We start from the raw sequence: 115,343 nt of genomic DNA, 5'->3' as shown, positions 1-115,343 counted from the left end.
TTTCTTTATCCGAATCATTCGCATGCGCAATCCTTATCTATATATAGGATTTCAGGCTGCAAAGTTAGCACAAAAAATCGGTATTGCGAAATAAAACGGGCAGAAAAACCATTTTTTTACGTAATTTATAGTCCGCTGATGTTGTGCAGGCGGCTGAGGTTGTCAGTCCAGACCTCGCGCATATAGTCAACGTCTTCTTCATCCACGTGGTCGGTGATGATGAGTGTAAGATGTCCGCTGAAGTCGCTTTTCTCGACTCTCAATTCCCAGAAATCCTCGTCAGACTCGTTCACGTCCCATTTCAGCCTTATATAGCTGTTTTCTTCCTTTGAGATAATTGTCGATGTTCGTACGTCCTGCTGCGTCCATACCTCACCCCATTTGAACGTCAGTTCTCCGTCTTCGTCTTCTTCCACATAGTCAGCCATCCACTTTCCCAGACCGTGAGCATTGCCTATAAGCCCCCATACTATGCTGGCAGATTTAGAGTTCAACGGATACTCCATCACTAATTTCTTTTTGCTCATAACAGACATGTTAGTTGTGTAAAATAGGTAATTTGTCATTTTGACGCTACAAAAATACAAAAAAATACCGATACAGAATAATTTTTTAGCAAAAAAGTTTGCAGATTCAAAAAAAAGTAGTACCTTTGCACCCGCAAACAAGCAAATGGCGGGATAGCTCAGCTGGTTAGAGCGTCGGATTCATAATCCGGAGGTCGTGGGTTCGGGTCCCACCCCCGCTACTGTGAGAGGCAAGCACTTACGAGAAATCGTGAGTGCTTTTTTTGTTAGGTCCATTGATAAAGATGCTCGAAGCAGGAAACACACAGGTCAACCAACGGATTATGCCAGAAGACTTTGAAGGCACCTTTGATGGCAATGGCCATACCATTAGTGGCATCTATATGCCATCTACTGATGGAAATTATATTGGAATGTTAAAACCAAACCATGGTACTATAAAAAACTTAGGTGTGTTGGACTCTTATTTTGGAGGAAGTGGAAGCATTAATGTAGGCACCTTTGCAGGACAGAATAACTGTTGGTACGGTCGTACCACACCTAACGTCACGACCGTACCATAGCTGTGGAACACTCGTGACATCACGCTATGGAACGACCGTGACACAAGAGTATTCAGTTGTCACAAAAAAACGGCTTGCGATTGACTCTAAGAATAACTGTCGAAGATAGCTCTCTTTCTCCATGAGTAAAAAAATAAGTCGCTGATGAGATACATAACGGCACAATAGTTAAATAAATCATAAAACGTTTGTAACATTCATTTCTTTTTAGTAACTTTGCCGCTGTAAAAATAAAAAAAGAAAGGGAAGACATGAAAAAGAAATCAATCCTTGGTTTGCTTCTGATGGCATCTGCCACTGTTGGAGCACAGGAAAACCCGTTGTGGATGCGCTATCCAGCCATCTCACCTGACGGAAGTCGTATCGCCTTCACATACAAAGGCGATATCTTCACCGTGGGAACCAATGGAGGAAAAGCTCAACAGCTGACCTCTAATCCCGCCTACGACACACATCCCGTATGGAGTCCCGACGGAAAACACATCGCCTTTGCCTCTACCCGCGAAGGAAGTGCCGACGTATTTATCGTTGACGCCAACGGAGGCGAGCCACGCCGACTCACCACGGGCAGCGGCGGAGAAGTGCCAATGGTGTTTCGCGACAACGACCACATCCTCTTCTCCGCAAGCGTGATGCCGTCGGCTGAATCCATCATCTTCGCCGGCTCATTCTTGCAGGTATATGAGACCGACACCAACGGCTCGCGCCCAAAGCTCTACTCTACCCTACCCATGGAGAACATCAGCTTTAACGCCAATGGCGACGTGCTTTACCACGACAACAAAGGCTATGAAGACTCTTGGCGAAAGCACCACACCTCGCCTATAGCCCGCGATATATGGATGAAGCAGGGAGACAACTACAAGAAAATCACCGACTTTGCCGGCGAAGACCGCAACCCCGTCTGGGCGGCTGACGGCAAGTCGTTCTATTATCTCAGCGAGATGGACGGGACGTTCAACGTCTATCGAGCCAATGCCGACGGCACACAGAAGCAACAATGCACCCACTTCAAAGGCAATCCCGTGCGCTTCCTCTCCAGTGCTGCCAACGAGACCCTCTGCTTCGGTTACGATGGCGAAATATACACCCTCGCCAAAGGACAGACAGAGCCCCGAAAGGTGAACATCAGCATCACGGCTGACCGCACCGACCGCGACCTCGTGAGACAGATAAGCAGCTCAGGCGCGAAAGAGATAAGCCTGTCGCCTAACGGCAAGGAGATAGCCTTCGTGATGCACGGCGATGTCTTTGTCACATCAGTGGAATACAAGACCACAAAGCGCATCACCGACACACCTGAGCAGGAACGCGACATTGAGTTCGCGCCTGACGGACGCAGCATCGTCTATGCGTCGGAGCGAGGAGGTGTGTGGCAGATTTACCGCTCGCTGCTGAAAAACAAAGACGAAGGACTGTTCTGCTACGCCACCGACATCGAAGAGGAACGCATGACCGACAACGACCTCACCTCACAACAGCCCAGTTTCTCGCCCGACGGCAAGAAGATAGCCTACTACGAAAACCGCGGTACACTGAAGGTGATGGACGTGAAGAGCAAGAAAACACATACGGCTCTCGCTGCCGACTATGTCTATTCGTATAGCGACGGCGACATAGGATTCTCGTGGAGTCCCGACAGCCGATGGCTTCTCGCATCGTATATCGGCACCGGAGGATGGAACAGCCAGGACATCGCCCTCGTCAGTGCAGAAGAGGACGGAAAGGTGTATAACCTCACCAACAGCGGATACTCCGAGAGCAATCCCAAATGGGTGCTCGGCGGGAAAGCCATGCTCTTTGCAAGCGACAGGGCCGGATACCGCAGTCACGGCAGCTGGGGAGCCGAGGACGACGTGTATATCATGTTCTTCGACCTCGACGCCTACGAGCGTTTCAGGATGAGCAAAGAAGAGGTGGCTCGCGACGACAAGGCACGCGAGGAACTGAAGAAGAAGAAGGAGGAAGAAGAAAAGGCTAAGGAAAAGGCTGAGAAGGACAAGAAGAAAGGCAACGACAAGGACGAGGCCAAGGTGGAAGTGAAGAAGGTGGAAGCACTGGAACTAGACACCACCAACTGCCGCGACCGTGTAGTGCGCCTCACCAACAACTCTGCCCATATCGGCGACATGCTGCTCTCGGCCGACGGCAACACACTCTACTACCAGGTGCGCTATGAGGACAGTTACGACCTTTGGAAGATAGACAAGGAAGGCAACAAGCAGCGACTGATGAAAGGCATCGGTGTGGCTGCCATGCAGCCTGACAAGGACATCAAAAGCGCATTTGTATGCCGCGGCAACATCACAAAGGTGGATCTGAACTCAGGATCACAGAAAAACGTGGACTTTGAGGCATGGTTTAACTACAAGCCATACGAAGAGCGGCAATATCTCTTTGACCACGCTTGGAGACAGGTGAAAGACAAGTTCTACGACAAGAACCTGCACGGTGTTGACTGGGAAGGCTACCGCAAGACATACGAGAAGTTCTTGCCGCACATAAACAATAACTTCGACTTTGCCGAGATGATGTCGGAGATGCTCGGAGAGCTCAATGCCTCGCATACGGGATGCCGATACAATGCCTACAGCAATGTCATGCAGACGGCACAACTCGGACTTTTCTTTGACGAGGCTTACAATGGCGACGGACTGAAGGTGAAGGAAGTGTTGCGACGCGGACCGTTTGACGTGAAAAACACCGGAGTCAAGCCTGGCTCTATCATCACTGCCATCGACGGAGTGAAGATAAACGCGGGCGAGGACTACAACAGACTTCTCGACGGGAAGATTGGCAAAAACATTCGTGTCAGCTTCGCCAAGGCTCAGGGCAAGACAGAGGAAACCATCACAGTAAAGCCTGTGTCACAGGCTCAGACAAGAGAATTGCTCTACAAGCGTTGGGTGGATCGCAACAGGGCGTTTGTTGACAGTATCTCGGGCGGAACGGTGGCTTACGTTCACGTCAAGGAGATGAACAGCGAGAGCTTCCGCACCGTTTATCAAGAACTGCTCAGCGACCGCAACCGCAACCGCAAGGCTGTGGTGGTGGACGAACGCCACAACGGCGGAGGATGGTTGCACGACGATCTCTGCACACTGCTCTCAGGCAAAGAATACCAGAATTTCGTGCCTCGTGGACAGTATGTGGGTCGCGACCCATACAACAAGTGGACCAAGCCTTCGTGTGTGCTGATATGCGAGGATGACTATAGCAACGGACATGGTTTCCCGTGGGTTTACAAGACCTTAGGCATAGGCAAACTCATCGGCGCGCCTGTAGCCGGAACGATGACCGCCGTATGGTGGGAACGAATGATGGACTCGTCGCTCGTATTCGGCATTCCTCAGGTTGGCTGCCGCGGCATGGACGGCGTCTATGGCGAGAACACGACACTCTACCCTGACATCGAGGTATATAACACGCCTGAAGACATCATCAATGGCTACGACCGCCAACTGGAAAGAGCCGTAAGAGAAATGATGAAATAACTATCGGCATTATGTTTTAAGGCTTATTAGGTTAAGTGTTTATGGCTTTTTAGCTCAAGTGCTTAAAGGCTCATTAGCTTAAAAAGATTAAGGAGTTAAGACAAATATGAATTCCCATGGATGGCATTCTATATTGTCTTAACTCCTTTTCAGTTACCTGGTTTTGCCAGTCTTTACTACTTCAGCAGCTTTGCTATTGTCTCAAGACAAAGCTCAGAATTTACGGGTTTGGAAAGGAACTCGTCGCAACCGGCTTCGAAAGCCTGCTCACGGTCGCTGCTGAAAGCGTTGGCCGTAAGTGCGATGATAGGCATGTCAGGATATTTCTCCTTAATGATACGTGTGGCCTGCAGACCGTCCATCTCTGGCATCTTCAAGTCCATAAGCACCATGTCAATACCGCCTTGCTCCACCTTCTCAACAGCGTCAATACCGTTGATTGCGCGTATCACCTCGTAATGCTTCTTAAGCAAGTAACCCATCAAGATGAAGTTACTATCGTTGTCTTCTGCAACCAATATTCTTCTCATAGATAGTCTTTAATTTTTTTGTTATTATTAATATAATAAGGTGTTATTTCTTCCAAAGTTTACTCATATCCTCTAATGTCTTGCCCTTGGTCTCTGGCACCAGACGCCATACAAACACGGCAGCAACGATACATATCACGCCATAAAGGCCGTATGTGAACCAATAGCCCATGCTGTTGGCAAGAGGAACAAACGAGGTAGATACAATCCAGTTGAATATCCACTGGAAAGCCACTGCAATGGCTACTGCTGCACCACGGATAGTGTTGGGGAACACCTCGGCGATGAGCACCCAGCATATAGGTCCCCAAGAGAACATAAACGATGCTGAATAGACCATGATAGATACCATACACAGCAACTGCAGCTCGGGATTGCCAAACGTACAGGCCACGCCGATGGCGCCTACAGCCATTCCTAACGAACCGACAATGAGCAAAGGCTTGCGGCCCAGTTTCTCGACGGTGAAGATAGCCACACAGGTGAAACCAAGGTTGACGATACCATTAAACACGGTGAGCACCATAGGATTGTCAAAGCCCATTGCCTCGTAGATTCGCGGAGCATAATAGAGCACCGCATTGATGCCCACAGCCTGCTGGAACACCGACAACATCACACCGACAAAGATGCAGAGGAAGCCATAGGTCATCAGGCGTTCTGTCTTCTCGGTTACGGTGTTCTTTATCTCGTTGAGGATCTCCTTTGCCTTAGCCGCGCCATTGATGCGGGCAAGAACATACTCGGCTTTCTCGTCTTGTCCGGTCATGGCAAGATAACGCGGAGTCTCAGGCACGAAACAGATGAGAAGGGCGAACAGTCCGGCAGGAACCATCTCAGAGCCAAACATGTAACGCCATCCTGTCTCAATGGCCCAGGCTGCCTCGCCACTGTTAAGTATCTGGTTCATGCCATTGCCGATGCTCTCTATGGCAGGAGCAATGTGGTCGCCAAGGATGAAGAAATTGACAAAATACACCACCAGCTGACCGAAGATGATGGCAAACTGGTTCCACGACACGAGCATACCGCGGATATTGCTTGGCGCAATCTCACCGATATACATTGGACATACGGCTGAGGCAAGACCAACGCCGACACCACCAATGACACGGTAGATGTTAAACACGATGAGAAGGGTGAGGTCGGGCTTGCCCTCGGGCAGAACAAATGTCTCTGGCGACATCGAACCCCATGCAGAGATGAAAAACATCACACCTGCAAAGATGAGCGTGCGCTTGCGACCCCAGTTAGAAGCCAATAGTCCCGACAATGCGGAGCCAATGATACAGCCAATAAGGGCACTGGAACTGGTAAACCCATGCCAAAAGTCTGTGTACGTGAAATCGCTCGCTCCCATGAAAAAAGCCTGCAATCCCTTTTCCGCTCCCGAGATAACGGCTGTGTCGTAGCCGAAGAGTAAGCCGCCTAAGACGGCTACCATGACGATTGAAATAAGGTAGGATTTGCTACCTGTTGCACTTTGATTCATTACCTTTAATTGTTTGTCTTTTAAAAGATTGGTATTTTGGTTTTAACTCTTTATTTTCACCGATATTTGTTTAAAGAATAATTATAATTCTTAAATAGGCTACAAAATTACATCTTTTTTTCCAAAAAATTTGCATATCACGAATATTTTAACTATTTTTGCAACACGAACTAACTGATACCTATATTAAAGTATGAAATTAAAAACATTAGGTTGCGCCATTGCACTGGCTTCAGCATTGGCAGCACAGGCCCAGACAAATGTCATGGACATCAACACCAAGAAGGTGGGAGCCCCAGTTCAAAACACCATGTATGGACTATTCTTTGAGGACATCAACTATGCCGCCGACGGCGGTCTGTATGGAGAATTGGTCAAGAACCGTTCTTTTGAATTCCCCCAAAGTTTTATGGGTTGGCAAGTCTTTGGCGACGTAAAGCTGAAGAACGACGGACCATTCGAACGCTGTCCGCACTATGTCACACTCAGCGACCCTGGACATAAGGAGCGCCGCACTGGTATCCAAAACGAAGGATACTTCGGCATCGGAGTGGAGAAAGGCGAGAGCTATCGCTTCACTGTATGGGCAAGGGCGCCAAAGGGAAAGACAACCATCAGGGTGCAACTCATTGACCAAAACACCATGGAGGAGCACCAGGAATTTACAGAGAACAAGCTCGAGATTGCTTCAGCTGACTGGAAGAAGTATGAGGTGGTGGTGAAGTCGCCACGCACCTTCAATCATGCCAACCTGCGCATCTTCCTTGCCGGAGCAAACCCCGTGGATCTCGAGCACGTGAGCCTCTTCCCGGTCAACACATTCAAAAACCGACAGAATGGTATGCGTCGTGACATAGCCCAGGCGCTGGCCGACATCCACCCAGGACTGTTGCGATTCCCTGGAGGTTGCATCGTGGAAGGCGTTGACCTCGCCACACGCTACCAGTGGAAGAACACCATCGGTCCGGTAGAGAACCGTCCTCTCAACCAAAACCGTTGGGAGCACACCTTCGACTACCGTTACTTCCCCGACTATTATCAGAGCTACGGACTCGGATTCTTCGAGTTCTTCCAGCTATCTGAAGATATTGGCGCGGAGCCTCTTCCAGTGCTCAACGTGGGTATGGCTTGCCAGTTCCAGAACTGGAACCAGGAGTGCGCTCACGCAAAAATGGATGAGTTAGAGCCATTTATCCAAGACTGTCTCGACCTCATCGAGTTTGCTAATGGCGACGAAAATACCGAATGGGGAAAGAAGCGCATCGAAATGGGGCATCCAGCTCCATTCAACATGAAATATCTCGGCGTGGGCAACGAGCAGTGGGACGAGCTCTACTTCAAGCGCCTGAAGCCGTTTGTTGAGCGTATCCGCGCAAAGTATCCAGAGATAAAGATCGTTGGCACCAGCGGTCCTGACTCTGAAGGCAAGATGTTTGACCTCGGTTGGGAAGCGATGAAAAGCCAGAAAGCAGACCTCGTGGACGAGCATTTCTATCGCCCCGAGTCGTGGTTCCTCAGCCATGGCCTGCGCTACGAGAGCTACGACCGCAAGGGTCCGAAAGTGTTTGCCGGCGAATATGCCTGCCACGGAAAGGGAAAGAAATGGAACCACTACGAGACATCGCTCTACGAGGCAGCCTTCATGACCGACCTTGAACGCAATGCCGACGTGGTATATATGACCGCCTACGCTCCTCTCCTCGCACATGTTGACGGATGGCAGTGGCGTCCTGACCTTATATGGTTCGACAACACTAAGATGTTCAAGACCGTAAGCTATTACGTACAGCAGATGTATGCCCAAAACAAGGGAACCAACGTGCTTCCACTGACTATGAACAAGCAGTTTGTGGCTGGACAGGAAGGACAAAACGGACTCTTCGCCAGCTCTGTACTCGACGCTAAGGCTAACACCGTCATCGTCAAGATTATCAACACTGGCAAAACGGCACAACCCGTTTCGGTCAACCTCTTGGGTCTCAAAGGCGAGAAATCCGTGAAGACTATCACACTGTCGCACAATGGTCTCGACGACGAGAACTCAATAGACAATCCTGACAAGATCCGCCCCGTTGACGGAGCCATGAAATGCGAGGCAGGAAAGAAAAACACAATACTCAACGATGTATTGCAACCAATGACATTCAAGCTCTATATCATAGAGAAATAATACAAAAAGAGGGGAAGAACAGCACTTCCCCTCTTTTTTTTACGCTTTTTCTTCGAAAATGCCCTAAGTTTGGATTTTTTTTTGTAATTTTGTCGCCAAATGTTTTATTTGGAACGAAATGACAGTTATCGAACTAATAAATAAAGACAAAGACAAGAGACATTTCTCGTTTGAGGTGCTGCCTCCGCTAAAAGGAACAGGAACAGACAAACTCTTCGCTACAATAGACAAGCTAAAGGAGTTTGATCCTCTGTTTATCAACATCACCACACACCACAGCGAGTTTGTATATCACGAGATGGACAACGGTCTCTTGCAGCGACAGCGCATACGCCGCCGCCCAGGCACCATTGCCATCGCCGCAGCAATACAGAACAAGTATGGCATTCCTGTTCAGCCACACGTCATCTGCAGTGGCGCGACAGTAGAGGACATTGAATATGAACTGCTCGACCTGCAGTTTCTCGGCATATCCAACCTGCTGCTGCTCAGAGGCGACAAAGCCAAGGAAGACCCGCGCTTCATCCCTACACCAGGCGGCCACGAGCACACTACCGACCTCATACGTCAGGTAAACCGCTTCAACGAAGGATTCTTTGCTGATGGCACTCCGATAAAATGTCCGGGAGAGAAGTTTGACTACGGTGTGGCATGCTACCCAGAGAAACACGAGGAAGCACCAAACCTTGAGATGGACCTCCAACATCTGAAAGAGAAGCAAGACCTCGGAGCCGACTATGCCGTGACACAGCTGTTCTACGACAACCAGAAATACTTCGAGTTTGTTGAAAAGGCACGACAGGCTGGCATCACCATACCTATCATTCCCGGCATAAAGCCTTTCGCCAAGCTTAGCCAGCTCACCATTGTACCAAAGACGTTCCATTGCGACATACCTCAGTCGTTGGCTCTCGAAGCCATAAAATGCAAGACCGACGAAGAGGCCAGACAACTCGGAGTGGAATGGGCTGTGGCACAATGCAAGGAACTGTATTCACATGGCATACACAACATCCACTTCTACACCGTGTCAGCCGTTGACTCCGTAGCGGAAGTGGCAAGAAGACTGCTCTAAGAACAGACATAAAAACCACAGAAAAAAATTGAGAAAAGGTGACGTCATAGGACAAAAAGAGGTGTGGACAAGGCTCACACAGATGGCAAGGGAAGACAGACTGCCTCACGCATTGATGCTTTGCGGACCGCAAGGCAGCGGAAAGATGGCACTCGCTCTCGCCTTTGCCAACTATTTGTTGTGCCGCAACCACACCTGTGACGACGAGGCATGCGAGGCTTGTCCACAATGCCGAATGTTGGCAAAATGGGAGCACCCCGACCTGCATTTCACCTTCCCCACCATAAAGCTACCGTCGATGAGCGCCGACCACAAGCCTGTGAGCGACGACTTCGCCAAGCAATGGCACGAAATGATCCAGACAGGACCATATTTCTCCATGGATCAATGGATGACAGCCATTGGAGCTGAAAACCAGCAGGCCATCATCACCGCTGGCGAGAGCGACGAGCTGATAAGGAAATTCAGCCTTAAGTCGAGCCAAGGCGGATATAAGGTCTCGATAATTTGGCTGCCAGAGCGAATGAACATTGAATGTGCTAACAAGATTCTCAAACTAATCGAAGAACCGCCTTCTCATTCTGTGTTTATCATGGTTTGCCAAGAACCTGACAAACTACTCGAGACAATACGCAGCCGAACACAGCGCATCGACGTGAGACGCATTGACAACAACAGCATAGCTAAAGTTCTTGCCGAAAGATATCCATTGGGTGCAGAAACGGCAACACGTGTGGCTCGACTTTCTGACGGCAGCTGGCTCAACGCACTTCGCATAATTGACAACGACAGCGAGACGGCCGACTTCTTTGCCGACTATCAGCAGCTTATGCGTCTTGCATATATGCGCAACATCCACGACCTGAAGAAATGGAGCGAGCGCATAGCAGGATATGGAAGGGAAAAACAGAAGCGGTTTATGGATTATTTCATACGCTTGACACGCGAAAACTTCATGTACAACTTCGGCAATCCCGAGCTCAACTACATGACTGAAGAAGAAGAGGCTTTTGCCGTGAAGTTTGCTCGTTTCATCCACGAGGGGAACATAATCCAGATAAGCGAAATGGCCGACAAAATTGTTCGTGACATTAAGCAAAACGCAAACGCAAAAATCGTATTCTTCGACATGGCGTTGCAGATGATAATGCTGATACTACAAAAAAAGTAATAAACGAAAACTCTATATACAACTTTACGGAAGTAACAAACAGAAACTCTATATACAACATAACGAATGATAAAAGATAATGAAAACAAAATAATGTGTGATGGCGACAGAGGCCTATGCAGAAAGGCTGTGGGACGACAGGACAAACAGCTCAACACCTATGACTGGTTGGCTGACGTGCCTGGAAATGCCTTCTCTACCGACCTCGTAGAAGTGCAGTTCAAACACACACGCAAGGGATACTACCACAACTCCAACAAGCTCGAGCTGAAAAAAGGGGATATCGTGGCTGTAGAAGCTAACCCAGGACACGACATCGGCGTTGTCACGCTGACAGGACGACTCGTAAAAAAACAGATAAAGAAAGCCAACATCAAGTCGGCTGACGACATCAAACGCATCTACCGACTGGCAAGACCCGTGGATATGGACAAGTATCGAGAGGCTAAAAGCCGTGAACACGGGACGATGATACAGAGCCGACAGATAGCTAAGGATCTCGGACTGCAGATGAAGATAGGAGACGTGGAATACCAAGGCGACTGCAACAAGGCGATATTTTACTATATCGCCGACGAGCGTGTCGATTTCCGTCAGTTGATCAAGGTGCTTGCCGAGACGTTCCACGTGCGCATAGAAATGAAACAGATCGGTGCGCGACAAGAAGCGGGACGCATCGGAGGTACAGGTCCATGCGGACGAGAGCTGTGCTGCGCCACCTGGATGAAGAACTTTAATAGCGTGACCACCAACTCGGCACGCTATCAGGACATTTCGCTCAACCCACAGAAGTTAGCTGGCATGTGCGCCAAACTGAAATGCTGCCTCAACTATGAGGTTGACAACTATGTAGAGGCAGGACGAAAGATTCCGAGCAAAGAAGTGGTACTGCAGACTCTCGACGGAGATTATTATCTCTTCAAAACCGACATCCTTGCAGGACTCATCACATACTCTACCGACAAAAACATAGCGGCAAACCTCGAGACTATCACTGCCGAACGTGCAAGGCTGGTGATCGAGATGAACAAAAAGGGAGAAAAACCTGACTCGCTACATGAGGACGGCAAGCAGAAGCAATCCGGACAACAGCACGTTGACCTCCTCGCCAACGAAAACATCAGCCGCTTTGACAAAGCCAAGAAGAAAAAGAAGAAAAAAGGCAATGGGCAACAACAAGTTCAGGGACAGCAACAGAAGCAGCCTCAGCAACCGCAGGAACAGCAGCAGAAGCAGCCTCAGCAACCACAGGGACAGCAGCAGAAGCAGCCTCAGCAACCACAAGGACAGCAGCAGAAGCAGCCTCAGCAACCACAAGGACAGCAGCAGAAGCAGCGTCGTCCTGAAGGTCAAAACCGCAGGAATGCCCATGCGCAACAAAACAAGCAAAACAACAAGAAGACCGAAGAGAAACAATAACACATTATTATTATCAATAATGAACAGGCAGATTTTTGTACTCTTAATAATATTAGTTACGGTTGCATCGACATTAGTGTCCTGCAACCGTTCAACTATTTATAGCCATTACTGTCATACTTCAGTGGTGGGATGGGACAAGAGCGACACACTTACGTTTGAAGTGTCGCCATTGAAAGCCGACGCCGAACTGAAATCCATCATCGGCATAAGAGTAAACGACAAATATCCGTTCAAAGCCCTTTGCCTTATAGTTGAACAGACGATATATCCTGACAAGGTGGTAAAGAGCGACACGATAAACTGCCGCCTTTTTGACGACGATGGAAAGTCGCGAGGACGTGGTGTCAGCTGTTATCAGCACGTGCTTCACTATAACACCCACCGCCTGATGAAAGGCGACTCGTTGTCGATACGTGTCCATCACAACATGAAACGCGAGATCCTTCCTGGCATTTCAGATATTGGCATCACATTAGAACAAATACATTAAGTACGGACCAACTTTCGACTGGCGTCGAGACGAAGGAAGATAAACAGCAAGAAGGTGAATCCCCAAAGCGAAGAACCGCCATAGCTGAAGAAAGGAAGAGGGATGCCTATCACGGGGGTCAAGCCAAGCACCATGCCCACATTGATAAACACATGGAAAAGGAATATTGACAAAACCGAATAGCCGTAAATACGACTGAAACGGAACGGCTGACGCTCGGCAAGATGAATGAGACGTAATATCAAGGCGAGAAACAACAGCAGCACACCTGCAGAACCAAGGAAGCCCTCCTCCTCGCCTACCGTACAGAAAATGAAATCGGTATCTTGCTCGGGTACAAACTTCAACTTTGTTTGCGTACCATTAAGGAAGCCCTTCCCTTCCAGACCGCCAGAACCTATAGCTATCTCACTCTGATGGACATTATATCCAGCTCCCGAGAGGTCTTCATCAAGACCTAACAACACGTTGATGCGCACACGCTGGTGCGGCTCCAACACGTTGTTGAGCACATGGTCGGCAGAATAGAAGAATGCCATAGAGCCTAACGAGAACAACATGATGAAAAAATACTGTTTCAGTCGCGTGCCAAGACCTTGAATCAGGAGCCAGCCTATCATCACCGCACACAACACCAACTGCACCCATACCACATCAAACGGAATGACATAGACAGAGAACAGCATGCCTATACCTGTTATGAGTACAGCATAGCCTACTATGCTCCACGCCCCAACCTTGTTCCTGCAATAGACATATACCATGCCAGCAGTAAACAATTGAACCAATGACAACACGACGAACTTTCCGACCGACGTTGGGCTGCCAAACATCAACATGTCCTCATAGCGTATGCCTACCACGAAATATATCACTGCCGCTACACCAGTAAACAACACGCTGCCAGGCATTCCCTCGCGATAGAACATAAGCAGAAACGACAAATAGACCAATGCCGAACCAGTCTCACGCTGGAGGATGATAAACAGCATGGGCACAAGCATGATGGCAAACGTCTTTATGGCGTCTTTCATCTTATGGATGGAATAGCCGTAGGTGCTCATAAACTTCGCCAGTGCCAACGCCGTGGCGAACTTGGCAAATTCGGCGGGTTGAACACGCAGAGGACCTAACACCAACCACGATCGCGAACCTTTTATCTGGTGAGGATTGAAGATAGTAACGAAGAGCAGCAGCAACAGCGCCGCGTAGATAACATACGAGAACGTGTCGTAAAAACGATCATCAAGCATCAATATGACAAAGCCGAGGCAGATGGACGTGCCTATCCACACTATCTGCATGCCCGATCGTGTGTCAAGGCTGAAGATATCGGTGTCGCCATAGGTATAGCTGGCACCACACACGCTAATCCATCCGAACACCAAGAGTGCCAGATATATACATATTGTTACCCAGTCAAGTGAGCGAAGAACGCTCGGCTGCTTATCTGTCTGCTGAACCATAAGAAATACGTCTGTGTTGGAATTCGTCGGCTTTCTTTTCAGATGCTTCCGACAGCTTCCCGTGAATATATTGTTCCATCATTAATCCGCCAATAGGCACTCCGTAGTCGGCGCCCCAACCACCATTTTCTACATATACGGCGATGGCTATCTTTGGGTCGTTCATTGGGGCGAAGCCCATGAATACCGAGTGGTCGTGGCCTCTGTTTTGCGCAGTACCGGTCTTGCCACAAGCCTCGAAGTCGTAGTGTGCCAACCCACGGCATGTACCTCCAAGCACGGAAGAGCGCATTCCTTGAACCACATATTCATAAGCCTTGTGGTTAGCCTTTGTGTAGTGGCGGCTGGTATAAGTGGTGTCGAGTGGCTCGCCTTGTACTTTCTTCACCACGTGAGGCACATAATAATAACCGCGATTGGCGATGGTGGCTCCAAGATTGGCTATCTGCAGAGGCGTCGCGTTGACCTCTCCTTGTCCGATAGAGATACTGATTATGGTGAGTCCGTTCCACGAGCCGCGGTAAGCATTGTCGTAGAATTCAGCATTTGGTATCAGTCCTCGTTTCTCTCCTGGGAGGTCGATACCGAGTTTATATCCGAATCCCATGCTGACCATATAGTCGCGCCATGTGTTCATGGCGTTCTGCACACTTCCATATTTTGAGCGGTTGCCTATCATATAGTAAAGGCCCCAACAGAAAAATGCATTGCACGATGTGCTTAGCGCAGGCACCAATGACAGCGGGGAGGCATGTCCGTGGCATCCCACGTGCAGACCGCGGAAATAGAATCCTCGCGAACAGCCGAAAGGAGTTGCCGGCGAGATGATGCCTTCGCTCATAAATGTCAATCCTTGTGTTGTCTTGAACGTGGAGCCGGGAGGATATTGTCCCATGATGCTTCTGTTGAGAAGCGGTTTCCAAGCGTTGCGGCTCAGTTCTCGGTGATTCTTAGAGCGGCTACGTCCCACCATCAGCCGAGGATCGTATGTAGGCGACGACACCATACACAGCACCTCGCCTGTAGATGGTTCTATTGCCACGATGCTGCCAATCTTTCCTTCCATCAGTCGTTCTCCCAATGCTTGTAACTTGAGGTCGATACCGAGAGTTAGGTTCTTCCCTGGTACAGGTCGTCTGTCCAGACTATGGTTTTGGTAACTGCCTTGTATGCGTCCGTGAGCGTCGCGCAGCAGAATCTGAATACCTTTCTCTCCTCTCAGTTGTTTCTCGTATTGTCTTTCAACGCCGAGTTTTCCTATATAGTCGCCAGGCTGGTAATAGTCGTCTTCCTCAATGTCTGCAGGCGACACCTCAGCCACATCGCCAAGGATATGTGCGGCATAAGGGTATTCGTATTGTCTTATGCTACGTCGCTGAACATAAAAACCTGGAAATCGGAACATCTTCTCGTTCAGGATATTAAACGTACGTTCTGACAATTGGTTCATGAAAAGCTGCTGTGTGTATGGCGAATAGCCAGGATTTTTCGAGCGGTCTTTGATTGTAGCCATCCTTGTGTCGAACTCCTCTCGTGTGATGCCGAGCGTATTACACAGTTCCAAGGTGTCGATTTTTCCTTTTGCCTCTTTCATCACCACCATGATGTCGTATGCAGGCTGGTTATAGACCATGAGTTTTCCGTTACGGTCGGTGATGATGCCTCTTGAAGGGAACTCGATTTTCTTGAGGAATGCGTTTGAGTCAGCATTCTTCTTATAGTCATCACTCATTATCTGCAGTGTGAAAAGTCTGATGATGTAGATAATGACGATGGTTGTAGCCACGCCACCGATGACATATTTCCTATTCTCCAGTCCGTAGTCCTTCACTTTCGTTTTGTACTTTCTATGGTGAGTATGAGTATGATAGTCAATAGCGCACTGCCTCCGATACATTCAATCCACAGCAGCCAGTTAAAGAAAGAGAATGTTTCGATGGTGAAGAAGACGATACAATATATGAGCGTGAGCACCAATACGTAGAACACGTATTTGGCGATGCCGAGCGTAATGATGCCCGGACGCAGATCGTCGGGCGCATCCTGCTGGAGAAACAGTTGCAGGAAATACGGTTGTATGATTCCTATCACGAGCAGTGAGGCGGAGGTGAGTCCGGGAGTGTTAGAGAAGGTGTCTATCACTACTCCGAGCAGGAAGCACCATACGAGTATTGCCCATCGCGGATAGTTGCGTTGGAATCCTACCACCATATATATATATAATAGCGGTGTGGCAATGCCAAAGATATGAATGTTGTTGAGCACGAGCGACTGTATGAGGCAGAGCACAATAACCATTCCCGTGCGGCTTATGATGTCTGATGTCATATTCTCTTCATTATTTCTTGTTCAGTGAGTCACGTGCTGTCTGAAGCAGTTGCTGTCGTTCGGCAAAGGTTTTATCGGTTATCACACATACGTCGCGCAAGTTGGCGAAGTCGGTTGAGAGATGCACTTTAAGCCGGTATGACAATCCGTCGGGCGAGTTATACACCTCGATAATCTTTCCCACCACGATACCTGGTGGGAAGATGGAAGAGTATCCGCTGGTTTCGACCCAGTCGCCTCGTTTGAAGTGTGCATGTCGAGGTATGTCTTCCACATTGATGTAGTTAGGCATCTTGCCGTTCCATCTTGTGTAACCGAAATATCCTCTTCCCCTTATAGAGCAGCTGACGCGCGACTTGCTGTTAAGCAGCGGCATGACGATAGAATAGTGGTCGCTGACGAGGAGCACAACTCCAACGACACCTTTTCCGCTGGTCACACCCATATCGACCTCGATGCCGTCAGCCCGTCCTTTGTCGATAGTGATAAGATTGTTCATCATGTCAACGCTATTGCTTACCACCTTTGCCGGCACGAGCTTGTACTGTTCGACATTTGTCCTCGACAGATGTTCCTTTACGAGCGTGTCGCCCGTAGCCTCGCCATAAAGACGTGAGAGCTGGTTGACTTGGCGTTCGAGATAGAAATTTTTCAGCGTCAGTTCCTGGTTTACCTTTGTCAACGAGAAGAAAGCCTCTATTGCCGAGTCAATCTCGAAAATCTTTCCCGTCACATAGTTGGCCGAGGTAAGCCATACGCTGCCTTGGTAGCTGTTGAACCTAAACAGCATGACAAAGCTCACCACTTCTAATAGCACAAAAAGCAGCCAGTTGTTGTATTTCGCGAAAAAGTCGAACAGATTGCGCATAATTGTTGTTGAAGAATAAGGGGACGTTGGAGAATGAAAACAGAATTGCTGCGTATCTCTGTCGCAGCAATTCAATTTTCAATCTTCAAGTTTCACTATCTCATCAAGAACGAGAATCTATCTACGTTCTTCAAGGCTATTCCAGCGCCTTTTGCCACGCTGTGGAGCGGGTCTTCGGCGATGTGGAACTGGATATTAATCTTGTCAGTAAGACGCTTGTCAAGGCCTCTGAGCAATGCGCCTCCACCGCTAAGGTATATACCATTCTTTACGATATCGGCATAAAGCTCTGGTGGAGTATGCTCAAGGGCGGAAAGCACTGCGTTTTCGATCTTTGCCACTGTCTTGTCGAGGCAGTGAGCTATTTCCTGATAGCATACTGGCACTTCCATTGGCAGGGCGGTGATGCGGTTAGGTCCGTGAACGACATAGTCCTCTGGCGCGTCCTCTCCGAGGTCTGTAAGTGCAGATCCAACGTGTATCTTAATACGTTCGGCCATTCGTTCGCTGACCTTCACGTTGTGCTGTCGGCTCATGTACTCCTGGATGTCGGCTGTAAGATCGTCGCCGGCGATGCGTATTGAGTTGTTGCTGACGATACCTCCGAGCGATATCACGGCGATTTCTGTCGAGCCACCACCGATATCGACGATCATGTTTCCCTCAGGTGCCTCTACGTCGATGCCGATGCCGATAGCGGCTGCCATTGGCTCGAAGATTAGATAGACGTCGCGTCCGTCGGCGTGTTCAGCCGAGTCGCGCACGGCACGCAGCTCCACCTCGGTAGAGCCTGAAGGCACGCCGATGACCATTCTCAGTGAAGGCGAGAACAGGCGGCTGCCTGTATGTACCATCTTTATCAGTCCTCTCATCATCTGTTCGCAGGCAGAGAAGTCGGCTATGACTCCGTCGCGCAGAGGTCTGATAGTGCGTATGTTTGCATGCTCTTTTTCATACATCATCTTGGCCTTCTCGCCCACGGCGATCATCTTGTCTGTTCGCCTGTCGAGAGCCACGACCGAAGGCTCGTCAACCACAATCTTATCATCAGAGATGATGATGGTATTGGCTGTACCGAGGTCCATTGCTATTTCTTGTACAAATGAAAAAAATCCCATATTTCTTTTGAGTTCAAAGTGTAAAGTTGAAGAAGATTTTCTCTTTAACGTACAAACCATCCGTGGATGGCAGTGTCATAGTGGCTGCTTACTCCGAAGGCGCGAGCTGCGAAATCCTTGCGCTGTGCGAGTGTTGTCTCAGCGCCCTGCTTGTTGAGGATGTCGAGGAGCACTCCGTATTCTGCCTTGCTTGGCACGATAACCACGTCGTTGAAGTTCTTTGCTCCAGCACGTATGAGCGAGATGCCGCCGATATCGATTTTTTCGATGATGTCTGCCTCAGAGGCTCCGCTTGCCACGGTGTCCTCGAATGGGTAAAGGTCAACGATGACGAGGTCGATTTCTGGTATTTCGTACTGTGCCATCTGTTCCTTGTCGCCGTCGTTCTCACGTCGTCCGAGTATTCCTCCGAACACCTTTGGGTGAAGTGTCTTCACACGTCCGCCGAGTATGGAAGGATAGGTGGTGACGTCTTCCACCTTCTGGCACTCGTATCCGAGCGACTCGATAAACTTCTGTGTACCTCCTGTAGAAAGGAACTTAACACCCTCTTCGTTGAGCTTCTTGAGCAGCTCATCCAAACCATCTTTGTGGAAAACCGAGACCAATGCGGTTTTTATCTGTTTCTTATCAGCCATTTTGTTGATTATATAACGTTATATGAATACTATTTGCTTATTGTCGTATTTGGATGCAAAGGTACGTATTTTTCCTGTAATGGCAAAACATACGCACCAAATTTTATCTTTCTTTATTCATTTCTTATCCTGCGTCATTTTTTCTTGCCCCCGTGGATATTCTTTCTGGTGTCAGACGAAGGCTTTGCCTTGCCACTTTAGGGAATGCCATCGCCGCATGAGGATGATGCCGCGCAGGTTTTCGTCAAGACAGAAAGCAAACCAGATTCCGAGCAGTCCGAATCCACAAGGTATTCCGAGCAGCCATGCCACTCCCACGGCCACTGTCCATTGGCAGATGACGCCAACACACACAGGATAAATGGCATCGCCTGTTGCCCTGAGTGTCCCGCATGCAAAGATATTCTTCACTCGTCCATAACTCAGGAAGAAATCTATACAGAATATCCATGTGCCGGTAGCGATGATGTACTCATTGTCGGTGAGGAAGGTAAGCAAGGTATGTCCGCCAACGGCAAGTATGGCCGCAACGATGAGCGTCAATATTGTTGCCACGCGATAGACATAGTTGCCGAGGATATATGCAGCGCGGTTTCGCAGTTGACCTATATAGTGTCCCACGATGATGTCGCCACCCTGCACTATACTCACGCTAAACAGAATGACGAAGGTGATGGTGGTGGTACAATAGACCTTGGTAGTCAATGCCTCAGTACTTATCTGGTTGATAAAGAAGGTGATGACTATCTGAGACAGAGAGTAAGACATTTCCTCGCTCATTGCTGGTATGCCTATATGGAAGAGGTTTTTCATCTCTTGCCATGGGAATGGGCTGAAATACCGTCGGTAGGAAGACCATACCGAGCGTGCCGCAGAAGCCGAACGGAACACGATCTTAAACGGCAGGGTGATGACGAAGTACGAGGCACGCAAGGTGTGTAACACAATGCCTCGCGGCGTGGAAGTAGCACCACCTCTCTTCTCCGCCGTTCTCCATACTCCATTCATGAAGCATGCAAGAATGACCATCGAAGCGATGCGGCTACATGCCGTTGCCCACGCAGCGCCCTCAACTCCCATGGCAGGCAGTCCCCAGTGTCCGAATATCAAGGCATAGTTGCCAAGGATATTCAGGATATTGACCACCACAGTTGACGTCATGGGCTTTATTGTCTTTCCAGTAGAACGCAGCACGGCACTGAACGTGAGCGAGATAGCCTGAAAGAACGACAACGAGCCGGCTATTCTCAGATAGTTTACTCCGTCGGCCATGAGTGCTTCTCTCAGTCCGAAAGCGGCAAGTATCGGTTCTGCCCATAGCCAAAGTGCGCAGCTCACTGTCAAGCCAAGCAGTGTATTGACTACTACGGCAATGCCCACGATCTGCATAAACCGTGTTCTATAGCCGGCTCCAAAATACTGTGCGCATAGTATGGCAGCGCCCATTGAGACGAACTGATAGACGAGGAACACGAACGATATCAGCTGATTGTCGAGGCCAACGGCTGCTACGGCATCGTCGCTGTATCGCGACAGCATCACGGTATCTACGGCACCGAGTAGCATGACGAGAGCTATGTCGATAAAAATCGGCATCGTCAGCTTGTACAGGTTTTTCTTTACTGAAACATTATCCATTGCAATCTTTTTCTTTACTAATACTATATAATACGTTCATTTTCAGCCTTCGTTTTCTCGCCATGGCAATGACTGCGCAAGCTCATCATTGCTCATCTGGCTTAACGAAAACGTTGGATTCTTTTCATTTATCTATCTATTGATAGCTCATATTACCACTTATCTTTTGTCTGTATGTCGTCTGCCCAGCGATGGTCTTTCGGGAAAGGTTTGCCACCCCACGCTTTCACTTGTGTCCATGGTTCAGGTGCTGACGTCCAGAAGTCGTGGTCAGCAGGGAGTCCGAGTGGCATGAATGCGAGCGATGTCATGTAGAGCGAGCCGTTGTTTGTGTACCAATCAGCGGTTTCTGGTTGTGAGCCACAGAATCCTATGGTAAGGAATCCGCCCTCGTTATAGTTCTGTTGTATGTCGAACATACGGTGCATCACCTTTGTCAATGCGGCTCGTATCTGTCCGTTACTCAGGTCCTTAGGCAGTTTTTGATACCATGCCACGAGTGCGAGCGGTTGCATGGCAGCCAGTCGGTATGGCGTCGAGCGTCCTATTACAGGGAATGTTCCTTCAGGCGAAATAAACCTTTCGAGAATGATGGCAAACTTCTGTGCCCGTTTCAGTGCTCGCTCATGATATTTCTTATAGTCGAGTCGTGTGTTTGCCTTGGCGTCAACCATAGCTTGTAGTGTCTCAAGATACATCGCGTGAAACACATAGCTTGTATAGTAGTCGAAAGCAAAGACAGGCCCATCAGCATACCACCCATCACCTATATACCATTCTTCTACCTTCCTGCATGCGGTATTAACTCTAAACTCATCGTACTGAGCACCTGCCTTAGCAAGAAAGCTCTCTATTATCGAGGAGAAAAGAAACCAGTTAGTATAAGGAGGGTCGATAGAACGCAACTTTTGAAATTCATTTATATAACGTTGTTTCGTGGTATCGTCAAGTGAAAGCCACAGCTGGTCAAACCCACGAAGGAAACTCTCGGCGATGTATGCAGCATCGACGAGATTCTGTCCAGCTATACCCCAACAGAGGTAATCAGCCGACTGCGGATCGACACTATTTTTGTAGCTTGCCAATGCCCATTGGCGCAGTTGTCTGCGTTGTTGCCCTTCTGTTGTATCGTCATCAGGCAGAGTGAGCCAAGGGGCAATGCCTGCCATTAATCTGCCAAAAGTCTCCATATATACCACTCTTCTGTCACGAGAATCAAAGGAAGGGCTAAATTCTGTCTGCATATTTTTCTGCAGTTCTCCCTTTGCCATATTTTCGAGAACAGGCTGAGCCATTGTATAGGCGAGTCGGCACCAATATTGGCGGTCAGTCTCTGTTGTCTTCTTTGATTTCTTTGCTGCGAAGACAGGTGATAATAGCACTACAAGTGCGATGGTGATTGTTGTGAGTCGTTTCATTTTTGCTTGAATATTTTTTGTTGGCAACAAAAGTAACTATAATATCTGAAACTACCAAATATTTCGTCATCTTTTTCTGAATATTGTATTTTGCGTTTTGGGGAAAGAGTGTTTTCCCAGGGGAGACTGGTATTTCTGGGATTTCCGGGTGAGCCGGATATTCTGGAGATTCCAGATATTCCGGGGGACTAGAGTTTACGGAGTTTCCAGGGATTCCGGAGTTTCCGGATATATCCAGGGGTTCCGGAGTTTCCGGATATATCCGGGCTATCCGGAATGAGTCAGATATTCCGGAGTATCCGGATATTCCTGGGATTCCAGAAATAGAGCCATGTATATAATATAAGGTGAAAATGTTAACAATATGTTAAAGTTGAAAAAAAGTTGCCGAAATATTTGGAGGGTATTCAGGAATGCACTACCTTTGCAGTGTTCTATTAAAGTAGTACACTACTACAGCAATAAACTGCAATACAAATAAAGAGTATAAAGAATAAAGAAAGGAGTATAAACAATAAAAGAAAGGAGTATAAACAATAAATAAAAAAGAGTATAAACAATAAATAAAAAAGAGTATAAACAATAAAAAAATAAGAATTATGAATGCAATTATCACTGCCCCAACCATCATGTCAATGTTCATGAACTTGACAACTGACGTAGAAAACAACAAATTCTGCTACAATGCAGAAATGGAAGACAACCGCATATCAGCCATTGAGGTATATAAGAATAACGACAATGTACTCTCTGCTCACATCAAGCGTATATATACTTACGACGAGCAAGATCGTCTTCTGATGCGCGAAACGCTGAAATGGAACAAAAGGAAGCAGACCTGGGAGAAGTATAGTTGTCTTTGCTACAGCTACTCTGTCGAGGGTTATACTGTAGAGAAGCGCTTCTGGGACGAGTCAAGCAACGACTATGCCGAAGCTAAGGAATACAGTCACTACACCATCATCATGAATCATGTCGTAGCAGTTATCGATTACAAGAAAGACAACCAGACAGGCGATTATATTTTGGCACAAAACACTCTCGTCATTATGCCTGACACAAACAAGCTCATGACAATGGAGTAACTCTTCAATCGCTATAGGAAACGACTTTGAAATATCGAAAACGACTTTGAAATATCGAAAACGATTTTGAAATATCGAAAACGATTTTGAAATATCGAAAACGACTTTGAAATATCGAAAACGACTTTGAAATATTGAAAACGACTTTGAGAATCACGACGAATATATAATACAACAATTTGGGAAAGCTGTTCAATATTATAGCGACGAATATTAAAAAAGGTAAACGGTTTGGAAAGTTGTTCTATGTAAGAAACATCATACAACAATCATTAAAGAAACATCATACAACAATTATTAAAGAAACGACATACAACAATTATTAAAGAAACGACATACAACAATTATTAAATTAACGACATACAACAATTATTAAATTAACGACAATGATACAGGTAAATAACATCACATTCAAATATCCTGGCACAAAGCGCAACGTGTTTGACGGATTCAACATGACGCTCGAAGCCAACAACATTTACGGACTGCTCGGGAAGAACGGCACAGGAAAATCGACCTTGCTCTATCTCATCAGCGGCCTTCTCCGTCCCTCAAAAGGCAACGTAGTCATGGACGGTACGGTAGCAACAACACGCCAGGCTGACACACTCAAAGAGGTGTTTATCGTGCCAGAAGAGTTTGAGTTGCCAGCCGTCAGCCTCGACACTTACGTAAAGATCAACCAGCCATTCTATCCGAACTTCAGTCGTGAGGTGCTCGACAGCTGCCTAAAAGACTTCGAGTTGCCCACATCTCTTAAGCTCAACGAGCTCTCAATGGGTCAGAAAAAGAAGGTGTTTATGAGTTTCGCCCTTGCCGCAGGCACCCGCTACCTTCTCATGGACGAACCGACAAACGGACTCGACATTCCCTCGAAGAGTCAATTCCGTCGTGTGGTGGCAAACAATATGACCAACGACCGCACGCTAATCATCTCCACCCATCAGGTTCACGATGTAGAATCTCTTCTCGACCATATACTCATACTCAACGAGAGCCAACTCCTCCTCAACTCCTCGACCGCAGAGATTTGCGAGAAATACAAGTTTGAGTACCGCCTGCCACAGGAGATGGACGACACGGTGATCTACGCCGAGCCATCGCTCCAAGGCAACGCCGTCATCTCCAAGCGCGAGGCCGACGACCAAGAGACCCCCATCAACCTCGAATTATTGTTCAACTATATAAACAAATAAACTATATGAGCACAACATTCAATCTCAATAGATTCATCCTCCTCACCAAGTGGGAGACATTGACCGAAAAGAAAGACTACATACGCTGCACCGTGGGAGTAGCAATAGCACTCACCTTCCTGTTCTGCATCAACATTCTCTCGCTGAAGATGCACGGTTTCAACAGTCAGAGCCTTGCGGACAGAGAGTATATCTTCTACCACCTCATGCATAGTCTGGGAGGCATGGCTGTGATGACCCTGTTCTTCTCGCTCACCTTAGGCGCCTCGTTCATCTTCATGAATATGAGAAACAAGCAGCAGCGCATAGCATATCTGATGCAGCCGTCGTCAAACCTTGAGAAGTATCTCGCGCGTTACCTCCATGTCACCATAGGTTATTTCCTTTGCCTCTGCGTCAGCCTTATCTTTGCCGATATCATGCAGTATCTGTTCTCTCTCGCCATACTTGAAGGAGGCTTTGCCAAATCGGTCATCGCCTGGCTTTTCAGTCCGGAGGACAATAACTTTAATGTCAACGGCATTGAATTCCAGATGATCTATCTCTATGTTGGCTTCATCACGGTGTGCATCCACGTCAACTCGTTCTGGGTGTTCTGTGGCACTCTCTACCGCCGCAACGCATGGCTTTTCACGCTCTGTACACAGTTTGTATTAGGTTTCCTCCTGATATTTATCAACATTAATGTTTTCGACTATATGTCGCTCATCTTCAGCAACATAACCGAGTACAACTATCACTATTTCTTCTGGACAGGCGTCATTCTCTCGTGGGCACTCAGCGCACTCTTGTATTGGGGTAGCTATAAGTTATTCTGCCGCATGCAGGTAATAAACAACAAATGGTTGAACATTTAACACACTCAAAGACATGAATTTCAGCAACGACAAGGCAATATATATCCAGATGGCCGACCGGCTGTGTGACGAGATCATCGCCGGCACCTACAAGGACGACGACCGAATACCCAGCGTGCGCGAATACGCGGTAATGCTACAAGTGAACACCAACACCGCCGTAAAGGCATACGACCAACTGGCGCGCGACGGCATCATCTACAACAAGCGTGGCCTTGGATACTTCGTCACGGCAGGCGCAAGCCAAGAGATACGCAAGGCTCGCAAGCAGGAATTTATGAAGCAGACGCTGCCCGAACTGTTCAGACAGATGCAGCTGTTAGGCATTTCCATTGACGATATCAATAAAGCATGGCAACAGTAGCGGCGTTCGTTTTAACCATTTTTATCACTTCTTTTTGCAGCTTTTTCAAGTGATGCAGCGTCCAAGGATAAAAACAAAAGATTATGATTCATCTTAAAGACATTAACAAGACATATCAGGGAGCACAGCCGCTTCACGTGCTCAAGGGCATCAACCTCGACATCGAGAAGGGGGAGTTTGTCTCCATCATGGGTGCATCGGGTTCGGGAAAATCCACCCTGCTGAATATCTTAGGCATTCTTGACAACTACGACTCTGGCGAATACCTGCTCAATGGTGTGCCAATATGGAACCTCAGCGAAAGCCGTGCAGCCGAATACCGCAACAAGATGATAGGGTTCATCTTCCAGTCGTTCAACCTCATCCCGTTTAAGACGGCGGTTGAAAACGTCGAACTGCCACTGTTCTACCAGGGCGTAAGCAGAAAGAAACGCCACCAGATGGCCATGGAATATCTTGACCGGCTGAGCTTGGCACAGTGGGCAAACCACTATCCCAACGAGATGTCTGGAGGACAGAAGCAGCGTGTAGCCATTGCGCGTGCGCTCATTACCAAGCCGCAGATCATCCTTGCCGACGAACCTACCGGCGCCCTTGATTCGAAGACCAGCGTCGAGGTGATGGACCTTCTGAAGAAGCTCAACCACGACGAGGGAATAACCATCGTCGTGGTCACTCACGAAGGTGGCGTGGCCAACGAGACCAACAAGATTATTCATATCAAAGACGGACTCATAGGCAAAATCGAGGAAAACTTCGACCATCATGCGAATAGGGGATTTAAGTAAGTGGATTAGTTGTCAACTCGTCAACTTGTCAACTTGTCAACTCGTCAACTAAACAACAACAATATGATTGAACTCTTCAAAGAAATATGGAGCACAGCCAAGCGCAACAAGCTCCGCACGTCGCTCACGGGCTTTGCGGTGGCATGGGGAATATTCATGCTGATATTCCTCCTCGGCGCTGGCAATGGGCTCATCAACGCACAGCTCGACCAGCAGAACCGCCATCTCGCCAACTCGATGAAGATATTCAGCGGACAAACGTCGAAAGCGTTCAAGGGCTTGAAGGAAGGACGATACACTCCACTCAAGGAATCAGATGTAGCTATCACCGAGAAGACCTTCAGCGACAACACTATGAAGGTTGGGTCGGAGATCTCTGTCAACGGCATAAACATATCGTTGGGCGAGAAGTATATCTCCGCACAGAGCCTTAATGGTGTTTATCCTTCTGACGCGGAGATCAACAAGCGCGAGATGGTGGCTGGACGTTTTGTCAACGAAATCGACATGAAGGAGAAGCGCAAGGTCATAGCTCTCTGGCAGGAACAGGCAAAAGAACTCGATACTGATTATCTCTCTCTCATAGGCCGTCACGTGAAGGTTGACGGTCTGGCCTTCAAGGTGATAGGTATAGTGAAGGACGACAAGCAGAACCAGAGTGTCTCGGCTTTCATCCCCTATACCACCTTGAAGACCATATACGCCAAGGGCGACGATGCGGGCAGCATCCAGTTTGAGATCAAGAACCTTGTCACCGAAGAACAGAACAAGGAGTTTGAGAAAAACTACCGCGCACATATCAACATCCAGCATAATGCCGCTCCCGACGACGAGTCGGCGATGTATATCTGGAACCGTTATATGGACAATATCCAGATGACGACAGGCATTGCCATCATCCGCTCGGCATTATGGATAATAGGTCTGTTCACGCTCCTCAGCGGCATCGTTGGCGTGTCAAACATCATGCTTATCACCGTGAAGGAACGCACACGCGAGTTTGGAGTGAGGAAGGCTATCGGCGCCAAACCATGGCACATCCTGAAGCTCATCATCACCGAGAGCGTCATCACCACCGCCTTGTTTGGGTATATAGGCATGCTCTGCGGCATAGGCGTCAACGAGTATATGAATGCCACGATAGGTCATGAGGTGGTTGATACCGGGCTCTTCCAGGCCTCGATGTTCCTCAACCCAACAGTTGGACTCGACGTCTGCATCCAGGCAACGCTCGTCATCATCGTCGCTGGCACCATAGCGGGGCTCATTCCTGCCGTCAAGGCTGCAAGGGTAAGACCCATAGAAGCGCTTCGTGCGGAATAAAGGCAAGGCAAGGAAAGAGAAAAGAAATGTAGGAAGTATAAGTAGAAAGAAAAGAATACAAATGAAGTTTGACATTGACACATATCGCGAGATTATCGACACCATCACCCGCAACAAGACGAGGTCGTTCCTCACGGGATTCGGAGTGTTCTGGGGCGTGTTCATGCTCATCTTCCTCATCGGAGGAGGCAAGGGGCTGAAGGAGATGCTACAGAAGAATTTCGCTGGCTTCGCCACCAATTCGGCCATGGTGTGGACACAAAACACGACGAAGCCCTACAAGGGTTTCCGCAAGGGACGTTACTTCTCGATGGTGGAGAAAGACATTGATCGTCTGAGGCAGCAGGTGCCTGAACTGGATGTGATCACTCCTGTCATGTTTGGCGGCACTAAAGACGCCGTGGTTGACGACAAGTCGTTCTCGGCCAATGTCTCGGGCGTGAGTTACGACTATCCTGCCATCAATCCGCCTATGATGTACTACGGACGATTCCTCAACGAGATGGACATCAAGTTAGGGCGCAAGGTGTGTGTCATCGGCAAGGAGGTTTACAAGAAGCTCTTCCCCGGCGGTGGCGACCCTTGCGGGAAACGCATCAGGGTGGATGGCACTTACTATCAGGTGATAGGTGTGGACTATAAGGTCAACGGCATCAGTATCAACGGCCGTCCCGACCAGCTCGTCACCATACCTTACACCCTCTTCCAAAAAATATACAACTCTGGCGACCAAATACATAGCCTCGCCGTCACGGCAAAGCCAGGAGTGGTGATGAGCTCTATCACCGACCGTATGCGCACGGTGATAGCCCGCGCCCACATGGTTGACCCTACCGACGAGAAAGCCATCACCCTGTTTAATACCGAGCTGCTCTTTGCCATGCTCGACAATCTGTTCAACGGTGTCAACTTCCTCATCTGGCTCATAGGCATCGGCACGTTGCTCGCCGGCGCCATAGGTGTTTCAAACATCATGATGGTCACCGTGAAGGAGCGCACCATAGAGATAGGCATACGACGCGCCATCGGTGCAACACCAAGGATGATCCTCTCGCAGATCATCTCTGAGAGCATCCTCTTGACAGCCGTAGCGGGCATGAGCGGCATCCTCTTCGGCGTCAGCCTCCTGGAGCTGATCGAACTGGCCAACACCACCGACGGCATCCTCGGCGCCCACTTCCAGGTGGGTTTCTGGACTGCCATCGCCGCCACTCTCCTGCTCAGTTTCCTCGGCGGTCTCGCCGGTCTTGCTCCCGCCTGGCGTGCCATGAGCATCAAGCCCGTCGATGCCATGCGTGACGAATAATGTCTGATGGATTATATCGACTCCATGGAGAAGACAGCAAGATCCCGTGTTAAAAAAAACATCGACATGAGAATCATAACAGACAATAAAAAAAAATAATCACCCAATATGAAAAAGTACAGCAAACTCATTATTGCAGCCATCATCGCAGTAATCTTCATCGGGACATTCGTGTTCCTTTACAAAAAGTCACAACCACAGCCCGTGGTCTATAACGAGTTCACACCCTCGCTGACCGACATCAGCAAGACCACCGTCATCACCGGAAAGATTGAGCCGCGCGACGAGGTGAGCGTAAAGCCTCAGATCAGCGGTATCATCACCCATCTTTATAAGGAGGCGGGCGACAAGGTGCAGGAGGGCGAGGTGATCGCCAAGGTAAAGGTGATCCCCGACATGGGGCAGCTCTCCTCTGCCGAGGCTCGCGTGCGTCTTGCCAGCATCAACCTCAAGCAGGCGAAGGTCGATTTCAAGCGCGAGGAGGCGCTGTTCAATCAGAACCTTGTCTCAGCCGACGAGTTTGACAAGATAAGACAGACACTGCGACAGGCAGAAGAAGAGGTGGTGGCAGCCAACGACGCCCTCGAAGTGGTGCGCGACGGAGTGTCAAAGAGCAATGCCAACGCCAGCTCCACACTTATCCGCTCTACCATCTCGGGCATCATCCTCGACATCCCGGTGAAGGTGGGAAATACTGTGGTGCTCAGCAACACGTTCAACGACGGAACCACCATTGCCACCGTGGCTGACATGAACGACCTCATCTTCCGCGGAAACATCGACGAGACCGAGGTGGGACGTCTCTTCCAGGGCATGCCCATGAAGATCACCGTCGGCGCGCTGCAAGGCGTGAACTTCGAAGCTACACTCGAGTATATCTCTCCTAAGGCGGTGGAGAACAACGGCGCTAACCAGTTTGAGGTGAAGGCTGCCATAAAGAGCGCTGAAGGAGGAAAGATCAGGGCGGGCTACAGCGCCAATGCCGAGATCGTACTCGACAAGGTGTCGAAGGTCGTAGCCATACCTGAGAGCGCTATCGAGTTCAGCAACGACTCCACTTTTGTTTATATCATAAAAGGCTCTGGCGACAACAAGACTTACGATCGCGTCCCCGTCACCACGGGCATCAGCGACGGCGTAAACATTGAGATAAAGAAGGGCGTCACCGTGAAGGACAAGATACGCGGTCCTCAGAAGGTGGCGGATGACAAATAACAAAGACATTACATCATGAAAAGAATCTTCATCATCACTTCTATCCTTGCTTCTGCCATCACGGCATCGGCACAGTCCAAGACATGGAGCATGCGCGAATGTATCGACTATGCCATCGACCACAACATCACCATCAAGCAGCAGCAAAACCAAGCACGGCAGCAACAGATACAACTCGACGACAACCGTGGCAACCATCTGCCTACAGTAGATGCGTCCATCGGACAGAACTTCTCCTTCGGACGTGGTCTCACGGCACAAAACACATACGAGAACACCAACACCTCTAACACGTCGTTCCAGCTCGGAGCCTCGGTGCCCATCTTCACGGGCAACAAGATAGTCAATGCCGTGAAGCTATCGCAGCTCAACCTCGACGCGTCGCTCGCCGACCTCGAAAAAGCTCGCGACGACATACGCACACAGGTGGCAAAAGCCTATGTGCAGATTCTCTACGACATGGAGATCTGTGACGTGGCACAAAGGCAGATAGCCATCGACTCCATGCAGGTCTATCGCCTCGAACAGATGCTCAAGGCGGGAAAGGCAAGCAAGGCCGAGGTGTCGCAACAAAGGGCTACACTGGCACAAAGCCGCCTCACCGCCACCAATGCCGACAACAACTACAGGCTCTCGCTGCTCGCCCTGAGCCAGCTGCTCGAACTGCCTTCGCCAGAGGGATTCGCCATCGTCAGACCCAACCCCGACGAGCTGCCACTTGGCTCAGCAGAAGCCACCATCCCCTCGCCCGACCTTATATATAACGAGGCTCTCGGCATCAAACCTCAGGTGAGAGCCGAACAACTGCGCCTCACTGGCACCGACTACAACATCAAGATAGCACGCGCCGACTACCTGCCGACGCTCTCTTTCTCAGCAGGCCTGGGCACCAACTACTACAAGACGTCGGGATTCGATGCCGACGGCTTTGGCAAACAGTTGAAAAACAATTTCAGCCAATATCTTGGCTTCAACGTCTCAATACCTGTCTTCAACCACTTCTCTACACGCAACAAGATTCGCACGGCGAAGATAGACCAGGAAAACCAATCGCTGAGACTCGAAAACACAAAGAAAGACCTCTACAAGGAGATTCAACAGGTGTATTACAACGCCGTGGCCTCGGTCAGCAAGTACAGCAGCAGCCAAGAGGCGGTGAACAGCAACGCCGATGCCTTCGAACTGACACGGGGCAAATACGAAAACGGCAAAGCCACCATCACCGAGTTTAACGAACAGAAAAACAACCTCCTCAAGGCCGAGAGCGACCTGGCACAGGCAAAATACGAATATATATACCAGAGAGCACTCATCAACTTCTACCGCGGAAAGACTCTCAACTTCTGACGCGTAAAGACTCTCGACTTCTGACGCGGACAAGATGATTACATAACACTCATGTTCCCGATAATTGAAAAAAAGAAAGGCAAGATTCCCAATGGACTCTTGCCTTTTCTGTCTCTTTCCAGAAGATTCAATTAAGCTGGAAGGCTGATTGCCTCAGAAGGACAAACATCAGCGCATGTACCGCACTCTGTGCAGACATCAGGATTGATTGAATACTTCTCGCCCTCAGAGATTGCTCCTGCTGGGCACTCATCGATACATGTACCGCATGCGATACAGTCATCACCAATTACGTATGCCATAATAATAATCTTTAATAATTAATACCAAAAAATTGTGATGCAAAAGTACTCATTTATTTTGAAATATACCACATTTTAGGTAGATAATTTTATTATTTATACAAAATCAAAATTATTTTCTACACAATAAATGCTCCATATCTTACGTTTTATATAGTATGAAAAAGATTGCAACTTGCATTATACTAATAGCTTTTTTGGCTCTTTCGACCGCCAAGGCACAGAACCAACAGGTGGAAAACAAGCCCTATATCGACTTGCGACCGCTACACTTCGGCATTCACGTGGGATTTCATGCGCAGGACATCAACTTCGTAAATGTCGGACCGCAGACCGTCACTCTGCCCGACGGCACCACCGCCACACAAACCATTCTCTGCGATGCTGACAAGTGGAACCCAGGACTCAGCGTGGGCGTTCTTGCCGACTTGCGGCTCACCGACTATCTCTCACTCCGCTTTGCACCCACCATGCACTTCGGGGCAAAACACCTCGTCTTCCGCAATCTCTCTGCCACCGACCAAGACGGCAACGCCACCGAAACGACACAAGATCTGAAAAACACCTATATCGCACTGCCCATCGACCTGAAATTCAGCGCAAAGCGATATGGCAACTACCGTCCATACATGCTTGCAGGCATCAGCCCCATGATAAACCTCACCGCGAAAAGCGAGGACATCATACAGCTAAAACGATACGACACCTTTGTGGAGATAGGACTGGGATGCGACCTCTATCTTCCTTTCTTCAAGCTCATCCCCGAACTCAAGTTCTGCTACAGCCTCAGCGACTGCCTGCGTCGCGAACACGCTGGCGAACTGAAAGACGAAAACCTCAAGGCCTATGCCAACTCGGTGAGCGAGGCACGAAGCAAGATGTTTGTTCTCACGTTCTATTTCGAATGACGCTTAACAATTTCGATTTACACAAGACTTTTTCAAATAACACATTATTATAATAACCACTCTCAGCCGTCATCACTATGCCAACAGACAGAAACCCGCAACTACGCCACGCCTGGGACTTCGTCGAACATACAGGACGTAGCATCTTCCTCACCGGAAAGGCAGGAACAGGCAAGACCACATTCCTCCGCACCTTGGTGGAGAAAAGCACAAAGCAGATGGTTGTCGTCGCTCCCACGGGAGTGGCTGCCATCAACGCTGGAGGCATGACCATACACTCCTTCTTCCAACTGCCGCTCTCGCCCTATGTACCTGGGGCACAGGTGAAAAACAAGTATGACTTCAGCAAAGAGAAACGAAAGATCATCAGCTCGCTCGACCTCCTCATTATCGACGAGATAAGCATGGTGAGAAGCGACCTCCTCGACGCCATCGACAACGTGCTAAGGCGATTTCGCCGTCACTCGCTGCCCTTCGGCGGCGTACAGCTACTAATGATAGGCGACCTCGCACAGCTCACGCCCGTAGTGACTCCCGAAGACGAACAGCTGCTGCGACCATATTACGACACGCCTTACTTCTTCGGCAGCAAGGCATTGCAACAGGTGGATTACGTCACCATTCAACTCGAGAAAATCTACCGGCAGGCCGACATGCAGTTTGTTGACCTCCTCAACAACATTCGCGAGAACCGCGCCACACAACAAGACTTTATCACTCTCCAGTCGCGCTACAACCCTTCGTTCACGCCAAAGACAGAAGAGGGATATATCCGCCTCACCACCCACAACCGCATGGCCGACGAATACAACGACCACGAGATGAGCCGCCTCACCACGGCTCCCTTCGTGTATGACGCCGAGATAGAAGGCACCTTCCCGCCAACGTCTTACCCCACGGCACAAAACCTCATGCTCAAGGTGGGAGCACAGGTGATGTTTATCAAAAACGACACCGACGGACTCTACTACAACGGCAAGATAGGCATCGTCACCAGCCTCGACAACGACAAGGTGTGCGTGCGTTGCACTGGCGAGGAGCGAGAGATAGAGGTGGCACAGCAGGAATGGGAAAACGCCCACTATACCATCAATCCCGAGACACACGAGATACAAACCGAGATACAAGGCGTCTTCCGCCAATATCCTCTTCGGCTGGCATGGGCCATCACCATTCACAAGAGCCAAGGTCTCACGTTCGAGCGCGCCATCATCGATGCCGGTCATTCGTTCGCTCCAGGACAGGTGTATGTGGCACTCAGCCGTTGCCGCAGTCTCGACGGCATCGTCATCGCCTCGCCCATCACACCGCAGGCCATCATCAGCGACAGCCGCGTGGAGAACTATATGGAACGGCAGGAGTATGAGGCCCAGCAGAGCATTGCGTTACTGCCTCAGCTCAAGGAGAACTACTACCGCGAGATGCTCGTCGAAATGTTTACGTTCACGGCTCTCAAAGAGAAGACCGACTATATGCTACGACTGCTGATGGAGTATTTCGCGGGACAGAACGCCTCACTCGTACAACTCTTCAGACAGGCGGCTGCCGACTTCCAGACTTCCGTCACCGACGTGTCTGTAAAATGGTCCTCCACCCTACTATCAATGCCGTTTCAGCAAATGGGCAGCGAGGCGCTACTTGAGCGAGTGAAGCGGAGCGCAACGTATTTCGCCGACTCGCTGTCGGCTGTCCTCAAGCGTCCGCTGGATCTCGTCAAGGGTATTCAGTCTAACAACAAGGAGGCTCTTCGCCGCCTCGACGATGCCTATTCTGACCTCAACATCCATTTCCGCTCACGCATGTTGCTACTGAAAGCGATGTCTGAACTCGAATTTTCACTTCCTGTCTATCTGCATGAGCGCCAACGTGCCCTCGTCGTAGCCATGGGCGGACAGTCGAAGGCAGAAAAAGAGGCTAAACCTAAGAAAACTAAGAAGCTTAAAGAACCTAAGGAGCCTAAAGGACCTAAGGAGCCTAAAGGACCTAAGGAGAAGACTTGGGAGACGAGTTTTAAGCTTTATAAAGAGGGAAAAAGCATCGACGAGATTGCCACAGAGCGGCTCTTGACGCCACAAACCATCACATCACATCTCAGCCGATACGTCGCCACTGGCGATATTCCCATCGAACGGCTCGTTCCAGCTGACCATATCGCCATCATTCGGAGGGCAATAAGCGAAATCGGCACTGCCGACGGCAAGGGTGCAATCAAGGCCGCTTGTCCCGACGAAATTAGCTACACAGAGATTGAAATCGTAATAAGGTCTGAAACATAATTACAAATCAACCTCATCAGCATTTACATCCATAAAATTCAAATACTGCCCACAATCCGGATTTATGTAATTTTTGCCGATTTCATCGGGAATTTTTACATAAATCCAGATAGTGTTCATTAAAGCCTGTCAATAAACACGCAAAACTTATCCGGTCTGAATAATTTACATATACTATCATTATGTCTTGTACTGAAATAGGTGGTTCTTCTGCAATTTAGTTGAAGAACCTTTTATTGTTACGTTCCAAGAAAAAGGCGGGAAAAAGTGGGAATATGATGAATTTTTTTTTCAAAACCAAGAAAATGCAGGTGAAAGTGGCTCGATAGCAGCATTAAGGGAATTGAGTCAAAAAGACAAATTTGCAACAGTATTACAGTATTACAGTTTTATTTTAAAGGGTGTGCTTTTTCCCAATTTTATATTATATTATATATATATATTTATATATATATATAATATAAAGTTTTTTCAAAAAAAAGGGAGATGCCTTAAAATAAAACTGTAATACTGTAATACTGTATTCATTTTGAGAGTGTTTTAGGTTTGTTAACATACAGTATTACAGTATTACAGTTTTATTTTAAACCCACAAAATCTCTCTAACTAAGGAAAAATATTTACGTAGTTGGAGAAATATTTCGGGGTAGTTAGAGAGTGTATAATACCCGTTGTGTATTGTAACTCAACTTTCGCAGCAAGGGGAAGTTAAAGAAGTTAAAGAAGTTAAGGAAGTTAAAGACGTATGTCAAAGCCCAGAAAACTCCCGAAAGGAAACGAAAAGACTATTGTCTTTAACTTCTTTAACTTCTTTAACTTCCTTAACTTCTTAGAGTTGAGTACATACGAAACTTAAGTATTGTAATAAATGTAAATGGCGAAAAATTGATTGCGAAGACTTGCAAAGTCGAAATAAATGTGTGGCATTTGCAATGTGTAAAAGAAAGTTGATGAGTTGATTGTGCCGACGCCAGCAGACGTTGATTGTGCCGATGTCAGCATACGTTGATTGTGCCGATGCCCGCCGATGTAGGGTTTTGCTTTATGTAAGACGCCTGTCCATTGCCGTCACAAATACGCGACAAATCGGGGTGGTGGATAAAGAAAAATGGATGAAGGGTCAAGGAATTTGGAAAAAAAATAGTAATTTTGCAGCCGAAATTAGATTGAAAACAAAGAAGTGATGATAAAAATACCAGTTATCTTTCAGCGCGAGAGCAATCCGAAGAAGGGTTTGCTCACGGTGGAGTGGGTGGTGATGGGCTATCTCGTGGTCACCCTGCTACTTATTTTCTTTACCTACACCAAGCTTCACAATCCCGAGTCGATGCTGTTCGGCAGGGTGAGGGTGGTGGTTATAACAGCTGCCCTGTGGTTGGTGTACAGGATGTGGCCGTGCAGGCTGACGCGTTTCAGCCGTGTCGCTGCGCAGATGGCACTGCTGTCGTGGTGGTATCCTGACACGTATGAGTTTAACCGCCTGTTTCCTAATCTCGACCATCTTTTCGCCACCTGGGAGCAGCAGATGTTCGGCTGTCAGCCGGCGTTGCTTTTCTCGCGCTGTCTCAGCCATCCGGTGGTGAGCGAGCTGATGGACATGGGCTATGCCGCCTATTTCCCGATGATAGCCGTGGTGACGCTGTTTTACTTCTTTTGGCGATATGCCGACTTCGGCAGGGCGTCGTTTGTGATCCTCGCGTCGTTTTTCACCTACTACATTATATATATAGCCCTTCCCGTGGCAGGTCCGCAGTATTACTACTGTGCCGTGGGCATCGACGATATTGCCCGTGGCGTGTTTCCCGACATCCACGACTGGTTTGCCACCCATCAGGAGGCGCTTGAGAGTCCGGGATACAAGGACGGCTTTTTCTATCAGTGTGTGGCCGATGCCCATGCAGCAGGCGAGCGTCCCACGGCAGCTTTTCCCAGCAGTCATGTGGGGGTGAGCACGATACTGATGCTGTTGGCATGGAAGTCGGGAAGCCGTCGTCTGCTTTGGCTTCTCACGCCGTTTTACGTGCTACTGTGCTTCTCCACGGTTTACATCTTCGCCCACTATGCCATAGACGTTTTTGGAGGGTGGATTTCGGCTTTTGTTTTCTTCTTCGCATTTTACTATGTTTATCCGTTTGTAAAAGACTGATATATAGGCGATTTAAGAAATTTATAGATTTATCTTATGGCACATTTGTAATAGTTGTGTGCGAACACAGAAATTTGATATGTATCAAAATAAAACGGAAAAAATGCAAAAACGGCATGAAAAATGATACGGTATTGAGAAAATCGTCGTATCTTTGCATCGTCAAAAGACAAGTAGGTATTTAACAAAGCCTGATAAGGTATAAGATTTGTAGGATGGGGAACACATTTGGATTTGATTTTTAGTTATAGAGGTTATTTAGGTAATAAGATTGATTTGTTTCGTTTGATAGGTTAGTTATTTAGTTTTTAGTTAGGTAATAGGTTAGTATTTTAGGTAACGCAAGACCTAAGTCGTGAGACTTCAAGTGATTGCAACGCAACGAAAATTTTCCAAAATTTTCAGGATTCAGCCCGACAACGATGACGTTGTTGGGCTGAATTATTTTATTTTTTGGGGAAAAAGTTTGGTGGATTGAAAAATAATGCTTACCTTTGCAGCAGATTAAGTGTAGAGACGCAAAGAATATTGGGATTCCGGCATCAGGGATGTTGGAATTCTATTTTTTTTCGTGTCACACGGAAGAGACAATTTGTTTAACCCTAAAAATTATAAAAATCATTATGGCTTATATGTCGCAAGAAGGCTACGATAACATGGTGGCCGAACTAAAACGTTTGGAAAGTATTGAGCGTCCTAAAGCGTCAGCAGCTATAGCAGAAGCCCGCGACAAGGGCGACCTCAGCGAGAATTCCGAATATGATGCTGCCAAGGAGGCTCAGGCGCATCTTGAAGATAAGATTAACAAACTCAAGCTTGCCATCAGCGAGGCGAAGATCATCGACGTGTCTCGTCTGAGCAGCGATATTGTGCAGATCCTCTCTAAGGTGGAGATGACCAATCTTACCACTAACACCAAGATGACCTATGTCATCGTGAGTGAGAACGAGGCTAACCTGCGCGAGGGCAAGATCTCTATCAAGACTCCTATCGCTCAGGGACTGCTGGGCAAGAAGGTGGGCGACGAGGTGGAGATAAAGATTCCCCGCGGCACCATCAAGCTCCGTATCGACAGCATTAGCATCGTGGGATAAATGCGTTTAATCAACATTAAATTAATTTAAACATCATCACTCTATGGATATCTTCTCAAAGATTGCAGCTGGAGAGATACCAAGCTACAAATGTGCCGAGAGCGAGAAGTTTTACGCTTTTCTCGACATCAATCCCGTGGCAAAGGGTCACACGCTGGTGATACCTCGTCGCGAAGTGGATTACATTTTTGATATGGACGACGATGAGTTGGCTGAATATCAGGTGTTTGCCAAGCGCGTGGCGGCAGCACTGAAGAAGGCTTTCCCATGCAGGAAGGTGGCACAGGTGGTGCTCGGTCTTGAAGTGCCTCACGCCCACATCCATCTCATTCCCATGAACTCGGAGGCCGACGTTGACTTCCGCAAGGAGAAACTGAGCCTCACCGAGGAGGAGTTCAGCCAGATAGCTGAAAGCATAAGAAAGAATTTCTAACTACTTTCATCTATAACTCATCTTCTGAAAGTAAAGGGAAGTTAAAGAAGTTAAAGAAGTTAAGGAAGTTAAGGAAGTTAAAGAAGTTAAGGAAGTTAAAGAAGTTAAGGAAGTTAAAGAAGTTAAGGAAGTTAAAGAAGTTAAGGAAGTTAAAGACATTAGTCTTTCCGCTTCGGTTAGGGAAACTTCTTTCTTAACTTCTTTAACTTCCTTATCTGTTTTTAAATGAATTCTGGACCGAATTTCATTTGTACCTCGTTGACATATTTTCTCATCAATCCCGACGTGTCTCCTTTTTTGCAGATGAGCAGCACGTTGTCGTGTTCGGCCACGATGAAGCCTTCGAGTCCGTTGATCACGGCAAGTTTTTCTTTCGGTATCCTGATGACGTTCTGCTTGCAGTTTTCGAGTATCACGTTAGAGTCTATCACCACGTTGTCGTCCTCGCCCCTTCTCAGGCATTCGTATATGGAGTGCCATGTGCCGAGGTCTGCCCAGCCGAAGTAGCATTTCATCACACACACGTTGTCGAGGCGTTCGAGCACGCCGTAGTCGATAGACAGGTTGGGGAAGGAGGAGTAATACTGTGTGAGGAAGTTCAGCAGGTTGGGCGGCGTCACTTCTTCGGGACGCAGCTTCTCCTTTATTAGCGAGGTCAGTTCGACAAACAGTTTCTCGCAAGCCTTAATGAAGGTGGTGATGTTTGAGAGAAACATGCCGGTGTTCCAGTAGAACTCGCCGCTATCCACAAACACCTGTGCAAACTCGCGCTCAGGCTTCTCGGTAAACGAGCTGACGTGATATACGTCTTTGGTGGGTGTGGGTTCGCCGAGCTGTATGTAGCCGTATCCCGGTTCGGGTCGTGTGGGTTTCACTCCCATGGTTATCACCACGTTGTGTTCGCCCACGAGGTCGAGAGCAGTGTTGACATTGTCGTCGAAGGCCTGTTCGTTGAGCACGAAGAGGTCTGATGGCGACACTATCACGCGTGCGTCGATGTCGCGGTTGGCTATTTTCAGCATGCCCCATGCCACGCTTGGCGCCGTGTTTCTGTTCACCTGCTCGATGACGATATTGTCGTCGGGCAAGTCGGGCAGTTGCTCCTTTACCATTGCGGCGTATTCCTGGTTGGTAGTGATAAGGATATTGTCTTTCGGCATTATCTTTACGAATCGGTCGTAGGTGGCTTGGAGCTGTGTCCTTCCTACGCCGAAGAAGTCGATAAACTGCTTAGGTTTATTGTCGCGGCTGCTTGGCCAAAGTCTTTTGCCCTTGCCTCCAGCCAATATTATGCAATAGTTCTTGGTGTTCATAAATGTTTATTTTTAAGGTTTTTCTTTCTTTTGCGCCACTAAGTTACGCATAATATTTGAATTATCCACTATTTTTTTAATTTTTTTAGCGGAAAACTTTGTCAGTTCACAAATTTATTGTACCTTTGCACCCGAAATAAGGCCCAGATGGCGGAATCGGTAGACGCGCTGGTCTCAAACACCAGTGGAGCAATCCGTGCCGGTTCGACCCCGGCTCTGGGTACAGAAAGCCAAGTGAAGAATGTTTCGCTTGGTTTTTTTTGTGCCAGTTTTTTTGATTCGGATATTTCTGGATTTTCCAGGCTTGCGCATGTATATATATAAAGAGGTGAAGGCTTGGCGAGGATAGCTTTGAGGTGAAAAGCTAAAAAACAAGGAAATGTCGAAAAAGTATTAGTTAAGTGGTAAAATTACACTTTTTATTTTGATATAATTTGCAGTATTATTTGTGATAATTGTATGGTTTTGAGCGAAAAGTATCAATAAATAGCAAAATAATATCATCAAGATATCAATCTTTTACGTACCTTTGCACCGAAAATAGAATCAAAAACATTAATAATTTAAATAACAATGATTATGAAGAAATTTTTTACTCTTATCGCTGTAGCACTGTGTGCTTTGACAGCAAGTGCAAAGGAAACCGTTCCTAACTTCACTCCTGGAACAATGACATTCTCTGGTTGGTCGTGGAACACCATCACAACTCTTGGACAAGGTGACGTAATCGACAATGGTAACGGTACAGCTGATGACTCTGGCGTTACTTATTATGATGCTTCCGAGCATGACTATATCGTATTTGAGTATAGTGCTGCTACATGTGCCAAGATGAAGGCTATCGTACAGTACAATTGCAAGGGAACCGTCGGACAGTGGGGAGCTGAGTTCAACGAAGGCTCTCAGGAATTCGTATTGAACGCTGGTGGTGGTATTATGGCAATACAGCTTAATATCGATTTCTCGGACAAAGTCTTCTCAATAGCTCTTCAGGATCCCGGGTCAGCAGGTACGGTTGATGTAAAAGACGTATATTTCGCTACCGAAGAGGAATATCTCGCTGCAAAGGCAGAGGCTGACAAGATTGAGAAGGTGATGGTGCTTGATGCTGAAGGCGGAACACACACACTTGCCGCAGGCGACTGGGGATGGGACAGCAAGTGGCTTGGAGCTACTGATGTTTCGGCTTTCAACACTGCTGTAATTGAGGTAGAGTCTGTTACTGGTCATGGAAAGATTAACTTCTTGGCATTTGAGATGGATCTGCCAGCATCAGAAACTGCCTATACCGTTACTGCCGACATTTCAAGCGTTGCCTCTATTGAGCAGTATGCTTATCAGAATTCGTTCCAAAGTGAGGGAGCAGAAAAGCCCGACGGCGAGACTGTTATCAAAGTTAAGAAGGTATATCTGACTTCTAAGACAAAGCAGGAAGTAGATGAGGAGATAGCTAGTGGCATCAGCGACGTCATCGCAGCTCCTAAGGCTCAGAACAACGTTCGTTACAACCTCAACGGACAGCGTGTGGGCAACGGTGCCAAGATCTTTATCATGAACGGTAAGACTTATATCAACAAATAAAAGATAACTACAGTATCATAGGGAAGGCATGGAACGAGAGTGCCCATGGCTTCCCTATTGTTTAATTATGAGAGTTAATATAAGGAGTTAACTCCATAGCTATCAGAAAAAGAACTAATGAAAGGAAAAAGAATATTGGGATGACTTCCCACAAAAACCGATTGTCAAAGGAGGAGACAGCAGGGAGGAGAAACGAAACGGACAACAAATAAACAAAAAATAAATAACGTAAACAAAAAACTATGAGAAAAATTGCATTGCTATTCTTAGCACTCATATCCAGCATGACACTCATGGCACAGACCACACTCCGCGGAACGGTGCTCGACGCCACCCAAGGAGAGCCGCTAATAGGCGCAACGGTCATGGTGAAGGGAACATCGGTGGGCAGCGTTGCCGACTTCGACGGAAACTTCACGCTCAGCGTGCCAAAGGGCAAGACCCAGATCGTAGTGTCGAGCATAGGCTATGTGAGTCAGACTATCAACATCGCAGGAAAAACCACCATCACCGTGAAACTTAAGGAAGACTCGAAGGTGATGGACGAAGTGGTGGTAGTGGGTTACGGACAAATGAAAAAGAGCGACCTTTCAGGCGCACTGTCGCAACTCAAGGGAGAAGACATGATGAAGGGCGGATCGCTCGATGTGGCACACGGTATGCAAGGAAAGATTGCCGGTGTGAACATACAGCAGAGCGACGGTGCACCAGGCGGTGGCATGAGCATCGTGGTGCGCGGTACCAACTCGTTCTCCACCAGTTCGCAACCGCTGTTTATCGTTGATGGTGTTCCATTCGAATCAGGCAGCACACCGTCCAATGGCGCCACGACCAACGAACAGCAGTCAAACCCTCTGAGCTTTATCAATCCCCACGACATCGAGTCGATAGAGGTGCTCAAAGACGCCTCCGCCACGGCCATCTACGGTTCGCGCGGTGCTAATGGTGTCGTTCTTATCCAGACAAAGAAGGGTAAGGCCGGTAAGCCGAAGGTTGAGTTCAACGCCACATGGGGATGGCAGAACATCTCAAAGAAGATCGACATGCTCGACCCTGTGACATACGCCACATATGTGAACGAGCAGAACCTCAATGATCGCTACTATAACGGTTCGAAGTCAAATACGCTGCCTTATCCCGGAACATGGGGCTATCAGTATTATCCCGACGGACATCCAAACTACAACACCGGAAAATACACCGGTGCGCCAGAAGACTACCGCAACGGAGGATGGTTCTACGACGAATATGGCAATGCCACACAGCTCGGCACTGCCGACTGGCAAGACGAGATCTTCCAGAATGCCTTCCAGCAAGACTATAATATTAATGTGAGCGGCGGCGACGACCGCGGCTACTATAGCTTCTCGGGCAACTATGCCGACCAGGAAGGTATAATCAAAAACTCGGGATATAAGCGTTATGCACTGCGTGCCAACATCTCGCGCAAGGTGACCGACTGGCTTGAGGTGGGCACCAATCAGAGCTTCACATCCTCGGTGACCGACTTTGCCAACACGCTGAGCTTCAACACCGGCGTGGTGCGCTCGGCACTCCTCTTCCCTCCTACTTACGGTCCGAATATGGACACCACCACAGCCGACGAGCTCAACTGGCTCGCCGCCAACCCCGGTGCATACGTGCGCAGCGCCATCGACCAGCTCAACGGAGCCAACTACTTCAGTAGCTCGTTTGTGCAGATAAAGTTCCTCAAGAACTTCACCTTCCGCCAAAACCTCGGACTGGGATATAACTCACAAGACCGAAAGAGCTACTACGGACGTGAGACACAGGAAGGAAAAACTCCTATCAACGGAAAGGCCAGCGTGGGACACAACACGTGGAAAAGCCTCACTGCCGAGTCGATACTCACTTACGACAACACCTTCGCTAAGATACATCACATCAACGTGATGGGCGCGTTCACGCTCGAAAGCAGCAACTGGACAAGCGACCAGCAGGTGGCCACCAACTTCCCCGACGACCTCACGGGAGCCAACGACCTCAGCCGTGCACTCGACAAGGCCACACTCTCAGGCGACAAGGGACAGCAGCGTCTCGCCTCGTTCCTCGGACGCGTCAACTACACTCTCGCCGACAAGTATATCATGACAGCCAGCTTCCGTACCGACGGCAGCTCGAAGTTTGCCGACGCCAACAAGTGGGCGACATTCCTCTCCGGAGCACTCGCATGGCGCGCCTCGGAGGAGACATTCATCAAAGACCTCAACATCTTCAGCAACCTCAAGTTCCGCGTCAGCTACGGTGAGACAGGAAACCAAGGCATCGGCTCTTACCGCATCAACTCGCAGCTCGACACTGCCAACTTCCCGTTTGGCGGCTCGCTGTCGTCAGGTGCCGCCGACATCTCGTGGCGCGGACCAGTAGATCCAAACATCAAGTGGGAGACGACAAAGCAGTGGAATGCAGGTATTGACTTCGGATGGTTTAAGAACAGACTGACCCTTACCGTCGATTTCTACTACAAGAAGACGCGCGACCTGCTCCAGGAGGTGATCATCGCTCCAAGCAACGGCTTCTCAAACATGCTCACCAACACGGGCAATGTCACCAACAAAGGTCTTGAGATAACCCTCGGAGCAACACCCGTTGACGGCAAAGACTGGAAATGGAACCTCAACGGCAACATCGCCTTCAACAAGAACTCCATTGGCGGACTCGAAGGCGACCAGTTTGCACGCACACTGTGGTATGGAGCCGACAATATCTTCATTCAGCGCAACGGCTGCCCAATAGGCGCCATCTACGGATATGTAGAGGACGGATTTTACGACAATATACAAGAGGTGAGGGCCGACCCGCAATATGCCACCGCTAAGGATGCCGTGGTGCTGAGCAAGGTGGGCGAGATAAAATACCGCGACCTCAACGGCGACGGAGCCATCACAGAGGCCGACCGAACCATCATCGGCGACACCAACCCCGACTTCACCTTCGGTCTTACAAACAATATCTCGTGGAAAAACCTCTCGCTGAGCTTCCTGCTACAAGGCTCGGTGGGCAACGACATCTTCAACGGAAACCTTATGGACGTGCAGGTGGCTAACATCGGAAATATTCCTACCGACGTGTATAACAGTCGATGGACAGCCGACAACTACGAGAACGCAGCATGGCCAAAGGCTACGGGAGGATATAACCGTACGTTCTTGCTCAGCGACCGCTACGTGGAAAACGGATCGTATCTCAAACTGAAGAATATCTCGCTCAGCTACCGTCTGCCACGACCCATTCCTGGCATCGAGCAGGTGCTGTTCAGCTTCACCGCCACCAACGTCTTTACCATCACCAACTACAGCTGGTATGACCCCGAGGTGAACGCCTTCGGTAACGACTCGTCACGTCGTGGCGTGGATATCTACTCTTATCCGTCATCAAGAACATTCACCTTCGGACTTGGACTCACTTTTTAATTGAAGAATGACGAAAGAATTGACGAAGTCAATGAAGTTTAAATAATAAAAAGATAATATGAAGATAAACAAGATATTTATTTCGGCTTTGCTCATGGGCAGCGGCGCGATGATCAACACCTCGTGCAACGACTGGCTCACGGTGGAACCCGAAAGTTTTATTGGACCGGAAAACCTTGGCGACTCCAAAGAGGCAGTTGACCAATGGGTCACCGGCGTATATAGCAACTGGCTCTACGACATGATGTGCTGGGGAGAGTTCCCACGTGTGCTCGAACTCGATGCCGACTACATCTCTGGTCCCGACTGGCTCTTCGGCCACCTCGGTGCCGGCGACTTTCAGGGCGAAAGCTCGCTCGACAAGATGTGGAAAGGACCGTACAACCTCATCAACGACGCCAACAAAGCCATACGTTACATTGAGGCAATGGGCAACGTAAGCGAGGCTTACAAGAACAATGCCATCGGAGAGATGGAGTTCCAGAAAGCTTTCGCCTATTTCCTCCTCGTGAGAGCCTATGGACCTGTGCCTTTCAAAGAGACCGACGTGGCGGTGAGCGGACAGTATAACGATCCGCGAATGCCGGTGGCAGAGGTGTATGAGAAGATCATTGCCCTGCTCGAAGATGCAGCGTCGAAGATGTACAAGATCGACGATGCCGCATATCAGAAAGGACATGTGGCTGCAGGATCGGCTGCCGGACTGCTTGTCAAGGTGTATTGCACCATGGCGTCGGCTGCCATGCCTGAGGGAACGCCCATCACCATACGCACAGGCGAGCCTTACCGCACGGTATATGACCAGCTGAGCCAGAAGAATATTGAGGTGTGCAACACTCCTGCAGCCGTGGCTCTCACAAAGAAGGCCGTCAGCGGATACGAGGCGCTCAACGCTGCCGAGCTCTATGGCAAGGCTGCGGAATGGGGAAAGAAAATTGCCAATGGAGAATACGGCAATTACTACCTCAGCGAGTATAAAGACCTCTGGACGTCGGCCAACCGACAGGCTCCAGAATTCATGTGGGCTGTGGAATGTCTCGACGGTGAGACAAAATACCGCAACCAGGTTCACTCGTTCTACAGCGGATATTCGGCAAGCGCCAGCAGCGACCTCATCTACTCGGGCGGATGGGTAGGATGCACTTACAACTGGTATGCTCTCTTTGACGACCAGGACTACCGCATCACCGACGGCGTACGCCACGTGTGGCGCTACTACTATCAGGACAGCTACGACGGCGCCTTCTATTATCCACAGGCATGGCGCGCAAGAGTGACTGGATACGACCTCTACGGCAATTATGTGCCTGAACAGCAGGAACAGCAATTCAAGGACATGGGATTCAACTTCCAGTACAACACCTCGTCGGAGTGCCTGGCTTTCACCAACAAATATGCCGACTGCAAAAACAAAGCCTCTGACTATACCGACGCGCAATGGCCTTTCCTGAGATATGCCGACGTGCTGCTCTGCCTCGCCGAGGCTCTCAACGAGACCGACAAAGCTGATGAGGCAATCAAATACCTCAACCAAGTGAGACAGCGTAGCAACGCACGCCTCATGGATGCCAATCCAGGAAAGAACTCGCTGCGTAGCTCTATCTTGGAGGAGAGAGCTAAGGAATTGGCTTGCGAGGGCGACCGACGCTGGGACCTCATAAGATGGGGAATATACCTCGACGCCATGAATGCCATCGGAGGATTTGACGATGCGGGCATCAACAAGAACCGCACCGAGAGAAACTTGCTCTACCCAATCCCCGCCGACGAGATTTCGGCTAACGACGCTATTAGCGAGAACAACCCCGGATGGAACTAATCAACGATAATAGTAAAAACGATATGAAGACAATATATTTCAGAATGGCGGGAGCTGCCGTGATAACAGCAGTGATGATGGCATCGTGTAGTGATGTCGTCGATATCCCGCAGCACGACCCATACGCAAGCAACGGAGCTCCTGTCATCGAGGCTATCTACGACGCACAAGACGCTTCGGCGACGCCACAGGTCATCACTGGAGGCGTGCTCAATCAGATGATAAAGATTAAAGGTAAGAACCTGAGCCACGTCAAGAGTATATCATTCAACGGACTCGAGGTGGATGTGCGCCATGCGGCTTATGCCGAGAGCGACTTCTGCAATGTGACCATCCCGAGAAAGATTCCCGAGGAGGTGACCAACAAGTTGATTTACACCACTGAGCAGGGCTCCGTAACTATGGATTTCCCTGTAAACATCCCCAACCTTCAGCTCGACGGACTGAAAAACGAGTTTACGCTCCAAGGCGACAAGGTGCAGGTGATGGGCGACTTCTTCGACCTCTACGGATTCTCGAAAGACGAGGAGACTAACACCTCGAAGATTACCATACACAACGAGGCGGAAGGATATAGCGAGGTGCTGCCAGTGGATTCTATCACAGAGTCATATATGGGCATACTCATACCGAAAGACGCGCCAGACAACTCGCTCATCACATTCGAATGGGACGGTATGGACGGACGCAAAACCAAGACCATTCCTTATAGAATGAGCGACCAACTGATGTTCAGCAGCATGGATGGCGACCTCGGATGGTGGAACGACTGGCTGAAGAGTCAGCTCACATGGGGCGGTAACAGTGGCGACCCAAAATGCCTCGGTTATCAGTTTATCCGTCTGCAGAAAAATCAGGATCTCTCATCGTCAATTATCGGTTCATGGAGCTGGAACTCAACTGGTATGGGTTGCAACTGGCGCTGGCTTGACGCATCTGCCAACCCTGAAAAGTATGTACTCAAGTTTGAGGTGTGCACAGCATCCTCCAAACCGTTTTATAACTATGGCGACAATGGTAAGGCAGGAAGTCGCAACGGAGGATATATGATTACACTAAATGGAGGAGCTACACGTAACCAGTGGGACCCCGTGAGCGACGGTCTTAACAACACCTACGGAGAGTGGCAAACAATATCACTGCCTCTCGTTGACTGCCTCGGAGGTTCTGTGCTGCCCACAGAACCCGACCAGTGGGTAAGCCTTGAGTTTGTATGCCAGCCCAACTCTAACGATGACTGGCAGATTGACCACAGTTTCGGACAGTTCCGCATAGAACCCGCAGAATATTAATCTGATAAAAGCAACAGAAAGATATGAAGAAAATATTTTTTAGCATAATGGCTTTGGTAGCAATGGGTATGGCAGTGTCGTGCTCCGATCCCGAGAACAGCGACAACAATGCCAACTACCAGCCTGACCGCGGTCAGGGTGTTGCTCCTGTTGTGGTGAGTGTGAGCCCACAGGATGGTGCTGCCGACCTCGACACTATCAAGGTGTTCACCATCGAATATGACAAACCTATACAGGTAGTGCCTCATAAGAGCATAAAGATCAACGACGAGTATGTGGCTGACTCTGCCATTACCGCCGAAGGCAACAAACTCGTCTTCACCTACGACACCAAGGGAAACAAAACCTATAAGGTGACGGTGATGAAACCTACGGTGAGAGACGAGGGATATAACTTCGCGTCTGACTTCACGTTCTCTTTCTCCACAGCACCTGTATGCACGTTTGACGATTCACGATTCGACATAGCCGACATGCCTGTCAATGCCGACGCCACAGCGGAAACGGTGAAACTCTACCAGTATCTCAAGTCGCAGTTCGGAAAAACCGTGCTCTCGGCTTCAGCGTCTTCCAACGAAGACAGAGGTTGGGGCACATCCACAGCAGAAGATCTATTCAATCGCACCGGCAAGTATCCCGCCATAGCCTGCTTCGACTACCTCTTCCTCCACTGGAGCAAGCCGCTGGGCAACGCCAACTGGATTGACTATACCGACACCACACCTGTGGAAAACTGGGCAAACGCCAACGGTATAGTATCGATTATGTGGCACTGGAACATGCCTGAGACCGAGGCTGACATCAACAACCCCGAAAAATACCACTTCTATGTCAGTGAGGAAGGCAAGTCATATACTCCGTTCTCGTGCAAGAATGCCGTGCGCAGCGGTAAATGGGAAAATACCCTCGCACTGAAGCATCTCAATGTCGTGGCCGACTATCTGCTCGACCTGCAGGCAAAAGGTATTCCAGTGCTGTGGCGACCACTGCACGAGGCTGCCGGCAACCGCTACCAGTATGACGGTGGACAGGCTTGGTTCTGGTGGGGAAATGACGGCGCCGCACAGTATAAGAAACTGTGGAAACTGATGTTCGACACATTCAAGGCAAAGGGCGTCAACAACCTCATCTGGGTGTGGACCTCAGATGGCAAGGACAAGGACTACTATCCTGGCGACGAGTATGTTGACATCATCGGTCGCGACTACTACGAGAACGACGCATCGAAGTATCACTTCTCGCTCATCAGCGACTTCGACGCCCTCTACAACCTTACCAAAGGCAAGAAGATCATCACGCTCAGCGAGTGTGGCGCAGTGCCTGAAGTAGGAAATATGCTGCAGGGCGGCGACATGTGGAGCTGGTTTATGCCATGGAACGGCGACTACATGAACTCGCCGTACAACGACGACGCGTTCTTCAACTCACAGATGAATTCCAAGTATGTCATCACTCGCGACGAGCTGCCCGAATAACGTTAGGAGATTTTAATAGGAAGAATAAGAAAAGTGGAGAGTAGTGTAAATTCCTACTCTCCACTTTGCGTTTCTTGACATTAATAGTGTAGATTTTACAATTAATTGAGTTTCAACATTATTTATATATATAATGATAAGAAATAATGGTGAAATGCTTATTGAAAATGTAGAAAAATGAAAGAAAAGCTGCAAAAAAAGTACAAAAAATACGCTTTCGCCAATATTGTGCCATATTTTGCAAAAAAAGTATCATCGACTTTCAAAATAATGTGCTAACTTTGCACCACAAAAATAAAGTATCACAACGAATATTTGATTAGGTTTATAGTTAGTAGTTAGGTTAGGGCAATGGGAGCCAAAGGCGTTTGGCTCCCGCTCTATCTCTCTCAAGACTCACACCTAATCGCTAAACGACAATAATTAAAATACATAAAAACCTGTAATGAAGAAAACATTTATCATAATGCTCTCGTTGCTGTTTGCAGTGATAGCCGAGGCACAGATTAGGGGAAACAACATTTCTATTACCGTTACTCCCGACCATAAGGATTGGAACTATAAAGTGGGCGAAACGGCTAAGTTTGACGTTAAGGTGATGCGCTCAGGCACTACCATCGACAACGCTGTCGTGGAATATGAGGCCGGACCGGAGATGTATCCCACTATTAAGAAAACACTCACGCTGAAAGACGGTACGGCACGCTTTGAGGGAAAGATGAACAAGCCAGGATTCTATCGCGTGACAATAAACTATAACGAGAAAGGAAAGACTTATACAGGTCTCTGTACTGCCGCCTTCTCGCCAGAGAAACTCGTGCCATCGACAGAATGTCCTGATGACTTCGACGCCTTCTGGAGCAACGCCATTGCCGAAGCGAGAAAGACAGAGCTCGATCCGCACCGTGAGCTGCTGCCCGAGCGTTGCACAAAAGACGTTAACGTATATGAGGTGAGCTATAACAATAATGCTTACGGAAGCAAGATATACGGCATACTCTGCGTGCCAGTGAAACCTGGAAAATATCCCGCACTGCTACGTGTGCCTGGAGCCGGATGCCGCCCCTATGGCGGCGACGTGTGGTCGGCCTCTCAGGGCGTGATAACCCTTGAGATTGGCATTCACGGCATACCGGTGACAATGAAACAGGAAGTGTATGACCGTCTGCACAACGGCGCTCTCAACGGCTATTGGGAAGCCAACCTCGACAACCGCGACAAGATGCCTTACAAACGCATCTTCACTGGCGCGATACGCTCCATCGACTATATCGCCTCGCTGCCCGAATGGGATGGAAAGAACCTCGGAGTGACGGGAAGCAGTCAGGGCGGAATGCTCTCGTTAGTATGTGCAGCACTCGACAGCCGCGTCACTTGTTTCGGTGCCGTACATGCCGCCATGTGCGACCATACGGCTTCGCTGGAAGGAAAGGCGTGCGGATGGCCACATTATTTCTATGGCGACAGCAATCCCGACAAGACGAAGGTGAGAAACTCAGGATATTTCGACGGCATCAACTTCGCCAGACGGATAAAGGTGCCAGGATGGTTCTCGTTCGGATATAACGACGTCGTGGTGCCTCCTACAACGATGTGGGAGACATACAACACTGTCACTGCCCCAAAGGCTCTCAGCATCTATCAGCAGACTGGCCACTATTGGTATCAGGAACAATGGGACGAATGGGTGGCTTGGCTCTTGAAGGAATTGAAAGAGTAAAAATGTGCTTAAACAATATTAACTTGGAAAACGAATGAAGAAGATTTTTTCTTTTCTTGCTGCTTTCGCTATAGCGACGAACGTGGCAGCCTCAACAGGAAGCGACCTGCTGCAACGGCTTGAGAAACTGCAAGCTAAAGGTGTGATGTTCGGACATCAGGACGATCCAGTATATGGATGTTCGTGGAAATGGGATGAGGGACGAAGCGACGTGCTCGAGACAGCCGGCGACTATCCCGCCATAATGGGATTCGACCTTGGCGGACTGGAACTCGGATGGGAGAAGAATCTCGACGGAGTGCCGTTCGACCGTATGCAAAAGGAGATTGTGGCCCAACACGAGAGGGGAGGCATCATCACCATCAGCTGGCATGCCTATAATCCCACTAACGACGAGAACTCGTGGTTCCAGCCTGCCGGCAATGCCGTCACTTCGATATTGCCAGGCGGCGCCTTGCAGCCAAAGTACGACAAGTGGCTCGATAAGGTGGTGGCATTTCTTGCAGCATGCAAGGACAAAGAGGGCAATGTGGTGCCAGTGATATTCCGTCCTTGGCACGAGATGAGCGGCGGGTGGTTCTGGTGGGGAGCTACGGCTTGCACCTCGCAAGAATATCGCCAGCTGTTTCAATACACACATAAGTATATGACAGAGAAAGGATGCGACAACATTGTCTGGGCTTTTTCCCCAAACCTCGCCGACAAGGAAGACGTGGAGCACTACATGCAGTTCTATCCTGGCGATGAATATGTTGACTTGATTGGTATCGACGTGTATCAGTTCTCGGCAGACAACAAGGTGTATCAGGACAACTTGCGCCGCGAGCTCGACGTGGTGAAGGCGGTGGGCGAGAAGCAAAAGAAACTTATCGCACTTACCGAGACGGGCTATCAGAACGTGCCTGACCCACAGTGGTTTACACAGACATTGCTCCCCGTGGTGAAGGAATATCCTATCAGCTATGTGCTGCTTTGGCGTAACGCATGGGACAATCCAAAGGAGAACTATGTGGCAGCACCTGGAAAACCTACGGTGAAAGACTTCAAGAGGTTCTGCAAAGACAAGAAGGTGCTGATGTGTAAGGATATAAAGAAAACCAGATAACACAGCAGATAATAACAGTACATTATTTAATAATAGATAACATATAATTTTTATAACCAATGACCGATTTCAATGAAAAAGTGAAGAGCCTCAGGGCTCGTCACGAAGTTCTACTCAGCAGAAAAAACAATCCACTGCCCTATGGCAATGGAATATACGAGAAGTACGAGAATCCCATCCTCACGGCAGAGCATACGCCATTAGAGTGGCGATATGACTTTAACGAAAAGGACAACCCATATCTCATGCAGCGAATCATGATGAACGCCACACTCAACTCGGGAGCCATAAAATGGAATGGGAAATATGTGCTCGTGGTGCGCGTTGAAGGTGCTGACAGAAAGAGCTTCTTCGCCGTGGCTGAAAGCCCCAACGGCGTGGACAACTTCCGATTCTGGGACGAGCCTATCACTATGCCCGAAGACACTATTCCTGCAACAAATATCTATGACATGCGACTCACGGCTCATGAGGACGGATGGGTCTATGGCGTGTTCTGTGCAGAGCGTCACGACGACTCTATGCCTGGCGACCTCTCGGCTGCCACTGCAACAGCAGCCATCGCACGCACCAAGGACCTTATCAACTGGGAGCGCCTGCCTGATCTGAAGACAAAGAGCCAGCAGCGTAACGTGGTGCTTCATCCAGAGTTTGTTGACGGCAAGTACGCCTTCTACACTCGTCCGCAGGATGGATTCATCGATACCGGTTCTGGCGGCGGCATTGGATGGGCTCTCGTGGATGACATCACCAAGGCAGAGATTACCGAGGAGAAGATCATCAACGCACGCAACTATCACACCATCATGGAAGTGAAGAACGGCGAAGGTCCTCATCCTATAAAGACACCGAAGGGATGGCTCCATCTGGCTCACGGAGTGCGCGGATGCGCCAGCGGACTGCGTTACGTGCTTTATATGTATATGACTTCGCTCGAAGATCCTACGAAGGTCATCGCCCAGCCTGGCGGATATTTTATGGTGCCTGAGGGCGGCGAGTATATAGGCGATGTGATGAACGTGGTGTTTGCCAACGGATGGATTGCCGACGAGGACGGCAAGGTGTTTATCTACTACGGCTCGTCAGACACACGTATGCATGTTGCCACTTCCACCATCGACCGTCTTATCGACTACTGTATGAATACTCCTGAGGACGGATATTCTACCGGCAATAGCGTGGAGACAATAAAGAAACTCGTGGCAAAGAACAGGAAGAACTAATCAAATGATAAGCGTGGGCGGCCTATGCGCTGTCCACGATATATTAATTACTAACTATATCAAAAAGAAATGGCAAAATTAAGTGAAAAAATTGGTTACGGCTTTGGCGACATGTCGTCGTCGATGTTTTGGAAGATCTTCTCGTATTATCTCCCCATCTTCTACAGCGACGTGTTTGGCCTCAGTCTCGTGGATGCAGGTATTCTTATGCTTGTCACTCGTATCTGGGACGGTGTCAGCGACCCGATGATGGGTATCATCGCCGACCGTACCAAGACCCGATGGGGAAAATACCGCCCTTATCTGCTCTGGGTGGCGGCTCCGTTCTCTATCTGTGGTATTCTTCTCTTCACCACTCCCGATTGGGGATATGCTGCCAAGCTCGTCTGGGCGTATGTCACATATATCCTTATGATGACGGTTTATACGGGTATCAACGTACCTTATGGCTCGATGCTTGGCGTGATGACAGACGACACTAACGAGAAGACGGTGTTCTCGTCGTTCAGAATGTTCTTCGCCTATGGCGGATCGTTCATCGCCCTGTCGGCATGGGAACCGCTCTGCAACTTCTTCACTCCGATGTTTGACGGCTCTAAGGCAACTGGCACACAGTTTGCCATGATAGCTATAGCGTCAGCTTGTTTCATCCTCTTCCTGCTCTGTTTCCTTATGACACGCGAGCATATAAAGAGCAAGAGCAACGTCAGCATCGGCAGCGACTTCTCGTCATTGCTCCACAACCGCCCTTGGTGGATACTCATCGGTGCAGCCCTCGGAAGCAACTTGTTCAATACCGTGCGCGGCTCTGTGGTGGCATATTTCTTCACATACGTCATCTGTGCCAACGGCGAGGTGAGCCTGCCGTTCTTCGGACTCTCCATCCTGTTCTATGCGGGCTTGTTCCTCAGCGTGGGAGAGGTGAGCAACATGGTGGGAGTCGCGCTCACGGTGCCTATCTCAAAGAGGTTCGGAAAGAAATCCACGTTCATCTACTGTAACATCGCCTTGGCGGTGCTCAGCGTGCTCTTCTTCTTCCTTCCTGCCGACAGCGTGGCCGGACTGTGGGGAATGATGGTGATGCAGATCCTCATCTCTATCTTCACCGGCATCATCTCGCCACTCGTATGGAGTATGTATGCCGACGTGTCTGACTATGCCGAGCTGAAGTTCAACACCGCCTCTACGGGACTCATCTTCTCCAGCGCATCCATGGCGCAGAAGTTTGGCGGTGCCATCGGCGGCGCTTCGGTTATGTGGTTGCTTGCTGCTATCGGCTACATACAGCCACAGGCTGGCGAGGTGGTGACACAACCGGCTGCCGTGGTTCAATACCTCTGGTATCTGATGACGTTCGTTCCTTGCTGCGTGGCTCTGCTCAGCATCATCGTCGTAAACTTCTATCCGCTTACGACCGAGGAGATTGAGTCTATCGGCAAGAAGCTCAGAATGATTAGAAATCAACAATAAATAAAATAATGAAACAAACTAACAAACTAAGACTGGAAATGCAGGATGTGCTTATGGGCAACATCCTGCCTTTCTGGCTCGAGAAAACCATTGACCGCGAAAACGGAGGATTCTATGGACGTATCGACGGACACGGAATGCTGCACAAGGAGGCTGAGAAAGGTGCCATCCTCAATGCACGCATCCTCTGGACCTTCAGCGCCGCTTATCGCGTGTTGCGCAAGCCTGAATATCTCGAGGCTGCCACTCGGGCAAAAGACTATGTCATAGCTCACTTCTACGATAAGGAGTTTGGCGGAACATATTGGTCTCTTGACTATCTCGGACAGCCAAAGGACACGAAAAAGCAATTCTATGCCATCGGGTTTATGATATACGGACTGAGCGAGTATGCGCGTGCCACGGGCGACAAGGAAGCCCTTGACTATGCCATACGTCTCTTCGACACTATCGAGAGTCATTCGTTCGACCGCGAGAATAACGGGTATATCGAGGCTTGCACACGAGAGTGGGGCGAGATTGCCGATATGCGTCTCTCTGACTTCGATGCCAACTATCCAAAGTCGCAAAACACTCATCTGCACATCATCGAGCCTTACACCAACCTCTTCCGCGTCTGGAAGGACGAGAGACTCGAGCGTGCCTTGCGCAATCTCATCAATATCTTTACCGACCACATACTCAATCCAGAGACACATCATCTCGACCTCTTCTTCGAAAACGACTGGACACGCGGTGCAGGACATCTCGAAAGCTATGGTCATGACATCGAGTGCTCGTGGCTGATGCATGAGGCGGCTCTCGTGCTCGGCGACAAAGATGTGCTCGCCAAGGTGGAACCTGTAGTGCAGATGGTGGCAAAGGCATCGGAGAAAGGACTCAATGCCGATGGTTCGATGATTCACGAGGCTAACCTCGACACTGGCCACGTCGATGACGACCTGCACTGGTGGGTTCAGGCAGAGACAGTGGTGGGATTCTTTAATATCTACCAGTATTTCGGCGACGAGACGGCTCTCGACAAGGCAGAACGATGCTGGCAGTATATAAAAGACAATCTGATAGACCGCGAAAACGGAGAATGGTATTGGAGCCGACATGCCGACGGCACGCTCAACACCGACGACGACAAGGCGGGATTCTGGAAATGTCCTTACCACAACGGAAGGATGTGCCTGGAGATTATAGAAAGAACAGAGGGAGAGTAAGTCTCTCCCTCATTATCGTAAACTAATACAACCTTATTATGAAACAAGAACCGTCAAACGAACATGTGCTTCACGAGATCTCTCCTCTCGGTGAAAACGATATTCTCTACATAGCCGACCGCCATAAGAAGGAGTTCACCTATCCTATTCACAATCATCAGGTGTTTGAACTCAACTTCGTAGAACACGCTACCGGAGTGAGACGTATCGTCGGCGACAGCAACGAGGTGATCGGCGAGTACGACCTCGTGCTCATCACCAGTCTTGAACTCGAACATGTATGGATGCAGAACGAATGTCAGACAGACGACATACATGAGATCACCGTCCAGTTCCGTTTCAACCTCTCCAACGACGGCATCTTCGGGAAAAATCCATTCAAGCATATCTACCACATGCTCAACGAGGCACGCAAGGGACTTGTCTTCCCTATGGAGACAATCATGAAGGTGTATAACCAATTGCAGGAGCTAAGCTCCATCACCGACCGTTTCGAGGCGTTCATCAGCTTCCTTCGCATCCTCAACGTGCTGGCAAACAGCGAAGGCGCACGCACCCTTGCCACCACGAGCTATGCCAAGGTGGTGATAGAAGAGCACAGCTCGCGTATTCTAAAGGTGAAGAACTATATCAACAAGAATTACAACAAAGACCTGAAACTGAAGACACTCTCAGAGCTGGCTTGCATGAGCGAGACGGCTTTCAGCCGTTTCTTCAAGCTTCATACGGGAAGAACGGTCAGCGAGTATATCATCGACATCCGTCTTGGTTATGCCGCGCGCATGCTTGTCGATACCAACAAGAGCGTAGCTGACATTTGCTATCTCTGTGGCTACAACAATCTGAGCAACTTCAACCGTGTCTTTAAGCGGAAAAAAGGATGCGCTCCGACGGAGTTCCGCGAGTATTACCATAAGACAAAAATTATTGTCTGATATTCAGATTTCTCGTCCGTCAATGAAAATATTGCTTCAGCTCCTCGGCGTATTCCGATAGCGTCTCAGCGTCGCTGTTGCCGTATCTCGTCCAGATGGCACGGCAATGAGGCAAAAGCGGGTCCGACTCGTCGGAGGGCTTGCGACGAGTATAAGGGTCGCACGAAAGAAACATATGGAGAACGTGTACCACGGTAGAGATGGGAAGACCCATGAGCCGCGCCACTTCCCACACCTCGGGCGTCTCTGCCGACATTGTTATCGGCGTGAGGCGAAAATACAAGTCGAGAATGATAACCAACGAGATGGGCATAATGCCGTTGCTGCTGATGGGACGGAAGTCGGGTTCGAAGCTCTCCGTCACCTCAACACCGTCGTAAAACGCATTGGCACTGCCAAAGCCTTTCATGCTGCGCAGAAGCTTCACCGCACGCGACAGCTTCGACGGACTGTCTCCGTAAGCGTCCCAGATGCGTTCCACACGCGGCGAACTGAGTGTCTCGATCTGCATCTCGTGTTCCATTATTTCGCGCGGATGAACGTGTATCTCCATGCTTAGGTCAACGGCTGCCTTGCTATAAAGAGGCTTCACACCGATGGGCCTGCGCATATATAGCTGCATGACATACAGCCAGTAGTCGTCTTTCCAGTTAGTCTTCTTTCCCATGACAATAGTGTTAATATATTATTTTCTTCTACAAAGGTACGGCAAGATTGTCCTTGACACAAAATATTCACGTTAATTTATTATAAAGAATAGCACAGCATTTGTTTTTTTTTCGTAAGTTTGCAGCAACTTATAAATCATACAACTATGGGAAAGAAAAAAGGCGGAAAACGAATGACAAAAAAACAGCTCTTCGCTGCCCTGACGGCGTTCTTCCAAGGCAATGCCGGCACTACATTCAGTTTCAAACAGATATTCAAGTCCTTGGAACTAAACACTCATCCTCTGAAGATGCTTGCCATCGACATCATGGAAGAGATGGCATGGGACGACTTCCTCACAAAGGTAAGCGAAAACTCTTATTGCCTCAATACCAAGACACAGGTGCAGGAGGGAATCTTCAGACGTAAGTCGAACGGCAAAAACAGCTTCATCCCCGACGACGGCAGCCAGCCAGTCTTCGTGGCTGAACGCAACTCCATGTCGGCGCTCGACGGCGACAAGGTGAAGGTGACGTTTATGGCACGTCGCGAACGGCATATCAAGGAGGCTATGGTCATCGGCATCCTCGAACACGCACGCGACCACTTCGTAGGACGTCTGAGGGTGGAGAAAGACTTCGCCTTCCTCGTCACACAAGACGGACTGCTGCCTTACGACATCATTATCCCGAAACAAAAGGTCAAGGGCGGAAAGACTGGCGACAAGGCTGTCGTGAAGGTCAAGGCATGGCCAGACAGCGAGCACAAGAACATTCTTGGCGAGGTGGTCGATATTCTGGGTCAGCAGGGCGACAACGACGCCGAGATGAACTCCATTCTCGCCCAGTATGGATTGCCATATAAGTATCCTGCCAACGTGGAAGAGGCTGCGGAGAAAATTCCTGCCGAGATTACGGAGAAAGACATTGCCGAAAGAGAAGATTTCCGCGATGTCTTCACCTGTACCATCGACCCACGCGATGCGAAAGATTTTGACGACGCCCTCTCTATAAGACGTCTCGACAACGGACTCTGGGAGGTGGGAGTGCACATCGCCGACGTGTCTCACTACGTGACCGAGGGTTCGGTAATCGACAAGGAAGCCGTGAAACGAGCCACGAGCGTCTATCTTGTGGACCGCACCATACCGATGCTGCCCGAACGACTGTGTAACTTCATCTGCTCGCTGCGTCCCGACGAGGAGAAACTCGCCTATAGCGTCATCTTCGAGATGAACGATGAGGCCGACATCAAGCGGTGGCACTTGGCTCATACCGTGATAAAGAGTAACCGGCGGTATGCCTATGAGGAAGTACAGCAGATACTCGAGGACAATGGCGTCGTGGACGGAACGGGCGAACCGGCTCCAGCAGCTCCCGTCAACGGCTATAAGGGAGAGAATGCCGCACTGCTCATACAACTCGACAAACTGGCAAAAGCCCTTCGTAAACAACGATTTAAGAATGGTGCGGTAAAGTTCGACCGCGAGGAACTGCATTTCGATATCGACGAGAAGGGAAAACCTACGAGATGCTATTTCAAGAAATCGAAGGATGCCAACAAGCTGATAGAGGAATTTATGCTCATAGCCAACCGCACTGTGGCTGAGAGTATTGGTCGAGTGAAGAAAGGGGCAAAGGCAAAGACGCTTCCTTACCGCATCCACGACCAACCTGACCCCACAAAACTCGAGACACTGCGACAGTTTGTGGTGAAGTTTGGATACAAGATGAAGACGTCAGGCACCAAGGGCGCCATCTCCAAGAGCCTTAACAGCCTTATGGATGAGTGTGCTGGAAAGAAAGAGCAGAAACTCATCGAGACTGTGGCTCTGAGGGCGATGATGAAGGCAAAATACAGCGTTCATAATATCGGACATTATGGCCTCGCCTTCGACTATTACACTCATTTCACCTCGCCCATCCGGCGCTATCCCGACACTATGGTTCATCGTCTGCTAACGAAATACCAGGCGGGCGGACGTTCGGCAAACAAAGACCATTGCGAGGAGCTCTGCGAACACTGCAGCGACATGGAGCAGGTGGCTCAGAATGCCGAGCGCGACTCCATAAAATATAAGATGGTGGAGTTTATGGCCGACAAGTTAGGAGAGGAGTATGACGCTCATATCAGCGGCATACAGAGCTACGGCATTTACTGCGAGATAGACGACAACCACTGCGAAGGCCTTGTGTCGATGCGCGACCTCGACGACGACTACTACGACTTCGACGAGAAGAACTATTGTCTTGTAGGGCGGCGCGGCGGACATGTCTATCAGCTTGGCGATGCCGTGCGCATCAAGGTGGCAAGTGCCAACGTTGAGCGTAAACAGCTTGACTTCACCCTTGCCACACCCGATGGCGGCAGTAAGCATTCTTCTGGGCGCAAGACCGAACAAGGCGAGCAGAAGTCTGACAAGGGCGAACGCAGGAAAGGCTCGAAGGGCCGTAAGGGAGGCAAGCGATGATTAGATATACGCGTCGTGAGGAATTGTGGAACTCGTGGTCTCACGCGGCAGGCATTGCCCTCGGCGTGGTTGTGGGTTGCATATTCCTGTATATGTGCTATTCCGGAGATAATCCGTGGGCGCGTGTGGGTGTGATACTTTATCTCTTTGGTATGTTGGCGTCGTATGTCGCCTCCACCGTCTATCATGCCATGCCCCGCCGCAGCTGGTGGAAGGAGAGGCTGCGCAAGTGGGATCATGCGGCCATATACTGGCATATAGCCGGGTCGTATTCCCCAATCACGCTCGTTGCGCTCCGTCAGGAAGACTATTGGGGGTGGAGCTTGTTTTCATTTGTGTGGCTGTGTGCCATTGCCGGAACGATAGTTAGTCTTGTGCGACTCAAGGAGCATAGCCATCTTGAGACGTTCTGTTTCGTGGGCATGGGGTTGTCGGTACTTGTGGCGTTCAAGCCGCTGCTCTATAGCGTGAGTGCCGCCGCTGTGTCGTGGATCATAGCCGAGGGAGTGATGTATGTGACCGGAGCCGTGTTCTATAGTCTCAACAAGCGCCGTTACATGCATTCCGTGTTCCATTTCTTTGTTCTCGCCGGCAGTATATGCCATATCGTTGCAGTGTGGGACATATTGTTAGAGTATGTATAAAGGGGAACGAAAACTGAAACGGGAACGAAAACTGAAACGGGAACGAAAACTGAAACGGGAACGAAAATTGGAAGGGGAACGGGAACGAAAAAGCGGAGGAAAATCGAGTGATTTTCCTCCGCTTATTATACTTATTATATTATAATAACAAGTGAGATTCTGAGTAAAAAACTTTACAGGTTAGGATTGATTTCGTTCCACTTCTCTACTGGAGGAACGATGTTCAATGTAACCAGTTCGTCGCGCATCTTGCAGAGATGAGCATAGCTTGCGTCGAGAGCGGCCATTTCCTCGGCAGTTCCCTCTGGCATCTTGTATGTACAGCCGTTGGTGTCGAGTGTAGTGTCCATAGCCATCATGATGTTCTGATACTTCTCGTTCTTCACGTATGTACCTGCAGGCCATGCGAAAGCCTCTCCGCCCATGACGGCACGAATCATCTCTACAGAACAGTAAGCTGGGCTCTGCCAAGAGCTGCGTCCGCGGAGCTGGATGATCTTTGCGCCACCCTGAACGACGTCGGTGCGGAGCTTCTCCCACTCTTCCTGTGGCAGTGCGTCGGTACCGATAATCTCGCTCAGAGGCTTGCCCTGAATCTTCACCTTGCTGCCGAATACAGCCATCTGCTCGCCGTGTCCACCGAATGTGCGGCAACCTGTAACGTCGTCGCTCTTCACGCCAAACTTCTTGCAGAGCTCGCTGCGCAGACGTGTAGAGTCGAGGGCTGCTAAAGTGGTTACCTGTGAAGGTTTCAGGCCAGAGTAGAGCAGTGTTACCAGACCAGTGAGGTCTGCTGGGTTGAAGATGACAACCACGTGCTTTACGTCAGGGCAGTATTTCTTGATGTTCTGACCCAGTTCCTCGGCAATCTTGCAGTTGCCTGCGAGCAGGTCTTCGCGTGTCATACCAGCCTTACGTGGTGCGCCGCCAGAAGAGATGATGTACTTAGCATCCTTGAAAGCTTCAGCCACATCGGTTGTGGCGGTGAGGTTCACGCTGTCATAACCGCAGTGGAACATCTCTTCCATCACACCCTCCATACCTGGAGCATAAACGTCATAAAGACACACGTTTGGAGTCAGCTTCATTGTGAGAGCTGTCTGAACCATTGTAGAACCGATGGCGCCGCCGGCACCAACAATTACCAATTTGTCGTTAGTTAAAAATGCCATTTTCTTATGTTTTAAAAAGTTTATCCTACATATTTCCTGTGCCCTGGCGTGTCGCTATAGTCGCATGCCTCGCACTTTCCACTGCAAAGGTAATAAAAAAAACACGATTGCGGATAACTTTTTAATTTTTTTAATTCTTATTTTCAGTTTTATCGCCTACTTGCCTGATGATATACTTCTTGCACATCTCAGACAAAAAAACAGTTAAACAGTTAAACAGTTATATTATACGGTCATCATCTTGTTTTCTCATTTTTTCTTTATATTATATATAAATATATAATATAAGTATTTTTTTGACAAAAAGGGACAGTCTAAAAAATAACTGTTTAACTGTTTAACTGTTTAAATTTTCTGTCTTTTTTAACAGCTAAATAATAAGACAGTATGATTTTAGACCGTGAAATTTTTCTCTAACTGGAGAAATATTTTTCTCTAACTAAAGAAATTTTTCGGGGTAGTTATGAAGGTATAAAACAAGGTTGCAGATAAAGTGATGGTAAAGGCAAAATTTTGTTTTTGAAGTGGCTCGATATGCTGAAAATATTTTACTGCTTAAGGGTAAAGCATGCTGCGTTTCGGCCCGACAATGAGACATAGGTAAAATCCGTCTTTTCCACCTTATAAGGGGTCTCTTTCGGCTAAAAATGCGATGATAATGGGTAAAAAAACATAAATCGCTTGGATATTACGGAAAAAAGTCTTAACTTTGCACCCTAAGAACAACTATGTTGTTACGATAGAACAAAACATACTGAAAGACAAGAGACAAAATACGGTTTAATGAACAACGACAGAAACGAATATGAGATAATGGCTCCGGTGGGGTCGAGGGAATGTCTGCAGGCTGCCATACAGGCCGGTGCCGACTCGATATACTTCGGCATTGAGCGCCTGAACATGAGAGCCCACTCAGCTTCCACCTTCACCATCGACGACCTTCGCGAGATAGCTGCCACATGCCAAGAGCACGGCATGAAATCGTATCTCACGGTCAATACCATCATCTATGGCGAGGATATCCCGCTGATGCGTGAGATAGTCGATGCTGCACACGAGGCAGGCATCACGGCGGTCATCGCCAGCGACGTGGCAGTGATGACCTACTGCCGTCAGGTGGGACAGGAGGTGCATCTTTCCACACAGCTCAACATAAGCAACATCGAGGCGCTGAGGTTCTATGCTCAGTTTGCCGACGTGGTGGTTCTGGCCCGGGAGCTGAATATGGAACAGGTGGCGGAGATATTCCGCCTGGCCGAGGAGCAAGACATCTGCGGACCCGGCGGCAAGCGCATAAGGATAGAGATGTTTTGTCATGGAGCCTTGTGTATGGCCATAAGCGGGAAATGCTACCTGAGCCTTGCCAATGCCGGCCGCTCTGCCAACCGCGGCGAGTGTGTGCAGATATGCCGCCGGTCGTATCTCGTCACCGACCGCGAGACGGGCAACGAGCTCGAGATAGACAACAAGTATGTGATGAGTCCGAAAGACCTCAAGACCATACGGTTTATCGACCGCCTGATGAACGCCGGCGTGAGGGTGTTTAAGATTGAAGGACGTGCCCGCGGACCTGAGTATGTATATACCGTGGTGAAATGCTATAAGGAGGCCATCCAGAGTGTGATTGACGGCTCGTTTACCGAAGAGAAGAAAGACCAGTGGGACGAGCGTCTCGCCACGGTGTTCAACCGTGGGTTCTGGGACGGCTACTATCAGGGGCAGCTCATGGGCGAATGGAACAAGCACTACGGCTCGTGTGCCACGGAGAGAAAGGTGTATATAGGTCGCGGAGTGAAATATTTCAGCAAGCTCGGAGTGGCTGAGTTTACCGTGGATGCAGCCGACTTCAAGTTGGGCGACAAACTGCTCGTCACGGGTCCCACAACGGGCGTGATGTATATTGATGCCACAGAGATTCGCCTCGAACTCGAACCCGTGGAGACGGCGCCCAAGGGCACGCATGTGTCGATACCTGTGCCTGGAAAGATACGCCCGAGCGACAAACTTTTTAAACTTGTAAAAACTGACAACGACAATGACAATAAATGAAGCACAAGACGAGATCATCGAGGAGTTTGGTGGTTTCGACGACTGGATGGATAAATACCAGTTGCTTATAGACCTCGGCAACGAGCAGGCTCCGCTCGACGAGAAGTACAAGACTGAGAGCAATCTCATCGACGGCTGCCAAAGCCGTGTGTGGCTGCAGTGCGACTGTGTGGACGGCAAACTCGTGTTTTCAGCCGAGAGTGACGCACTGATAGTGAAAGGCATCGTGGCCCTGCTGATAAGGGTGTTCAGCGGACATACTCCGCAGGAGATAATCGACGCCGAGGTGTATTTCATCGACGAGATAGGACTGAAAGACCATCTCAGTCCCACACGCAGCAACGGTCTGCTCGCCATGATGAAGCAGATAAAGATGTACGCTGTGGGGTATGGATTGAAAAATTGAAATATTGAAAAAATTGAAAGATTGAAAAATTATAGGGTTGAAATATTGAAATAAGAGTGACCCTGGGGACAAGATATGAAGGGGACAGACAACGTCACAAGCAACTTGTTTACTTGTCAACTCGTCAACTTAAAAAAATATCAACTCGTCAACTTAAAAAATAATATATGGCTTTAAAATGTGGTATTGTAGGACTGCCCAACGTAGGCAAGTCAACACTTTTCAACTGCTTGTCGAGTGCAAAGGCACAAGCGGCAAACTTCCCCTTTTGTACTATTGAGCCCAACGTGGGCGTGATTACCGTGCCCGACGAACGACTCACTAAACTCGCCGAGCTGGTGCATCCAGGACGAATAGTGCCAGCGACATGCGAGATAGTGGATATAGCCGGACTTGTCAAAGGTGCCAGCAAGGGCGAGGGACTCGGCAACAAGTTCCTGGGCAACATACGCGAGACCGATGCCATCATCCACGTGCTCAGATGCTTTGAGGACGAGAACATCACCCACGTTGACGGCACCATCGACCCGGTGCGCGACAAGGAGATTATCGATACCGAACTCCAGCTCAAAGACCTCGAGACCATCGAGAGTCGTCTGCAGAAACAACAGAAGATAGCCGCCATTGGCAACAACAAGGACGCAAAGATAGAGGTAGCAGTGCTCGAGGCGTATAAGGCCGTGCTCGAACAGGGCAAGAACGCGCGCACCGTGGAGTTCGACTCAAAAGAAGAACAGGATGCTGCACGCAACCTCTTTCTGCTCACCGCCAAGCCGGTGCTCTATGTGTGCAACGTCGATGAGGCGAGCGCAAAGAGCGGCAATGAGTTCACAAGAAAAATTGAGGAACTCGCCAAGGAGGAAGGCGCTGAGACTATGGTGATTGCTGCAAAGACCGAAGAGGACATTGCTGAACTCGAGTCGTATGAAGACAAGCAGATGTTTCTCGAAGAGCTCGGACTCGAGGAGAGTGGCGTCAACCGTCTCATCAAGAAGGCTTACTCTCTGCTCAATCTCGAGACCTTCATCACCGCAGGCGAGATGGAAGTGAAGGCATGGACATACCATAAGGGCTGGAAGGCTCCGCAGTGTGCCGGAGTGATACACACCGACTTTGAGAAGGGATTCATACGTGCCGAGGTGATAAAATACGACGACTATATTCAGTTGGGTTCGGAAGCTGCAGTGCGCGAGGCTGGAAAGCTCGGCATTGAGGGCAAGGACTATGTTGTGCAGGACGGCGACATCATGCACTTTAGGTTTAATGTTTAGTATTAGTTGACAACTTGTCAACTTAATTAAAAATTTATGGAACTATACATCAATTGGAATCCAAGTCTCACCACCATCTTCGGAATGCGATGGTATGGCTTATGCTGGCTCTTGGGACTGCTCGGCGCCTATCTCATAGTGAAGCGCCTGTATAAGCAGCAGGGAATAAAAGAAGAACTCTTCGAGCCCCTGTTCTACTACTGCTTCTTCGGAGTGCTTGTAGGAGCACGACTCGGCCACTGCATCTTCTACCAACCCGACTATTATCTTACCTCATTCCCGCATTTAGTGGAAATGATTCTTCCTATACATTTCATGCCTGAAGGGGGATGGAAATACACCGGATATGAGGGACTGGCAAGCCATGGAGGAACGATAGGACTGATGATAGCGCTCTTGCTTTATGTGAAGAAGACCAATCTGAGCCTTTGGACAGTGCTTGACAACATTGCAATAGCGACTCCTATAGCAGCCTTCTTCATACGCATAGGAAACCTGATGAACTCAGAGATAATAGGCAAGGTGACCGACGTCCCGTGGGCTTTCGTCTTCGAGCGCGTCGATATGTTGCCACGACATCCCGGACAGCTCTACGAGGCCATCGTCTATCTCCTGCTGCTCTTCATTGGCTTTGCCGTGTATAAGAAACATCCTGAGCGGGTGGGGACGGGATTCTATTTCGGACTCTGTCTGACTTATATCTTCACCGCACGCTTCTTCATCGAGTTCACCAAGGAAATACAAGAGGCCTTCGAGGCGTCGCTGCCGCTCGACATGGGACAGCTGCTCAGCATCCCGTTCGTGATACTGGGAGTGGTTTGCATGCTGAGATATAAGAAACGTTAGTAAGAAACAGACATTAATACCTAAGCTATATGACCAAGACGACAATCATAGCGGCAGTGCTGTTGGGAACAGCACTTTGCACGAATGCACAAATCAAGACAAACGAGGGCATCTCATACCTCATGAACCAACCCAAGGACGTGTCGGCCGACTTCAGCGACCTTGCCAACACCTACTTCTTTGCCGACAGCCTCGCCAGCTTCGATACAGCGAAAGGCGAGGGAAAGGTGAAATGGGAACGCTATCGCATAGCACCGCGACAGGCATTCAACACCAACGGCTTCTGGCCGCAGAAACAACACATGCTCGACTTCCCTGAGACGGCCTACGACAATGCGCCCGAACTGAAATTCCAACTACGGTTTGTCAGTCCGCGCACCGTGCGCATCACCATGCTCACCACACCCATAGAGCCACGCGACAACGATGCCGACGACATCATGTTTGCCGCAGTGCCTAAGAGTGGCGACACGTCGTGGAAGATGAAGCAGACCGCGGCCACCGTGAGCTACTCCTCGCCTTACGGCACCATAGAGATACAGAAATATCCATGGCGCATCGTCCTGAAAGACATAAACGGACGCAAGCTCACCGAGACACGCACACTCGCCGACAACGACTCCACACAGGTGAAGATTCTGCCGTTTAACTTCATAAAGCGTGGCTCCGACAACTCCAGGAGCATCAACCCCGTCTTCTCGCTCGCACCACAGGAAAGGATATACGGGTGTGGAGAGTCGTTCACCTCGCTCAACAAGGTGGGACAGAAAGTGCAGCTCTTCGTCACCGACCCGCAAGGACCCGAGACTCCTGGCATGTACAAACCCGTGCCCTTCTATTTCAGCAACCGAGGCTATGGCGTCTTCATGCACACCTCGGCTCCCGTCACCGCCGACTTCGGCAAGAGCTATATAGGCACGCAGAGTCTGTATATGGCCGACGAGAAGATGGACTTCTTCGTCTTCTTTGGTGAGCCAAAAGACATCCTCTATGAATATACTGAAATCACAGGCAAGAGTCCCATGCTGCCACTATGGACCTTCGGCACATGGATGAGCCGTATCACCTATTTCTCACAAGAAGAAGGACTCGGCATTGCCGCCAACCTCCGCAAATACAAGATTCCGTCAGACGTCATACACTTCGACACAGGATGGTTTGGAGTTGACTGGCAGTGCGACTATCAGTTTGCCGCCGACCGCTTTGCCGACCCCGTGGCAATGATGAAGAAGATGCGCAGCGACGGCTTCCATGTGTGTCTCTGGCAGCTGCCGTATTTCACTCCCAAGAACAAATTCTTCGGCGAACTCCTCGACGGAGGCATGGCCGTGAAGAACGCATGCGGCTCGTCGCCCTACGAAGATGCCGTCCTCGACCTCTCTAATCCTAAGACCGTCAGCTGGTATCAGCAGAAGATAGCCGGACTGGTGAAGCAGGGCGTCGGGGCAATAAAATGCGACTTCGGCGAGGCTGCACCGCTCGACGGATTTTACCACAGCGGAAAGGGAGGACTCTACGAGCATAACCTCTATCCGCTGCGATACAACAAGGCCCTGTGGGAAGCCGTGAAGCAAAACTCTAAAGACAACGAGGGCGTCATCTGGGCGAGAAGCGCATGGGCGGGATCACAACGCTATCCACTGCATTGGGGCGGCGACGCTGCCACCACCAATACGGGCTTCATCGGCGACCTGAGGGGCGGACTGTCGTTCGGACTTAGCGGCTTCTCGTTCTGGAGTCACGACATCGGAGGATTCGTCCCCGAGACCCCCGAAGATCTTTACCGCCGATGGCTGCCGTTCGGCTTCCTCTCAAGCCACAGCCGCGCCCATGGAGCGCCACCTACCGAGCCCTGGCTCATAAGCAAAGGCCTCACCGACGCCTTCCGCGAGAGTGCCGAGATGAAATACAAGCTCATGCCTTATGTCTATGCACAGGCAAAAGAATGTTCTGAGCGTGGATTGCCCATGGTGCGAGCCCTGCTCGTGGAGTTCCCCGACGATCCCGGAGCATGGCTCGTGGAAGACGAGTATATGTTTGGCTCGCAGATTCTCGTGGCTCCACTGCTCGAAAGCGGCAAGTCGCGTATGTGCTACCTTCCTGCCGGAAAGTGGATTGACTATCAGAGCGGAAAGGTGTATGAGGGCGGATACAGGGAGATAAGCGTAGGAAAGATACCTTGCGTGATACTCGTCCGCGACGGCAGCGTCATTCCTCACGCCCCTCTTGCACAGCGCACCGACGAGATACGTTGGGACAAGATAGAACTGAAACGTTACCGCTCTGCCGACAATGTGAAGTGTAGCGGAATACTTTATCGTCCAGGAGACGAGGCAATAGAAATTGTGAAATGACCGAATCGCCTATACTTGCACTACAGCAGCAACGCATACTCCTTGAGATAGAATATAATGTCGATAAGGAGGAACATCGCCGACAGATGGAGGCCAAAGGCCTTGAACGGCTGGCCAAAAGGGGCGATGCGTGGCTCGGAGTGCGCTTTAGCCGAAGCTACTATAACTCACTCAACCAACTGTCGATAGAACTCATACGCACACAAGACAACGATGTGGAGCATAACTTCGAGTTCGGACGGCCGGTGTGGATCAGCCAAGTCGCCGAGGGCGACAAGAGAAAGGCTTTTTCACTGCATGGAGTGGTGAGCTATGTCGATGGTGACCGCATGGTGGCGACAGTGCCTGACGGTAGCGACATCGTAGGTCTGCAAACGGCAGAGGCGCTGAACGTGCAATTAGGATTTGACGAGACCACATACAGACTGATGTTTGAGGCTCTCGACCGTACTATCGGGGCGAGAGGACGATTAGGATATCTGCGCGACCTCTTCTATTCGGCACAGCAAGCTGAGAGGTTCTCGTTCGCTCCTCTCAGCTTCCCGTTCCTCAACAGGTCGCAGGAGAAGGCTGTCAACGAGGTGCTGTGGGCAAAGGACGTGGCGGTGGTTCACGGACCGCCAGGCACAGGAAAGACCACCACGCTCGTGGAGGCCATATACGAGACTCTGAGAAGGGAAAACCAAGTGCTGGTTTGTGCGCAAAGCAATATGGCCGTTGACTGGATATCGGAGAAACTCGTTGACCGAGGCGTCAACGTCTTGCGCATCGGCAACCCGACAAGGGTCAACGACAAGATGCTCTCTTTCACCTACGAACGCCGGTTTGAGGCGCATCCTGACTATCCGCAGCTCTGGGCCATACGCAAGACGATCCGCCAACTGTGTGCCAACCGCAAGCGTGGCGACCATAGCTTCCACCAGAAGATGGAACGACTCAAGGAACGGGAGATTGAACTCGAACTGAGAATACGCAACCAGCTCTTCGGCGAGGCACGCGTCATCGCTTCCACCCTCGTGGGCAGCGCCAACCGACTGCTCGACGGCATGAAGTTCGGCACGCTGTTTATCGACGAGGCGGCACAGGCTCTGGAGGCCGCCTGCTGGATTCCCATACGCCGTGCGTCGCGAGTCATTCTTGCCGGCGACCACTGCCAGCTGCCTCCCACCATAAAGAGCATCGCCGCCATGAAGGGAGGACTCGACAAGACGCTCATGCAGCGCATCGTTGACAACAAGCCCGAGGCGGTGACGCTGCTCACCATGCAGTACCGCATGAACGAAGACATCATGCGATTCTCGTCCGACTGGTTCTACCACGGCAGGGTCGAGGCCGCGCCGATAGTGAAATACCGCGGAATCCTCGATCTCGACAAAGCCATCGAGTGGATCGACATCGGACAGATTGACGATGACTCCGACAACACGGCCGAACGGAAATATCACGAGGAGTTTGTGGGCGAGAACTTCGGACGCATCAACAAAGCCGAGGCTCACGAGACACTGCTCTCCCTGGCAAGATACTTCGTGCGGATAGGACGACAGCGCATCATCGACGAGCGCATCGACGTGGGCATCATCTCGCCTTATCGCGCACAGGTGCAGTATCTGCGCAGGCTGATAAAGAAGACCGACTTCTACAAGCCTCTCAGGAAGATTATCTCCGTGAATACCGTTGACGGATTCCAGGGACAGGAGCGCGACATCATCGTCATCTCTCTCGTCAGAAGCAACGAGCAGGGACAAATCGGATTCCTCAACGACCTGCGGCGCATGAATGTAGCCATCACACGCGCCCGCATGAAACTCATCATCCTCGGCGATGCTTCTACACTCACACGACATCCCTTTTACCGAAAGTTGAAGGATTATGTCGATGGACTGAGCGAAACAAAAACTTTGTAGAAACAAGATTATTTATCATTATGGATCACACCTTATATATATATAATGCAATGCTTTGGACGATGACTGTCATGGCCGTCATGGTTTTCATTGCCCTCTACTTTGTCAAGGCGGGATACGGCATGTTTCGCACCAAGGCATGGGGATGGTCGATAAACAATAAGGTGGCGTGGGTGATGATGGAAGCACCAGTGTTTTTCGTCATGACATGGATGTGGGTGAGCCAAGGGGCAACACTCGCCATGCCGGCTTTCCTCGCCCTGCTGCTGTTCCAGCTCCACTATTTCCAGCGCTCGTTTGTCTTCCCCTTGCTGATGAAAGGAAACAGCCAGATGCCCGTTGTCATTATGCTTATGGGCATAACGTTCAATGTAGCCAACGGATTCCTCTTGGGAAAGGGACTCTTCTGCTTCCCGCCGTCTTGTTTCAACGAGGGAACGGCGTTTTTCCTACGCCCACAGTCGCTCTTTGGCATTGCCATCTTCTTCCTTGGCATGGGCATCAACCTGCATTCCGACAACGTCATACGTCATCTACGCAAGCCAGGCGACACCAACCACTATCTACCGGCAGAGGGATTGTATCGCTATGTCACGTCGGCAAACTATTTTGGTGAACTTGTCGAATGGATTGGTTTCGCACTCTTCACCACCATACCAGCCGCATGGGTGTTCGTCATCTGGACAGCCGCCAACCTCATTCCGCGTGCCGCTGCCATACACAAGCGCTATCGCGAAGAGTTCGGCAATGCCCTAGGCAAAAGAAAAAGAATTATACCGTTCATATATTAAAATAGGAAATTATGGAATCGAAACTTTTCACTCCAGTCAATATCGGTCCTGTGACCCTTCGCAACCGCACCATCCGCTCTGCTGCCTTTGAGAGCATGTGCCCAGGCAATGTCCCGAGCAAGGAATTGCTCGATTATCACCATTCTGTAGCAAAGGGTGGCGTGGGAATGACAACTGTGGCTTATGCTGCTGTATGCCAAAGTGGACTCTCGTTCGACCGACAGCTTTGGATGCGCCCGGAGATAGTGCCCGGACTGCGTGAACTTACAGATTCCGTACATAAGGAAGGCGCTGCCGCCTCCATTCAGCTCGGTCATTGCGGCAATATGTCGCACAAGAGCATCTGCGGCTGCCTGCCGGTAGGCGCGTGCTCAGGATTCAACCTCTATTCGCCCACCTTCGTCCGCGGACTGCGTGCCGACGAACTGCCCGCGATGGCACGTAACTATGGCAATGCCGTGCGTCTGGCTCGCGAGGCGGGATTCGATGCCGTTGAGGTGCATGCCGGTCATGGCTATCTCATCAGCCAGTTCCTTTCTCCTTCCACCAACCATCGGCGCGATGAGTTTGGCGGCAGTCTTGAAAACCGCATGCGCTTCATGGATATGTGTATGGACGAGGTGATGAAGGCTGCTGGCAACGATATGGCTGTGTTGGTCAAGATGAACATGCGCGACGGATTCAAGGGAGGAATGGAACTCGACGAGACGCTCCAGGTGGCCAAGCGACTGCAGCAAGACGGCGCTCACGCACTGGTGTTGAGCGGCGGTTTCGTTAGCAAGGCTCCGATGTATGTGATGCGTGGCGAGATGCCTATCCGTACCATGACTCACTATATGGACTGCTGGTGGCTGAAGTATATGGTGAGATTAGTGGGCAAGATGATGATACCATCCGTGCCGTTCAAGGAAGCCTATTTTCTCGACGATGCCCTGAAGTTCCGCGAGGCTCTTCACGATATGCCACTCGTGTATGTAGGCGGCTTGGTGGCAAGAGAGAAGATTGACGAGGTGCTCGACCATGGCTTTGTTGCCGTGCAGATGGGGCGTGCCTTGCTCAACGAGCCGGCCTTTGTCAATCGTATGAAGACCGAGGAGTGTGCCCGTTGCAACTGCCACCATAGCAACTACTGCATCGCCCGTATGTACACTCTCGACATGGCCTGCCACCAACACCTTGGCAAGGAACTGCCACGATGCCTGAAGCGTGAAATTGAGAAAATAGAGAATAAAGGATGATATGAGGGTTATTCATTATTTATCTGTACTCATGGTGCTATGGTTCCTTGCAAGTTGTATTGGCAAACGTACAGAGGCCAATAGAACTGGTATCGACAGCACCCACACGAGGGAATATATCGCCAAGATAAGCCTTCAGGAACCGGAGCGTGCCCTTGCCATCATCGACACTATGGAGATGAACAAAGAAGAACGTCCATACGCCATCAACTTCCTACGTTTTGTTGTTTATAATAACGGACTTGCGGATTATAAGATGGCAGACTATTATGGTAAACAAGTGCTTAAAGACTCCGTTGAACTGAAGAAAGACATTAAACGCTATTATACTCTTCTTAACACACTTGCAAGTATAGCTAATTCTAACAGCCAGTTTGCCCAGTCAATTTTTTACGCAAAGAAAGCTGCTGAAATTGCACGAGAAAATAATATGATGGAATATGAGGTCGGTGCCATTGGTACCATTGCACTGAGCACAATAATGCTTGGTGATAAGGAGAGCGGTCTTAAGATGTTTTCCAACAACAAGGATAAGGTGATAAAAATAATGAATGACAATCCCAATTTCACCACAGCTGATATGGCATATTCCTTTATGGGCAACTACGTAGAAAGCCTTATTACACAGAAAAGATATGACGAGGTTGAAAAGAATATTCCCGACCTTCTCTACATCACCAATAAACTGAATACCATCGATAACATTATGGATGGTTATGCTGAATACCGTCAGCTCCACACCTACAGCATTTTGATGAACTACTATGACGCAAAGGGAAACAAGAATGAATCAGAGAAATGCCTAAAAGAGATAATGAAGTCTGATTTGGTTGGTACTGGTTTTGTGCAGGCTATGATTTCCGAGCATTACTATAATGTCAAGGATATAAATAAACTTGCTGAAATAACAGCCCAAATGAGGAAAAACATAGCGGAATCAGAAGATACCATTTCTGAGTTCTTTATTAGTTACGTGCTTGAATACGAGAAATTCATCAACAAGGAATATGGCAATTATCGAGAGGCTCTGGAGAAGTCGGAGGTGATAAACGGTATTAAGGACTCGATCTTCAAGAAGTATAGCATTGAGGACGGAATAAGATTGTCGAAAATATACGAGACTCAGGAGAAAGAACACCAATTGCAAATGAAGGATGCCCAACTGTCGAAACACAAGAATATATTCATCGTAGTGACTGTCATGATGATTCTCGGCACGGCATTCATTGTGCTCCTCTTGCTTTTCAACCGCAAGGTGAACCGTCGCAACAAGACCATCGTATCCACCATCAACCAAATGATGCAGAGGGAGGGTGAACTGACAAAATTCCGCCTCAGCGAGGACGCGAATAACATCAATCCCGACGAGATGAGACTCATGCAGAGTCTGGAGATGCTGAAGGGAAACAAGACCTTGGACGAGATTGCCACCGCATGCGGATTCGGCAATGCCAAAGCCTTCAACAAAAAATTCCATGAACATTTCGGCATACAGGCCGAGGAATACCGCAAGTGGTCTAAGAACATGAGCAAGCAGGACAAGACCAATATCGAGGAAGCAAAACAGATGAAAGACTCGTTCATCAGAAACATGTCTCACGAGATTCGCACTCCGCTCAACCAAATCTTCGGATTCGTTCAACTGCTCACCGACCCGAACATCCAGCTCTCCGACGAAGAGAAACGACAGTATAACGACATCATCAGCGACCAGACAACCTATATGACACGTCTGATAAACAAGTTCCTTGAGCTTTCGGAATACGAGAGCAGCGACGAGCCATTGCCACGCGAGACTATCTCCATCGACGAGACTCTGAGCATAGTGCAATCCACCGTGCCGCAACCACAGGCAGGAGTAGAACTTACATTCAGCAACAATAGCGGTAAGGACACCATAGATACCAATGGCAAGGGACTTACCCGCATCTTGCAATGCTTGGTGGGCAATGCCGTGAAGTTCACCCCCTCGGGCTACATCAGTGTGGAGTGCATCACCAATGCCGAAGGCTCCGTGACATTCTCCGTCACCGACACTGGCAAAGGTATTCCCGAAGGCGATGAAGAACGCATCTTCGACCGCTTCTACAAGGTTGACAGCTTCGTTCCCGGCGCAGGACTCGGTTTGTCACTCGTATGCGAGATTGCCAAGCGCATGGATGCCACAGTCGAGTTCGACCGCAGCTACAAGGCTCAAGGTTCGAGATTTGTAATAACAATAAAGAATACAAAGAATGAAGAAATTGGCGATAATCACGGGAGCTGACGGATGTATGGGCTCTGAGATAGCACGGGCTGTGGCTATCGAGGGCTATCATGTCATCATGGCTTCAAGAAATATCGAACGCGCAAAGCGGAAACGAGAGTGGATAATTTCTGAGTCGGGAAACCACGACGTGGAGATTATTCCCATCGACCTCGCCTCACTGAAAAGCGTGAGGGCTTTTGTAGAGGAGATTTTTAAACGTGAAGAACCTGTAGCTCTTCTGATGAACAACTCTGGCATCATGGAACAGCAGGGACGCACCATCACCGAAGACGGTATGGAACGTACCGTACAGGTGAACTATGCCGGCCACTATCTTCTCTCCCGTCTCCTTGTGCCAAAGATGGAACGGGGAAGCAGGATCGTGTCGATGACGTCGCTCACTTACCGATGGGGTAGGATAGACTTCCCCACATTCTTCGACTCTGGCTGCCGCGGGTCGTATTGGCGCATCTTCCCGTATTTCAACTCCAAACTTGCCGTGACGCTTTTCACCATAAAACTTGCCAAGGAACTGAAAGACAAAGGTATAACGGTAAACTGTGCCGATCCAGGAGTAGTGGCCACCGACATAATATACTTCAAGATGTGGTTCGACCGCCTCACACGGGTGCTCTTCGCTCCCTATATACGCACGCCTCGCCAAGGAGCCGCCACTGCCATCCGCCTCCTCCTGTCGAAAGAAGTGGAAGGGCAGACTGGCACGTTCAATCTCTCGTGCCACGAAAAGAAGTTAGGCAAAAAATATACCCACAGCCCTATTCTCGAAAGGCTGTGGGCAGAGACCGCCAAAAGGGTGGGGCTATAATTGATGATCCTCCTTCGATAGAAGAGGATTACTTCTCTGTCTTGTCGGCTGTTTTATTTGCATTCTTGTCAACTGGATAGCTCACGCGTGCGTGGTAGATGGTCTTCAGCTTCTCGCACAAGACGGTCTTGGCGTATGTGATGTCGCGGAACGTGATAGGACATTCTCTGAAGAAACCGTCGTTTACCATGCCGTCAACAAGGCGGTTGACAAGGTCACGTATGTTTTTCTCCGTATATTCCGGCAGCGACCTCGATGCCGCCTCCACTCCGTCGGCTATCATCAGTATCGCCTGTTCGCGAGTGAAGGGGTTGGGACCAGGATAGGTGAAGAGAAGGTCGTCAACCTGGTCGTCGGGATTCTCGTTCTTGTATTTCAAGTAGAAATACTTTGCCTTGCCGTGTCCGTGATGGGTAGAGATAAAGTCCTTGATGATGGAAGGCAGGTTGTTGCGCTCGGCAAGTTTCATTCCTTCCGTCACGTGACTGATGATAATCTGTGCGCTCTCTATGAGCGAGAGGTCTTCATGGGGATTGATGCCCGACTGGTTTTCGGTGAAATAAATGGGGTTGATGGTCTTGCCTATGTCGTGATACAGTGCTCCCGTCCTGACGAGCTGTGCCTTTGCACCAATCTTGTTGGCTATCTCCGATGCGAGGTTGCCCACTTGTATGGAGTGCTGGAAGGTGCCTGGCGCCACCTCGCTCATTCGTCTGAGCAGCGGATTGTTGGTGTTGGAGAGCTCGATGAGCGTGATGTCGGAGATGAAACCGAAGGTCTTCTCCATCAAGTAGAGCAATGGATAGGCAAACAAAAGCAGTATACCGTTGATAATGAGGTAGTTGTAGTAGCTCATGTCAAACTCCTCAAACTCCTTCATGCGTATGAGGTCGAAGGCGAAGTTCATCAACATCGCCACCAAAGTGACGAGTATGGCCGTCTTGAAGAGCTGCGACCTGAACTGGAGGTCGCGAAGGGAATACACGGCAGCCAATCCTGCAACCATCTCCACCACGATAAACTCTAACGGATGTTGCAGCATTATCGCACAGACGAGAATCATCGTCAGATGGGTGATGATAGCTGTGCGTGAGTCCATAAACACACGGGTGAAGATGGGCACCATGGCATAAGGGATGATATATACGTGAGCTATCGTGTTGCGCACCATGACGCCGGTGATGATCGAGAAGATGATGATGAGCGAATAGAGCATCGCCACGTTGCGCGCCTTCTCGAAATAGTCCTTTCTGAAGAGTGTGAGGTAGAACGTGAAAAACACCATTATCAGCAGTACGTAGAGGGCTTCGCCACAGAGCGTGAGTTGCTGTTGTGTGGTGTTGGAATTGCGTCGCTCGTTTTCTTTCTGGAACGACTCGATGATACGGTATTTTGCCTCAGTGACAATCTCGCCACGGTCAATGATCTTCTGTCCTTTCTGTGCCACGCCAAGAGCAAGCGGTATGCTCTTTTGCATATCCTGGAGACTCTCGTCGCTGCGCTCCTTGTCATAAATTATATTAGGTGTAATATAGTTGTTGAGATTGCACTTCTGCAGTTGGCTGCGATGCTGCTCAAGGATGTTGTCGAGGAAGAGCTGTTCGTAAGCCTTCTTTGTCGAAAAGAAACGCACGATGGGAATCGACGTGGCGTTCTTGCCGTCAGCCACCATGATACACTGAGTGGTGTCTTTTGCCAAACGGCTGTATTCGGGCGAGCTGACGATACCTGTCTGGTAAATCTTGTGAAGCCTGTTGGCGATGATGCTGATATAGTCGTCTGAGAGTCCGGGTATTCCTCCCGAGAAGTCGGTCACAAACTTCCTTACCATATTTCCTTCCACTTCTTTGTTATAGTAGAAATAAGGCTGATACTCTTTCATCAGGCTGTCCTTCTCCTTCTGTATCATCTGTTCAGACTTGTATATGGGAAAGTCGAACGGAGCGGTCAGATCGGCATATTTCCAAGGTTTGCCTTGCTCAGCGTAAACATAGTTCCTTCCATCGCGAGGCATAAGCCAGACGATGACCAAGACGGTAACTATGACGATGGCGCTGCGGAGCAGAAGGTCGCGCCAAGTGATGTCTTCTTTATACTTAAAACTACTCATAATGATGTGCTTTAATACTTTTCGAGGGCGAAAATACTAAAAAAATGGCAATATAACAAAGATAAATTGGAAAAAATGTATAAAAGTGGATTTTTATTATTACTTTTGCACAAATTATTTCCGATATAATCGAAACAAGCATAAAAAATGGCAGAAAGAAGAGTCAGAGTGCGCTTCGCACCAAGCCCTACAGGGGCATTGCATATCGGCGGCGTCCGTACCGCATTGTACAACTACCTTTTCGCGCGTCAGCATGGCGGCGACTTGGTGTTCAGAATAGAGGATACCGACTCCAACCGCTTCGTTCCAGGAGCCGAGGAGTATATCATCGAGTCGTTTAAGTGGCTCGGGATAAAGTTTGACGAGGGCGTGTCGTTTGGAGGAGAACATGGTCCGTATCGCCAAAGCGAACGTCGCGACATTTACAAAAAGTATGTCCAGCAGCTGCTCGATGCAGGAAAGGCTTATATCGCCTTCGACACTCCCGAGGAGCTGGAGGCTAAACGCGCCGAGATTCAAAATTTCCAATATGACGCTTCTACACGAATGCAGATGCGCAACTCGCTTTCCATGACAAAGGAAGAGGTCGATACACTCATCGCTGACGGACAGCAGTACGTGGTGAGGTTCAAGATCGAACCGGGAGAGGCTGTGCATGTTGACGACCTCATACGTGGCGATGTGCGCATCATGAGCGACATCCTCGACGACAAGGTGCTCTACAAGAGTGCCGACGAACTGCCCACATATCATTTGGCAAACATTGTCGATGACCATCTTATGGAAATCACACATGTGATACGCGGCGAGGAGTGGCTGCCAAGTGCCCCACTGCATGTGTTGCTTTACAAAGCGTTTGGATGGGAAGATACCATGCCACGCTTTGCTCACCTGCCGCTGTTGCTTAAACCCGAGGGAAAGGGAAAACTCAGCAAACGCGACGGCGACCGTCTCGGATTCCCAGTCTTCCCGCTCGAATGGCACGACCCGAAGACAGGCGAGGTGTCGTCGGGATACCGTGAGAGTGGCTATTTCCCAGAGGCTGTCATCAACTTCCTCGCTTTCCTTGGTTGGAACCCCGGCACAGAGCGCGAGATGTACAGTCTCGACGAGCTCGTCCCGCTGTTTGACATCAGCAAGTGCAGTAAGGCAGGAGCGCGTTTCGACTACCAAAAGGGTATATGGTTCAATCACGAATACATCCTGCAGAAGTCTGCCGATGAGATTGCCGCTATCTTTGCTGCCGACGTGAAGGCACATGGCATCGACACCACAATAGAACGCATCACTAAGGTTGTCGAGATGATGAAAGACCGCGTCAGCTTCGTCAGCGAACTGTGGCCATTGTGCTCGTTCTTCTTCGAGGCGCCAGCATCCTACGACGAGAAGACACGTAAGAAACGCTGGAAAGACGACTCGGCTCAGGCCATGGAAGAGCTCGCCTCACTGCTCGAAGGCCTCGACGACTTCTCGCTTGAGACACAAGAGAAGGCTGTGCATGAGTGGATAGAAGCCAAAGGCTACAAGTTAGGCAACATCATGAACGCTTGGCGACTGACTCTCGTCGGCGAGGGGAAAGGACCTGGTATGTTCGACATCTCGGCATTCCTCGGCAAAGAGGAGACTGTCCGAAGAATGAGAAAAGCCATTGAGGTATTGAAATAATAACATCAGTATGCTATACAATCTGGCAATATACTTCTATCTGTTTGGCGTTGTCATAGCCAGCTTCTTCAGCAAAAAGGTGAGGAAGATGTGGCGTGGCGAACGCCAGGCATTTGACGTGCTGAAAGAAAAGGTCGATCCCGAAGCCAGATACATTTGGTTCCATGTAGCCTCATTAGGTGAATTTGAACAGGGACGGCCCATCATCGAGGAGCTGCGGGAAAAGCATCCCGAGTATCGCATCCTTCTGACTTTCTTCTCACCCTCGGGATATGAGGTGAGAAAGAATTACGGAGGTGCTGACATCATCTGCTATCTGCCCCTCGACACTCCTATCAATGCCATCCGTTTCTTACGATTGGTACGCCCCGTGATGGCATTTTTCATTAAGTATGAGTTCTGGTACAACTACCTCCATATCCTGAAATACCGTAATGTGCCAGTGTATAGCGTGTCGAGCATCTTCCGTCCAGACCAGATATTCTTCCGCTGGTATGGTCGCCACTATGCCGGAGTGCTGCGCTGTTTCACACATCTCTTCGTGCAAAACGAACAGAGTAGAAAACTCTTGGAGAAACTCGATATCAGAAATGTGAGCATCGTCGGCGACACGCGCTTCGACCGCGTGTTGCAGATAAAGGAGCAGTCTAAGCACCTGCCTCTCATCGAGGCCTTCGTAAAGGATGCCGACCATGTCTTCGTGGCTGGAAGCAGCTGGGCGCCTGACGAGGATATCTTCATCCCTTATTTCAAGCAACACACGTCGTGGAAGGTGGTCATCGCCCCGCATGTCATCGGCGAGGAACATCTCGTGCAGATAGAACAGGCTCTCGGAGGCGATGTCGTCAGATACACTCGCACCAATGCTGAAGAGGCCGCAAAGGCAAGATATATCATCATCGACTGCTTCGGACTCCTTTCCAGCATCTACCACTACGGCGACGTGGCATACGTGGGAGGTGGCTTCGGCGTGGGAATACATAACGTGCTTGAGGCGGCGGTATGGGATGTGCCCGTAATCTTCGGACCTAACAACAAGCATTTCCAAGAGGCTCAGGAGCTGCTGAAATGTGGCGGAGGATTCGAGATTTCGTGCAACGAACACTTCGGCAAACTCATGGATAACTTTGCCGACGACAAACACTATCTCCGTTTCTGCGGAAACAAAGCCGGAGAATACGTGAAAAGCCAAGCAGGAGCTACCGCCTTGGTACTCGACTCAATCGCCTTCGAGTGAGGAGCGGGAATTGTGTGGAGTGGGAATAGTTAAACTTAAATATCATGGCACAGGGACAGATACAAAGTCAGACCCAACAACAGACGCAGAAACAAACGGCTACGCAGATGCAAATACTGCAAGCTCGACTGGCAGAACTCTCCGTAGCTCAGTTGGCTGAATGCATAAGGGCGGAGATTGACGATAATCCCGCTCTTGAACCAGTACAGCCCGACGATCGCTTTGACAACGACTACGACGAACCACACGACGACTCGTCTGACGATGACTTCGACACACAACGCGAACGGGAAGAACGGCAGTCGCAACTCGACGATGCACTCAGTAATCTCGGCGACGACGACGAACTGCCCGTATATGGCAACAGCTCGGCTAACAGCAGTACTTCGAGGGATCCAGCTTACGAACCGGGTGAGAGCTTTTACGATACACTCACCCTGCAGATGATGGAAACTGAACTCACTCCCTTGCAGCGCGAGATAATGGAATATGTCGTGGGATCGCTCGACGACGACGGATGGTTGAGAAAAGACAATGTAGCCATTGCCGACGAACTCGCCGTTTATCATAATCTCGATGTCTCGACAAGCGAGATAGAAAACGTGATAAAAAAACTTCAACAGTTCGATCCAGCAGGCATCGGAGCACGCTCGCTACAGGAATGTCTCATGCTACAGGTAGAACGCCGTAGCGACTCACTTGAGAAACGCTTGATGAAGGAACTCATTAACAAACACTTCGACGAGTTTGTCAAGAAACGCTGGGACAAGATCCAGCACGACATGGAAATAGACGATTCCACAGCTCAGCGACTGAGGCAGGAGATGACAAGGCTCAACCCAAAGCCAGGCGCATCCCTCGGTGCATACTCTGACGATGCCGTACAGCAGATAACCCCTGATGTGTATATCGACACTCACGACGACGGCACCGTGAGCTTCGCCCTCAACAATGGCGACGCTCCCGACCTTGCCATCACGTCCACCTTCATCGATATGGTGCGCCAAGATAATGGAAATGCCGATGCCATGAGCCGACAGATGCGTGAGGCTCTGCTTTACGCACGCAACAAGGTTGACCTTGCACAACGCTTTATCGAAGCACTGAAGATAAGACGCGATACGCTCACTACCGTGGTAAGGGCCATCATACATCACCAACATGATTTCTTCGAGGATGGCGACGACAGCTCATTGCATGCCATGCGACTCAAGGACATAGCCGAGAAGACAGGACTTGACATCTCAACCGTGTCGAGAGTGTGCAACGGCAAATATGCGCAGACGCGATGGGGCATCTTCCCCTTCAGGCATTTCTTCAGCGACGGATATGTCACCGACGACGGCGAGGAGATGTCAACACGGCGCATAAAAGCTGTCCTTCAGGATATTATCGACGGCGAAGACAAGAATGCGCCGCTCAGCGACGAAGCCCTCACACGTGTCATGGAGGAGAAAGGATTCCCCATAGCACGACGCACAGTGGCAAAATACCGTGAACAGATGGGAATACCCGTAGCCAGAATGAGAAAATAAACATTAATCATACATAAGACAATGAGATACATAAAGAAAATAATGATAGCCGCAAGGGTGATAAGTCTCATCTTCACGCCCTTCTATCTGCCGACAGTGGGACTGTTGGCTCTCTTTACCCTTAGCTATCTCAGCCTGCTGCCTACATCATACAAGCTCATGGTGCTGGCTATAGTGTATCTCTTCACCGTCTTGCTACCCACCTTTCTCATACATCTCTACCGCCGATACCAAAACTGGAATCTCATAGAATTAGGACAACGTGAGCGTCGTATGGTGCCGTATGTCATTTCCATACTCTGCTATTTCATGTGCGTATATATCATGAAGGCAATGCATATACCTCACTTCATGGCAAGCATAGTTATAGCTGCATTAGGCATACAGATCATCTGTGCCATCATCAACGCATGGTGGAAAATCAGCACTCATCTTGCTGCCATAGGTGGCGTGGTCGGCGCTGTGATGGCTTTCTCTGTCATCTTCGCATACAATCCCATACCATGGCTCTGCACCACCATCCTGCTCGCCGGAATCCTCGGCACCAGCAGAATGGTTCTGCGCCAACACTCTCTTAGCGAGGTGCTTGGCGGATTTTCCGTAGGTGTCGTGGTGGGCACTTTCTTAATGATGATATGAATTGTGGGAGAATCTGTCTCCTTCATCGTCAATATAAAAACAATTTAAATCTGATAATATATGAACCCTGTAGTAAGCATTATCATGGGCAGTACAAGCGACCTGCCCGTTATGGAAAAAGCTTGTAAGTTTCTCGACGAGATGCAGATTCCTTTCGAGGTAAATGCTCTCTCAGCTCACCGCACACCTGATGCAGTGGAGACTTTCGCACGTGAGGCAAAAGACCGAGGCATCCGTGTCATCATTGCTGCTGCTGGCATGGCAGCGGCACTGCCGGGAGTGATAGCTGCCTCTACCACACTCCCCGTCATCGGAGTGCCCATAAAGGGTATGCTCGACGGTCTCGACGCTATGCTCAGCATCATTCAGATGCCTCCTGGCATTCCTGTGGCGACAGTAGGTGTCAACGGAGCTCAAAATGCCGCCATCCTCGCCGTGGAGATGCTCGCCCTTGCCGATGCTGATGTGGCACAGCGCCTTGCACAGTATAAGGCTACCTTGAAGGAGAAAATTGAGAAGGCTAACCGCGACCTCGCCGAGGTGAAATACACATATAAGACCAACTAAGGCTATGATCGATCTCTTTAATTACAAGCGGCGCGAGGCTACCGTCACTCATGTGGGCAACACTCCCATGGGTGGCGATAATCCCGTACGCATCCAGTCGATGACCACCACCTCTACCACAGATACCGACGCGTCTGTCGCACAGACTGAGCGCATCGTCGATGCTGGTGGCGAGTATGTACGACTTACCACACAGGGCGTTCGCGAGGCTGAGAACCTTAAGAACATCAACGCCCGCCTGCGTGCCGATGGCTATCAGACTCCTCTCGTTGCCGACGTGCATTTCAATCCTAACGTGGCTGACGTGGCTGCGCTATATGCCGAAAAGGTCAGGATCAATCCCGGTAACTATATCGATCCTGCACGCACATTCAAGCATATAGACTATACCGACGAGGAATATGCCGCCGAATTGCAACGCCTCGAGGAGCGTTTCACGCGTTTCCTCGACATCTGCCGCGAACACCATACCGCCGTTCGCATTGGCGTCAACCACGGCTCGCTCTCTGATCGTATCATGTCGCGCTATGGCGACACTCCTGAGGGCATCGTCGAGAGCTGCATGGAGTTCCTGCGCGTGTGCCAGCGTCAGCAGTTCAACGACGTGGTCATCTCCATCAAGGCAAGCAATACGGTTGTCATGGTGCGTTCTGTACGTCTGCTTTGCAGCGAGATGGAGAAAGAAGGCATCAGCTATCCTCTTCATCTCGGTGTCACCGAAGCTGGCGAGGGCGAGGACGGTCGCATAAAGTCGGCTGTAGGCATCGGAGCCCTTCTTGCCGATGGTATCGGCGACACCATACGCGTCTCACTGAGCGAGGAACCTGAGGCGGAGATACCCGTGGCTCGTCATCTTGTGGATTATGTCACCCGTCGTCAGGGTCATATGCTCATTCCTGCTACCGCGTCCCCCTCTTTCGACTGGTTGCGTCCTGAGCGACGCGTCACCAAGGCGGTGAGCGACATAGGAGGCGATCGTGTTCCTGTGGTCGTGGCAAGCGTCACCCCTTCCGACCGCGTGTTGCAGCCCGACTATATCTATGTGGGCAACGATCTCTCACGTATCGTACCGGGAAAGAAATATATCGTGGATTATAATGTGTGGGACGCTAATGCCGTCAACACCTATCCTATATTCCCGTACAACGCCATACCCTTCGTCACCTCTTGCCGTGCTTCTGTCAAGTTCCTCGTCATCCCCTATGGAGCACCGTCAGACGAGTACATCGCCTGTCTGCGTCATAATCCGGAGGTGGTCGTGGTAAGTGTGAGTCAGCATCAGAACCGGCTTGGAGAGCAGCGTGCCCTCTTAAACGAACTCATGACGGCAGGCATCATGAATCCCGTGGTGTTCTGTCAGGCATACAGTCACAGCCAGGAGGAGAAGAGCCAGTTCCAACTTGAGTCGGCGGCTGACATGGGAGCATTGATGATGGACGGACTGTGTGATGGCCTCTGGTTGATGAACGACGGCAACCTCGCCCCTGACGACATCGTCGAGACCTCTTTCGGAATCCTTCAGGCTGCACGTCTGCGTACCACCAAGACCGAATATATCAGCTGTCCCGGTTGTGGCCGCACGCTATATGACCTCCGTTCTACCATTGCCCGCATCAAGGCGGCGACGAGTCATATGAAAGGATTGAAGATAGGCATCATGGGTTGTATCGTAAATGGCCCGGGAGAGATGGCTGATGCTGACTTCGGATATGTGGGTGCCGGTCGTGGCAAGATATCGCTCTACAAGAAGAAAGAGTGTATAATGAAAAACATTCCTGAAGAAGAAGCCGTAGAACGACTGCTTGAACTGATAAACAACGAGGGCGGAGAATAATTTCTCCACCCTCTTTTTTGTATGGCATCTGCTGGCTCTACAGATTTTGTCCGTGGATAGCCCACGCAAATCTGCGAGTAACAGTGAATGACTTTGGTAGTTAAAATGTGTGAATTTTTAGTGAAAATGGGGGAATGCCAATGGAAATGACATTTTTTTTCGTAACTTTGCAGCCATAAGATAAGTTGCGTTATCCAAAGTAAGAAATCTATTTTAAGAGAGTGGATTGTTACAGGACGAAGACAGTTCCCCGACATGGGGTTGTTATCAGACAAGGATAAAGAGTTGGACAATCATAAACCGACCGCAATGGAATCATCAAAAACAAGTTGGAATTAACACGATAGGTGTCATCCATATTAAACGTATTACTCACAATAACAACATGAAAAAATGATTGCTGTAATGAAAAGGAAAATCCAATTATTCTCCATCGCATGTGCCAGCACACTGCTGACGGCATGCGGACCGGACACTGACATCGCCGGCCCGCAGACGGAATTTGACAAGTATGCAGAAAGTTTCAAACAGATGATAGGGGGCGAAGTAGACAAGCGCCAGAACTGGGTCACGGGTACGGTGATAGAAGCCGACGTGACGACATCGAAGCCTGCCCTCGTGTCGGTATACACGCTCGGCAAGGAGACCCGCTCGCTCTATGCCCAGAAGACCGTGGACGGAAGGGAGACCTTCAAGTTTGACATCCCCCAGAACGCCGACACCCGCATCGCCTTCGAGGCTGACTACGGCGAGCACAACAGTGTTTACCGCATGATGAAACTCAACCTCGACCTCAAGCAGACTGCCAGCATCGACCTCAAACTGAATGCAGGCAGTTCTCCCACGCGCTCCATGTCTATCCGCGGAGCCATGGACAACATGCAGCCCACCAACTCGGTGCAGAACCCCAACAGCGCCCTCTGCGGAGAGAGCAACCAGAGCACCGACGGCGGCTATGCCGGACACCATTTCGGCTACACCTCCTTCCCCGGATGGTCGTGGGACAACATCGCCAAGGCTGTGCCCGAGTCGTCCGACCCCAAGAAGAACGGACAGATTACCAACTACGAACTCATCTCGACCGGTCCCTTCTATCTCTCGTTGCTCTACGGTTGCACGGGAACCTACTACCAGACCATCCTCGGCTACTATTATTATAAGGAGAAGGGCAACTATACCGACCTGGTGATGGTGGACCTGATGGATGTGCTGCGCCACGACTATGTGGACGGATATGCCAAGGTGCAGTACCAGCTCAATGGCGAGAGTCAGTGGCACGATGCCAACTTCGACTATAAGGACGGCGACGGACTGGGCGGGGGACAGGTGACCTCGCAGACCGCACGACATGGCGACGACGCCTACAACACCCTGCTCGTCAACCAGAAATACGGCGGTGTAGAAGGCATTCAGGCCGTGAGGGGCATCACCTTCCAGGTGAATGTGCCTGTGGGCTACCGATTGGGATTCTATCTCAAGAAAGGGCAGATGTCGGCCGGACAGAAGAGCCGCCTGCAAGAGCTCGGCGTACCCGAAGAGTGCCTGAAGAGCAACATGGGCCTGAGTTTCTCGGGAGCCGACCTGAACGTTTCAACCAACGGACGCCCCTACAAGAGCGTTATCCAGAAGTATGACGGCTACACCTTCATGGGTCTCGACGACAACCCTACCGCTGGCGACAGCGACTGCAACGACGTGACCTTCGGACTCACCGCCGGCAATGGCGGATCGCTGCCCGGTGTGCTCCTGCCCGGTGTGATGGACCTGGACACCAACAAGTATTACAACACCGACGGTACCATCACCGACGAGCCCACCGACGACTATGTGAAGAATGTGATTGAGGGCCGCGACCCCTTCGACTATGGAGAGGCGAAGCCCGAGGAGAAGCCCGGAGAGACAGAGGTAAAAGACCTTATCCACTGGACCATGGGCTTTGAGGATTTGGGTACCATCGGCGACTTCGACTTCAATGATGTGGTCATCAAGATTGTGCCCAACACCGCACAGAAAGCCAAGGTTTACCTTATGGCTACCGGCGGTTCCATCAATTCGGAGCTCCACTACATCGGTCCCAACGGCGACCAGAAGCTCTGCAGCGTACACAATATCCTGGGCAGTATGACCAACACCAATGGAGAAATCACCAAGGAGGCCAAGCTCATGGCCGAGGTGGACTGGCCCAATGGCTTCGTGATGCCCGAGGATGCCCACCGCTTCTATATCGTGGCCAAAGGCAAGAAGGTGGCCATCAGCACCGAACCCGGACAGGCGCCTGAGGCACTCTGTGTGCAGGGCGACTGGAAGTGGCCAACCGAGAACACCAGCATCGAGGCCGCCTATCCGCTCGTGGGCGAATGGGCCAAAGACCTGAACAACAGCGAGGCCCGCGACTGGTATAACCATCCCAACAACGACAAGGTCGTCAAGTAAATGGCTGATTCGCCGTAGGTTTATTATAAACGACAAGCAACGAGAGAGGGTGCTCCGGAAATCAATCCGGAGCACCCTCTCTCGTTGTATCTCTGTCGCCCGGCCTGTATCCTTCGGGGTGTACGTGACCTGCCGTTCTTCTTGTACCGTTGCACTATGATATTTGGCTAACAGATTTTGTGATTACGGTTCCTTCACCTGCCCTTGTGATCGACTTGGTGGGTGAGCCAAGCAGTCGGTAAGAGTTTGCCTTGGTTGAATAATCCCAGTTCTGGTTGAGATTTACGTTTGGTCAGAGCCACTTGTTGTCCTTATACCACTTTATGGTCTCGGTGACGCCGCGGTCAAGGTCGTACTCAGGTGCAAATCCCAGTTCGTTACGTGCGGGAGAGATGTCGCATCTCCAGTTGCGCTGTTTCATGATGTGGTACTTGTCGTTGTTGAGTGCTGAGATCTTTCCCGTTGCCCTGCCCACATATTCGCCTATGAAGGTGACCACGCGCAGCAACCATATAGGTGCTTTTATCCTTATGAGCCAAGGGTTGCCTAACTCACGGCGTATGAGGTCGCTGAAGTCGCGCGACGAGTAGTTGTTGCCGTCGCTGAGGAAGTATTTGCCGCCCGTCTGTCCATGGTCGAGTGCGAGGAATATGGCTTGCACCACGTCAAGCACATAGATGAAGGTAAGGGTCTGCTGTTTGTATCCTGCTGCAAAATCCACATGTCCCTTGATGCTTTTTGCCATGATGAAGTAGTCGCGTTCCCTTGGGCCATACACTCCTGTCGGACGGAGTGTCACGCAGGGGAGAAGTCCGCGACGTGTGAGGTCGTCGAGGTAATGCTCGCTTTCGAGTTTGCTTCGTCCGTAGTTGGTGTTAGGGCATGGTGTATCGGTGGCGAGGATATCTTTGTGGGGATAATCTTCCCTTACGTTTCCCACTACGCTGAGACTGCTGACAAAGACAAACCTCTTCAGTGGCATCTTCAGTGCCAGTAACGTATCGACAAGGTTTCGTGTTCCTTGGGTGTTGACTCGGTAAAAGTCGGCTGCATGGATGCATTTTGTCACTCCGGCGGCATGGACCACGTAGTCGAAACGCAATCCGCTCATGGCGTCGGTCATCTGGCGGCAGTCGTCGAAGTCGAGATGGAGGAAGTTGATGCGCTGGTCTTGCAGGTATCTGCGGCTGCTGGTCTGTCTTACCGCCACCCATACGTTCATTCCCTCTGCTAGAGCCTTATCGACGATGAAGCCGCCGATGAATCCCGTGGCTCCGGTGATGAGGATGTTTGATGTCTTTTCCATCTTTTTTTGTCGTGTTATAATATTCCTTTCAATGCCTTTTTTATCTTCCGTTCAGCCTTGTTTCTTATCTGGCGTGCCCGTTCGCGTTTGATGCACATCTGCGCTGCTATCTCCCTGAGGGTGAGTTTTTCGCGGCGTATGCCGTAGTAGCAGGTTATCACCTCTCGTTCCCGTTTGTCGAGAATGTCGAGAGTGTTGCGGATGATGTTCATCGAGGTCTGGAAAATGGTGTGGTTGTCAGGGTCGGTGGCATCTTTGTTTATGATGAGCGAGAGAAGGTTGATGTTCTCCCGTCCGCCGAGCGGTGCGTCATACGACAGCGGCATGCTGCGCCTTTTTTCCGTCGGCGTGGCCTCCTTGCGGGGCACACGATAGAGTCCGGCCTGCTGTTCAATGGCAGCCTCGATGCTTTTCTTTATCTCTGGAAGAACGAAGGCAGCGAAGCCTCCGCGCTCCGGGTCGTATTTGTCGGCTGCTTTTATCATGCCGATGGTGCCTTCGCTCACGAGGTCGTCGAGCTCCAGGCCTTGTCCTTGATATTTCCGTGCCGTAGAGACTACGAGTCCCATGTTTTCGGTCACGAGTTTGTTTCTGTCTTCTTTCATTGTATATCGTTCTTATTTGTTTATTCCTCTCTTTCCTATATCGTCATATATAGTTTGCAACAGTGCTTTTGCCTTTTTTATCCTCTCTTGTGTTGCGGCCGGGTTGTTGGCCTTTGCTGCCGGATGGTCTTCCATCTGCCGGTCGCTGATGATGTCATAGACGCTGCATCCTGTGCTGTCAGCGAATCCTATTCCTTCCTTAAAGGTGAAGAAGGCATAAGGATAGGTGTATGTCGGGCTGAGAATGTCGCGGCTGAAGGTGTAGGCTGAATGGTCGATGCCAAGGCTGCCGAGGAGTGTGGCCGCCATGTCCGACTGGTTCATGATCGTATCCACTACCTTGTGTTGTTTCACCCGGCCGCCTATCCACAACATCGTGTTGTGATGATGTGTGGCGTGGGATATGTCTTCAGGATAGTGGTAGCCATGGTCGGGGATGCATACTATGAGAAGGTTGTCCCACAGTGGCGTCTTGCGTATCTTCTCTACAAAGTCGCCAAGACATTTGTCGGTGAAGGCGAAGGCGTTTGGCACGGGGTCGCTGAATCTCTTGTACGGCACTACCCACGGCTCGTGGCTGCTGAGCGTGAGATAGCAGACGTGCCACGGCTCGTGTCGCTTGCCGCTTACTATGTCGTAGAGGCGGTTGAAGGTGATGTCGTCGTTGGCTCCCCATGGGTTTTGCTTTTTCTCGTCAGCCGAGAAGTCAACGTCAGACACTATTGTCTCATATCCTCCGGTGCGCAGATAGCTCTGCATGTTGGTGAAGTTGATGTCGCCGCCATAGAGGAAGGTGTTCTCGTATCCTTTTTCTTTCAGCGTTGATGCTATGCAAGGCAGCGAGCGGCTCTTTGCCGGTATCTTCATCACCGAGAGGGTGGGGAAGGCTGGATATCCGCTCAGCGTCGATAGCATGCCGCGGTCGGTACGGAAGCTGTTTGAGTAGCAGTTGGTAAACAGTATGCCTTCGCGTGCCAGGCGGTTGTAGTTTGGTGTTATGTCCTTTCGCCCGCTGACTGCCTCCACAAACTGTCCTCCAAAGCCTTCCATGAGTATCACGATGATGTTGGGCGGTGTGGCTGTTGAGTCATTGAGGGAGAGTGGCGTCGAGGGGGAAGCGGTTGTCGTTGTCGGTGTGCCGGATAGCAGTCCGTCAACGATCTTCGCCCTCTCTTCCTCGTCGAAATAGTCAAACTCCGAAGCGTAGTCGTCGGTCTTGTCGAGCGAGTAGATGAGGCTGAATGTGGGGTTCACGGCGGCATGGTTGAGGAACGTGTCGGAAGAGAAATACACCTTGCCTATGTTTGCCGTCGATTCGCCTACGCCGCCACGTATCGAGATGACGTATGCTGGCAGCAGCAACACGAAGCCTGCCGTCATCAGCCATCGCTCCTTCTTGCTCTTGATGGCATAAAGCCTTGTAGGCGTGACATATACGAGCAGGACCGTGATGGCCACTGTCGCCAACAGGGCATACACCACATGCAGTACTACAAAGCCTGCCGACACGCTGGCAAAGGCTCCGCCCGGCGACTCGAGATAGCTCACGGCAAGTGCGTCGAGCTTAAACTGCCAGAAGGGGTAGAGTGCCAGGTCGGAGACGAATATCGTGCCTACGGCAATGGCTATTAATATGTAATAAGGTGTGACGACGCGTCGCAGTCTTATCTCCTTTCCTATCCATACCGTAGCCATTATGGCAATCAGGGGCAATGCCACGATATATCCCGTCATGGGCACATCGAGCAGCAGTCCGTTTGTGATCACCTCCATCCATTGTGCCACACCATAGTCGTTGCCTTCAGGTGCGTCGGCCATCATGAACACTGTCTTCTGTGCGATGAATATCGTCACGATGGCGAGATAGAGCTTGATGATATATAGTATCCTCGTTCTCATCATTTGAAAAACTTGTTCATGTTCTTGATAGCTTCGTCAAACTCCTTCACGGGCATCTTGAAGTCGGTGACGGGTTTCATCTTCGGGTCAAACACCTCTAATGCTCCCTCAGCCTTCTTCTCCAGTATCGTGTCGCCGCCTATGATGAAGGCATAGTTGAGGTTGCTGCCCACGAGATGCCAGCGCCGGGGTGTGGTGTCGTGCAGCGAGCGCCCCATGGAGTAGTCGTCAGCCGGGTTTCTCACTCCCAAGTAGTGCGACATCAGCGTCGGCACAATGTCGTAGTGGGTGGTGCGATGCTTGTATTTGGCGGCCTCCGCTCCCGGGAAATGACATACCAACGGCACTCCTGTCTGGTTGACGGAGAAGTTGCTGTTGTGTCCCCAGTAGTTGCGGCGGTTCTCGTTAAACTCCTGGCTGTGGTCGCCAGTCAAGATGACGATGGTATTGTCAAGGTGCCCGCCTTCGTCGAGGGCCTTCAGCACTTCGCCTATCATCTTGTCGTCTTGATGACAGCAGTTGCGGTAAAGGTTCCAGAATGGCGTCGGGTCGAGGTCGTTGTTCAGCTTTGTATAGTCGGCATAGCTCCATGCCGGCGAGAAGGGCTTGTTTTGTTCTGCCGTCAGCTCGAAGCTGTGTGGGAGGTCGTAAAAGAGGAAGGAGAAAAACGGTTTCCCTTTTTCTTGTTTCCCAAGGTCGGAAACGAACATCGAGGTGAGCTTCTTGTCGCGGTCGAAGACGTTGTCGCCCTCCACGGTGATGTTCAAGCCTTTCAGGCGTCCGAAGATGGCTTTGTCAAAGGGCGGGTCGAGCAGCGTGGCGCTGGGATAGGTTTGGCACTTATAGCCTAACTCTATCAGTCGGTCGATAAACAGCGGATAGACATGGCTCGGGACAAACGACTCCCAGTAGTAGCACGAAAGACCGAAGAAGATGCCGAAGATGCTGCTTCGCGTGCCGTTGCTCGAACTGAGGTGGTTGGTAAACCATTGGTTCTGCTCCGCAAAACGATACACGTTTGGCATACACTCGGGTGTGAGCGTGCGGCTGTTCCACGAGTCTATGGCAATGAGCACAATGTTTGGCAGCGAGTCGGGCTTCACGGTCTCTAACTCGTGGAGTGGATATACGATGTCTGTACTCTGCCGGCTCGACGCCCGGTCGTCAAAACTCTCCGGTGCCACGATGCCCATATTCAGCAGCAGGCCGTTGGCTGTGGTGGGGAAGAAGTAGGGTATCAGCGCGGCACTCTTTGTCACCGACTGGTGCTGCATAAACGAAGCGTAGATATGCCATACATGTGCGTAGAGCGTGCATCCGGCAAAGGCGAGAGCCACCGGCCATACATACGCCTTTCCCCTTTTCCGCAACACATATCGGGCCATCCATTGGAGAAGGACGATTGCAGCCACTACGACTAGAAACCTCAGTCCTTCCTTCAAGTAGAGCATCGTGTCGAAGGTGAATATCTGCGACGCGCCGTCTCCAAACACCATGCCGAGTATCATGCCGTTGATATGGAAACGATATATGGCATACACCTGACTGTCAAGCAGTAGGAGGATGAAGATCAGGGTGGCTGCAGTCGTCTGCGTTATAGTGGCCACCCTTGGCAGTTGCAGCGCAAGAAGCACCACAAACAAGGCGTACGGCACCAACATCAGCTGAGAGGCATGGCTGATGCACGATGCGATGAAAAACACCCATCCTTCCACGTCCATCAGTTCGGCAATGCTTGTTCCGTCAATAAAACCCACCATCAACAGTGCTGTCGCTATCGTCGATAAGGCATAAAACACAAATCCCTTTTTCAGACTATATATAAACCGTTTCTTGTCCATCTTCATGAAGCATAATATATATCGTCTGCAAAGTTACGAAAAATCAAACTTCCCACCAAATATTTTCTCCTTTTTATATTACTGAAGAAAAAACTTTGTTTAGACGTATGCAAAGCGAATCACTACGGCCTCTCGCGCGTGATAAACTTTGTTTTATATGTCATCTGTCACCTTTCAGCAGTAATAAACTATAATACAGCTTCTTACAAGGTGACAGATGTGGTGACAGAGAGATTTATCTGTCACCACAAGACTAACATCTGTCACCACAAGACAAACATCTGTACGCCAAGACAAAAGAAACATCCCAACATAACGAAACAAAGAGAGGGGAAGCCAGGCTCCCGCCTCGCTTGTTCCGGTCCTATAGGACATTGACATCTTTGTCATCTTTTGACCTACATTTTTCCACAAAAAGTTTGGAGATATGAAATGTTATTGTTAACTTTGCGCAAAATATGATTACTGATGGAAGCAGAAGAAATGAAATCGCCCTTTGAGGAAATCAAGATCACAGACGAGAGCGGCAGTGAGTGGTGGAACTCACGTCAGCTTGCCAAAGTCATGGGCTATACGAAATACTGGAATTTCGAACGGCTCATTGACAAGGTGGCACACGCCCTTCAAGTGGAACGCGGATTGACTCGAAACAATCATTTTCGCGAGATAGAAGAAATGGCCCGGCTGGGTAATGGCACATCCCGACGAGTAACCAGCCTGCTGCTTTCACATACGGCTTGCATGGGCATTGCCTGTAACGCCGACCAACGCAAACCCATGGTGAAGATGGCACGAGAGTATTTCCAAGGCACTCTGACAGGCAACGAACTTGCCAAAGGTATGGAAGGCAATGTCCTCATCTACCGTTCCTCCACAGGCAAGGTGAATGTTTCAGTACTATTCAATCAAGACACTTTCTGGCTCTCGCAACAACGCATGGCGGAACTTTTTGGCACGGCGGTTTCTACCATTAATTATCACTTGAAACAGATAGATGAATCAGGAGAAGTCCATTTGTCCGATGCAATTCGAAAAATTCGAATTTCCTCGGAACAATGGGAAGAACAAGGCGTGACACTCTACAATCTTGATGTCGTGATAGCTGTGGGATATAGGGTAAATAGCTACGAGGCCACACAGTTTCGCATCTGGTCGGCAAAAGTACTGAAGGAATACATTGTAAAGGGATTTGCACTTGACGATGAGCGACTGGAAAGAGCTATTGTGCAAATTTCTGTCCTTCAACGACCGTGACATCCTTCCCGATGCAGGACGCGTGTCTCATGATCAGGCAGAAGAGAAGGCCAAAGGTGAATACGAAAAATATCGCCTGATTCAAGACCGCCCCACCCCCGCCGACAACAACTGAAGTGAACCCTGCCCCGTTCATGTACAGTCTCCTCGGCGCGGGATACGTATAGGAAGTTAAAGGAGGGTGTGCCGTAATGGGCAATGCACCCTCTTTGCCATCTGGAAGGTATCATTTGAACTTCCATTCGTCGAATGTGATATTGTTTCCTTTTAGGACAAAACAGAGGTCCATTGTGCCTGTCATATTCGTTTGAAGTTGGGATTCTATGAGTTTCATTTGCGGGGTACTGACTTTGATTGAAGCTATGACTTCTCCGTCCGGCCTATCCCGGCGGACTTCTATGATTCCGTTTCCGGATGCCTTAATTTTCAGACTGGAAGGTGCTTTGTTGAATTCCACACCTCTGACAGCAATGATGCCAGTCTTGTTGGGAACGGTGACGGCATACATGTCTCCGATCCTTTTTCCATTTGTGAACTTGACGCCTTGTGTGGCTGCTGTGGTTTCGGCCTGCTGGATGATGAACGGATTCATAGACTGTATCTGTTTTACGCCTTTCAGAGTCTGATTACCCATGTGGATATTCACAGTATTCTCGTCGATTTGTATTTTATCGACACAAACATTACGAAAACCAGCTGTTGTATTGAAACTATGTTGCAAACTCATTGTGTGATAGAATATATACCATTTCCCGCGGTATTTGTGTAGATGTGTATGATTGTTGCTGAAGTCAAATCCATATTCTCCAGGGTTTTTCATATAGTTGTGCTGGTATTGCCAACTTTCGCTTACCAGCGGAGTCTTGCTAGTCATGTAACTCATGCAACAGATGGTTGGTTTCTCTGTCGGGAGAGGCCAGTCGCTAAAATCTTGCCAATCTATGTTATAAGTATAAACGTATGTGCCGTTGATGTAGTTTAATTCGTTAGCTTCGAAATGATGGGGAGCGTTGATGGGGGTTATCGGGCCATCCACACTAATCATGTCTTTTCCCAAACGCATAATGCGAGCACATCCTCCGCCTACTGTCAGCCAACCTTTTCCTTTGTCATCGATGACTACACCCGGATCGAAAGCGGCTTTGCATTCTCCTGCTATGCCGGGAGTGTTTGTATCTACCAAACTATGATTCAGTGGGCTTGACCACGGTCCTATGGGGGATGTGGATGTCAGCACTGCGGTTCCATCCCCGCTATTGGAGAAATAGAGGTAGAAGTGAGTCTTGCCGTCCGCTTCCTCACGTTTTGTGACCGACGGTGCCCATGATGTTTTTATCCATGGGGCGATGCTGTCTGTTTTAATAATTCCGTGATAGGTCCAGTTTGTCATGTCATCGGTAGATATCATCACCAGAGATTTGATGTATTCGTAGGAGTTTTTTCCGTAACCGCCTATTGTCTCATATTGTTGCTGATCGTTTGTTGCGTACACATAGAGTCTGCCTTTATATTCTACTGCAGTTGGATCCGCTGTAAACATAAAATCCAGTAGGGGATTTCCATCTCCTGTGGTGAGTTTAGGGGAAACGTCCGGCATGGTTACATAAGGCACGGAATCATTTTGCAGGGACGGATTTTCTCCGGCCTGCGCATTTTGCTGGTGAGATATCATACATGCAGCAATGACCATTGATAAAATGGGAGTCTGGATGTTTTTCTTTTTCATTGGATATTTGGTTTAAAATGGTAATATGTTCGTTTATTGGCCTGTCATCGTTTTGGGCGGATGATGACCCTTCTGTAACTAGTCAGTGCCGGAGTCCCATTGTCTGTCACTTCATGACCTGTCCCCTGTCCTGTTCTGCAAATATCACGTTTTTATTTCATTTATTATGTTATCGACAATATATTTGTCGCTCATAAGATACAATTCAATCCTGTCATCGCAGAGTTGCTTGCACGTTTCCGAGTTGTAAAACAGGTTCAGTGCCCTTGCTGGAGATATGTCAAGTTCTTCGGACAACATCATGATGATTCTTCCTGTTTTTCTCCAAAGTACATCTTTTCTCATTGCAAAATCCTCCTTTTTATATTAATTCTTTTGATCCGATGAACTTGAGATATTTGTCAATTTTATGTATTGAACCATGAAACAGTATCATAAGAATAAGAATTATTATGTTTTTTCCCAATTATTTAGAGCTTCAACAACATCCTCTGCCACATACTCCAAGCTTTGGGTGTGTTCTACATCATATAAATCAAAGAGTAGGTTCTTGACAAGCCCCACCTTATCAAGGCGATTGTGCATTTCCGAAGGGGTAATCCCCATTAGGTCAGCAGCGGCTCCTATTGCCATCACTGCAAAATGTACTTTTTCAGCTTCATTATTATGAATATTTTGTTCTATCATATATATAATATTTTTCGCTGCAAATATACTGCTTTTTTATGAATTATCAAAGGGGAAGTGTTAAAATTATGCTCTTCTGAGAAAAATATCCTCTAAAAGTTTTCTCTTTTCGCATATTATTCGTACCTTTGGTGCGGGTTTCATTCCGGTGAGCCAATGGCTCCTTCCGATGATTTCCAATAACATTGTGGGTAAACAAAAGCATTCGCTATTATTCGCGTTCAGCCAAAAGCGTAGGAAACTTTCATGGATATAACGTAACAAGAATAATATGTGACAGGGTGTCCGTAGATATATGGATGCCTCTGATAGTATTCATAGCAATGCAATCACGCAATAGGCGTGATGCATTCTTATAAAGGGACAGGGTCGAGTAGAGCGAGGGAGTTTCACCCTCACCCTCTCACAGAACTGTGCGTGAAAGTCTCCCCTCACACGGCTATTCACACTCTATGCTTTGTGCATATGCTTCTTTCATCATATCCTCCTCTTTGTTTAAGAGTTGTATAATTCCAGTTGCTTGAGTGTGTCACCCCCTTCACTCCATGTCCATTACAGACACTTCAACGCTACTACGGGGCAATCCGCCACAGAAGCGGACTTCGGTACGTTTCTGCCTTGTTCGTCACTTTCGGCATTTCCCTTGGCATTCCGACTTCTGCTTCCCACGTTCCACCAACGAGCCTGTATTACTGTCCTGCCACCTCTATGCCGCATGCCGCAATGCCATAGACAGGTTATTGCATTGCTTGTCGCCAGAACTGTCCGACACTGACTTTTGACATGACTTGAAACACGATTAACGACACCTCATCGAATGGTTCACTTGCGTTCAGCTCAGTAATACGTACCTCTCTGCAACGCTCACCACCGCAACGTTTCCGACTGCAGCAGCTTGCAGAGGGTTTGATGCCAGTGCCTGCACACCGACACCGAGAGACCTTCTCTCATCTCATTGGCAGTTACGGCTACATCTTATATGGAAGGCAGCCAACCCTTTATATATAGATGTGTGCCTCGTGGCACACGGACAGGTACATCGGTTCACTTCAGTACATCAGTTCACTCTCGGGTCGATGTACCTGTCCCTATGATTCTTATTCATAAGCTATTCTGAATATTACTTTTTTAAACTGTTAATCTTGGCACAGACACTCTGCACATGGTCGAGTCCATATAACATTGAACGAGAATCTATTCCCATCCAAGAGAATAATGTCTGAATTTTCTGGTATTCATTAACGATGTAACTTGTATCTATTTCCGATGTATGAAGTCTGAAACAGATAGGTTCATGGTGCGCAATTCTGTTTCTCAAACTGTTCACCTTGTCAAGTTCATTGAATATATAGGTGTTATTGTATTGAATGGCAGCCGATGAACGGGGTTTGTTTGGGAATGCCCTTAACAGACATTGCCCTGTCGCACGATATTGTAGAGAGGAATACATATATTTCCATACTCCGAATTCCATTTCAGCTATCAGTTTGGAATGTGAGTATATGCCTTGTCTATCCAATCGGTTGCATGCTTTTTCTATTATTTTTCTTGTCTCGTTCATGCGACCGTTGGTGAATATTCCATTGATTTGAACAGAATCTTTCAGCCAATTCTCTCCCAAGGTCGTCACCAAAAGACCATCAATTGCATTACGCAATGCCACTTCAAAGCAGCTGACTATTGTAAACATTTCCTGCGACAGACGTAAGTTGTAGCGATACAAAGCCATAGCCTTGCGAGTGTCACCATTCGCAGCATCCTTATATCTCTGCATTCGCTTGGCAGACAAGATTCTTTCAAATTCTAAATATTCCATAAAAATTCGTTCATTTACTTGGTTGTATCAAGAAAAAACACTATCTTTGTGGCGTTGATTCCCGGTAGCCTCTGATTCGTCAAGCTATCGGGTCTTGTTTTTATACGATTCTTGCCTACAAAAATACTTTTTTTTCTGCGATTACGATTAAACCACATTATATAATTATAGAAAATTAACCGTAAAAAGTTGCTAAAAGTCCTTGCTGTTTCGTATTATTATTATATTTTTGCAACCCGAAAAGAGTTGTTTGACAGCAAACCTATGACAGGACAGTGACCTGTCCCCTGTCCTCTCCGGGAGGCAGTTCAGTGGGCAGCGACTTCATCACCACGCCTGCCGTTGCAACCTGCAAGTCCTCGGGCAGGCCGTGAAACGTCCTGTCAAACTTCTCAAGAGCCAAGGGGAACATGTTTTTGTCGGTTATTACGGCAAAGACGTTCACGTTCACGTTTTGTGTCGATTTAGCAATAATGTCTGTCAGTTCCATTATCCGCGCCTCTTTCTTCTCCAGTTTCTGCTTCAGTTCCTGCTTCAGTTCCTCCACAATCCTGTCCTGCTCTACCTTGACCTCTTTCAGCATTAAGATTTCCTCCTCCGCACGCTGTAGCTTGCTTCTTAGTGCACCTATCTCCTCCGACATTTCCTGTCTCTTGTCGCTAAGTGCGTTAAATTCGTCGATGTTTATCTGCATATCGTTCCCCTTTCTTTTTATTGAAAAACGCTGCGAAGATACGAAAAAAAACAATTACTTCCAAGCTTTTCACATTATTTTTGGGAACAGGGTCGAGTAGAGCGAGGGAGTTTCACCCTCACCCTCTCACAGAACCGTGCGTGAAAGTCTCCCCTCACACGGCTCTTCACACTCTATGCTTTGTGCATATGCTTCTTTCATCATATCCTCCTCTTTGTTTAAGAGTTGTATAATTGCATTGCTTGTCGCCAGAACTGTCCGACTCTGACTTTTGACATGACTTGAATCAGGATTAACGTTTCCGACTGCAGCAGCTTGCAGAGGGTTTGATGCCAGTGCCTACACACCGACACCGAGAGACCTTCTCTCATCTCATTGGCAGTTACGGCTACATCTTATATGTAAGGTAGCCAACCCTTTATATATAGATGTGCGCCTCGTGGCACACGGACAGGTACATTGGTTCACTCTTTCGGGTTGACGAACCTGTCCGTGTGATTCATTTTCATTTTTCGTATAAAAAACATAAGGATAATTTTGTGTTTCAAATAAAAAACCGTATCTTTGCCAACGGAATAATAAAACTGCTTTACAATGAAGTACCCAATAGGAATACAAAGCTTTGACCGAATACGTGAAGATGGTTTTGTCTATGTTGACAAAACGGCATTGGTTTATGACTTTGTAAGCAAGGGTAAGATATATTTTCTCAGCCGCCCCCGACGCTTCGGCAAGAGCCTCCTCATCTCCACACTCGAAAACTATTTCCTCGGACGCAAGGAACTGTTCCGCGGACTTGCCATCGATGCGTTAGAGAAGGAGTGGGCAGAGTATCCTGTGTTTCATATAGACTTCATCGGCAATAACTTCACCTCGCCTGCCATTGACTTGGCAAAAGAGTATTTCAAGAATAGAAGTTCAATTGAGTGAAAAATGTATTTAATATGGCAACTTGGGCTAAAATAGAACGACCGATTAAGGATGGTACTATAGTCTCAATGCAAGCACCACAGATAGTATCAGCAAGTAGAAGCACCGATATTCCAGCTTTCTATGCCGACTGGTTCTTTGATCGCTTGCAGAAAGGTTATTCAGCATGGACTAATCCATTTAATGGTATAAAGTCGTATGTTTCATATGAAAACACACGGTTCATCGTTTTTTGGTCTAAGAATCCACGACCACTATTGCAACATCTCGACTATCTCAAAGAAAGGCATATCGGGTGCTACATACAATACACACTCAACGACTACGAAAAGGAGAAACTTGAACGAAATGTACGTCCACTTTCGGAACGTGTAGAGACGTTTAAACTCTTGGTGGATAAACTTGGGAAAGGAAGTGTCATTTGGCGTTTTGACCCGATGATATTAACTGATGATATTTCGGTTGACGACTTGCTGGAAAAGGTCCTTAACCTTGGTGATCAGTTGAAAGATTATACAGAGAAACTGGTTTTCAGCTATGCTGATATACTAAGTTATCGCAAAGTGAAGGCAAATCTGGAAAAAAACCATATTCCCTATCATGAATGGAATGAGGAACAAATGGAAGAATTTGCTCGTAGACTCTGCGAAATGAATCGAGAACAGGGATGGAATTTCCAACTTGCAACATGTGGCGAGAAAATAGATGTCTCGAAATATGGTATCCTACATAATCGCTGTATAGACGGTGACCTAATTGCTCGTCTGGCGTGGGATGATAAAGAGCTAATGGAATTCATGAAAGTCAAAATCGAGGATGTACCGGCTCCAACGTTATTCGGTGACCCGGAACTACCAGAGGAAGCTATTCTACTTCCTCATAACCACTATTTCATTAGTAGGCACAGGAAAGACCAAGGACAGAGACCATTCTGTGAGTGCATGGCCTCCAAAGACATTGGAGAATATAATACCTGTCCCCATCTCTGCGAATATTGCTATGCTAATACCACTAAACAGTTAGCATTGCAGAACTGGGAACACCATCAAAAAAACAATTTTTCAGATACTATAACGGGAAAATAATATGGCGCTAAGAATTTTCAAAATCTCTGATTATGACCATATAGCAGAGGCAAAACAGTTTGAATCTATTTGTCAACTGTTGCAGAATAGGTATAAGGATTCTATTGAGGAGTGTATTCTCATAGGGAACTACAATATAGAAGGGGTTGAACTTGACGCACTTCTTATCACCTCTGGCGGTTTCCAAATACTGGAGTTTAAGAATTGGGGCGGTAATATTATTGCTCGCGAAAATGGCGCTTGGTTCTCCGATGGAAAAGTTATAGAAGGTGGTGCGGGTAAGAAAACTCCATTTGAGCAAATGCGATTGAATAAGAGTCGTGTATCAAGAGGACTCCAAAAGCTGTTGAACGTTGAACCTAAAAATATAAGGGCAGCGATAATCTTTCTACAAGACAGCACCATAGATGTAACTCAATTGTCAGACACAGTGAAATCATGGTTGAAAGTTTGTGATAATGCACATTTGGACAAAGCTTTCTCAGGAATGAATAAAGAAGTGTTTTCCTCGAGATGGATGACGTCTATACCTACACTTCTTCATATCGAGGAATTCGAAAAAAAGAAAAATTCTGATTCTTCCTTCATTGTCAATGAAGCCTATGAGCCAGAAGCAGCAACAAATTTCTTTGATGAACTTGAAAATGGATTATGTCAATTACCCGATTATTCTAAGTTATACAGAGTCTATAACCGGGTGTTCCAAAAAAGTATAGATCAAAAGATTAGCGCAACAAGACTAAACTTTAGTGGTACTTTCGCAAAGACAGACTATCTCTTGAAAGAGTATCAGGCTTCAAGACAATTAGTAAGAACTGTCAATGATACACGCGTTAGACTTCGTAAATGTCATGAGTTGTCAGAAGAGGAGTTTAAACAAAACTATCTCTATGATTTGAAGAATTTATGTGAATTCATAGCTCTTATTTATGGAATCAAAATCCCAGAATCTCTATTGAGAGTCTTTCCTAAGACAGATAGAAAGATTCAATGGCGTGAACTAAAAGGCGAATGTTTGCGTATTATCGTCGATTCGTGGGATGAGGAATATATATATGCTAATGGGGAAGAGTCTAACGTAGACATATTAAAAGTAAACTATACACATACAGGGCTATATAATAATGGAGACTGGTCATATATTAGAGACTTGCTTTATAAAGATACTCAACTTAATTTGATTCGTCCACGCCAAGAAGGTGAAGTTCTTTATCCGGAATTAATCATTCTTGAACCAGACTATCTCGTGGACATATCGTCTATTGCCAGGTGTTTTGCACCCTATGCAGAATCTCCTTTTGTAAATTTAGTGAAGAGAATAGAGCCTGCAAAGACAACAGAAGCAATTGTGCTGGGTAATATGGCAGGACAATTATTGGATGAGGCAATTCACCAATTACCTAACACACATTCGTATGCTCAAAGCGTATTAGAATTTTTCAAAAGCAATGCTCTCAGCTTGCTTGAGGCTAATCCTGGTCCGCAGTTTCATAATGATGCCCAAATGCAAAAGCAGAACATCCAACGTGCGCTGAGTGACGGGATGCGAAACGAAAACTTTCGGAATTTTGATTCGAAAGAAGGTCTAGTAGAACCTTCCTTCTTCTCAGAGATGCTTGGCATTCAGGGGCGTATGGACTATCTGCAATATGATTTTAAATTCTTAATAGAGCAAAAATCGGGTAAGGGAGACTTCCCTTACGATAATTTTATAAGACCTAGGCATAAGGAGGAACACTATGTTCAACTATTGCTATATATGGCCCTTATAAGGTATAATTTCAGAGATGTATTTGAGCACAATGGACAGGACCTGAGGGCATTTCTGCTGTATTCCAAATATCAGGAAAGCCTTGATGGATTAGGATTCGCCCCAGACCTTTTTTTCCGCGCACTCAAAATCCGAAATGGGATTGCATGGACAGACATGCTATACACTCAACCAAATGGGTATCGTATCCTAGATGGTCTGACTCCTGATAAACTAAACCTGAAACGTCTTCAAGGCAGACTGTGGAACGATTTCTTATATCCACAACTGACCGAATTACTAGAACCTATACAAAAAGCATCAGATCTGGAAAAAGCTTATTATTTCCGCTTCCTAACATTCATTGCGAATGAGCATATGATGTCAAAGTTAGGTAATAAAACCAAGGATAATTCTGGTTTCGCTTCAATATGGCATGATTCACTTGAAGAAAAGTTGCTTGCAGGCAATATATACGATAAACTTCGGCTAGTTTCCCCAAACAATGAAACAGAAGGGGGAATAGAATGTGTCGTACTCCAATTTTCAGAAACACCTGAGAATGACATGTCCAATTTCCGTGTTGGAGATATTGTTATTCTCTATTCATATGAACAAAACCATGAACCTGATGCGCGAAAAGCGATGGTGTTCCGTTGCAAAATAAAAAATATCACGTCGAATCTTCTGACTCTAAGGCTAAATTCTTCCCAGTCGGATAAACGTGCCTTTTTAAGGAACCAACAGAAACAATGGGCTATTGAGCACGATTTCATGGAATCGTCATATAGTTCTCTGTATCGTGGAATTCATGCATTTTTATCAGCACCAAAAGATCGTCGTGATTTACTGCTATTGCAAAGAAAGCCAGAAGTCGATGCAAGCATAATCCTAAAGGGTGACTATGGCAATTTCAACGAAATGGTTTTAAGGGTGAAACAAGCAAAGGATCTCTTCCTGATTATTGGGCCTCCCGGTACAGGAAAGACTTCTTTTGGCATGCTGAATACTGTCAAAGAAGAGTTGCTTGAACAAGACTCTTCAGTACTCATCATGTCATATACTAATAGAGCTGTTGATGAGATATGCAGTAAGTTATTAGAAGAGGAAAGCACTTGCGATTTTATTCGTATTGGAGGGGACCTAAGTTGCAGTGAAGCTTATCGGGACCACCTTCTAAGCGAGAAAGTTGCCACAATTAACAATGTTGATGGGTTGAAGAGATTGCTTAGATCAACAAGAATTTTTGTGGGTACTACAACATCTATGAACTCTCATCTTTCACTTTTAAAGATGAAACAATTCAGTCTGGCCGTTATTGACGAAGCATCCCAAATACTTGAACCGCATCTTATTGGTATCTTGAGCGCACAGTACAACGGCACTCCTGCAATCAGAAAAGTTGTTATGATAGGTGATCATAAACAATTACCTGCCGTTGTCCAACAGAAACAAGATATATCAAAGGTTCAGGAACCTCTCTTACAAGATATTCATTTGTCTGATTGTCGTCTTTCTCTTTTTGAAAGATTGCTAAAAGAGTATAGACTTGAATACCAAACGGATAACCAAACCTCTTACTTGTTGAGGAAGCAGGGCCGTATGCATCATGACATAGCAATCTTTCCCAATTATGCTTTCTATAACAATATCTTGGAGGAAGTCCCTGTAGAACATCAGAAAAAAACTTTACAGGTACGGGGAAATGGTTTAAATGGCATTACAGACTTATTAAACACACGTCGTATAGCCTTTGTTACGGCGCAGTCTCCAGCAAATTCACCTTCTGATAAAGTGAACCAAAATGAGGCTGACATTATTGCTGCCATTGTCTATAAGGCTTATGAGATAGAAAAAGAACGGTTTGATGTTAATACGACTGTGGGAGTAATAGTTCCCTATCGCAATCAGATTGCTGCCGTAAGAAACACTATTGACAAATATGGAATTAAAGAGCTTCACGATATTACTATTGATACAGTAGAGCGTTACCAAGGCTCTCAAAGAGATTATATTGTGTACGGCTTCACCATCCAGAAATATTATCAATTGAACTTCCTTACTTCCAACGTTTTTGAAGATATTGACGGTACAATAGTTGACCGTAAACTCAATGTCGCAATGACACGTGCCCGTGAGCACCTTATCATGGTTGGTAATCCTGAGCTTTTGGCGAATAACTTTACCTATTATAAGTTGTTGGAGTTCACACGTAGTAAGCATGGCTATTTTGATGTAAAGAAAGTGGACTTTGTTCAAGGAAACTTTCAGGTTCCAAATTATGAAACTGAGGACTTGGACTTGAGCAAAGCAGTATATACGACATCTAGTGAATTTGATAAGGTGTTCGATGAATACGTTCTTTCCCCTGTCAGGCAAGACAAAAGAACTATCTGGCCATCTCAGATTTTTGGGAATGACATGCTGATAAATCTTAATGCAATTGGATATGGACGCATTAATTTCTCCAATCAGTTGCGGATGTTCGATGATTATGTGTTGTCGCCTGATCGTCAGGTCTTGATATACAGTTATTATATCATGCGACAGCACTATTGCAGTAGTATGAATATCTATAGGAGTTACAAGGATTGGATAAGTTCTCAGATATCCTCCGTCAGCGGAAGGGTTCACATGATAGATATTGGCTGTGGCCCAGCTACATGTGGCATTGCTTTTTCAGAATTATTCTTGAAAGAGGCTCCTGTTATGGTGTACACGGGCATAGATGTTTCTTCGGCTATGAAAAAGAAGGGGATGCAACTATTGCAGGGACTTCAGAAAGGTCAGCTTAACACTCAAATGAAAACCTCCTTTAATGAACTTGACCAAGCGTTTTGGCAAGGTTGTTCCGAATTGCCATCGCTGATTGTTTTCAACATCTCCTACTTCTTCTCTAACGTACCACCAAAGTTCACAGAGGATTTAGCTCAACGAATCAAACGAGTGTTGATTAACTATCCGCTGAACAAATATGTTTTCATCATTCAGCATTCGGACATAGACAGAAATTTAGAGTCGTTTAAAGTCTTTAAAAAAGTCCTGGAAAATAATGTAAATATAATAAAACATGAGAAGGACTCTTTTGCTTATAAGCTGAATTATAACGAGAAGAAACTTGAATTTTGTTATGACATTTGGATAAACAGATAAATATGAAAAAATATCCATCTTTAGTACCGTATATAATTAAGCGGCATTCAGAAATAGACCCAATCACTGGTGATAAGAAATGGGATTATACTGAAGAAAACCATTTGTATGATGTTGAAGAAAAGAGAATCTTAATGCAAGAAACTCCCTTTGCAGACATTTCATACATAGACTATTCTTTTGAGGATTCAACAGCTTTAGTGATAAAAAAAATACATAATGGCGTTTCATCCTATACCATCATTGATACTAAAAATGATTTGGGAAATCCACTTTGGTTTGACGAACTGGTTGTTTTATCACCAAAACTGATAATAGCAAGACGTAACAACTTGTATGGCATTATTGATTCCAACAAAACAATCAAAATCTTCTTTGAATATGAATATTTGAGCGCATATCGTGATCCTTTAGTATTCGTTGCAAAAAAGGACGGAAAATTTGGGGTTATAACAATTGATAATCATATTATTTTACCTTTTAAATATTACAGTATCACCCATAATTCAAGACTCGGTATCCTTGTTTGTCAAGATACAAAGGTGACTATTTTGTATAACATTTTAGATGGTTCTATTTCAACTATACCATATGGATTTAAAGCTATAGAATCTATTTCAGAAGGTATAGCCGTATTAAAGCTAGATAGCGAACGTTACGTCCTCTATGATTTGGACAAAATGAAACTAATCAACAATTATTCATACAGGTCTGCAACACCAATGATTAATGGTTTTAGTCTATGTAGTAATTGTATTATCGTTAATAAAGATGGTAGTAGCATTAAGTTGGAAGAAGGATTCTATCATAAGGACGGTGAGGTGGTATACAAGACTGATTATGTAGAAGATGATAATTGGAGGATAACAACATATATAAAAGATAAGTTTATTTCTTCTTTCATACATAAAAAAGAAGGATATGGGGTTTTTAGTTGTGGGTGTTATATGAACAAATATTTATGTTTGTCTGCTTTTAGTGATAAGTATAGCATACATGGCAATATTCGGTATTTTGATTTATATGGAAACCCTTTAGATTTTAATACGACACACAAAATAGTGGAAACGGAAAAAGATAAAAAGAACAAAGAAAAAATCGATTTGACGGAAAGAATTACACGGGGACAATCGAATTTGCATTTACAACATCGGTTAGATTATGAAGAATCTACAGAGTTTATTAAGGAAAAGTTCCCAGACGGACTGCCGTGTGACGAGCTTTATATTTACGAAATTGCGGATGGACTCTATCATATTACAACGGTTGATTGGTATGGTGATGGACCTTCTTCTAATTTTTACGGTTATATGATTGATGGAAAAAAATTATGGCAAGTTATCTCGATAAAACAGTGATAGACTACATGCGGTACAGGGGACAGGTCAGTGAAGTGAACCCAAAAAGTTGGACACAACCCTTACTGTTCATATGCGAAGAAGAACATTAGAAGAAAAGTTAGAAGCTATTAGATTAGTAGAGGCGGGCAACTCTCCTCGTTCAGTGTCTGACCGTTTACACATTGGACACCATCAAATTTATGAGTGGTTATACGTTTATAAAGAAAAAGGCGTCTCCGGGCTTGAAAACAAGCGTATATGTAAGAAAAACCAGTATTCATTTGAAAAAAAATGCGAAATAATTCGTGAATATCAAGAATCTGAGCTAACTTTGCCTGAGATTAGTTCAAAGCATGGTATCGCGTCTAGTACCTTAGTCGGCTGGCTGTCCAAGTTCAACAAGGGTGGAAAGGATGCGCTTGCAAGTAAGCAACCATCGCCAAGAGAACAATCCAAGAGCATTATGAAAAGATTACCAAAGGAAGAGTGGGAGAAGGAAAACGAGAGGCTCCGCAAGGAGATCGAACGCCTCAGGGCGGAGAACCTGCTGCTAAAAAAAGTGAAAGCCTTAGTCGAGGAAAGAGAGTCCCGAAACAGAAGGATTGGGCGCGGGCCATTGACGAACTAAGGCGCGAGGAGCATGTGGATCTCAATCTCCTGCTGGAGTTGACGAAGTTGGCTCTACAGATGGCATGCTGATGCACTCTGACCAGGGATGGCACTACCAGCATGCCGCATACCAGAGAAGCCTGAAGAACCACCATATTATTCAGAGTATGTTGAGAAAGGGAAATTGTCTTGACAATTCCGTGATGGAGAACTTCTTTGGAATAATGAAGTCGGAGCTGCTGTATGCAAAGAAATACACATCGATGGATTGTTTTATAACTGATTTAAAAGAGTATATGGTATACTACAATAATGAAAGAATAAAATTGAGACTCAACGGTATGTCACCTGTTTTATACAGAAAGGCATTCGAACAAGCTCACAGTTATTAACCCGTCCAACTTTGTGGGTTCACTTCAGTCTGTCCCTATGACCTTTATTTCCTCTTTCATATAATCACTCCCCTCCACAATACACAGGCATAAAGTCCAACCCTAAATCAAGCTTATTTTTTTTATGCTTTTACGAACTTCATCAGATACGATAATATCATTTATAGCTGGCTGTGAATTAAAGACCTTTAATTCTTTTACCTTATTATAGTCAAGCTTCAATTTTATAACAGAGTCTGTCCCTTCAACATATATGGTATTTTCAGTATCTATGACATCAAAAATCTTTTTAAAATGCATAATATAGGGATTGTCGTTTAATTCTTTCAGTCGTGGACGCATAGAGGTCAGCTTGGTATCTTGATGTTCCATGCGACAAGTTTTAATTGCTTTTTGCTGGTATAACGGCACTCCAAAGTAGTGAATTTGCTGACTTTGCCGATAACAAGATTAGGAGTTCTCTTCGGAGGACTCCATCTTAATTCCATTTCAGATGTCTCTTATGCCGTCTTGGTCTCTTTCAGCTCTGCCAGACGCCCCGCCAGGTGGACTGCGTTCGCTGTGTGGATGCCGAAGAAGATGTACAGTATCTCTGTTTTCTTCTTCCTGGCCTTGATCCTGCGCATGGCGTAATGCTCTTTCTGTGTTCCGAACGAGCCTTCCATCTGAGTGGCCCTGACTCTTGCCAGTTCCTTGCGGACATAGTCTTCCTCCCTCTTCTTCTCTGCTGATGGACGGCCACGCTTGACGAATGATGTCTGTATGCCCAGTTCCTTGCAGAGGTCCCTGTTGGCTGTGCCTGCATAGCCGGTGTCGCCACCTATCTTCTTCGCATCCACACCAAACAGCCGCTTGTGCATCTTGATGCAATGTCCGAGTCTTGTGCCCTCATTGAAGGCGTTGAAGGAGAGTTTCTCGATGAAAGAGATACCGTCCACCTGTATGTTGTTGCACTTGGCTCCAAACTCCACGTTCTTCACCTCCTTGCCACGGACGATGGGCCTCACGTATGGCTTTGATATGCTCACGATCCTGTCGGGAATGCTTTCCCTGGGGTCATTGCTGTCGAAGTGGTTCTTCTGCTGGCGGTACACCTTTGTGATAATGCCGAGGGTTGACTGCTCACGCACGGTCAGCACCTCCTGCTCATTATGTTCGCGCATCATCCTTCGTATTTCCTTCAAGATCTTCCCCAGCAGGTTTAACAGCCGGCGGATAATCCTGCGCTGTTGTGACTTCTTGTGTTTGCGCTGCTTCACATACTCCATGTTCGCCTTCTCCACGTCAAGGTACTTCGTCCTCGGGCGGTGGATGCCAAGACGCTGACAGGCATCACTCATCATACGATATGACTTCCCAACGCATTCCCACAGCAGCTTCTGGTCCGTCGGATACCGCATCTCGCTCTCATAACATGTCGCATCTGTGTGGAATGTATCAAGCTCTTTCATGTACGGTTTCCATGCATCCGCGAGTATGTTCTGCTGTTGCTGGATCTTCAGCTTGTCGGAAAGCTCGGAGATGATGTCATCTATCAGCTTGTAGTTCGTCAGGGGGCACAGAGGATTGACGTACACGTCGCAGAATATCTGATAGTGGACGTTGCCGTTCAACTGCTCCAGCAGTTTCGGGGCACTCAGCTGGGTGTACATCTTCAGGAACATCAGAGCAACCTTACCCTCCGGGGAGAAGAAGGACTTCCGGCCACGCTTACGTACTGGATGGTTGCTCACCAAACCAAAGTTCACTGCCATCTCATGAAGAGGGAGAAGCCGTTTCATACGTCCAAGCTCGCTGTTTTCAAACGTAACTCTAAATAAATCATAAAAATCGAACCCTTCGAACGGAATTCGCTTGCTTATTCCAGAAATATGTTGTACCTTTGCCATCGTATCACTTTTGTGATTCCCCCACTTTGTCACTTTTCGAGGGTGATTGGGGGATTTTTCTTATCATCTACAAAGGTACAAAATTTCTATCACATTGAGGATTAGATAGTTGTAAACAATCTTAATATTTAACGACACTCCCTATATAGTCCGCTTGCCGTGAGGTTCAGTCCGCGATGGTTGTAGAAGGCGGAGACGGAAGTCTTGCTGTCAAGGCGATAAACATAGTGGAAGTTTTTCACATCGCACGTCAAATCCGACCAGCGGAGGTCTGATGACACGGAGACACCGAAATCTCCGAAACGGTATGCTCCCGTGGCGGCACCATAGATGTCCTGCTGGTGGTACTTGTTGTTGGAGTGAACGGAAATGTTCTCCGGATAGTCGGAGCGGTAGTGCAGGTAGTCATTGGTATATTTGCCGATGGCACGGAGGCTCAGGTCGCCATATTGCTCACGCCATGTGAGCTGGAAGAAGAAGTTGCGGTCCCACTCGCGCCCCACATCAGTATAGGTGTCGGAGAGTCGACGGACAATACCTCCAGGCAGTCCTCTTTGAGAGTCGAAGTAATACGTGTGCCATTGGAAACCCTTCCAAAAAGCACAGGTTTCTATGCGGAACATCTTGATGTCTGAATTGCGTCGGGTTCCCGTTGTGTCTTCATACTCTGTATGATATTCAAAGGGATAATCACCTTCCGATGATGTATATGCAGCATCGAGAAGAAGCCAATTCTTGTAGCTGAAAGTTGCCGCAGCCTTATGGGTGTGAAACGAAGAATAAGCGTATGAGGCGGAGAGTGACGTGGAGTCGGGGCGGTGTGTCTTCAGATAGACCGTGGAAGCGGAGGCGTATTCCGAGGCGGTCATGAGCATCTCGGTCTTGTTGGCATTGAAGAGGCTGACCGACTCAAGCGTTGTCAAGGAATATTTGCCGAGGTCAACAGTGCCGTTCTGTGCATTGGTGATGCGCACACCGTCAAGATAGACCCCTACATGTTGGGAACCAAGCGAGCGGACGTTGATGGTCTTCTGTCCACCCAGACCACCATAGTCCTTGATTTGCACGCCCGCCATGTATTTCAATGCATCGGCAACAGATGACGATGGCAATGACTGTATCTGCTCATAGCCAATAACTTGGTTGGCACTCACCTCCTTATGTCCATCAACGACAATCTCATTGATGTGATACACGGAGTCAAGACGCACGTTTTGCGCTTGCACAGTAATACTGAACAAGAACAAGAGCATAGCCACAACGCAAGTATGGGCAGTACTATTGCCACACAATAACATCATAAATATTGTATTTCCGTGTCCGTAGTCCCGCAGACACATGTTATTACTGGCAAATGGCAGGTCTTCTGACTTATCCTCGCTGACACGGTCTTCCCGGACATCTGCAAAACTATGGTGTTTTGCTATCCAGTGACACTATTGGTCAGCCTAAAAAGGATTTACAGCATCGGGTAATGTCGCAGATTCTCACTGCGTTCCCATCTTAGCTCCGTAGCCTCATAAATAATATCTATAAGGGGGGAGAACCAAATGCGGTTGCAAAGTTATATGTTTTTTTGAAAAAGACAAAATAGAAAGAGAAAAACAGCTGTAAATTTACTTTTTTTAATAAAATTCATACATTACCTATTGAGTAATTACTTTCTATCTTACAAGTATGCTGCTTCGTCTCCTTGTCGTAGTTGATATCGTGAGCCACGATGTCACGGAAATCGTCATTGCCTTTCACTTCTATTTATCATCTTGTTTCATGCCATTCGTCACATATCTTTGCGAACAAATCTGCAGATGATATTTATGAACGACTAAACAATGATGAGGAATACAGGCGTCAGAGGCGTTTCTTGTAGCTTCTCACGGCCCATGCTCCCATTATTGAGCCAATGACGAGCAAAGCCATAAGTTGATGGGCTACATTGCGGAAGTCGCCTCCGCGCACAAATACCGTGCGGATGGCCTCAACAAAATAATGCATGGGATTGATGTATGTGGTGAGGTAGGCAAGATGGGGCATAGATCGTGTGGGAGTGAACAAGCCACTTAGCAAAAGCATGCATACCACAAAGAACCACATCACAAAGATTGCCTGTTGCATGGTGTCGCTATAGTTGGAGATGACGAGTCCGAAACTGCTCCAAAACAGTGCCAGCAGCATTGACAAGACGAAAACGAGCCAAAGCGGGCCTTGGCAAGTGATGTCGTAGATGAGCCACGAGAGCACAAGGCATACTACAATCACGAACAGTGCTATTATCCAATATGGTATGAGTTTGGCGAGAATAAATGCCCATTTCGGCACTGGAGTGACATTTATCTGCTCTATAGTGCCAGCCTCTTTCTCGCCGACGATATTCAGCGTGGGAAGGAAACCGCACATCAGCATCATCACAATGGCAAACAGAGCGGGAATCATAAACACCTTGTAGTTGAGGTGCTTGTTATAAAGGAACAAGGCGGAAACCTTGGACTGCATCGTCTCCGCCGACGGACTAACCTTAATGGTGATGATCTGCGAAAGATACGTAGCTCCGATAGAACCCTTTGTCCCGTTCACGGCGTTTGCGGCGATGAGCACTTGAGGGTTGCGTTTCCTGACGATGTCTCTACTGAAGTGTTGCGGTATCACCATCACCACGTCGGCATCCATATTCTCGATGTCCTTGAGGGCAGCCTCATAAGTGGGTTTCTGTCCGTTGAATATGAAATAGTTGCTCGCCTCTATGCTGTGCACGAGTTGTCTTGAGAGCGTTGAGCGGTCGTTGTCCACCACATCCACACGGATGTTCTTCACCTCCTGGTTCATCACCCAAGGCATCACGCACATCATCATTATCGGGAAGAGGATGATGAGACGAGGCAGAAACGCATTGCGTCGTATCTGCAGAAATTCCTTTTGTATGAGATATTTCAGCATAGTCTTTTCTTGAATTTTGCGAGTGCTACAATCATGAGGGATAGTGCCATTGCCGAGAGAATGGATATCTCCCTTACTACATTACTGATATCCACTCCCATTATCATAAGTTTGCGCATCGCCTGGATATAATACTTGGGCGGCACCAAGGCAGCAATCCACTGCAACACCTCGGGCATCGACTCCACGGGAAATAACATGCCCGAGAGCATCACTATAGGCATGAGCAATACCATCGCCGAAAGCAGAAGGGCCATGAGCTGGGTTGTGGCGATGGTTGATATGAGCAGGCCGAGCGACAGGGCAAGGATAATATATATGGTGGAGACGACATATATCCACACAATACTGCCCGCCAGCGGAACGTCGAGCACATAGCGCGCCATGATCAGTATGGTGGTGAGGATAGCGAATGCAAGTACCAAATAAGGCACCACCTTGGCTATTATAATCATCAGCGGGCGTACAGGCGACACAAGCAGCACCTCCATAGTGCCTCGTTCCTTCTCGCGGACTATCGATATAGAGGTCATCATGGCACACACAAGCATCAGCAACATGCCGAGAATGGCTGGAACGAAGTTGTAGGCGGATCGCATCTGCGGATTATACAGTAATTAAAGTTTCCCACACCTAAAAGAAGTGGTTGAAATTGCTGCTAAGCCTTTATCCCATTTATTGGGAACAGACTTCTCGTTCTTTGAAATTATTGAAAAAAAATCTGAAGATAAATAACAGATTGTCAATTATTTGTTGTATCTTTGTAAGGGTCAAAAACAAGATATTAAACAAAAATTCAACAATCTGTTATGAATGCAAAATTAAGTCATTTTTCTGAATTATCCAACTTTTTGAGTGAAAAATCTTCTATCTGCAATGATTTTCTGTCATTATTGGACAGATTCAAGCTTGGACAGTCACTT

The 115,343-nt window shown here is 48.4% G+C and carries 87 protein-coding genes, 2 tRNA genes, 4 pseudogenes and 1 riboswitch (1 of these 94 running past the window's edge); of the genes and pseudogenes, 61 read left to right on the top strand and 32 right to left on the bottom strand.

Features of this window, described 5'->3' with window-relative positions:
• A protein-coding gene (locus CIK99_RS04010) for an LptF/LptG family permease (RefSeq protein WP_094380113.1) crosses the window boundary here: on the bottom strand, positions 1-18 show its 5' end (the start). 1,890 nt of this gene lie to the left of the window's left edge; 18 of the gene's 1,908 nt are visible here — the first part of the coding sequence; its start codon is at positions 16-18; its stop codon lies off the left edge, out of view.
• A 107-nt stretch (positions 19-125) separates the two neighbouring features.
• Positions 126-527 (bottom strand): START-like domain-containing protein, encoded by a 402-nt coding sequence (locus CIK99_RS04005; protein ID WP_094380022.1) that lies wholly within the window; start codon positions 525-527, stop codon positions 126-128.
• A gap of 147 nt (positions 528-674) precedes the next feature.
• Between CIK99_RS04005 and CIK99_RS04000 the strand changes: the two genes are divergently transcribed.
• The 3 genes from CIK99_RS04000 (at position 675) to CIK99_RS03990 (ending at position 4,584) form a co-directional block, all read left to right on the top strand.
• Positions 675-748, top strand: a tRNA-Met gene (locus CIK99_RS04000).
• A 63-nt stretch (positions 749-811) separates the two neighbouring features.
• A complete protein-coding gene (locus CIK99_RS03995) occupies positions 812-1,090 on the top strand; it encodes a hypothetical protein (protein ID WP_094380019.1) in 279 nt (92 codons plus the stop codon).
• 251 nt (positions 1,091-1,341) lie between these two features.
• Positions 1,342-4,584 (top strand): S41 family peptidase, encoded by a 3,243-nt coding sequence (locus CIK99_RS03990; RefSeq protein ID WP_094380017.1) that lies wholly within the window; start codon positions 1,342-1,344, stop codon positions 4,582-4,584.
• A 176-nt stretch (positions 4,585-4,760) separates the two neighbouring features.
• On the opposite strand, the gene CIK99_RS03985 is transcribed toward CIK99_RS03990, so the two are convergent.
• Both CIK99_RS03985 and xylE read right to left on the bottom strand, forming a co-directional pair.
• Positions 4,761-5,114 (bottom strand): response regulator, encoded by a 354-nt coding sequence (locus CIK99_RS03985; RefSeq protein WP_094380014.1) that lies wholly within the window; start codon positions 5,112-5,114, stop codon positions 4,761-4,763.
• A 43-nt stretch (positions 5,115-5,157) separates the two neighbouring features.
• Positions 5,158-6,612 (bottom strand): annotated as a pseudogene (gene xylE / locus CIK99_RS03980) (D-xylose transporter XylE); the annotation flags it as partial.
• A 187-nt stretch (positions 6,613-6,799) separates the two neighbouring features.
• Between xylE and CIK99_RS03975 the strand changes: the two are divergent.
• From CIK99_RS03975 to CIK99_RS15195, 5 genes are all read left to right on the top strand, one after another.
• Positions 6,800-8,776 (top strand): alpha-L-arabinofuranosidase C-terminal domain-containing protein, encoded by a 1,977-nt coding sequence (locus CIK99_RS03975; protein WP_094380010.1) that lies wholly within the window; start codon positions 6,800-6,802, stop codon positions 8,774-8,776.
• 118 nt (positions 8,777-8,894) lie between these two features.
• The gene (metF, locus tag CIK99_RS03970; protein ID WP_094380008.1) at positions 8,895-9,851 is read left to right on the top strand and encodes a methylenetetrahydrofolate reductase [NAD(P)H]; all 957 of its coding nucleotides are present in this window, start codon (positions 8,895-8,897) and stop codon (positions 9,849-9,851) included.
• Positions 9,852-9,879: 28 nt separating this feature from the next.
• The gene (locus tag CIK99_RS03965) at positions 9,880-11,022 is read left to right on the top strand and encodes an AAA family ATPase (RefSeq protein WP_094380006.1); all 1,143 of its coding nucleotides are present in this window, start codon (positions 9,880-9,882) and stop codon (positions 11,020-11,022) included.
• Positions 11,023-11,088: 66 nt separating this feature from the next.
• Positions 11,089-12,441, top strand: coding sequence for a regulatory iron-sulfur-containing complex subunit RicT (locus tag CIK99_RS03960; RefSeq protein WP_094380004.1), 1,353 nt, complete (start codon positions 11,089-11,091; stop codon positions 12,439-12,441).
• Positions 12,442-12,460: 19 nt separating this feature from the next.
• A complete protein-coding gene (locus CIK99_RS15195; RefSeq protein WP_158215893.1) occupies positions 12,461-12,934 on the top strand; it encodes a gliding motility lipoprotein GldH in 474 nt (157 codons plus the stop codon).
• Here CIK99_RS15195 and rodA read toward each other — a convergent pair.
• From rodA to CIK99_RS03915, 8 genes are all read right to left on the bottom strand, one after another.
• Positions 12,931-14,400: a rod shape-determining protein RodA gene (gene rodA, locus CIK99_RS03950; protein ID WP_094380000.1), complete on the bottom strand. Its 1,470-nt coding sequence runs from the start codon at positions 14,398-14,400 to the stop codon at positions 12,931-12,933. The two genes, CIK99_RS15195 and rodA, sit on opposite strands and share 4 nt — an antisense overlap.
• On the bottom strand, positions 14,381-16,231 hold the full coding sequence (gene mrdA / locus CIK99_RS03945; protein ID WP_094379998.1) for a penicillin-binding protein 2: 1,851 nt from the start codon (positions 16,229-16,231) through the stop codon (positions 14,381-14,383). Before mrdA ends, rodA begins: the two co-directional genes overlap by 20 nt.
• Entirely contained in the window at positions 16,228-16,728 is a 501-nt protein-coding gene (gene mreD, locus CIK99_RS03940) for a rod shape-determining protein MreD (RefSeq protein WP_094379996.1), read from the bottom strand. Before mreD ends, mrdA begins: the two co-directional genes overlap by 4 nt.
• A gap of 10 nt (positions 16,729-16,738) precedes the next feature.
• Positions 16,739-17,596, bottom strand: coding sequence for a rod shape-determining protein MreC (mreC, locus tag CIK99_RS03935; protein WP_094379994.1), 858 nt, complete (start codon positions 17,594-17,596; stop codon positions 16,739-16,741).
• 95 nt (positions 17,597-17,691) lie between these two features.
• Positions 17,692-18,714: a rod shape-determining protein gene (locus CIK99_RS03930; protein ID WP_094379992.1), complete on the bottom strand. Its 1,023-nt coding sequence runs from the start codon at positions 18,712-18,714 to the stop codon at positions 17,692-17,694.
• 44 nt (positions 18,715-18,758) lie between these two features.
• Positions 18,759-19,352 (bottom strand): IMP cyclohydrolase, encoded by a 594-nt coding sequence (locus tag CIK99_RS03925; RefSeq protein ID WP_094379990.1) that lies wholly within the window; start codon positions 19,350-19,352, stop codon positions 18,759-18,761.
• A 171-nt stretch (positions 19,353-19,523) separates the two neighbouring features.
• Positions 19,524-20,990 carry an MATE family efflux transporter gene (locus tag CIK99_RS15710; protein WP_254047715.1) on the bottom strand — a complete coding sequence of 489 codons (1,467 nt, stop codon included), beginning with the start codon at positions 20,988-20,990 and terminating at the stop codon, positions 19,524-19,526.
• A 152-nt stretch (positions 20,991-21,142) separates the two neighbouring features.
• A complete protein-coding gene (locus tag CIK99_RS03915; protein ID WP_094379988.1) occupies positions 21,143-22,408 on the bottom strand; it encodes a DUF2264 domain-containing protein in 1,266 nt (421 codons plus the stop codon).
• A gap of 563 nt (positions 22,409-22,971) precedes the next feature.
• Here CIK99_RS03915 and CIK99_RS03910 point away from each other — a divergent pair.
• From CIK99_RS03910 to CIK99_RS03870, 9 genes are all read left to right on the top strand, one after another.
• Positions 22,972-23,493, top strand: a complete 522-nt coding sequence (locus CIK99_RS03910; protein WP_371590869.1) for a DUF3836 domain-containing protein — start codon at positions 22,972-22,974, stop codon at positions 23,491-23,493.
• A gap of 386 nt (positions 23,494-23,879) precedes the next feature.
• Positions 23,880-24,689: an ATP-binding cassette domain-containing protein gene (locus CIK99_RS03905; RefSeq protein WP_094379984.1), complete on the top strand. Its 810-nt coding sequence runs from the start codon at positions 23,880-23,882 to the stop codon at positions 24,687-24,689.
• A 5-nt stretch (positions 24,690-24,694) separates the two neighbouring features.
• Entirely contained in the window at positions 24,695-25,546 is an 852-nt protein-coding gene (locus tag CIK99_RS03900; RefSeq protein WP_094379982.1) for a hypothetical protein, read from the top strand.
• 13 nt (positions 25,547-25,559) lie between these two features.
• Positions 25,560-25,910, top strand: coding sequence for a GntR family transcriptional regulator (locus tag CIK99_RS03895; protein ID WP_094379979.1), 351 nt, complete (start codon positions 25,560-25,562; stop codon positions 25,908-25,910).
• Positions 25,911-25,993: 83 nt separating this feature from the next.
• Positions 25,994-26,698: an ABC transporter ATP-binding protein gene (locus CIK99_RS03890; RefSeq protein WP_094379977.1), complete on the top strand. Its 705-nt coding sequence runs from the start codon at positions 25,994-25,996 to the stop codon at positions 26,696-26,698.
• A gap of 63 nt (positions 26,699-26,761) precedes the next feature.
• Positions 26,762-28,021, top strand: a complete 1,260-nt coding sequence (locus CIK99_RS03885; RefSeq protein WP_094379975.1) for an ABC transporter permease — start codon at positions 26,762-26,764, stop codon at positions 28,019-28,021.
• A 61-nt stretch (positions 28,022-28,082) separates the two neighbouring features.
• Positions 28,083-29,327: an ABC transporter permease gene (locus tag CIK99_RS03880; RefSeq protein ID WP_094379973.1), complete on the top strand. Its 1,245-nt coding sequence runs from the start codon at positions 28,083-28,085 to the stop codon at positions 29,325-29,327.
• Between the two features lie 108 nt (positions 29,328-29,435).
• The gene (locus tag CIK99_RS03875) at positions 29,436-30,542 is read left to right on the top strand and encodes an efflux RND transporter periplasmic adaptor subunit (protein ID WP_094379971.1); all 1,107 of its coding nucleotides are present in this window, start codon (positions 29,436-29,438) and stop codon (positions 30,540-30,542) included.
• A gap of 15 nt (positions 30,543-30,557) precedes the next feature.
• Positions 30,558-31,889, top strand: a complete 1,332-nt coding sequence (locus CIK99_RS03870) for a TolC family protein (RefSeq protein WP_094379969.1) — start codon at positions 30,558-30,560, stop codon at positions 31,887-31,889.
• 131 nt (positions 31,890-32,020) lie between these two features.
• On the opposite strand, the gene CIK99_RS03865 is transcribed toward CIK99_RS03870, so the two are convergent.
• A complete protein-coding gene (locus CIK99_RS03865; protein WP_094379967.1) occupies positions 32,021-32,191 on the bottom strand; it encodes a 4Fe-4S binding protein in 171 nt (56 codons plus the stop codon).
• 158 nt (positions 32,192-32,349) lie between these two features.
• Between CIK99_RS03865 and CIK99_RS03860 the strand changes: the two genes are divergently transcribed.
• The 5 genes from CIK99_RS03860 (at position 32,350) to CIK99_RS03835 (ending at position 39,048) form a co-directional block, all read left to right on the top strand.
• On the top strand, positions 32,350-33,099 hold the full coding sequence (locus CIK99_RS03860) for a porin family protein (RefSeq protein ID WP_094379965.1): 750 nt from the start codon (positions 32,350-32,352) through the stop codon (positions 33,097-33,099).
• A 77-nt stretch (positions 33,100-33,176) separates the two neighbouring features.
• Positions 33,177-35,375 carry a helix-turn-helix domain-containing protein gene (locus tag CIK99_RS03855; protein WP_094379963.1) on the top strand — a complete coding sequence of 733 codons (2,199 nt, stop codon included), beginning with the start codon at positions 33,177-33,179 and terminating at the stop codon, positions 35,373-35,375.
• A 1,183-nt stretch (positions 35,376-36,558) separates the two neighbouring features.
• Positions 36,559-37,521, top strand: coding sequence for a phosphatase PAP2 family protein (locus CIK99_RS03845; RefSeq protein ID WP_094379958.1), 963 nt, complete (start codon positions 36,559-36,561; stop codon positions 37,519-37,521).
• Between the two features lie 623 nt (positions 37,522-38,144).
• The gene (gene greA / locus CIK99_RS03840) at positions 38,145-38,615 is read left to right on the top strand and encodes a transcription elongation factor GreA (RefSeq protein ID WP_094379956.1); all 471 of its coding nucleotides are present in this window, start codon (positions 38,145-38,147) and stop codon (positions 38,613-38,615) included.
• Positions 38,616-38,658: 43 nt separating this feature from the next.
• On the top strand, positions 38,659-39,048 hold the full coding sequence (locus tag CIK99_RS03835; RefSeq protein ID WP_094379954.1) for an HIT family protein: 390 nt from the start codon (positions 38,659-38,661) through the stop codon (positions 39,046-39,048).
• A gap of 221 nt (positions 39,049-39,269) precedes the next feature.
• On the opposite strand, the gene CIK99_RS03830 is transcribed toward CIK99_RS03835, so the two are convergent.
• Positions 39,270-40,361: a mannose-1-phosphate guanylyltransferase gene (locus CIK99_RS03830; protein WP_094379952.1), complete on the bottom strand. Its 1,092-nt coding sequence runs from the start codon at positions 40,359-40,361 to the stop codon at positions 39,270-39,272.
• Between the two features lie 141 nt (positions 40,362-40,502).
• Between CIK99_RS03830 and CIK99_RS03825 the strand changes: the two genes are divergently transcribed.
• The 12 genes from CIK99_RS03825 (at position 40,503) to CIK99_RS03770 (ending at position 57,623) form a co-directional block, all read left to right on the top strand.
• Positions 40,503-40,584: transfer RNA gene (locus CIK99_RS03825), tRNA-Leu, on the top strand.
• 356 nt (positions 40,585-40,940) lie between these two features.
• Positions 40,941-41,942, top strand: a complete 1,002-nt coding sequence (locus CIK99_RS03820; RefSeq protein ID WP_144007889.1) for a hypothetical protein — start codon at positions 40,941-40,943, stop codon at positions 41,940-41,942.
• 242 nt (positions 41,943-42,184) lie between these two features.
• Complete coding sequence (locus tag CIK99_RS03815; RefSeq protein WP_094379947.1) at positions 42,185-45,376, top strand: TonB-dependent receptor; 3,192 nt, start codon at positions 42,185-42,187, stop codon at positions 45,374-45,376.
• 58 nt (positions 45,377-45,434) lie between these two features.
• A complete protein-coding gene (locus CIK99_RS03810; protein WP_094379945.1) occupies positions 45,435-47,195 on the top strand; it encodes a RagB/SusD family nutrient uptake outer membrane protein in 1,761 nt (586 codons plus the stop codon).
• Between the two features lie 23 nt (positions 47,196-47,218).
• Positions 47,219-48,487, top strand: a complete 1,269-nt coding sequence (locus tag CIK99_RS03805; protein ID WP_144007888.1) for a glycan-binding surface protein — start codon at positions 47,219-47,221, stop codon at positions 48,485-48,487.
• Positions 48,488-48,510: 23 nt separating this feature from the next.
• Complete coding sequence (locus CIK99_RS03800; protein WP_094379941.1) at positions 48,511-49,962, top strand: glycosyl hydrolase; 1,452 nt, start codon at positions 48,511-48,513, stop codon at positions 49,960-49,962.
• Between the two features lie 445 nt (positions 49,963-50,407).
• Positions 50,408-51,682, top strand: a complete 1,275-nt coding sequence (locus CIK99_RS03795; RefSeq protein WP_094379939.1) for an acetylxylan esterase — start codon at positions 50,408-50,410, stop codon at positions 51,680-51,682.
• A 34-nt stretch (positions 51,683-51,716) separates the two neighbouring features.
• A complete protein-coding gene (locus CIK99_RS03790; RefSeq protein ID WP_094379937.1) occupies positions 51,717-52,787 on the top strand; it encodes a glycoside hydrolase family 26 protein in 1,071 nt (356 codons plus the stop codon).
• A 59-nt stretch (positions 52,788-52,846) separates the two neighbouring features.
• Positions 52,847-54,010 carry a glycosidase gene (locus tag CIK99_RS03785; RefSeq protein WP_094379934.1) on the top strand — a complete coding sequence of 388 codons (1,164 nt, stop codon included), beginning with the start codon at positions 52,847-52,849 and terminating at the stop codon, positions 54,008-54,010.
• A gap of 69 nt (positions 54,011-54,079) precedes the next feature.
• The gene (locus CIK99_RS03780; RefSeq protein WP_094379931.1) at positions 54,080-55,480 is read left to right on the top strand and encodes an MFS transporter; all 1,401 of its coding nucleotides are present in this window, start codon (positions 54,080-54,082) and stop codon (positions 55,478-55,480) included.
• Between the two features lie 8 nt (positions 55,481-55,488).
• Entirely contained in the window at positions 55,489-56,688 is a 1,200-nt protein-coding gene (locus tag CIK99_RS03775) for an AGE family epimerase/isomerase (protein WP_094379929.1), read from the top strand.
• Positions 56,689-56,726: 38 nt separating this feature from the next.
• The gene (locus tag CIK99_RS03770) at positions 56,727-57,623 is read left to right on the top strand and encodes an AraC family transcriptional regulator (protein ID WP_094379927.1); all 897 of its coding nucleotides are present in this window, start codon (positions 56,727-56,729) and stop codon (positions 57,621-57,623) included.
• A gap of 19 nt (positions 57,624-57,642) precedes the next feature.
• Here CIK99_RS03770 and CIK99_RS03765 read toward each other — a convergent pair whose 3' ends face one another.
• Positions 57,643-58,290: a hypothetical protein gene (locus tag CIK99_RS03765; protein ID WP_094379924.1), complete on the bottom strand. Its 648-nt coding sequence runs from the start codon at positions 58,288-58,290 to the stop codon at positions 57,643-57,645.
• Positions 58,291-58,437: 147 nt separating this feature from the next.
• Here CIK99_RS03765 and rnr point away from each other — a divergent pair, with 147 nt between their 5' ends.
• Together rnr and CIK99_RS03755 are read left to right on the top strand one after the other, a co-directional pair.
• Entirely contained in the window at positions 58,438-60,741 is a 2,304-nt protein-coding gene (gene rnr / locus CIK99_RS03760; protein WP_094379922.1) for a ribonuclease R, read from the top strand.
• Positions 60,738-61,385, top strand: coding sequence for a hemolysin III family protein (locus tag CIK99_RS03755; protein WP_094379920.1), 648 nt, complete (start codon positions 60,738-60,740; stop codon positions 61,383-61,385). The genes rnr and CIK99_RS03755 overlap by 4 nt, the downstream gene beginning before the upstream one ends.
• Before the next feature lie 173 nt (positions 61,386-61,558).
• On the opposite strand, the gene CIK99_RS03750 is transcribed toward CIK99_RS03755, so the two are convergent.
• The gene (locus CIK99_RS03750; protein ID WP_094379918.1) at positions 61,559-62,557 is read right to left on the bottom strand and encodes a malate dehydrogenase; all 999 of its coding nucleotides are present in this window, start codon (positions 62,555-62,557) and stop codon (positions 61,559-61,561) included.
• 783 nt (positions 62,558-63,340) lie between these two features.
• On the opposite strand from CIK99_RS03750, the gene CIK99_RS03745 reads away from it, so the two are divergent.
• From CIK99_RS03745 to CIK99_RS03700, 10 genes are all read left to right on the top strand, one after another.
• Positions 63,341-64,606 carry a peptidase U32 family protein gene (locus CIK99_RS03745; RefSeq protein WP_094379915.1) on the top strand — a complete coding sequence of 422 codons (1,266 nt, stop codon included), beginning with the start codon at positions 63,341-63,343 and terminating at the stop codon, positions 64,604-64,606.
• The gene (locus CIK99_RS03740; protein WP_094379913.1) at positions 64,593-65,012 is read left to right on the top strand and encodes a SufE family protein; all 420 of its coding nucleotides are present in this window, start codon (positions 64,593-64,595) and stop codon (positions 65,010-65,012) included. Before CIK99_RS03745 ends, CIK99_RS03740 begins: the two co-directional genes overlap by 14 nt.
• A 167-nt stretch (positions 65,013-65,179) precedes the next feature.
• On the top strand, positions 65,180-66,283 hold the full coding sequence (gene ychF / locus CIK99_RS03735) for a redox-regulated ATPase YchF (RefSeq protein ID WP_094379911.1): 1,104 nt from the start codon (positions 65,180-65,182) through the stop codon (positions 66,281-66,283).
• A gap of 36 nt (positions 66,284-66,319) precedes the next feature.
• Positions 66,320-67,129 carry a prolipoprotein diacylglyceryl transferase gene (lgt, locus tag CIK99_RS03730; protein ID WP_094379909.1) on the top strand — a complete coding sequence of 270 codons (810 nt, stop codon included), beginning with the start codon at positions 66,320-66,322 and terminating at the stop codon, positions 67,127-67,129.
• A gap of 29 nt (positions 67,130-67,158) precedes the next feature.
• Positions 67,159-69,483 (top strand): alpha-xylosidase, encoded by a 2,325-nt coding sequence (locus CIK99_RS03725; RefSeq protein WP_094379907.1) that lies wholly within the window; start codon positions 67,159-67,161, stop codon positions 69,481-69,483.
• Positions 69,480-71,387: an AAA domain-containing protein gene (locus CIK99_RS03720; protein WP_094379905.1), complete on the top strand. Its 1,908-nt coding sequence runs from the start codon at positions 69,480-69,482 to the stop codon at positions 71,385-71,387. The genes CIK99_RS03725 and CIK99_RS03720 overlap by 4 nt, the downstream gene beginning before the upstream one ends.
• A 50-nt stretch (positions 71,388-71,437) precedes the next feature.
• The gene (locus CIK99_RS03715) at positions 71,438-72,178 is read left to right on the top strand and encodes a DUF1295 domain-containing protein (protein ID WP_254047714.1); all 741 of its coding nucleotides are present in this window, start codon (positions 71,438-71,440) and stop codon (positions 72,176-72,178) included.
• Between the two features lie 11 nt (positions 72,179-72,189).
• Positions 72,190-73,416, top strand: coding sequence for an NADH:flavin oxidoreductase (locus CIK99_RS03710; protein WP_094379900.1), 1,227 nt, complete (start codon positions 72,190-72,192; stop codon positions 73,414-73,416).
• Between the two features lies 1 nt (position 73,417).
• Positions 73,418-75,682, top strand: coding sequence for an ATP-binding protein (locus CIK99_RS03705; RefSeq protein WP_094379898.1), 2,265 nt, complete (start codon positions 73,418-73,420; stop codon positions 75,680-75,682).
• Complete coding sequence (locus tag CIK99_RS03700) at positions 75,651-76,490, top strand: SDR family oxidoreductase (protein WP_094379897.1); 840 nt, start codon at positions 75,651-75,653, stop codon at positions 76,488-76,490. The genes CIK99_RS03705 and CIK99_RS03700 overlap by 32 nt, the downstream gene beginning before the upstream one ends.
• Before the next feature lie 28 nt (positions 76,491-76,518).
• Here CIK99_RS03700 and CIK99_RS03695 read toward each other — a convergent pair whose 3' ends face one another.
• Entirely contained in the window at positions 76,519-78,600 is a 2,082-nt protein-coding gene (locus tag CIK99_RS03695; protein ID WP_094379896.1) for an HD family phosphohydrolase, read from the bottom strand.
• Between the two features lie 147 nt (positions 78,601-78,747).
• On the opposite strand from CIK99_RS03695, the gene gltX reads away from it, so the two are divergent.
• The 7 genes from gltX to CIK99_RS03660 all read left to right on the top strand — a co-directional run bounded on the left by gltX (position 78,748) and on the right by CIK99_RS03660 (position 88,510).
• Entirely contained in the window at positions 78,748-80,265 is a 1,518-nt protein-coding gene (gene gltX / locus CIK99_RS03690) for a glutamate--tRNA ligase (protein WP_094379893.1), read from the top strand.
• Between the two features lie 10 nt (positions 80,266-80,275).
• Positions 80,276-81,502, top strand: coding sequence for a 3-deoxy-D-manno-octulosonic acid transferase (locus CIK99_RS03685; RefSeq protein ID WP_094379891.1), 1,227 nt, complete (start codon positions 80,276-80,278; stop codon positions 81,500-81,502).
• A gap of 44 nt (positions 81,503-81,546) precedes the next feature.
• Positions 81,547-83,037 (top strand): RNA polymerase factor sigma-54, encoded by a 1,491-nt coding sequence (gene rpoN, locus CIK99_RS03680; RefSeq protein ID WP_094379889.1) that lies wholly within the window; start codon positions 81,547-81,549, stop codon positions 83,035-83,037.
• A 21-nt stretch (positions 83,038-83,058) separates the two neighbouring features.
• The gene (locus CIK99_RS03675) at positions 83,059-83,676 is read left to right on the top strand and encodes a hypothetical protein (protein ID WP_094379886.1); all 618 of its coding nucleotides are present in this window, start codon (positions 83,059-83,061) and stop codon (positions 83,674-83,676) included.
• Between the two features lie 60 nt (positions 83,677-83,736).
• Positions 83,737-84,243: a 5-(carboxyamino)imidazole ribonucleotide mutase gene (purE, locus tag CIK99_RS03670; protein ID WP_094379884.1), complete on the top strand. Its 507-nt coding sequence runs from the start codon at positions 83,737-83,739 to the stop codon at positions 84,241-84,243.
• A gap of 4 nt (positions 84,244-84,247) precedes the next feature.
• Complete coding sequence (locus tag CIK99_RS03665) at positions 84,248-86,077, top strand: 4-hydroxy-3-methylbut-2-en-1-yl diphosphate synthase (protein ID WP_094379881.1); 1,830 nt, start codon at positions 84,248-84,250, stop codon at positions 86,075-86,077.
• A 405-nt stretch (positions 86,078-86,482) separates the two neighbouring features.
• Positions 86,483-88,510, top strand: a complete 2,028-nt coding sequence (locus CIK99_RS03660) for a DUF4842 domain-containing protein (protein WP_158215892.1) — start codon at positions 86,483-86,485, stop codon at positions 88,508-88,510.
• Between the two features lie 292 nt (positions 88,511-88,802).
• Here the strand turns inward: CIK99_RS03660 and CIK99_RS03655 are convergent, their stop codons facing one another.
• Genes CIK99_RS03655 through CIK99_RS03640 form a run of 4 tightly spaced genes read right to left on the bottom strand, consistent with a single transcriptional unit; the run spans position 88,803 to position 94,161 of the window.
• Complete coding sequence (locus tag CIK99_RS03655; protein ID WP_094379876.1) at positions 88,803-89,816, bottom strand: NAD(P)-dependent oxidoreductase; 1,014 nt, start codon at positions 89,814-89,816, stop codon at positions 88,803-88,805.
• Between the two features lie 14 nt (positions 89,817-89,830).
• The gene (locus tag CIK99_RS03650) at positions 89,831-90,421 is read right to left on the bottom strand and encodes a sigma-70 family RNA polymerase sigma factor (protein WP_094379874.1); all 591 of its coding nucleotides are present in this window, start codon (positions 90,419-90,421) and stop codon (positions 89,831-89,833) included.
• A gap of 12 nt (positions 90,422-90,433) precedes the next feature.
• Positions 90,434-92,323: an LTA synthase family protein gene (locus CIK99_RS03645; RefSeq protein ID WP_254047713.1), complete on the bottom strand. Its 1,890-nt coding sequence runs from the start codon at positions 92,321-92,323 to the stop codon at positions 90,434-90,436.
• The gene (locus CIK99_RS03640) at positions 92,320-94,161 is read right to left on the bottom strand and encodes a DUF3413 domain-containing protein (protein ID WP_094380106.1); all 1,842 of its coding nucleotides are present in this window, start codon (positions 94,159-94,161) and stop codon (positions 92,320-92,322) included. The genes CIK99_RS03645 and CIK99_RS03640 overlap by 4 nt, the downstream gene beginning before the upstream one ends.
• Positions 94,162-94,644: 483 nt before the next feature.
• Here CIK99_RS03640 and rhuM point away from each other — a divergent pair, with 483 nt between their 5' ends.
• Complete coding sequence (gene rhuM, locus CIK99_RS03635; RefSeq protein WP_254047712.1) at positions 94,645-95,415, top strand: RhuM family protein; 771 nt, start codon at positions 94,645-94,647, stop codon at positions 95,413-95,415.
• A complete protein-coding gene (locus CIK99_RS03630; RefSeq protein ID WP_158215891.1) occupies positions 95,384-95,530 on the top strand; it encodes a RhuM family protein in 147 nt (48 codons plus the stop codon). Before rhuM ends, CIK99_RS03630 begins: the two co-directional genes overlap by 32 nt.
• Before the next feature lie 111 nt (positions 95,531-95,641).
• On the opposite strand, the gene CIK99_RS03625 is transcribed toward CIK99_RS03630, so the two are convergent.
• The 6 genes from CIK99_RS03625 to CIK99_RS03605 all read right to left on the bottom strand — a co-directional run bounded on the left by CIK99_RS03625 (position 95,642) and on the right by CIK99_RS03605 (position 100,338).
• Positions 95,642-97,087 (bottom strand): glycoside hydrolase family 43 protein, encoded by a 1,446-nt coding sequence (locus tag CIK99_RS03625; protein ID WP_371590867.1) that lies wholly within the window; start codon positions 97,085-97,087, stop codon positions 95,642-95,644.
• A gap of 98 nt (positions 97,088-97,185) precedes the next feature.
• On the bottom strand, positions 97,186-97,284 hold the full coding sequence (locus CIK99_RS15995; RefSeq protein ID WP_371590865.1) for a hypothetical protein: 99 nt from the start codon (positions 97,282-97,284) through the stop codon (positions 97,186-97,188).
• Between the two features lies 1 nt (position 97,285).
• Positions 97,286-97,486: a DUF3791 domain-containing protein gene (locus CIK99_RS03620; RefSeq protein WP_094379867.1), complete on the bottom strand. Its 201-nt coding sequence runs from the start codon at positions 97,484-97,486 to the stop codon at positions 97,286-97,288.
• Positions 97,487-97,591: 105 nt separating this feature from the next.
• A complete protein-coding gene (locus CIK99_RS03615; protein ID WP_253249589.1) occupies positions 97,592-97,828 on the bottom strand; it encodes a DUF3791 domain-containing protein in 237 nt (78 codons plus the stop codon).
• 1,120 nt (positions 97,829-98,948) lie between these two features.
• Entirely contained in the window at positions 98,949-99,644 is a 696-nt protein-coding gene (locus CIK99_RS03610) for an Abi family protein (RefSeq protein ID WP_094379864.1), read from the bottom strand.
• Between the two features lie 262 nt (positions 99,645-99,906).
• Positions 99,907-100,338, bottom strand: a complete 432-nt coding sequence (locus tag CIK99_RS03605) for a hypothetical protein (RefSeq protein WP_094379862.1) — start codon at positions 100,336-100,338, stop codon at positions 99,907-99,909.
• 594 nt (positions 100,339-100,932) lie between these two features.
• On the opposite strand from CIK99_RS03605, the pseudogene CIK99_RS03600 reads away from it, so the two are divergent.
• From CIK99_RS03600 to CIK99_RS03575, 6 genes and pseudogenes are all read left to right on the top strand, one after another.
• Positions 100,933-101,211, top strand: a pseudogene (locus CIK99_RS03600) (AAA family ATPase); the annotation flags it as partial.
• A gap of 71 nt (positions 101,212-101,282) precedes the next feature.
• Positions 101,283-102,353, top strand: coding sequence for a DUF1848 domain-containing protein (locus tag CIK99_RS03595; protein ID WP_094380100.1), 1,071 nt, complete (start codon positions 101,283-101,285; stop codon positions 102,351-102,353).
• Between the two features lies 1 nt (position 102,354).
• A complete protein-coding gene (locus tag CIK99_RS03590) occupies positions 102,355-107,256 on the top strand; it encodes an AAA domain-containing protein (RefSeq protein ID WP_094379860.1) in 4,902 nt (1,633 codons plus the stop codon).
• 2 nt (positions 107,257-107,258) lie between these two features.
• Positions 107,259-108,614 carry a WG repeat-containing protein gene (locus tag CIK99_RS03585; RefSeq protein ID WP_094379858.1) on the top strand — a complete coding sequence of 452 codons (1,356 nt, stop codon included), beginning with the start codon at positions 107,259-107,261 and terminating at the stop codon, positions 108,612-108,614.
• Positions 108,615-108,687: 73 nt separating this feature from the next.
• Positions 108,688-109,224 (top strand): helix-turn-helix domain-containing protein, encoded by a 537-nt coding sequence (locus CIK99_RS03580; protein ID WP_094379855.1) that lies wholly within the window; start codon positions 108,688-108,690, stop codon positions 109,222-109,224.
• Positions 109,225-109,291: 67 nt separating this feature from the next.
• A pseudogene (locus CIK99_RS03575) lies at positions 109,292-109,597 on the top strand (IS3 family transposase); the annotation flags it as partial.
• A gap of 102 nt (positions 109,598-109,699) precedes the next feature.
• Here CIK99_RS03575 and CIK99_RS03570 read toward each other — a convergent pair.
• From CIK99_RS03570 to CIK99_RS03550, 5 genes and pseudogenes are all read right to left on the bottom strand, one after another.
• On the bottom strand, positions 109,700-109,969 hold the full coding sequence (locus CIK99_RS03570) for a hypothetical protein (RefSeq protein ID WP_094379851.1): 270 nt from the start codon (positions 109,967-109,969) through the stop codon (positions 109,700-109,702).
• Positions 109,970-110,097: 128 nt separating this feature from the next.
• Positions 110,098-111,378 carry a transposase gene (locus CIK99_RS03565; RefSeq protein ID WP_254047710.1) on the bottom strand — a complete coding sequence of 427 codons (1,281 nt, stop codon included), beginning with the start codon at positions 111,376-111,378 and terminating at the stop codon, positions 110,098-110,100.
• Positions 111,379-111,614: 236 nt separating this feature from the next.
• Positions 111,615-112,787, bottom strand: a complete 1,173-nt coding sequence (locus CIK99_RS03560; protein ID WP_158215890.1) for a TonB-dependent receptor — start codon at positions 112,785-112,787, stop codon at positions 111,615-111,617.
• Positions 112,788-112,824: 37 nt separating this feature from the next.
• Positions 112,825-113,052: riboswitch (cobalamin riboswitch) on the bottom strand.
• Between the two features lie 285 nt (positions 113,053-113,337).
• Positions 113,338-114,420, bottom strand: a complete 1,083-nt coding sequence (locus tag CIK99_RS03555; RefSeq protein WP_094379844.1) for an ABC transporter permease — start codon at positions 114,418-114,420, stop codon at positions 113,338-113,340.
• Positions 114,414-115,037 (bottom strand): annotated as a pseudogene (locus CIK99_RS03550) (ABC transporter permease); the annotation flags it as partial. The pseudogene CIK99_RS03550 and the gene CIK99_RS03555, both read right to left, overlap by 7 nt.
• Positions 115,038-115,343 lie beyond the last annotated feature (306 nt).

The sequence above is a fragment of the Prevotella sp. P5-92 genome, from assembly GCF_002251245.1.
In the GTDB taxonomy this organism is placed as follows: domain Bacteria; phylum Bacteroidota; class Bacteroidia; order Bacteroidales; family Bacteroidaceae; genus Prevotella.
This window is presented reverse-complemented; position numbering and strand designations above follow the sequence as displayed.

Excerpts from the sequence above, each read along its gene's own strand:
- CIK99_RS04005 (WP_094380022.1), bottom strand. The coding sequence starts at position 527 with ATGAGCAAAAAGAAATTAGTGATGGAGTATCCGTTGAACTCTAAATCT.
- CIK99_RS03995 (WP_094380019.1), top strand. The coding sequence starts at position 812 with ATGCTCGAAGCAGGAAACACACAGGTCAACCAACGGATTATGCCAGAA.
- CIK99_RS03990 (WP_094380017.1), top strand. The coding sequence starts at position 1,342 with ATGAAAAAGAAATCAATCCTTGGTTTGCTTCTGATGGCATCTGCCACT.
- CIK99_RS03985 (WP_094380014.1), bottom strand. The coding sequence starts at position 5,114 with ATGAGAAGAATATTGGTTGCAGAAGACAACGATAGTAACTTCATCTTG.
- CIK99_RS03975 (WP_094380010.1), top strand. The coding sequence starts at position 6,800 with ATGAAATTAAAAACATTAGGTTGCGCCATTGCACTGGCTTCAGCATTG.
- metF (WP_094380008.1), top strand. The coding sequence starts at position 8,895 with ATGACAGTTATCGAACTAATAAATAAAGACAAAGACAAGAGACATTTC.
- CIK99_RS03960 (WP_094380004.1), top strand. The coding sequence starts at position 11,089 with ATGATAAAAGATAATGAAAACAAAATAATGTGTGATGGCGACAGAGGC.
- CIK99_RS15195 (WP_158215893.1), top strand. The coding sequence starts at position 12,461 with ATGAACAGGCAGATTTTTGTACTCTTAATAATATTAGTTACGGTTGCA.
- rodA (WP_094380000.1), bottom strand. The coding sequence starts at position 14,400 with ATGGTTCAGCAGACAGATAAGCAGCCGAGCGTTCTTCGCTCACTTGAC.
- mreD (WP_094379996.1), bottom strand. The coding sequence starts at position 16,728 with ATGACATCAGACATCATAAGCCGCACGGGAATGGTTATTGTGCTCTGC.
- mreC (WP_094379994.1), bottom strand. The coding sequence starts at position 17,596 with ATGCGCAATCTGTTCGACTTTTTCGCGAAATACAACAACTGGCTGCTT.
- CIK99_RS03930 (WP_094379992.1), bottom strand. The coding sequence starts at position 18,714 with ATGGGATTTTTTTCATTTGTACAAGAAATAGCAATGGACCTCGGTACA.
- CIK99_RS03925 (WP_094379990.1), bottom strand. The coding sequence starts at position 19,352 with ATGGCTGATAAGAAACAGATAAAAACCGCATTGGTCTCGGTTTTCCAC.
- CIK99_RS15710 (WP_254047715.1), bottom strand. The coding sequence starts at position 20,990 with ATGGATAATGTTTCAGTAAAGAAAAACCTGTACAAGCTGACGATGCCG.
- CIK99_RS03915 (WP_094379988.1), bottom strand. The coding sequence starts at position 22,408 with ATGAAACGACTCACAACAATCACCATCGCACTTGTAGTGCTATTATCA.
- CIK99_RS03905 (WP_094379984.1), top strand. The coding sequence starts at position 23,880 with ATGATACAGGTAAATAACATCACATTCAAATATCCTGGCACAAAGCGC.
- CIK99_RS03900 (WP_094379982.1), top strand. The coding sequence starts at position 24,695 with ATGAGCACAACATTCAATCTCAATAGATTCATCCTCCTCACCAAGTGG.
- CIK99_RS03895 (WP_094379979.1), top strand. The coding sequence starts at position 25,560 with ATGAATTTCAGCAACGACAAGGCAATATATATCCAGATGGCCGACCGG.
- CIK99_RS03890 (WP_094379977.1), top strand. The coding sequence starts at position 25,994 with ATGATTCATCTTAAAGACATTAACAAGACATATCAGGGAGCACAGCCG.
- CIK99_RS03885 (WP_094379975.1), top strand. The coding sequence starts at position 26,762 with ATGATTGAACTCTTCAAAGAAATATGGAGCACAGCCAAGCGCAACAAG.
- CIK99_RS03880 (WP_094379973.1), top strand. The coding sequence starts at position 28,083 with ATGAAGTTTGACATTGACACATATCGCGAGATTATCGACACCATCACC.
- CIK99_RS03875 (WP_094379971.1), top strand. The coding sequence starts at position 29,436 with ATGAAAAAGTACAGCAAACTCATTATTGCAGCCATCATCGCAGTAATC.
- CIK99_RS03870 (WP_094379969.1), top strand. The coding sequence starts at position 30,558 with ATGAAAAGAATCTTCATCATCACTTCTATCCTTGCTTCTGCCATCACG.
- CIK99_RS03865 (WP_094379967.1), bottom strand. The coding sequence starts at position 32,191 with ATGGCATACGTAATTGGTGATGACTGTATCGCATGCGGTACATGTATC.
- CIK99_RS03860 (WP_094379965.1), top strand. The coding sequence starts at position 32,350 with ATGAAAAAGATTGCAACTTGCATTATACTAATAGCTTTTTTGGCTCTT.
- CIK99_RS03855 (WP_094379963.1), top strand. The coding sequence starts at position 33,177 with ATGCCAACAGACAGAAACCCGCAACTACGCCACGCCTGGGACTTCGTC.
- CIK99_RS03845 (WP_094379958.1), top strand. The coding sequence starts at position 36,559 with ATGATAAAAATACCAGTTATCTTTCAGCGCGAGAGCAATCCGAAGAAG.
- greA (WP_094379956.1), top strand. The coding sequence starts at position 38,145 with ATGGCTTATATGTCGCAAGAAGGCTACGATAACATGGTGGCCGAACTA.
- CIK99_RS03835 (WP_094379954.1), top strand. The coding sequence starts at position 38,659 with ATGGATATCTTCTCAAAGATTGCAGCTGGAGAGATACCAAGCTACAAA.
- CIK99_RS03830 (WP_094379952.1), bottom strand. The coding sequence starts at position 40,361 with ATGAACACCAAGAACTATTGCATAATATTGGCTGGAGGCAAGGGCAAA.
- CIK99_RS03820 (WP_144007889.1), top strand. The coding sequence starts at position 40,941 with ATGAAGAAATTTTTTACTCTTATCGCTGTAGCACTGTGTGCTTTGACA.
- CIK99_RS03815 (WP_094379947.1), top strand. The coding sequence starts at position 42,185 with ATGAGAAAAATTGCATTGCTATTCTTAGCACTCATATCCAGCATGACA.
- CIK99_RS03810 (WP_094379945.1), top strand. The coding sequence starts at position 45,435 with ATGAAGATAAACAAGATATTTATTTCGGCTTTGCTCATGGGCAGCGGC.
- CIK99_RS03805 (WP_144007888.1), top strand. The coding sequence starts at position 47,219 with ATGAAGACAATATATTTCAGAATGGCGGGAGCTGCCGTGATAACAGCA.
- CIK99_RS03800 (WP_094379941.1), top strand. The coding sequence starts at position 48,511 with ATGAAGAAAATATTTTTTAGCATAATGGCTTTGGTAGCAATGGGTATG.
- CIK99_RS03795 (WP_094379939.1), top strand. The coding sequence starts at position 50,408 with ATGAAGAAAACATTTATCATAATGCTCTCGTTGCTGTTTGCAGTGATA.
- CIK99_RS03790 (WP_094379937.1), top strand. The coding sequence starts at position 51,717 with ATGAAGAAGATTTTTTCTTTTCTTGCTGCTTTCGCTATAGCGACGAAC.
- CIK99_RS03785 (WP_094379934.1), top strand. The coding sequence starts at position 52,847 with ATGACCGATTTCAATGAAAAAGTGAAGAGCCTCAGGGCTCGTCACGAA.
- CIK99_RS03780 (WP_094379931.1), top strand. The coding sequence starts at position 54,080 with ATGGCAAAATTAAGTGAAAAAATTGGTTACGGCTTTGGCGACATGTCG.
- CIK99_RS03775 (WP_094379929.1), top strand. The coding sequence starts at position 55,489 with ATGAAACAAACTAACAAACTAAGACTGGAAATGCAGGATGTGCTTATG.
- CIK99_RS03770 (WP_094379927.1), top strand. The coding sequence starts at position 56,727 with ATGAAACAAGAACCGTCAAACGAACATGTGCTTCACGAGATCTCTCCT.
- CIK99_RS03765 (WP_094379924.1), bottom strand. The coding sequence starts at position 58,290 with ATGGGAAAGAAGACTAACTGGAAAGACGACTACTGGCTGTATGTCATG.
- rnr (WP_094379922.1), top strand. The coding sequence starts at position 58,438 with ATGGGAAAGAAAAAAGGCGGAAAACGAATGACAAAAAAACAGCTCTTC.
- CIK99_RS03755 (WP_094379920.1), top strand. The coding sequence starts at position 60,738 with ATGATTAGATATACGCGTCGTGAGGAATTGTGGAACTCGTGGTCTCAC.
- CIK99_RS03750 (WP_094379918.1), bottom strand. The coding sequence starts at position 62,557 with ATGGCATTTTTAACTAACGACAAATTGGTAATTGTTGGTGCCGGCGGC.
- CIK99_RS03745 (WP_094379915.1), top strand. The coding sequence starts at position 63,341 with ATGAACAACGACAGAAACGAATATGAGATAATGGCTCCGGTGGGGTCG.
- CIK99_RS03740 (WP_094379913.1), top strand. The coding sequence starts at position 64,593 with ATGACAATAAATGAAGCACAAGACGAGATCATCGAGGAGTTTGGTGGT.
- ychF (WP_094379911.1), top strand. The coding sequence starts at position 65,180 with ATGGCTTTAAAATGTGGTATTGTAGGACTGCCCAACGTAGGCAAGTCA.
- lgt (WP_094379909.1), top strand. The coding sequence starts at position 66,320 with ATGGAACTATACATCAATTGGAATCCAAGTCTCACCACCATCTTCGGA.
- CIK99_RS03725 (WP_094379907.1), top strand. The coding sequence starts at position 67,159 with ATGACCAAGACGACAATCATAGCGGCAGTGCTGTTGGGAACAGCACTT.
- CIK99_RS03720 (WP_094379905.1), top strand. The coding sequence starts at position 69,480 with ATGACCGAATCGCCTATACTTGCACTACAGCAGCAACGCATACTCCTT.
- CIK99_RS03715 (WP_254047714.1), top strand. The coding sequence starts at position 71,438 with ATGCTTTGGACGATGACTGTCATGGCCGTCATGGTTTTCATTGCCCTC.
- CIK99_RS03710 (WP_094379900.1), top strand. The coding sequence starts at position 72,190 with ATGGAATCGAAACTTTTCACTCCAGTCAATATCGGTCCTGTGACCCTT.
- CIK99_RS03705 (WP_094379898.1), top strand. The coding sequence starts at position 73,418 with ATGAGGGTTATTCATTATTTATCTGTACTCATGGTGCTATGGTTCCTT.
- CIK99_RS03700 (WP_094379897.1), top strand. The coding sequence starts at position 75,651 with ATGAAGAAATTGGCGATAATCACGGGAGCTGACGGATGTATGGGCTCT.
- CIK99_RS03695 (WP_094379896.1), bottom strand. The coding sequence starts at position 78,600 with ATGAGTAGTTTTAAGTATAAAGAAGACATCACTTGGCGCGACCTTCTG.
- gltX (WP_094379893.1), top strand. The coding sequence starts at position 78,748 with ATGGCAGAAAGAAGAGTCAGAGTGCGCTTCGCACCAAGCCCTACAGGG.
- CIK99_RS03685 (WP_094379891.1), top strand. The coding sequence starts at position 80,276 with ATGCTATACAATCTGGCAATATACTTCTATCTGTTTGGCGTTGTCATA.
- rpoN (WP_094379889.1), top strand. The coding sequence starts at position 81,547 with ATGGCACAGGGACAGATACAAAGTCAGACCCAACAACAGACGCAGAAA.
- CIK99_RS03675 (WP_094379886.1), top strand. The coding sequence starts at position 83,059 with ATGAGATACATAAAGAAAATAATGATAGCCGCAAGGGTGATAAGTCTC.
- purE (WP_094379884.1), top strand. The coding sequence starts at position 83,737 with ATGAACCCTGTAGTAAGCATTATCATGGGCAGTACAAGCGACCTGCCC.
- CIK99_RS03665 (WP_094379881.1), top strand. The coding sequence starts at position 84,248 with ATGATCGATCTCTTTAATTACAAGCGGCGCGAGGCTACCGTCACTCAT.
- CIK99_RS03660 (WP_158215892.1), top strand. The coding sequence starts at position 86,483 with ATGAAAAGGAAAATCCAATTATTCTCCATCGCATGTGCCAGCACACTG.
- CIK99_RS03655 (WP_094379876.1), bottom strand. The coding sequence starts at position 89,816 with ATGGAAAAGACATCAAACATCCTCATCACCGGAGCCACGGGATTCATC.
- CIK99_RS03650 (WP_094379874.1), bottom strand. The coding sequence starts at position 90,421 with ATGAAAGAAGACAGAAACAAACTCGTGACCGAAAACATGGGACTCGTA.
- CIK99_RS03645 (WP_254047713.1), bottom strand. The coding sequence starts at position 92,323 with ATGATGAGAACGAGGATACTATATATCATCAAGCTCTATCTCGCCATC.
- CIK99_RS03640 (WP_094380106.1), bottom strand. The coding sequence starts at position 94,161 with ATGGACAAGAAACGGTTTATATATAGTCTGAAAAAGGGATTTGTGTTT.
- rhuM (WP_254047712.1), top strand. The coding sequence starts at position 94,645 with ATGAAATCGCCCTTTGAGGAAATCAAGATCACAGACGAGAGCGGCAGT.
- CIK99_RS03625 (WP_371590867.1), bottom strand. The coding sequence starts at position 97,087 with ATGATATCTCACCAGCAAAATGCGCAGGCCGGAGAAAATCCGTCCCTG.
- CIK99_RS03620 (WP_094379867.1), bottom strand. The coding sequence starts at position 97,486 with ATGAGAAAAGATGTACTTTGGAGAAAAACAGGAAGAATCATCATGATG.
- CIK99_RS03615 (WP_253249589.1), bottom strand. The coding sequence starts at position 97,828 with ATGATAGAACAAAATATTCATAATAATGAAGCTGAAAAAGTACATTTT.
- CIK99_RS03610 (WP_094379864.1), bottom strand. The coding sequence starts at position 99,644 with ATGGAATATTTAGAATTTGAAAGAATCTTGTCTGCCAAGCGAATGCAG.
- CIK99_RS03605 (WP_094379862.1), bottom strand. The coding sequence starts at position 100,338 with ATGCAGATAAACATCGACGAATTTAACGCACTTAGCGACAAGAGACAG.
- CIK99_RS03595 (WP_094380100.1), top strand. The coding sequence starts at position 101,283 with ATGGCAACTTGGGCTAAAATAGAACGACCGATTAAGGATGGTACTATA.
- CIK99_RS03590 (WP_094379860.1), top strand. The coding sequence starts at position 102,355 with ATGGCGCTAAGAATTTTCAAAATCTCTGATTATGACCATATAGCAGAG.
- CIK99_RS03585 (WP_094379858.1), top strand. The coding sequence starts at position 107,259 with ATGAAAAAATATCCATCTTTAGTACCGTATATAATTAAGCGGCATTCA.
- CIK99_RS03580 (WP_094379855.1), top strand. The coding sequence starts at position 108,688 with ATGCGAAGAAGAACATTAGAAGAAAAGTTAGAAGCTATTAGATTAGTA.
- CIK99_RS03570 (WP_094379851.1), bottom strand. The coding sequence starts at position 109,969 with ATGGAACATCAAGATACCAAGCTGACCTCTATGCGTCCACGACTGAAA.
- CIK99_RS03565 (WP_254047710.1), bottom strand. The coding sequence starts at position 111,378 with ATGAAACGGCTTCTCCCTCTTCATGAGATGGCAGTGAACTTTGGTTTG.
- CIK99_RS03560 (WP_158215890.1), bottom strand. The coding sequence starts at position 112,787 with ATGATGTTATTGTGTGGCAATAGTACTGCCCATACTTGCGTTGTGGCT.
- CIK99_RS03555 (WP_094379844.1), bottom strand. The coding sequence starts at position 114,420 with ATGCTGAAATATCTCATACAAAAGGAATTTCTGCAGATACGACGCAAT.